The organism is Janthinobacterium amylolyticum, from assembly GCF_051380655.1.
Taxonomy (GTDB): domain Bacteria; phylum Pseudomonadota; class Gammaproteobacteria; order Burkholderiales; family Burkholderiaceae_D; genus Janthinobacterium.
The window spans coordinates 1-110,588 of record NZ_JBNYXL010000006.1 but is presented as its reverse complement, the minus strand read 5'-3'; the positions used below and the strand labels follow the sequence as shown (position 1 = coordinate 110,588).

111 protein-coding genes, 3 pseudogenes and 2 riboswitches (1 of these 116 running past the window's edge) are annotated in these 110,588 nt (G+C 62.6%); of the genes and pseudogenes, 72 read left to right on the top strand and 42 right to left on the bottom strand.

Annotated features, from left to right (window positions below; all coding sequences use genetic code 11):
• The 3 genes in view from ACQ4WR_RS14155 to ACQ4WR_RS14145 are tightly spaced (at most 26 nt apart) and all read left to right on the top strand, a layout consistent with a single transcriptional unit that may run on beyond the window.
• Nucleotides 1–1,382, top strand: the final stretch of a protein-coding gene (locus ACQ4WR_RS14155) for a type VI secretion system Vgr family protein (protein WP_436487966.1). The gene continues 1,390 nt to the left of window position 1, outside the view; 1,382 of the gene's 2,772 nt are visible here — the last part of the coding sequence; its start codon lies off the left edge, out of view; it ends in the stop codon at nt 1,380–1,382.
• Nucleotides 1,383–1,408: 26 nt separating this feature from the next.
• The gene (locus ACQ4WR_RS14150; RefSeq protein ID WP_436487964.1) at nt 1,409–3,466 is read left to right on the top strand and encodes a phospholipase D-like domain-containing protein; all 2,058 of its coding nucleotides are present in this window, start codon (nt 1,409–1,411) and stop codon (nt 3,464–3,466) included.
• A gap of 2 nt (nt 3,467–3,468) precedes the next feature.
• Nucleotides 3,469–5,064 carry a tetratricopeptide repeat protein gene (locus ACQ4WR_RS14145; protein ID WP_436487962.1) on the top strand — a complete coding sequence of 532 codons (1,596 nt, stop codon included), beginning with the start codon at nt 3,469–3,471 and terminating at the stop codon, nt 5,062–5,064.
• 44 nt (nt 5,065–5,108) lie between these two features.
• Here ACQ4WR_RS14145 and ACQ4WR_RS14140 read toward each other — a convergent pair whose 3' ends face one another.
• Nucleotides 5,109–5,729 (bottom strand): TetR/AcrR family transcriptional regulator, encoded by a 621-nt coding sequence (locus tag ACQ4WR_RS14140; RefSeq protein ID WP_436487960.1) that lies wholly within the window; start codon nt 5,727–5,729, stop codon nt 5,109–5,111.
• A gap of 67 nt (nt 5,730–5,796) precedes the next feature.
• Between ACQ4WR_RS14140 and ACQ4WR_RS14135 the strand changes: the two genes are divergently transcribed.
• The 3 genes from ACQ4WR_RS14135 to ACQ4WR_RS14125 all read left to right on the top strand — a co-directional run bounded on the left by ACQ4WR_RS14135 (nt 5,797) and on the right by ACQ4WR_RS14125 (nt 7,582).
• A complete protein-coding gene (locus tag ACQ4WR_RS14135) occupies nt 5,797–6,327 on the top strand; it encodes a DUF2867 domain-containing protein (RefSeq protein ID WP_436487959.1) in 531 nt (176 codons plus the stop codon).
• 86 nt (nt 6,328–6,413) lie between these two features.
• On the top strand, nt 6,414–7,025 hold the full coding sequence (gene pnuC, locus ACQ4WR_RS14130) for a nicotinamide riboside transporter PnuC (protein WP_436487957.1): 612 nt from the start codon (nt 6,414–6,416) through the stop codon (nt 7,023–7,025).
• Nucleotides 7,025–7,582 (top strand): AAA family ATPase, encoded by a 558-nt coding sequence (locus ACQ4WR_RS14125; protein ID WP_436488325.1) that lies wholly within the window; start codon nt 7,025–7,027, stop codon nt 7,580–7,582. The genes pnuC and ACQ4WR_RS14125 overlap by 1 nt, the downstream gene beginning before the upstream one ends.
• A gap of 110 nt (nt 7,583–7,692) precedes the next feature.
• On the opposite strand, the gene ACQ4WR_RS14120 is transcribed toward ACQ4WR_RS14125, so the two are convergent.
• Both ACQ4WR_RS14120 and ACQ4WR_RS14115 read right to left on the bottom strand, forming a co-directional pair.
• On the bottom strand, nt 7,693–9,870 hold the full coding sequence (locus tag ACQ4WR_RS14120) for a TonB-dependent siderophore receptor (protein WP_436487955.1): 2,178 nt from the start codon (nt 9,868–9,870) through the stop codon (nt 7,693–7,695).
• Nucleotides 9,871–9,955: 85 nt separating this feature from the next.
• Nucleotides 9,956–10,053, bottom strand: a riboswitch (TPP riboswitch).
• A gap of 79 nt (nt 10,054–10,132) precedes the next feature.
• Entirely contained in the window at nt 10,133–11,290 is a 1,158-nt protein-coding gene (locus tag ACQ4WR_RS14115) for an iron-containing alcohol dehydrogenase (RefSeq protein ID WP_436487953.1), read from the bottom strand.
• A gap of 138 nt (nt 11,291–11,428) precedes the next feature.
• On the opposite strand from ACQ4WR_RS14115, the gene ACQ4WR_RS14110 reads away from it, so the two are divergent.
• Together ACQ4WR_RS14110 and ACQ4WR_RS14105 are read left to right on the top strand one after the other, a co-directional pair.
• Nucleotides 11,429–11,734 carry a ferritin family protein gene (locus tag ACQ4WR_RS14110; protein WP_254785783.1) on the top strand — a complete coding sequence of 102 codons (306 nt, stop codon included), beginning with the start codon at nt 11,429–11,431 and terminating at the stop codon, nt 11,732–11,734.
• Between the two features lie 103 nt (nt 11,735–11,837).
• The gene (locus ACQ4WR_RS14105; protein ID WP_102298772.1) at nt 11,838–12,317 is read left to right on the top strand and encodes an Imm26 family immunity protein; all 480 of its coding nucleotides are present in this window, start codon (nt 11,838–11,840) and stop codon (nt 12,315–12,317) included.
• Nucleotides 12,318–12,930: 613 nt separating this feature from the next.
• Here ACQ4WR_RS14105 and ACQ4WR_RS14100 read toward each other — a convergent pair.
• Nucleotides 12,931–14,289, bottom strand: a complete 1,359-nt coding sequence (locus tag ACQ4WR_RS14100) for a sensor histidine kinase family protein (RefSeq protein ID WP_102296077.1) — start codon at nt 14,287–14,289, stop codon at nt 12,931–12,933.
• Between the two features lie 13 nt (nt 14,290–14,302).
• A complete protein-coding gene (gene ompR / locus ACQ4WR_RS14095; RefSeq protein ID WP_223278807.1) occupies nt 14,303–15,004 on the bottom strand; it encodes an osmolarity response regulator transcription factor OmpR in 702 nt (233 codons plus the stop codon).
• Between the two features lie 264 nt (nt 15,005–15,268).
• Between ompR and ACQ4WR_RS14090 the strand changes: the two genes are divergently transcribed.
• Nucleotides 15,269–15,664, top strand: coding sequence for a hypothetical protein (locus ACQ4WR_RS14090; RefSeq protein WP_102296079.1), 396 nt, complete (start codon nt 15,269–15,271; stop codon nt 15,662–15,664).
• Between the two features lie 125 nt (nt 15,665–15,789).
• Complete coding sequence (locus ACQ4WR_RS14085) at nt 15,790–17,679, top strand: flagellar assembly protein A (protein ID WP_436487949.1); 1,890 nt, start codon at nt 15,790–15,792, stop codon at nt 17,677–17,679.
• Here ACQ4WR_RS14085 and arfB read toward each other — a convergent pair whose 3' ends face one another.
• On the bottom strand, nt 17,680–18,078 hold the full coding sequence (arfB, locus tag ACQ4WR_RS14080) for an alternative ribosome rescue aminoacyl-tRNA hydrolase ArfB (RefSeq protein WP_034749850.1): 399 nt from the start codon (nt 18,076–18,078) through the stop codon (nt 17,680–17,682).
• Nucleotides 18,079–18,282: 204 nt separating this feature from the next.
• On the opposite strand from arfB, the gene ACQ4WR_RS14075 reads away from it, so the two are divergent.
• Nucleotides 18,283–18,759, top strand: coding sequence for a chemotaxis protein CheW (locus tag ACQ4WR_RS14075; protein ID WP_436487948.1), 477 nt, complete (start codon nt 18,283–18,285; stop codon nt 18,757–18,759).
• Nucleotides 18,760–18,798: 39 nt separating this feature from the next.
• Here ACQ4WR_RS14075 and ACQ4WR_RS14070 read toward each other — a convergent pair whose 3' ends face one another.
• The 7 genes from ACQ4WR_RS14070 to dapC form a co-directional block, all read right to left on the bottom strand.
• A complete protein-coding gene (locus ACQ4WR_RS14070) occupies nt 18,799–20,790 on the bottom strand; it encodes an ATP-binding cassette domain-containing protein (protein WP_436487946.1) in 1,992 nt (663 codons plus the stop codon).
• Nucleotides 20,791–20,924: 134 nt separating this feature from the next.
• A complete protein-coding gene (gene prmB, locus ACQ4WR_RS14065; protein WP_102296086.1) occupies nt 20,925–21,815 on the bottom strand; it encodes a 50S ribosomal protein L3 N(5)-glutamine methyltransferase in 891 nt (296 codons plus the stop codon).
• A gap of 56 nt (nt 21,816–21,871) precedes the next feature.
• Nucleotides 21,872–23,008 (bottom strand): succinyl-diaminopimelate desuccinylase, encoded by a 1,137-nt coding sequence (gene dapE / locus ACQ4WR_RS14060; protein WP_102296088.1) that lies wholly within the window; start codon nt 23,006–23,008, stop codon nt 21,872–21,874.
• A 109-nt stretch (nt 23,009–23,117) separates the two neighbouring features.
• On the bottom strand, nt 23,118–23,471 hold the full coding sequence (locus ACQ4WR_RS14055; protein WP_102296090.1) for an ArsC family reductase: 354 nt from the start codon (nt 23,469–23,471) through the stop codon (nt 23,118–23,120).
• Between the two features lie 136 nt (nt 23,472–23,607).
• The gene (locus ACQ4WR_RS14050; protein WP_436487943.1) at nt 23,608–25,155 is read right to left on the bottom strand and encodes an FAD-dependent oxidoreductase; all 1,548 of its coding nucleotides are present in this window, start codon (nt 25,153–25,155) and stop codon (nt 23,608–23,610) included.
• A gap of 231 nt (nt 25,156–25,386) precedes the next feature.
• Nucleotides 25,387–26,214, bottom strand: coding sequence for a 2,3,4,5-tetrahydropyridine-2,6-dicarboxylate N-succinyltransferase (gene dapD, locus ACQ4WR_RS14045; RefSeq protein WP_046683916.1), 828 nt, complete (start codon nt 26,212–26,214; stop codon nt 25,387–25,389).
• A 23-nt stretch (nt 26,215–26,237) separates the two neighbouring features.
• Nucleotides 26,238–27,470 (bottom strand): succinyldiaminopimelate transaminase, encoded by a 1,233-nt coding sequence (gene dapC / locus ACQ4WR_RS14040; RefSeq protein WP_436487941.1) that lies wholly within the window; start codon nt 27,468–27,470, stop codon nt 26,238–26,240.
• A 220-nt stretch (nt 27,471–27,690) separates the two neighbouring features.
• Here dapC and tsaB point away from each other — a divergent pair, with 220 nt between their 5' ends.
• The 4 genes from tsaB to ACQ4WR_RS14020 are packed head-to-tail and all read left to right on the top strand — an operon-like array spanning nt 27,691 to nt 30,761.
• A complete protein-coding gene (tsaB, locus tag ACQ4WR_RS14035; protein WP_436487939.1) occupies nt 27,691–28,416 on the top strand; it encodes a tRNA (adenosine(37)-N6)-threonylcarbamoyltransferase complex dimerization subunit type 1 TsaB in 726 nt (241 codons plus the stop codon).
• Nucleotides 28,413–28,904 carry a ribosomal protein S18-alanine N-acetyltransferase gene (rimI, locus tag ACQ4WR_RS14030; protein ID WP_102296103.1) on the top strand — a complete coding sequence of 164 codons (492 nt, stop codon included), beginning with the start codon at nt 28,413–28,415 and terminating at the stop codon, nt 28,902–28,904. The genes tsaB and rimI overlap by 4 nt, the downstream gene beginning before the upstream one ends.
• Nucleotides 28,901–29,821: a uracil-DNA glycosylase gene (locus tag ACQ4WR_RS14025; protein WP_436487937.1), complete on the top strand. Its 921-nt coding sequence runs from the start codon at nt 28,901–28,903 to the stop codon at nt 29,819–29,821. Before rimI ends, ACQ4WR_RS14025 begins: the two co-directional genes overlap by 4 nt.
• Complete coding sequence (locus ACQ4WR_RS14020) at nt 29,814–30,761, top strand: DUF1853 family protein (protein WP_436487936.1); 948 nt, start codon at nt 29,814–29,816, stop codon at nt 30,759–30,761. Before ACQ4WR_RS14025 ends, ACQ4WR_RS14020 begins: the two co-directional genes overlap by 8 nt.
• Nucleotides 30,762–30,921: 160 nt before the next feature.
• Here the strand turns inward: ACQ4WR_RS14020 and lplT are convergent, their stop codons facing one another.
• A complete protein-coding gene (gene lplT, locus ACQ4WR_RS14015; protein ID WP_102297474.1) occupies nt 30,922–32,184 on the bottom strand; it encodes a lysophospholipid transporter LplT in 1,263 nt (420 codons plus the stop codon).
• Between the two features lie 246 nt (nt 32,185–32,430).
• On the opposite strand from lplT, the gene alr reads away from it, so the two are divergent.
• The 4 genes from alr (at nt 32,431) to fliD (ending at nt 37,126) form a co-directional block, all read left to right on the top strand.
• Nucleotides 32,431–33,522 (top strand): alanine racemase, encoded by a 1,092-nt coding sequence (gene alr / locus ACQ4WR_RS14010; RefSeq protein ID WP_436487934.1) that lies wholly within the window; start codon nt 32,431–32,433, stop codon nt 33,520–33,522.
• A 79-nt stretch (nt 33,523–33,601) separates the two neighbouring features.
• Entirely contained in the window at nt 33,602–34,978 is a 1,377-nt protein-coding gene (gene radA, locus ACQ4WR_RS14005) for a DNA repair protein RadA (RefSeq protein ID WP_436487932.1), read from the top strand.
• 131 nt (nt 34,979–35,109) lie between these two features.
• Nucleotides 35,110–35,430 (top strand): PilZ domain-containing protein, encoded by a 321-nt coding sequence (locus ACQ4WR_RS14000; protein WP_436487930.1) that lies wholly within the window; start codon nt 35,110–35,112, stop codon nt 35,428–35,430.
• A gap of 310 nt (nt 35,431–35,740) precedes the next feature.
• Nucleotides 35,741–37,126 carry a flagellar filament capping protein FliD gene (gene fliD / locus ACQ4WR_RS13995; RefSeq protein ID WP_102297488.1) on the top strand — a complete coding sequence of 462 codons (1,386 nt, stop codon included), beginning with the start codon at nt 35,741–35,743 and terminating at the stop codon, nt 37,124–37,126.
• 74 nt (nt 37,127–37,200) lie between these two features.
• On the opposite strand, the gene ACQ4WR_RS13990 is transcribed toward fliD, so the two are convergent.
• Complete coding sequence (locus ACQ4WR_RS13990) at nt 37,201–37,971, bottom strand: AraC family transcriptional regulator (protein WP_436487927.1); 771 nt, start codon at nt 37,969–37,971, stop codon at nt 37,201–37,203.
• A gap of 130 nt (nt 37,972–38,101) precedes the next feature.
• On the opposite strand from ACQ4WR_RS13990, the gene ACQ4WR_RS13985 reads away from it, so the two are divergent.
• From ACQ4WR_RS13985 to ACQ4WR_RS13975, 3 genes are all read left to right on the top strand, one after another.
• Nucleotides 38,102–39,337, top strand: coding sequence for an MFS transporter (locus tag ACQ4WR_RS13985; RefSeq protein ID WP_436487925.1), 1,236 nt, complete (start codon nt 38,102–38,104; stop codon nt 39,335–39,337).
• A gap of 44 nt (nt 39,338–39,381) precedes the next feature.
• The gene (gene rraA / locus ACQ4WR_RS13980) at nt 39,382–39,876 is read left to right on the top strand and encodes a ribonuclease E activity regulator RraA (protein ID WP_102297459.1); all 495 of its coding nucleotides are present in this window, start codon (nt 39,382–39,384) and stop codon (nt 39,874–39,876) included.
• 185 nt (nt 39,877–40,061) lie between these two features.
• Nucleotides 40,062–40,703, top strand: coding sequence for a choice-of-anchor C family protein (locus ACQ4WR_RS13975; protein ID WP_436487923.1), 642 nt, complete (start codon nt 40,062–40,064; stop codon nt 40,701–40,703).
• Between the two features lie 57 nt (nt 40,704–40,760).
• Here ACQ4WR_RS13975 and ACQ4WR_RS13970 read toward each other — a convergent pair whose 3' ends face one another.
• Both ACQ4WR_RS13970 and ACQ4WR_RS13965 read right to left on the bottom strand, forming a co-directional pair.
• A complete protein-coding gene (locus ACQ4WR_RS13970) occupies nt 40,761–41,186 on the bottom strand; it encodes a DUF4952 domain-containing protein (protein ID WP_436487921.1) in 426 nt (141 codons plus the stop codon).
• Nucleotides 41,173–41,556, bottom strand: a complete 384-nt coding sequence (locus tag ACQ4WR_RS13965; protein WP_436488323.1) for a MerR family transcriptional regulator — start codon at nt 41,554–41,556, stop codon at nt 41,173–41,175. Before ACQ4WR_RS13965 ends, ACQ4WR_RS13970 begins: the two co-directional genes overlap by 14 nt.
• An 82-nt stretch (nt 41,557–41,638) precedes the next feature.
• Here ACQ4WR_RS13965 and ACQ4WR_RS13960 point away from each other — a divergent pair, with 82 nt between their 5' ends.
• The 6 genes from ACQ4WR_RS13960 (at nt 41,639) to ACQ4WR_RS13935 (ending at nt 46,167) form a co-directional block, all read left to right on the top strand.
• The gene (locus tag ACQ4WR_RS13960) at nt 41,639–42,076 is read left to right on the top strand and encodes a hypothetical protein (protein ID WP_436487919.1); all 438 of its coding nucleotides are present in this window, start codon (nt 41,639–41,641) and stop codon (nt 42,074–42,076) included.
• Nucleotides 42,077–42,178: 102 nt separating this feature from the next.
• A complete protein-coding gene (locus tag ACQ4WR_RS13955; protein ID WP_436487917.1) occupies nt 42,179–43,996 on the top strand; it encodes a DUF4153 domain-containing protein in 1,818 nt (605 codons plus the stop codon).
• Between the two features lie 117 nt (nt 43,997–44,113).
• A complete protein-coding gene (locus ACQ4WR_RS13950; RefSeq protein WP_436487915.1) occupies nt 44,114–44,350 on the top strand; it encodes a hypothetical protein in 237 nt (78 codons plus the stop codon).
• A gap of 159 nt (nt 44,351–44,509) precedes the next feature.
• Nucleotides 44,510–44,896, top strand: coding sequence for a hypothetical protein (locus ACQ4WR_RS13945; RefSeq protein ID WP_436487913.1), 387 nt, complete (start codon nt 44,510–44,512; stop codon nt 44,894–44,896).
• Nucleotides 44,897–45,298: 402 nt separating this feature from the next.
• A complete protein-coding gene (locus ACQ4WR_RS13940; protein ID WP_436487912.1) occupies nt 45,299–45,568 on the top strand; it encodes a hypothetical protein in 270 nt (89 codons plus the stop codon).
• Nucleotides 45,569–45,681: 113 nt separating this feature from the next.
• Nucleotides 45,682–46,167 carry a hypothetical protein gene (locus tag ACQ4WR_RS13935; RefSeq protein WP_436487910.1) on the top strand — a complete coding sequence of 162 codons (486 nt, stop codon included), beginning with the start codon at nt 45,682–45,684 and terminating at the stop codon, nt 46,165–46,167.
• Nucleotides 46,168–46,205: 38 nt separating this feature from the next.
• Here ACQ4WR_RS13935 and ACQ4WR_RS13930 read toward each other — a convergent pair whose 3' ends face one another.
• The 3 genes from ACQ4WR_RS13930 to ACQ4WR_RS13920 form a co-directional block, all read right to left on the bottom strand.
• The gene (locus ACQ4WR_RS13930; protein ID WP_102297484.1) at nt 46,206–46,508 is read right to left on the bottom strand and encodes an HNH endonuclease; all 303 of its coding nucleotides are present in this window, start codon (nt 46,506–46,508) and stop codon (nt 46,206–46,208) included.
• 378 nt (nt 46,509–46,886) lie between these two features.
• A complete protein-coding gene (gene motA / locus ACQ4WR_RS13925) occupies nt 46,887–47,750 on the bottom strand; it encodes a flagellar motor stator protein MotA (RefSeq protein WP_102297446.1) in 864 nt (287 codons plus the stop codon).
• Between the two features lie 42 nt (nt 47,751–47,792).
• A complete protein-coding gene (locus ACQ4WR_RS13920; RefSeq protein WP_436487907.1) occupies nt 47,793–48,713 on the bottom strand; it encodes a LysR family transcriptional regulator in 921 nt (306 codons plus the stop codon).
• A gap of 99 nt (nt 48,714–48,812) precedes the next feature.
• Here ACQ4WR_RS13920 and ACQ4WR_RS13915 point away from each other — a divergent pair, with 99 nt between their 5' ends.
• Complete coding sequence (locus ACQ4WR_RS13915; RefSeq protein ID WP_436487905.1) at nt 48,813–49,982, top strand: mandelate racemase/muconate lactonizing enzyme family protein; 1,170 nt, start codon at nt 48,813–48,815, stop codon at nt 49,980–49,982.
• 3 nt (nt 49,983–49,985) lie between these two features.
• Here ACQ4WR_RS13915 and ACQ4WR_RS13910 read toward each other — a convergent pair whose 3' ends face one another.
• Genes ACQ4WR_RS13910 through ACQ4WR_RS13895 form a run of 4 tightly spaced genes read right to left on the bottom strand, consistent with a single transcriptional unit; the run spans nt 49,986 to nt 51,742 of the window.
• The gene (locus ACQ4WR_RS13910) at nt 49,986–50,342 is read right to left on the bottom strand and encodes a glyoxalase superfamily protein (RefSeq protein ID WP_436487903.1); all 357 of its coding nucleotides are present in this window, start codon (nt 50,340–50,342) and stop codon (nt 49,986–49,988) included.
• Between the two features lie 34 nt (nt 50,343–50,376).
• Nucleotides 50,377–51,087 carry a hypothetical protein gene (locus ACQ4WR_RS13905; protein ID WP_436487901.1) on the bottom strand — a complete coding sequence of 237 codons (711 nt, stop codon included), beginning with the start codon at nt 51,085–51,087 and terminating at the stop codon, nt 50,377–50,379.
• 42 nt (nt 51,088–51,129) lie between these two features.
• A complete protein-coding gene (locus ACQ4WR_RS13900) occupies nt 51,130–51,492 on the bottom strand; it encodes a hypothetical protein (protein ID WP_436487900.1) in 363 nt (120 codons plus the stop codon).
• 40 nt (nt 51,493–51,532) lie between these two features.
• The gene (locus ACQ4WR_RS13895) at nt 51,533–51,742 is read right to left on the bottom strand and encodes a hypothetical protein (protein ID WP_436487898.1); all 210 of its coding nucleotides are present in this window, start codon (nt 51,740–51,742) and stop codon (nt 51,533–51,535) included.
• Nucleotides 51,743–51,830: 88 nt separating this feature from the next.
• On the opposite strand from ACQ4WR_RS13895, the gene ACQ4WR_RS13890 reads away from it, so the two are divergent.
• From ACQ4WR_RS13890 to ACQ4WR_RS13875, 4 genes are all read left to right on the top strand, one after another.
• Complete coding sequence (locus tag ACQ4WR_RS13890; RefSeq protein ID WP_436487896.1) at nt 51,831–52,889, top strand: Lnb N-terminal periplasmic domain-containing protein; 1,059 nt, start codon at nt 51,831–51,833, stop codon at nt 52,887–52,889.
• 183 nt (nt 52,890–53,072) lie between these two features.
• Nucleotides 53,073–54,326 (top strand): DEAD/DEAH box helicase, encoded by a 1,254-nt coding sequence (locus tag ACQ4WR_RS13885; protein WP_436487894.1) that lies wholly within the window; start codon nt 53,073–53,075, stop codon nt 54,324–54,326.
• An 81-nt stretch (nt 54,327–54,407) separates the two neighbouring features.
• Nucleotides 54,408–54,875 (top strand): hypothetical protein, encoded by a 468-nt coding sequence (locus tag ACQ4WR_RS13880; protein ID WP_102297424.1) that lies wholly within the window; start codon nt 54,408–54,410, stop codon nt 54,873–54,875.
• Nucleotides 54,876–55,485: 610 nt separating this feature from the next.
• The gene (locus ACQ4WR_RS13875; protein ID WP_102297419.1) at nt 55,486–55,731 is read left to right on the top strand and encodes a hypothetical protein; all 246 of its coding nucleotides are present in this window, start codon (nt 55,486–55,488) and stop codon (nt 55,729–55,731) included.
• Between the two features lie 146 nt (nt 55,732–55,877).
• On the opposite strand, the gene ACQ4WR_RS13870 is transcribed toward ACQ4WR_RS13875, so the two are convergent.
• The 4 genes from ACQ4WR_RS13870 to ACQ4WR_RS13855 form a co-directional block, all read right to left on the bottom strand.
• Complete coding sequence (locus tag ACQ4WR_RS13870) at nt 55,878–56,552, bottom strand: hypothetical protein (protein WP_436487891.1); 675 nt, start codon at nt 56,550–56,552, stop codon at nt 55,878–55,880.
• Entirely contained in the window at nt 56,549–57,559 is a 1,011-nt protein-coding gene (locus tag ACQ4WR_RS13865; RefSeq protein ID WP_102297912.1) for an MlaD family protein, read from the bottom strand. Before ACQ4WR_RS13865 ends, ACQ4WR_RS13870 begins: the two co-directional genes overlap by 4 nt.
• Before the next feature lie 52 nt (nt 57,560–57,611).
• Nucleotides 57,612–58,427: an MlaE family ABC transporter permease gene (locus tag ACQ4WR_RS13860; RefSeq protein WP_436488321.1), complete on the bottom strand. Its 816-nt coding sequence runs from the start codon at nt 58,425–58,427 to the stop codon at nt 57,612–57,614.
• Nucleotides 58,428–58,496: 69 nt separating this feature from the next.
• Nucleotides 58,497–59,372 (bottom strand): LysR family transcriptional regulator, encoded by an 876-nt coding sequence (locus ACQ4WR_RS13855; RefSeq protein ID WP_102297908.1) that lies wholly within the window; start codon nt 59,370–59,372, stop codon nt 58,497–58,499.
• A gap of 120 nt (nt 59,373–59,492) precedes the next feature.
• Here ACQ4WR_RS13855 and ACQ4WR_RS13850 point away from each other — a divergent pair, with 120 nt between their 5' ends.
• Nucleotides 59,493–60,863, top strand: coding sequence for an MFS transporter (locus tag ACQ4WR_RS13850; protein ID WP_436487889.1), 1,371 nt, complete (start codon nt 59,493–59,495; stop codon nt 60,861–60,863).
• A gap of 4 nt (nt 60,864–60,867) precedes the next feature.
• Here the strand turns inward: ACQ4WR_RS13850 and ribB are convergent, their stop codons facing one another.
• On the bottom strand, nt 60,868–61,515 hold the full coding sequence (gene ribB / locus ACQ4WR_RS13845; RefSeq protein ID WP_436487887.1) for a 3,4-dihydroxy-2-butanone-4-phosphate synthase: 648 nt from the start codon (nt 61,513–61,515) through the stop codon (nt 60,868–60,870).
• Between the two features lie 94 nt (nt 61,516–61,609).
• Nucleotides 61,610–61,760: riboswitch (FMN riboswitch) on the bottom strand.
• Nucleotides 61,761–61,944: 184 nt separating this feature from the next.
• Here ribB and ACQ4WR_RS13840 point away from each other — a divergent pair.
• The 5 genes from ACQ4WR_RS13840 to ACQ4WR_RS13820 all read left to right on the top strand — a co-directional run bounded on the left by ACQ4WR_RS13840 (nt 61,945) and on the right by ACQ4WR_RS13820 (nt 68,827).
• On the top strand, nt 61,945–64,788 hold the full coding sequence (locus ACQ4WR_RS13840) for a M16 family metallopeptidase (RefSeq protein ID WP_436487885.1): 2,844 nt from the start codon (nt 61,945–61,947) through the stop codon (nt 64,786–64,788).
• A gap of 96 nt (nt 64,789–64,884) precedes the next feature.
• Nucleotides 64,885–65,082, top strand: coding sequence for a hypothetical protein (locus ACQ4WR_RS13835; protein ID WP_010399555.1), 198 nt, complete (start codon nt 64,885–64,887; stop codon nt 65,080–65,082).
• Between the two features lie 119 nt (nt 65,083–65,201).
• The gene (locus ACQ4WR_RS13830) at nt 65,202–66,773 is read left to right on the top strand and encodes a methyl-accepting chemotaxis protein (RefSeq protein ID WP_436487883.1); all 1,572 of its coding nucleotides are present in this window, start codon (nt 65,202–65,204) and stop codon (nt 66,771–66,773) included.
• An 84-nt stretch (nt 66,774–66,857) separates the two neighbouring features.
• The gene (locus ACQ4WR_RS13825; protein ID WP_436487881.1) at nt 66,858–67,727 is read left to right on the top strand and encodes a ThiF family adenylyltransferase; all 870 of its coding nucleotides are present in this window, start codon (nt 66,858–66,860) and stop codon (nt 67,725–67,727) included.
• A gap of 11 nt (nt 67,728–67,738) precedes the next feature.
• A complete protein-coding gene (locus tag ACQ4WR_RS13820) occupies nt 67,739–68,827 on the top strand; it encodes a nitroreductase family protein (RefSeq protein WP_436487879.1) in 1,089 nt (362 codons plus the stop codon).
• Nucleotides 68,828–68,852: 25 nt separating this feature from the next.
• Here ACQ4WR_RS13820 and ACQ4WR_RS13815 read toward each other — a convergent pair whose 3' ends face one another.
• From ACQ4WR_RS13815 to ACQ4WR_RS13805, 3 genes are all read right to left on the bottom strand, one after another.
• On the bottom strand, nt 68,853–69,839 hold the full coding sequence (locus ACQ4WR_RS13815; protein ID WP_436487877.1) for an EDSAP-1 family PEP-CTERM protein: 987 nt from the start codon (nt 69,837–69,839) through the stop codon (nt 68,853–68,855).
• 140 nt (nt 69,840–69,979) lie between these two features.
• The gene (locus ACQ4WR_RS13810; protein ID WP_102294950.1) at nt 69,980–70,960 is read right to left on the bottom strand and encodes an EDSAP-1 family PEP-CTERM protein; all 981 of its coding nucleotides are present in this window, start codon (nt 70,958–70,960) and stop codon (nt 69,980–69,982) included.
• A 185-nt stretch (nt 70,961–71,145) separates the two neighbouring features.
• A complete protein-coding gene (locus tag ACQ4WR_RS13805; RefSeq protein ID WP_436487875.1) occupies nt 71,146–72,354 on the bottom strand; it encodes a glycosyltransferase in 1,209 nt (402 codons plus the stop codon).
• A gap of 180 nt (nt 72,355–72,534) precedes the next feature.
• Here ACQ4WR_RS13805 and ACQ4WR_RS13800 point away from each other — a divergent pair, with 180 nt between their 5' ends.
• From ACQ4WR_RS13800 to ACQ4WR_RS13785, 4 genes are all read left to right on the top strand, one after another.
• Nucleotides 72,535–72,708 (top strand): hypothetical protein, encoded by a 174-nt coding sequence (locus tag ACQ4WR_RS13800; protein ID WP_180979423.1) that lies wholly within the window; start codon nt 72,535–72,537, stop codon nt 72,706–72,708.
• A gap of 224 nt (nt 72,709–72,932) precedes the next feature.
• Nucleotides 72,933–73,070, top strand: a complete 138-nt coding sequence (locus ACQ4WR_RS13795; protein WP_180979422.1) for a hypothetical protein — start codon at nt 72,933–72,935, stop codon at nt 73,068–73,070.
• Nucleotides 73,071–73,199: 129 nt separating this feature from the next.
• Complete coding sequence (locus ACQ4WR_RS13790; RefSeq protein WP_102294946.1) at nt 73,200–73,568, top strand: hypothetical protein; 369 nt, start codon at nt 73,200–73,202, stop codon at nt 73,566–73,568.
• Between the two features lie 91 nt (nt 73,569–73,659).
• Nucleotides 73,660–74,118, top strand: coding sequence for an acyl-CoA thioesterase (locus ACQ4WR_RS13785; RefSeq protein WP_034750191.1), 459 nt, complete (start codon nt 73,660–73,662; stop codon nt 74,116–74,118).
• An 84-nt stretch (nt 74,119–74,202) separates the two neighbouring features.
• Here ACQ4WR_RS13785 and ACQ4WR_RS13780 read toward each other — a convergent pair whose 3' ends face one another.
• The 4 genes and pseudogenes from ACQ4WR_RS13780 to ACQ4WR_RS13765 form a co-directional block, all read right to left on the bottom strand.
• Nucleotides 74,203–75,609, bottom strand: a complete 1,407-nt coding sequence (locus ACQ4WR_RS13780) for a DEAD/DEAH box helicase (protein WP_077406752.1) — start codon at nt 75,607–75,609, stop codon at nt 74,203–74,205.
• Nucleotides 75,610–76,250: 641 nt separating this feature from the next.
• Nucleotides 76,251–76,450: pseudogene (locus tag ACQ4WR_RS13775) on the bottom strand (hypothetical protein); the annotation flags it as partial.
• 68 nt (nt 76,451–76,518) lie between these two features.
• Complete coding sequence (gene fabI, locus ACQ4WR_RS13770; protein ID WP_436487872.1) at nt 76,519–77,307, bottom strand: enoyl-ACP reductase FabI; 789 nt, start codon at nt 77,305–77,307, stop codon at nt 76,519–76,521.
• Between the two features lie 103 nt (nt 77,308–77,410).
• Nucleotides 77,411–78,823 (bottom strand): transglycosylase SLT domain-containing protein, encoded by a 1,413-nt coding sequence (locus ACQ4WR_RS13765; protein WP_102294942.1) that lies wholly within the window; start codon nt 78,821–78,823, stop codon nt 77,411–77,413.
• A gap of 321 nt (nt 78,824–79,144) precedes the next feature.
• Between ACQ4WR_RS13765 and ACQ4WR_RS13760 the strand changes: the two genes are divergently transcribed.
• Nucleotides 79,145–79,723, top strand: a complete 579-nt coding sequence (locus ACQ4WR_RS13760; protein ID WP_374755246.1) for a DUF1415 domain-containing protein — start codon at nt 79,145–79,147, stop codon at nt 79,721–79,723.
• Nucleotides 79,723–79,917, top strand: coding sequence for a DUF1289 domain-containing protein (locus ACQ4WR_RS13755; protein ID WP_034749680.1), 195 nt, complete (start codon nt 79,723–79,725; stop codon nt 79,915–79,917). Before ACQ4WR_RS13760 ends, ACQ4WR_RS13755 begins: the two co-directional genes overlap by 1 nt.
• Nucleotides 79,918–80,022: 105 nt before the next feature.
• Here the strand turns inward: ACQ4WR_RS13755 and ACQ4WR_RS13750 are convergent, their stop codons facing one another.
• Nucleotides 80,023–80,529 (bottom strand): DUF1993 domain-containing protein, encoded by a 507-nt coding sequence (locus tag ACQ4WR_RS13750; protein WP_102294939.1) that lies wholly within the window; start codon nt 80,527–80,529, stop codon nt 80,023–80,025.
• Between the two features lie 262 nt (nt 80,530–80,791).
• Between ACQ4WR_RS13750 and ACQ4WR_RS13745 the strand changes: the two genes are divergently transcribed.
• Nucleotides 80,792–83,929 (top strand): EAL domain-containing protein, encoded by a 3,138-nt coding sequence (locus ACQ4WR_RS13745; protein WP_436487869.1) that lies wholly within the window; start codon nt 80,792–80,794, stop codon nt 83,927–83,929.
• A gap of 9 nt (nt 83,930–83,938) precedes the next feature.
• Nucleotides 83,939–86,212 (top strand): xanthine dehydrogenase family protein molybdopterin-binding subunit, encoded by a 2,274-nt coding sequence (locus ACQ4WR_RS13740; RefSeq protein WP_436487867.1) that lies wholly within the window; start codon nt 83,939–83,941, stop codon nt 86,210–86,212.
• Between the two features lie 5 nt (nt 86,213–86,217).
• Here the strand turns inward: ACQ4WR_RS13740 and ACQ4WR_RS13735 are convergent, their stop codons facing one another.
• Entirely contained in the window at nt 86,218–86,646 is a 429-nt protein-coding gene (locus ACQ4WR_RS13735; protein ID WP_102294935.1) for a thioredoxin family protein, read from the bottom strand.
• Nucleotides 86,647–86,920: 274 nt separating this feature from the next.
• Here ACQ4WR_RS13735 and ACQ4WR_RS13730 point away from each other — a divergent pair, with 274 nt between their 5' ends.
• Complete coding sequence (locus tag ACQ4WR_RS13730) at nt 86,921–87,838, top strand: 23S rRNA (adenine(2030)-N(6))-methyltransferase RlmJ (protein WP_102294934.1); 918 nt, start codon at nt 86,921–86,923, stop codon at nt 87,836–87,838.
• A 185-nt stretch (nt 87,839–88,023) separates the two neighbouring features.
• Here the strand turns inward: ACQ4WR_RS13730 and ACQ4WR_RS13725 are convergent, their stop codons facing one another.
• Together ACQ4WR_RS13725 and ACQ4WR_RS13720 are read right to left on the bottom strand one after the other, a co-directional pair.
• Nucleotides 88,024–88,773 (bottom strand): SAM-dependent methyltransferase, encoded by a 750-nt coding sequence (locus ACQ4WR_RS13725; protein ID WP_436487865.1) that lies wholly within the window; start codon nt 88,771–88,773, stop codon nt 88,024–88,026.
• Between the two features lie 94 nt (nt 88,774–88,867).
• Entirely contained in the window at nt 88,868–89,476 is a 609-nt protein-coding gene (locus tag ACQ4WR_RS13720; protein ID WP_436487863.1) for a Maf-like protein, read from the bottom strand.
• A 222-nt stretch (nt 89,477–89,698) separates the two neighbouring features.
• Here ACQ4WR_RS13720 and ACQ4WR_RS13715 point away from each other — a divergent pair, with 222 nt between their 5' ends.
• The 13 genes from ACQ4WR_RS13715 (at nt 89,699) to ACQ4WR_RS13655 (ending at nt 100,433) form a co-directional block, all read left to right on the top strand.
• Nucleotides 89,699–90,196, top strand: coding sequence for a YceD family protein (locus ACQ4WR_RS13715; protein WP_102294928.1), 498 nt, complete (start codon nt 89,699–89,701; stop codon nt 90,194–90,196).
• Between the two features lie 233 nt (nt 90,197–90,429).
• The gene (gene rpmF, locus ACQ4WR_RS13710) at nt 90,430–90,612 is read left to right on the top strand and encodes a 50S ribosomal protein L32 (protein ID WP_010399517.1); all 183 of its coding nucleotides are present in this window, start codon (nt 90,430–90,432) and stop codon (nt 90,610–90,612) included.
• 208 nt (nt 90,613–90,820) lie between these two features.
• Nucleotides 90,821–91,888, top strand: coding sequence for a phosphate acyltransferase PlsX (gene plsX, locus ACQ4WR_RS13705; RefSeq protein WP_102294926.1), 1,068 nt, complete (start codon nt 90,821–90,823; stop codon nt 91,886–91,888).
• Between the two features lie 15 nt (nt 91,889–91,903).
• Complete coding sequence (locus tag ACQ4WR_RS13700; RefSeq protein ID WP_102294924.1) at nt 91,904–92,902, top strand: beta-ketoacyl-ACP synthase III; 999 nt, start codon at nt 91,904–91,906, stop codon at nt 92,900–92,902.
• 144 nt (nt 92,903–93,046) lie between these two features.
• Complete coding sequence (gene fabD, locus ACQ4WR_RS13695; protein WP_436487860.1) at nt 93,047–93,988, top strand: ACP S-malonyltransferase; 942 nt, start codon at nt 93,047–93,049, stop codon at nt 93,986–93,988.
• Nucleotides 93,989–94,041: 53 nt separating this feature from the next.
• Nucleotides 94,042–94,785 carry a 3-oxoacyl-ACP reductase FabG gene (fabG, locus tag ACQ4WR_RS13690; RefSeq protein WP_034749638.1) on the top strand — a complete coding sequence of 248 codons (744 nt, stop codon included), beginning with the start codon at nt 94,042–94,044 and terminating at the stop codon, nt 94,783–94,785.
• 178 nt (nt 94,786–94,963) lie between these two features.
• Nucleotides 94,964–95,203: an acyl carrier protein gene (gene acpP / locus ACQ4WR_RS13685; RefSeq protein ID WP_008449912.1), complete on the top strand. Its 240-nt coding sequence runs from the start codon at nt 94,964–94,966 to the stop codon at nt 95,201–95,203.
• 29 nt (nt 95,204–95,232) lie between these two features.
• The gene (gene fabF / locus ACQ4WR_RS13680; RefSeq protein ID WP_102294921.1) at nt 95,233–96,483 is read left to right on the top strand and encodes a beta-ketoacyl-ACP synthase II; all 1,251 of its coding nucleotides are present in this window, start codon (nt 95,233–95,235) and stop codon (nt 96,481–96,483) included.
• 172 nt (nt 96,484–96,655) lie between these two features.
• A complete protein-coding gene (locus tag ACQ4WR_RS13675; protein WP_436487858.1) occupies nt 96,656–97,174 on the top strand; it encodes a hypothetical protein in 519 nt (172 codons plus the stop codon).
• A 65-nt stretch (nt 97,175–97,239) separates the two neighbouring features.
• Nucleotides 97,240–97,863: an RNA polymerase sigma factor RpoE gene (rpoE, locus tag ACQ4WR_RS13670; protein WP_180979420.1), complete on the top strand. Its 624-nt coding sequence runs from the start codon at nt 97,240–97,242 to the stop codon at nt 97,861–97,863.
• A 71-nt stretch (nt 97,864–97,934) separates the two neighbouring features.
• Nucleotides 97,935–98,255 carry an RseA family anti-sigma factor gene (locus ACQ4WR_RS13665; protein WP_436487856.1) on the top strand — a complete coding sequence of 107 codons (321 nt, stop codon included), beginning with the start codon at nt 97,935–97,937 and terminating at the stop codon, nt 98,253–98,255.
• Nucleotides 98,256–98,545: 290 nt separating this feature from the next.
• Nucleotides 98,546–100,054 (top strand): DegQ family serine endoprotease, encoded by a 1,509-nt coding sequence (locus tag ACQ4WR_RS13660; RefSeq protein ID WP_102294917.1) that lies wholly within the window; start codon nt 98,546–98,548, stop codon nt 100,052–100,054.
• Between the two features lie 133 nt (nt 100,055–100,187).
• Nucleotides 100,188–100,433: a glutaredoxin family protein gene (locus tag ACQ4WR_RS13655; RefSeq protein WP_436487854.1), complete on the top strand. Its 246-nt coding sequence runs from the start codon at nt 100,188–100,190 to the stop codon at nt 100,431–100,433.
• Between the two features lies 1 nt (nt 100,434).
• On the opposite strand, the gene ACQ4WR_RS13650 is transcribed toward ACQ4WR_RS13655, so the two are convergent.
• Nucleotides 100,435–100,656, bottom strand: coding sequence for a hypothetical protein (locus ACQ4WR_RS13650; RefSeq protein WP_436487852.1), 222 nt, complete (start codon nt 100,654–100,656; stop codon nt 100,435–100,437).
• Between the two features lie 95 nt (nt 100,657–100,751).
• Between ACQ4WR_RS13650 and lepA the strand changes: the two genes are divergently transcribed.
• The 11 genes and pseudogenes from lepA (at nt 100,752) to pgsA (ending at nt 110,455) form a co-directional block, all read left to right on the top strand.
• A complete protein-coding gene (gene lepA / locus ACQ4WR_RS13645) occupies nt 100,752–102,545 on the top strand; it encodes a translation elongation factor 4 (RefSeq protein WP_102294914.1) in 1,794 nt (597 codons plus the stop codon).
• A complete protein-coding gene (gene lepB, locus ACQ4WR_RS13640; protein WP_436487850.1) occupies nt 102,542–103,465 on the top strand; it encodes a signal peptidase I in 924 nt (307 codons plus the stop codon). The genes lepA and lepB overlap by 4 nt, the downstream gene beginning before the upstream one ends.
• A 74-nt stretch (nt 103,466–103,539) precedes the next feature.
• A complete protein-coding gene (gene rnc / locus ACQ4WR_RS13635; protein WP_046683971.1) occupies nt 103,540–104,355 on the top strand; it encodes a ribonuclease III in 816 nt (271 codons plus the stop codon).
• Between the two features lies 1 nt (nt 104,356).
• On the top strand, nt 104,357–105,259 hold the full coding sequence (gene era, locus ACQ4WR_RS13630; RefSeq protein WP_034749612.1) for a GTPase Era: 903 nt from the start codon (nt 104,357–104,359) through the stop codon (nt 105,257–105,259).
• A 28-nt stretch (nt 105,260–105,287) separates the two neighbouring features.
• Nucleotides 105,288–106,145 (top strand): DNA repair protein RecO, encoded by an 858-nt coding sequence (recO, locus tag ACQ4WR_RS13625; RefSeq protein WP_436487848.1) that lies wholly within the window; start codon nt 105,288–105,290, stop codon nt 106,143–106,145.
• A gap of 42 nt (nt 106,146–106,187) precedes the next feature.
• Nucleotides 106,188–106,949, top strand: a complete 762-nt coding sequence (gene pdxJ / locus ACQ4WR_RS13620; protein ID WP_102294908.1) for a pyridoxine 5'-phosphate synthase — start codon at nt 106,188–106,190, stop codon at nt 106,947–106,949.
• A gap of 22 nt (nt 106,950–106,971) precedes the next feature.
• The gene (acpS, locus tag ACQ4WR_RS13615; protein WP_102294906.1) at nt 106,972–107,367 is read left to right on the top strand and encodes a holo-ACP synthase; all 396 of its coding nucleotides are present in this window, start codon (nt 106,972–106,974) and stop codon (nt 107,365–107,367) included.
• Nucleotides 107,368–107,460: 93 nt separating this feature from the next.
• Nucleotides 107,461–109,353 carry an excinuclease ABC subunit UvrC gene (gene uvrC / locus ACQ4WR_RS13610; protein ID WP_436487845.1) on the top strand — a complete coding sequence of 631 codons (1,893 nt, stop codon included), beginning with the start codon at nt 107,461–107,463 and terminating at the stop codon, nt 109,351–109,353.
• A 108-nt stretch (nt 109,354–109,461) separates the two neighbouring features.
• Entirely contained in the window at nt 109,462–109,548 is an 87-nt protein-coding gene (locus tag ACQ4WR_RS13605) for a hypothetical protein (protein ID WP_287774109.1), read from the top strand.
• An 8-nt stretch (nt 109,549–109,556) separates the two neighbouring features.
• A pseudogene (locus ACQ4WR_RS13600) lies at nt 109,557–109,743 on the top strand (helix-hairpin-helix domain-containing protein); the annotation flags it as partial.
• A gap of 127 nt (nt 109,744–109,870) precedes the next feature.
• The gene (gene pgsA / locus ACQ4WR_RS13595) at nt 109,871–110,455 is read left to right on the top strand and encodes a CDP-diacylglycerol--glycerol-3-phosphate 3-phosphatidyltransferase (protein WP_034749601.1); all 585 of its coding nucleotides are present in this window, start codon (nt 109,871–109,873) and stop codon (nt 110,453–110,455) included.
• 11 nt (nt 110,456–110,466) lie between these two features.
• Here pgsA and ACQ4WR_RS13590 read toward each other — a convergent pair.
• Nucleotides 110,467–110,588 (bottom strand): annotated as a pseudogene (locus ACQ4WR_RS13590) (IS481 family transposase); the annotation flags it as partial.

The following is a 110,588-nucleotide window of genomic DNA, read 5'->3' as shown; positions in this document are numbered from 1 at the left end:
GCCAGATCGCGCTGCCGCGCATCGGCCAGGAAGTGCTGATCCAATTTCTCAACGGCAATATCGACCGTCCCGTCATTGTCGGCGCGGTGTACAACGGCAACCATGCACCGCCGTGGAAGTTGCCGGGGCAATGCATGCTTGGCGGCTGGCGTAGCGCCGAGCTGATGCCTGGCGGCGGTCACGGCGTGCGCGGCAACCAGCTGGTGCTCGACGATACGCACCAGCGCATCCAGGCGCAACTGAAAAGCGACCATCAACACAGCCAATTGTCGCTCGGCTGCATCAGCCGCATCGAAGACGCCAGCGGGCGCAAGGATGCGCGTGGCGAGGGCTGGGAACTGGCGTCAGACGCCTGGGGCGTGGCGCGCGCCGGCCGCGGCATGTTGCTGACCACCGAAGCGCGCCCTGGCGCCGCCTCGCATATCAAGAGCATGGATGAAACCTTGCGCCGGCTGGCCGAGGCTGCTGAGCGGCACAAGGCGCTTGCCGCCCTGGCGCAGCATTACGGCGCGCAAGAAAGCGCCGCCCAGCAGGGCGCCGCCGCCGATGAGCTGAAAGCCCAGCATGCCGGGATCCAGGGCGCCGGCAGTGGCGAAAACGCATTTCCGGAATTGGCAAAGCCGCATCTGGTGCTGGCCAGTCCGGCTGGTATCGAAACGACGACCGCGCAATCGACGCACATCGCCAGCGCAGGGCACACCGCGCTGACGTCCGGGCGCGACCTGTCGATGGCGGCCGGCGGCGGCCTGTTCGCCAGCATCGGCGCAGCGTTTCGCCTGTTCGTCCACAAGGCGGGCATGAAACTGATCGCCGCAGCTGGCCCGGTGCAGATCGCGGCGCAAACCGATGCGGTCGATATCGTCGCCAACAAGGTTCTGGAATTGATCAGCCAGACCGACTGGGTGGATATTCGCGGCCGCAAAGGCGTGCGCCTGCATGGTGCCAATTGCATGCTTGAAATTAGTGACAAAGTACAGTTTTTTACCGCGTCGCCGACGCTGTTCCATGGCAACCTGGAAACACTGGCGCCCAAGAACCGGCCGCAACCGGAGCTGGAACCGCCCATCGCGCCGGTAGCGGGGCAATTGCAGCATACGATCCAGGCCCATGCGGATGGCGGTCAATACGCGCATGTGCCGTACACGCTGTACAAGGGGGACGCCGAAGTCGAACGCGGCTTGACCGACGAATTCGGCCGCATCCTGATCGCGCATCAGGACGGCACGCCGCGCTACCGTGTCGTCCTGGGCAACGGCGAAGAGTTTTCATTGCAGGCGAGCGCGTGCTTCGATGCCAGCGCTGCGCCGGACGGCGAACAGACGCTGTCCAACCGTGGTTTGCGTGCGCTTGACGATACCACCGACGGCCGCTGGTTTCAATGATCACCTTGCACTGACGGGAGAACGCCATGCCGGAATCGACCAGCCGCATTGAAACCACCCACATCGACGAGGTCGGCCGCAGCGCGACCAGTGCGCTTCAGTGGCTGCTGGAAAACCGCAACCTGAAGGGCAAGGCCACTCATCCGATTACGCATAACAACAAGCTGACACTGTTTATTTGCGGACAGGAAGGCTTTGCCGACATCGCCGGCGAGATCGCCAGGGCTGAAAAGTCCATCGACCTGTGCTGCTGGGGTTTCGACCCGGGCATGGAGCTGGTGCGCGCCAACGGCGCGACCTGGCCGCGTGGCGACACGTTTGGCGACTTGCTGATCGCCGCAGCACGGCGTCACGTCAGGGTGCGCCTGCTGGTCTGGCATGACCGGATCGGTTCGCCGATGGTGCACAATATGCCGGGCCATTCGCACGGCACCTCGCCATGGAAAACCGATGGACAGCGGGCCGACAAGCTCAGCGCAAAAGCCAGCCAGGCGATGTTGCACGATGCGGTCCAAAAAAAGAAACATATTTTAGGCAACGGTTATTGGGGCGAGTACCTCAGGCCCGAGGACATCCCGACGATGGCGCGTGAAGAATATTGTCACAGCTGGTATGCGGCGGCGTTCAAGGGCATGCTGAGTGGTATCACGATTCGTTTGCGCCACGGCGACAGCGGTGCGATCAGCAAGAGCATTTCGACCGAAATAAACCAGCCGCGCGGCTTGACGATGGGGGAAATCGAAAAGCCCGGCATGCAATACCTGGGTACGCATCACCAGAAACAGGTCCTGATCGACTTCGACCACGAAGAGGGCACCAAGGCCGTCGGTTATGTGATGGGCCTGAACTCGGTGACCGATTATTGGGACACGACGGCCCATCTGCTCGACGATACGCGGCGCGAACAGGGCGGCGTCAACGAGCGACGCGAATGCTTGCAGGGAATAGCCGCGGACGGCGGGTTCGCCACCTTGAAGCCCTATCAGGATTACGCCTGCCGTATCGACGGCGGCAGGGCGCTCATCGCGCTCTACAATAATTTTGTGAAGGCATGGGATCGCGCGGCCGATGATCGCACGCATGCGGCCGCCAATGCCAGCGTGAGTCGCGAGTTGCCACAGGGCGGCCCGCCGGCGCAGCTGTTGCGCGAGGCCGGGCCGGATGATTCCACCGTGCAGATCGTGCTGACGCAGCCCGAGGAACAAGACAAGACCATCAAGGAAACGTATTTCCGCGCCGTGACCCAGGCCAGCCTGGCGGCCGGCTACCTGTACGTGGAAAACCAGTATTTCCAGTATGAAGATTGGGCGCAACACTTGCTGAGCGAGCGCAAAAAGGTTGTCGCCGCCTGGAAGGCCGGCAGTGTCAAGGCGGGCAAGAGTCTTGAAGATATGCCGGTCATGCACGTATTCATTGTCATCCCTGTGCCGGAACGCGCGCAGATGGTGCCGCGCACCCACGACACGCTGGCGGCGCTGGGGCAGCACGCCGGCATGACGGGGCAAAACACCATGATCGATGACTACAACAAGCAGTCGAAAACCCGGCATGTCAGAGGCGGATTCGGCATCACCAACGAGGTTGAAGTCAAGTTGCCCGATGTGGTCCGGCACTCCAACGGCATCAACAAACCCGGCGTGATGACGCTCGAGAGCGAATTCGGGCTGAAGGTCTCGGTGGCGATGCTCAATGTCAGCGCGTTTGACAACGACCGCTGGCGTTACCGTGAAATCTACATCCATTCCAAATTGATGCTGGTCGACGACGTGTTCATGACCTTGGGCAGCGCCAACCTGAACCAGCGCAGCATGGCCGTCGACAGCGAAATCAATATCGCCACCATCGACCGCCGCGTGGCCCACGATTTGCGCAAGCGGGTGTGGCGCATGCATAGCGGGGGATTGGTCGATGGAGGGGGCGGGACGAAGGCGGAGATTGTATTGGCATTTGAAAATTGGACAAAACTTATGGTGGAAAACCGCAAGAGAAAATTCAACAAGTCCGAAACTGCAATTTTTAAGAAAATGACAGGGTTTTTGCTGCCATTGGAAGATAAACGCAGCTCCACCATACGCTTGGGCTGATTATGAGTAAAAACGATACCAGTTTCTTCCGCCTGCCATTTGTTGTGTTGGCAGTTCTTCTCTTTACTTCTCTAGTCGCCTGCAAAATGCCTAACGACAAAGTCTTGCCACGCAATCAAAGCCTGCCCCTTTTCAACCCCCATGTCGCGGATTTTATTTGTGAAACCGAGGCAAGCAAGGTGCCGCCCATCGATGCGCAAGCCGAGGACTGGTTTCTTCAAGCGCGCGCCCTGGAAGATCCTGAAATTTTCGTCGAAGACCGCGACTACAAAAAAATTGTCGATCTGACGCGTCAAGCGGCAGAGCGATTGCACTGGAAGGCGATGCTCAATCTGGCCAGCCTGTATGTGGAAGGACGCGATCCCTTATATGGTAATGAAGAGGCGGTTCAATTGGTGGAAAAGGCGATGCGGCTCGGGATACCTGCGGCATATGACCGGATGGGGACGTATTATGCTAACAGCACTGGAGTAAAAGGCGATATCACCCGGGCTTATGCCTTCTGGCAAAAGGCGGCGCAGATGGGTAATCCGCAATCGCTGGCTTTTCTCGGCGAAAAATTGACAGCTGGAGAGGATCATCCCGGTATTGATATGTGGAGCAACATTCCGATAGCGACCAAAATGTTGGAATGTGCGGTGGCCCAAGGTTATGGTCCAGCGGCATACGATTTATATTATTTATATGCTGCGCCAAGAACTGCAGACGGCACAATAATTGGCGATCATCGGACGCCAGAAACAAAAGACCGTGCCCTAAAAATTTTACATGAAGGTGTTCGCCTGGGTTGCGCGCAGTGCGCACGCGATCTCTCGATAGAGTTTAGCCAACCTTTTAATTTGTCCGACATATTAGTGCCGTTCATTGACAAAGCTCGCGGTGAACGTTATGCGGTACTTAATCGTGCCCTCGGCTTCAACCCCAATCGCCGCTTTCCCAACCTCGATAAAATCTTGCCATTGCCACCGGCCGATCTGCCGCCGTGGGATGGCCAGCGAAAGAGCTTGCTTGACGCAGCCATGGGCGTCCGCCCGCCGCCAGCCATTCCAAAGCCAAGCGCCGCGTCGCTTTCAAAAGAACCGTATTTCCTGGCCGCCGACTATGCGCTGCATCCTGCCGGCTTGCACAGCGACGCGCCGGCCGCGCCATTTTCCGCGTACTGGCAACCAGCCGGTGGGCAGGGCGTGATCCAGCCGGCCCGGCTGTTCCGTCAAGACGAAGAGTTCCCCCATTTCAGCGTGTCCGATGCCGCTGGCAAGGTCAGTTACGGCCCAGTGACGTGGGAGCAGTGCCTGACGCTACGACACAACCATGGCGCCGTGGAACCGCGCGCGGTGCACGGTGTGCTGCGCGAGGTGGCGCTGCCCGAGCCATTGTTGAGCTGCGCTTGCGAGCAGGCCTGTCCGGTCAGCGGTGTCTGGCAACCGTGGGTAGTAGCGGACCATCCGCTGCAGGCCATCGTCAACCAGTACTGGCGACAGGCGTGGCTGGCCCAGGGCGCGCCGTTCCCGCGACCGCGCCGCGCCTGGCTGCTCGATTTGCCGGATGAGGACGTGACGTGGCATTTGATGGATGCGTCCGTTGGATTTCCAGGCTGACGCTTCACGTTCACGCTATTTCTCATAGCGTATATGGATAGGAATCAGGACAGCGGTGCTGACGTCAACGCCTCCACCGGCAACTGAAAAAAACGCGGCACCATGGCCGGCGACAGGTCGTCGCCGCCGTCCGCCATGGCCAGGCGGCCGCTCAGCAGCAGCATCACGTAGCCGTGGCCCAGCGCCCAGCCGGCGCTGGCGGCTGCCTTGTCCCAGCGCGCATCGAGGCCCGCTTCGCGCACGGCGGCGCCCGCCGTCTGCAGCACGTACTGGAAACACGCTTGCGCCGCTTCCTGCAGCACGGGGAACTGGCGCACGTCCTGGTGTTCGAACATCAGGCGGTAGTGGGCCGGTGCGGCCAGGGCGAATTCGATGTATTGCTGGCCCAGCAGCTGGAAACGCTGGTCGGCGGGCAGGCTGCCGGGGGGCGGCAGTTGTGCCTCCCATTTGGCGATCAGGCTGGCGAAGCCGGCGGCCGCCACGTCGGCCAGTAGGGCTTCCTTGCTGGGAAAGTGGCGGTACACGGCAGCGACGGAGACGCCCACCGTGCGCGCCAGTTCGCGCAGCGACAGGCTGGCATCGCTTTGCTGCGCCAATTGCGCGATGGTGGCGGCGACCAGGGTGTCGCGCAGATTGCCGTGATGGTAGTTACTGTTGTTGCTCATTCTATGTTATCGCTGTTCACATTGTGGTGTATGATAGCCATGTTATCACTGAAAACATGGAGATTACATGCAAGAGATGAACAAGGCAGGGAACATGGCGGTGCGCGCGGTAGCCCTGCCGCCCGGCGCCGGCATCGCGCCCCTGTACCAGGGCAGCAACCTGGCCGACGCCTATGCCGTTGAACTGCCGACCGACGAGGCGCGGCAGATGGACATGCCCAGCCTGGCGCGCGTCCTGCTGGGCAGCCAGCCGCGCTGGGCGCGGTGGCTGATGGTGGTGCGCGACGCCATCGTCTCGCTGTTCGGCATCAAGACGTCCAGGCAGATGGAAGCCAAGCGTGGCGAGCGCATCGGCATTTTCCGCATCTATAGCGTCAGCGACGACGAGATCATCGTGGGCGAGGACGACAGCCACCTGGACTTCCGCCTGTCGGTGCTGCGCAACAGGGAAGCGGGGCGGCACGGCAGCGTCACCATGTCCAGCGTCGTGCATTGCCACAACTGGGTCGGACGCGCGTACATCCTGCTGATCCGTCCGTTTCACAAGCTGATCGTGCAGCGCTCGCTGGCGCGCGCGGCCAGGCAGGGTTTTGCCTGAGAGGGAAAACGGGCTGGGGGTAGGGGCATTCTTGCTTATTCATGCCCGGTATTGCATACTGCACCACCAGCCTCATCACGATTCCCATGAACGATACGCTTCTCCTGCTGGGTTTTGCCACCACGCCGCTTGAACTGATTTCCTTTGTCCTGGCATTGACAACCGTTGCGCTGAACATCCGCCAGAACCACTGGGCCTGGCTGTTCGCCATCATCTCTTCGGCCGCCTACGGTTTCGTGTTTTTCGAGTCGCGCCTGTATGGCGACATGGCCTTGCAGCTGCTGTTCATCAGCGTCTCGTTCTGGGGCTGGTATCAATGGCTGCACCCGGTCAGCGGCGGCAAGACCCTGCCCGTCACGCGCCTGACCGCACGCGGTTGGCTGGCGTGCGCCGCGGGCTGGCTGGTCGGCTTCCTGCTCATCGCCTGGCTGCTGACGACGACGGACACGGACGTGCCGCATGCGGACGGTTTCCTCACGGCAGGCAGCCTGGTGGGGCAGTTCCTGCTGTCGCGCAAGAAACTGGAAAACTGGATCGCCTGGATCATCGTCGACGTGCTGTACGTGTGGCTGTACCTGCACAAGGGCCTGACCCTGACGGCCGTGCTGTATGGCTTCTTTGTCGTGATGGCCGTCATCGGCTTGCTGGCGTGGAAAAAGTCCGCGCCTGCCGCCCCGGGCGCCATGGTCCTCAAGTGATGGGTTCTTGCGTGCGCGTGGCCATCCTTGGCGCGGAATCGTCGGGCAAGTCGACCCTGGCGGCCGCCCTGGCCGAACGCTACGGCACCGTCTGGGTGCCTGAGTATTTGCGGGAATTTGTCGAAACACAGGGCAGGGTGCCCGTCGCTGCCGACCAGTACGGCATCGCGCGCACGCAAGTCGAACGCGAAGCGGCCGCCGCCGCGCAGGCCCGGCATTTCCTCTTTTGCGATACGACGCCGTTGATGACGGTGGTCTACAGCCGCCATTACTTCGATGGCGCCGATGCGCGGCTGGCCGCGCTGGCCGATGCCACCCACTACGATGTGACCTTGGTGACGGCGCCCGACAGCCCTTGGGTGGCCGACGGCTTGCAGCGCGAGTCGGAAGCCGTGCGCCAACTGATCTATCGCCTGCTGCTGGAGGAACTCGATGCGCGCGGCATTGTCTACCACGTGCTGCACGACAGCCTGGAGGCGCGCCTGGCCCAGGCCGCGCCTTTGCTGCGGCAGGCGCTTGATGCGGCGCCTGCCTTCTCTTCTCTTCGGAGCACCTGACAAAACCGTAGCGGGCGGCAGCGAATTGTGGTTGAGATGCGCCACTGTGCGAATGCACAGTGAGCATCGGAGGCCGCGATCCGCGACGCGCAGCAGGTTTGGTTCGGTGTTTAAAAGTCGAACTGCGCCGAGACTTTGAGTGTCCGGCTTGCGCCCGGGAACAGGTAGCCGCCTGCTTCCGGCGTCACGTCGCGCCAGTAGAACTTGTCCGTCAGGTTGTTGACGGTGGCGCGCAGCACGGCTGGCGTGCCGGCCAGGCGCGTGGCGTAGGCGGCGCCCAGGTTGAACACGCTGTACGAGGGCACGAAGGTTGTGTTGTTGTTCTCAAACGCCTTCTTGCCCGCATATTCCCAGCTGCCATTCACGCTCAGGCCGGCCACTTGCGGCACGGCGTAGTTGGCGCGCACGGCGGCCTTGAATGCCGGCACGTTGGGCACGCGCTTGCCATCATAGTCCGCACTGCCCGTATCCGACTGCTGGCTGTTCAGGGCCGTGATGGAGGCGCCCAGGTTCAGGTTGGCGCCAGCCTTGCCCTGCGCCGACAGTTCCAGCCCGCGATGCTGGGCCTGGCCCGCACGCACGAAGTGGTAGGTGCTCATGCTGCTGTCGAGGTACTGGTTGAATTCCAGGCCCTTGCGGATCTGGAACAAGGTGGCGGCGACCATGAAGTCCGGCGTCAAGTCCGCCTTCACGCCCAGTTCGACCTGCTTCGATCGGCTTGGCGTCAGTTCCACGTTGGCGTTTTCCGCGTAGCGGTCGGCCGTGCCGCCGTGTTCCATGCCGTGCGAATACGAGGCGTACACGGCGATATTGTCTTGCGGGTTGTACACCAGCGCCACGTTCGGCAGCAGGAAGTCGTGTTTGGCGCGGATTTCCTTGTCGGCCTTCAGCACGTACTGGTAGCCATCCACATCGATCTGGCGTACGCCGCCATGCAGCTTCCAGTTCGGTGCCAGGCTGACGATGTCCTGCACGAAGACGGATTTTTCCTTGTCGTTGCGCACCAGGCGCACGGGGCCCGTGACGCCGTCGGATGGGGCGACGATGACGGGGCGGTAGATGTTGCTGATGCCCACTTCGTCATACACATACTTGCCGGCCCGGTCCTTGCGGTTGAAATACGACACGCCGGCCGTGACTTCATGGCGCAGGCTGCCTGTGGCGAACTTGCCCTGGATCATGGCTTGTGCGCTCAGCGGCTTTTTCGTTTCGCCCAGACTGCGGAAGTCCCACACGGAGAAATCGCCATTGCTGCAGAAGACGGGCGCCCAGCCTTCCGGGCTGCAGCCATACGGATATGCGGTGTAGTCGTCGCGCTTGAACGAGTGCTGGTTGGCGGAGACGGTGGCGTGCCAGTCCTCGTTGAAGGCGTACTGGAAGCGCAGGCCGAGATTGCTGGTGACGGTTTCCACGGGGTGCGTCCAGGGCTGCTTGTTGAGCATGGTGTCGGCGCTGACGTTGGAAGGCAGCTTGCCATTGCTCAGCAGCTGGAAGCCCGGTGCCGTCACTTGCGCCTTGTCCTGGTAGTCGGCGTCGAGTTGCAGCAGCGCTTGCGGCGAAATTTGCCAGTCGAAGGCGCCGGAAATGAACTTGCGGTTGCCGTCGGCGCCCCGGATGTAGGAGCGCAGGCGCTCGGCCGCCACGTTGATGCGGTAGCCGAAGCGCTTGTCTTCCAGGCGTCCGCCCAGGTCGACGGCGCCGTACAGGGTGCCCCGTTCGCGCGCTTCCACGGTGACCGTGCGCAGCGGCGCGGCGGTGGGGCGCTTGACGATGAAATCGATCACGCCGCCCGGTGCCGCCACGCCCGCCTGCAAGCCGGCCAGGCCTTTCAGCACTTCGATGCGTTCCTTGTTTTCCAGCGCAATTTGCGTGTCGCCGGGAATCGCCACGCCATCCTTGCGGTAGCTGGAGTTCGTGTCGAGTTTAAAACCGCGGATGGTGAACTGTTCCGCATAGCCGACGGCGTTGTACGACTCGTTGATGCTGGCGTCGAGCTTGACGGCATCGCTGAGGTTGCGGATCTGCAGGTCCTGCATTTCCTTCTGCCCGATGACGGTGACGGAAGCCGGCGTTTGCAGCAGCGGCGCGTCGGAAAAGCCGCCGACGGAGGCGCGCTTGGCGGCCGGCGCCTTGCTGGCCGTGACGACCACTTCGGCCATGCTTTGCGCCTCGGCCTTGGCCTGCGGGTCGGCAGCTTCGGCGGCGTCGTTCGTGGCAAAGGCTGGCGCGGCAAACGCGTGCAGGATGGCCAGGGTCAGTACAGAAACAGATAAATTCGGTGTGGACATAGATTGCTCGTGGTTCAAGCCGTCTCTGGAAAGAGCACGGCAGGCTGCTTGTTCGGCTGGCGCCAACGCAGGAGCTATCAAAGGAGGGAGGTACTTTGCGCTTTCCTTCGCTGGCATTATCCAGATCAGGTACGAAGGGTATCTCTCACCCGGATAACAGCTCCAGGACCCCTAGCGAACGGATAGCTTAGCATGAACCACGGCCCGCTGTCCCACCTGGCTGACCGTTTTACAACAGTGTGCGTCGAATGTGCAGCCGGCGCTACAGGCTTAGTTCCAGCACCCTGCGGCTGACTTCCGGCGTGATGTCGCGCTGCTCGCCCAGCGCCGTCATGCCGTGCGCTTCCAGCGCGGACACGACGGCGTCCACGCTGGCATGGTTCAGGCCATAGTCTGCCAGGCGCGTCTTGACACCCATGTGGCGGAAGAAATACTCGGTGCGCGCGATGGCCGCCTCGATGCGGCCATCCTCGTCGCCGCCATCGAGGCCCCACACGCGGGCCGCGTACTGCAGCAGCTTGGCGCGCTTGGCCTGCTTGCGCACGCGCAGCATGCTGGGCAGGATGATGGCCAGCGTCTGTGCGTGATCGAGTTCGTACAAGGCCGTCAGTTCGTGGCCGATGGCGTGCGTCGACCAGTCCTGCGGCACGCCCACGCCGATCAGGCCGTTCAAGGCCAGGGTGGCGCTCCACATCACGTTGGCGCGCACGTCGTAGTCGTCCGGCTGCGACAGCGCCTTCGGCCCTTCCTCGATCAGGGTCAGCAGGATGCCTTCCGCGAAGCGGTCCTGCACCGAGGCGTTGACGGGAGTGGTCAGGTATTGCTCCATCACATGCGCGAAGGCGTCGACGACGCCATTGCCCACCTGGCGCAGCGGCAAGGTAAAGGTCTTCGACGGGTCCAGCACGGAAAATTTCGGATATACCTTGCGGCTCATGAACGAGCGTTTTTCCTGCGTCGCCTTGCGCGTGATGACGGCCGAGCCATTCATCTCGGATCCCGTGGCCGGCAAGGTCAATACGGTGCCGAAGGGCAGGGCGGCCTCGACGATCTTGCCGCCTTTCGCCAGGATGTCCCACGGGTCCCCTTCATGCAGGGCGGCGGCGGCGATGAACTTGGTGCCATCGACAACAGAACCGCCGCCGACGGCCAGCAGGAAATCGATGCGCTCGCTTTTCACCAGGGCCACGGCCTGCATCAACGTTTCATAGCTGGGATTGGGTTCGATGCCGGCAAATTCCAGCACGGCATGGCCGGCCAGCGCGGCCCTGACTTCATCGTAGACGCCGTTCTGCCGGATGCTGCCGCCGCCATACGTCATGAGCACCCGGGCCTGGGGCGGGATCAGCGCCGTGATGCTGGCGATCTGGCCCTGGCCGAAGAGGATTTGCGTTGGATTGTAAAAGTCGAAATTGAACATGTGGCTCCCGCTGTGTAGGCTAATGCTGAGCCATGATTATGGCCGAACGGGTGGAAACGTGTCGTGGACGCTTGAGCTTTTCCTCCGCGCGGCGGAGAATGCAGCCGATATCACTTCACTCCGCGAAAAGGAATGCGCATGACCACCGTCCCACTGGAAGAATCCGACTTGCCCGCCACCGCGCTGGACATGCACCGCGCCATCGGCGCCACCATCGCCGCGCTGCAGGCGCTGGACTTGAACAGCCAGCGTTTCGAAGCCTGCACCGACCCGGAACTGCGCCGCGTGCTGGCCCACGCGGGCGACACGAGCCGGCGCGAAATGTCCATGCTGCTCGAATGGATGCGCCGCCGCGACGCGCGCCTGGACAAGGAAATGAAGGAAGCGCTGTTCAAGGCCGGCCCCATCGTGGCCCAGTATCACTACGATGAAAAAATCACCTAAAGCGTCGTAACTGTTGGTTTGTTGCCGTGGCGTACCATACGCCACTTGCGCATTCTTTCGCGTAGACTGTGCCCCGAACACGATTTTGCGGGAGTTTACAGAGATGAAATCATTACCATACCGAGAAGGCAGCTGGTTTGCCGTGCCCCTGCCGGGCGGCGGCTATGCCGTCGGCGTGGTGGCGCGCACGGCGCCTGCCGGCCGCATCATGCTGGCATATATGTTCGGTCCCAAGCGCGATGTCTTGCCATCGCTGGACGAACTGCAAGGCTTGCGGCCGGAACAGGCCGTGCGCCGCCTGCGCACGGGCGACATGGCCCTGCTCAACGAGCGCTGGCCCTTGCTGGGCGACAGCCGCCACTGGGAACGCGCCGCCTGGCCCATGCCGGCATTTATCCGACGCAACGAATCCCTGCAGCGCGCCTGGCGCGCCAGCTATGCGGATGCCGATCCCGCCAAGCTGGACCGTGAGGAATCAATCCCCTTCGACACGCCGGGCATGGAAAGCGACTCCCTGTACGGCTACGGCGCGACGGAACTGCTGATGAACAAATTGCTGGTGCAGGAGCCGGCGTCGGCCTGACCGCTGCCGGGTGGCATGGGTGGCAGCGTTGGATGAGCAGCGTACCCCGGATGTCGCGGTTCCCGCTAATCCGACCTACACGCCTACATCGCTTGCAAAAACGCCGGGCTTAAAGTCGCGTAGGTCGGATTAGGCCGAAGGCCGTAATCCGACAACATTGTTGGCTGATCTTACCGGAATGATGCGCCAGGCCATGCCAGGCGCCTTGGCAGCTTGGGCCAGCAATAGTGTCGGATTACGCGCTTCCCGCTAATCCGACCTACATCGCCTGCGACAACGCCGGGCTTAAAGTCGCGTAGGTCGGATTAGGCCGAAGGCCGTAATCCGACAACATTGTTGGCTGATCTTGTCGGAATGATGCGCCATGCCAGGCGCCTCGGCGGCTGCACCTGCGAGGTCAACAATGGCATCGGATTACGCGGTTCCCGCTAATCCGACCTACACGCCTGCGACAACGCCGGGCTTAAAGTCGCGTAGGTCGGATTAGGCCGAAGGCCGTAATCCGACAACATTGTTGGCTGTTCTTGTCGGAATGACGCGCCATGCCATGCCAGGCGCCTTGGCAGCTTGGGCCAGCAATGGTGTCGGATTACGCGCTTCCCGCTCATCCGGCCTACACCGCCGGCAAACTGATCTGGAACGCCAGGCCGCCGCCTTCGCGGTTGCGCACTTGTAATTCGGCGCCGTGGCGCAGCAGCACGCGGTCGACGATGGCCAGGCCCAGGCCGGCGCCGTTGGCTTGCCCGCGTGCCGTGTCCAGGCGGGTGAACGGCTTCAACAGCTGTTCGATTTTTTCCGCCGGCACGCCCGGGCCGTGGTCCTGCACTTCGATGATGACCTTTTTCGCGCCGTGGCTGGTGCGCACCTGGCAGGCGATGTCGATTTCCGTCACTTCGCTGCCGGGCGTCTTGCCGTAGCGGCGCGCGTTTTCGATCAGGTTGTTGAGCACGCGGCGCAAGTCTGTCGCATTGCCCATCGCATGCGCGCCTTCGGCGATCGCCGCGTTGATTTTCACGTCGGGCAAGCGCATCGCTTCACGCGCCATGTCGCTGAGCAAACCGCTGAGGTCGACATCGGTAAAGGTCGACGCTTCCGTCGGCCTGGCGTAGTCGAGGAACTGGCCGATGATGGCGTCCATCTGTCCGATATCGGACTGGATGCCCTCGCGCGCCTCGTCCGACAGGTTGGCCATTTCCACTTCCAGCTGCATGCGCGCCAATGGCGTGCGCAAATCGTGCGAGATGCCGGCCAGGATCACGGCGCGGTCCGATTCCACCTGTTTCAAGTCGTCGACCATCTGGTTGAAGCTGCGGTTCGCCTCGATGATTTCGATCGGGCCTTTTTCCGGCAGCGGCGCCGGCTGCTTGCCCTTGGCGATGTCGCGCGCGGCCGCAGTCAGGCGCGACAGCGGCAGGTTGATCAGGCTGGAAATGATGGCCGCGCCCAGCACGGACAGCAGCGACACCAGGCTGGCCCAGCCCAGCCACTGGAAGCCCGTCAGGCCACGCAGGCGCTCGCGCTCCAGCATCAGCCAGTATTCGTCGTCGTCGATCTTGAAGCTGACCCAGAAGCCGGCCACGCCGTTCACGCGCGCGGAAAAGCGCGTGTCCTCGCCCAGCTTGGCTTTCACCAGCGCTTCGATGTCGGGCATCAGGTAATTGTCGGGCGGCGGCTCGATGCGGTCGTCTTCCTCCAGCGGGAAGATGCGGATGCCTTCGTTGCTGACCAGGTCGAACAGCAGCTCGCGCCGCAGCTCGGGCGCCGAGTGCGTCAGCGCCGCATGCGTGATGGTGACAACGGAAATGACCTGGGCGGAAATCTGCTGCGCCTGCGGCTCGCGCTGGATGACGGAAATCATGCCGATCCAGGCGATCATGCTGACCGTGGTCAACGTACCCAGCAGCAAGAAGGTACGCCAGAACAGGCCGCTTTTCAGCCGTGCCAGGCTGATATCGGGAACAAGCTTCATCATGCCTCGCCAGCGATCAGCGCGGCTGTCCGTCCGGGATGAAAACGTAGCCCAGGCCCCACACGGTCTGGATGAACAGCGGGCTCGACGGGTCAGGCTCGATCAGCTTGCGCAGGCGCGAGATCTGCACGTCCAGGCTGCGGTCGAACACTTCGTATTCGCGCCCGCGCGCCAGTTCCATGAGTTTTTCGCGCGACAGGGGCTGGCGTGCATGGCGGGCAAATACTTTCAGGACGGAAAATTCACCGGTCGTCAGCGGCACCGTTTCGCCATTCTTTTTCAGGGTGCGCGTGCCCAGGTCCAGCACGAAGTCACCGAACTCGAAGGTTTGCGGCGTTTCCGATGGCGCGCCCGGGATTTCATCGGGGCCCTTGCGGCGCAGCACGGCGCCGATGCGGGCCACCAGTTCGCGCGGATTGAACGGCTTCGGCAGGTAGTCGTCGGCACCCATTTCCAGGCCCACGATGCGGTCCACGTCTTCGCCCTTGGCCGTCAGCATGATGATCGGCGTCTGGTCGCCCGCGCCGCGCAGGCGGCGGCAGATCGACAGGCCATCTTCGCCCGGCAGCATCAGGTCGAGCACCAGCAAGTCGTAGCGCTCGCGCAGCCACAGCTTGTTCATGGCGGTCGCGCTCTCGGCCGTAAAGACATTGAAGCCCTGTTCGGTCAGGTAGCGGCGCAGCAGGTCGCGCAGGCGCACATCGTCATCCACCACCATGATTTTGGCTTGATGGCCGTGGATGGATTGCGTCGTCGTATTGCTGCCGGAGGTGGAGGTTGTGGTCATTTAGGATGTCGTGTTATCGTATATTAGTTGCTATAGTAACGCCTCGCGCAGCGCCCACAAGGGGCTGTGGCGACCCATTACAAAGTGTTACAAACTTTACCCAATTACTCTTACTGCACCGTGTAAAGCATCATACACTGGGGCCACAGTGGAAATCAGCTTTAAGTTTATACGGCATTGCGGAAGAGGAACTCAATGAATATCTTTACAAAAAAAATTCACGCCGCTCCCAGCGCAGCGATTGCCGCACGCGCCTCTTCGCTCGTCCTGTCCGCCGCTGCCGTGTGTTCGCTGTTTGCCGCCGGTCTGGCGCAGGCACAGAACCAGCCGCCGCCACGCCGCGATGAGCAGCAGCAAATGCAGGCACAGCGCTACGAACAGGTACAACGCAATAACAGCAATGATACGCGACTGCGCGAACAGCGTGACGCACGCAGTTTCGACACGCGTGCCGAAGAGCAGCGCCGCGCCAATGACGGCGGCGATTCCTCGCGCCGCACGGGCCGCATGACGCCTGACGAGCGCCGCGACCTGCGCCGCCAGATCAATGAAGTGGGACAAGACATTTACTCGAATCCGCCGCGCCGCTGATTTTTCCCGACCCGATCCGCCCCGCAACAGGGCCAATGCATGCATTGGCCCTGTTTTCACGTTGAGGCTGTCATTTCCCTGGTTTTGGCACGCTGCCGCGCCCCGTGATATTGTTCCATTGCAAGGTGGCACACACAACCCTGGGGAGGCAAGTGGTGAGCGACGACGACACGCCCGTTCCTGATGCGAACCAGGCCCCTGGCTTGCCGCACGGTCTCGTCCAGCGTCATGAAGGCGTGTATTTCGACCTGTCCGTGGCGCCGGCGCAGCTGCGCGCCGCCGTCGAGCAGTTGTTCCAGTCGGGCCAGTTGCTGCTTGGCCTCGATTACGCCCTGTTCCTGCTGACCCTGTTCCACGCGCCGACGCCGCGCGCCGCGCCCAAGGGCGAAGCCTTGCTGCGCATCGCCGCGCGCGTGGCGCCATTCCCGCCCTTGCGCCGCCTGCTGTACAAGCAAATCAAGATCCGTGGCGATGTCGCCGAGTTTTACTTCGAGGCGTTGCCGCCCGGCACGGATGGCCAGGTGCCGGCGCGCCGCGAGTTCGACGAGCTGGTGGCCGACCTGTGGGGCAAGGGCGTGCGCTACGGTATCGATAGTCTGGCCGTGCGCGCCTTGCTCGATGCGGGCAAGGCCGAGCGCATCACGGTGGCGCGCGCGCTGGCGCCGCAGCCGGGCCGCGATGCCCAGCTGGTCGAGGTGTCGCAAGGCATCCACCGCGACGATGCGCCGCGCGAGCGCCCGGATGGCCGTCTCGACCTGCTCAGCTTCAAGAACCGATTTCCGCAGGTCAAGAAACACGCGCGCCTGCTGCGTTTGCTGCGGGGCGCTCCCGGCTTGCCCGGCTTCGACCTGGCCGGCAACGTAGTGCCGCCGCCCGTACCGCTGGAGCTGGATCTGGCCACGGTGGCGGGCGTCGGCACGGTGGTGGAACACTTCAGTGATGGCGACTTCGTGGTGGCCGCCCTGGATGGCTATGTGAATATCGATGAGCACGGCAAGATTTCCATCGACAATAAAATCGTCAGCCGCGAAGGCGTCAGCAGCCGCACGACGGGCAACCTGAAGCTGCGCGCCGCCTACGAGGAATATGGCGAGGTGCAGGAGCAGCGCTCGGTCGATGGCAGCGACATCACCATCCATGGCGACGTCTACGGCCATCTGCATTCGCACGGCGGCCTGATCTGGCTGCAGCGCAACCTGGTGGGCGGCACGGCCTTCAACGAGCACGGCGACGTGCGCATCGACGGCGTGGCGTCCGGCTCCGTGGTCCAGGCGCTGAGCGGCGAAGTGCACCTGGAGCGGGCCGAAAGCTGCGTCATCGCCGGCACTCGCGTGGTGATCGACCACGCCAGCAATTGCGAGATCATCGCCGACGAGGTCGTCATTGAACTGGCCGAAGGCTGCGCCGTGGCCGCGCGCACCATCCGCATCGGCAGCGCCGGACCGCGCAAGCAGGTGGAAATGCTGCTGTTTCCGCTGGTACCCGACTTGCGCCCGCTGGAGCAGAAAATCGCCGAAAGCCTGGCGCGCGCCGCGCAGTTCCTGCAAGTTCAACAGAAGCGGCAGCAGGAGATCGATGCCATCGCGCAGCTGCCGGAAGTGCGCAACTATCTGCTGCTGGCGGGACAGCTGCGGCGCGGCGAATTGCAGTTGCAGCCGGCGCAGCAGGTGCAGTACGACAAGCTGGCCGCGCGCATCGCCCCCGTGCTCAAGGAGGTGGCGCGGCTGCGGCTGGAAGTGAAGCAATCGGAAATCTCGCAGGCGCAGATGCTGGCGCTGGTGGAGCAATTACGCCTGCAGCGGCAGGCAACGGCGGGGCAGTCGCACTGCACCCTGGGCCTGGTCGATGGCGAGACGACGGTGCGCGCCATGGTGGTGCCGCAGGGGCCGGCCAAGGTCTACGACCGGCCGCCGAAAGAAATCAAGGCCTTGCTGCGCAGCGCCACGCCGGCCACGCAGCTGGTGTTTGCCGACAGCACGGGCAGCCTGGAGTGGACTTACCAGCCGCCGCCCTGATCAGTCAGTGACCTTGCCGCGCGATTGTTTCAATACGCTGTGCGTGCTCTTGCTGTCGAGGCGGCGCCGCTGCGAGCTGCGCGTGGGCTTGGTGGCACGGCGCACGGCGGGCAAAAAGGTCACGCTGTCGATGATTTCCTGCAAGCGCCGCAAGGCCTCTTCCTTGTTCTGCTCCTGGCTGCGCGACTGCTGCGCCTTGAGCACCAGCACGCCATCCTTGCTGATGCGGCTGTCGCGCAGGGCCAGCAGCCGTTCCTTGTACGCTTCCGGCAGCGATGAGGCGGCAATGGGGAAGCGCAAATGGATGGCGCTGGAAACCTTGTTGACATTCTGCCCGCCCGGGCCCTGGGCGCGGATGGCGGAGAATTCAACTTCAGCGGGGTTGACGAGGTGTTGCATGGCCTGCCTGTTGAAAAAGATGCTGGTATTGTAAGGCAAGACGCGCGCGGCTGCGCCGGCGCAATGCGGGACTGGTCAGCCGATAATGTCCTCCGGGAAAGTTGATGTTTCTCAACGCCGTTGGCAATGATGCCCGTTAGCATGGGGCCAAAGTTGCATCATTGCGCCGCATCCTGGCAGCGCTGACCGGATGAAAGGAACATCATGCAGCCCACGATACCGTCTGGCGCCGCAGTGCCCGCCGTGCAATACCTGAGCTTCCGGCTGGGTGGCCTCGAATACGGCCTCGATTACCGCTGCGTGCGGGAGTTGCGCCCGCTCAAGGAACTCGACCGTTTCGCCTCGGAAGGCGAGGTGCTGCGCAGCGTGGCCGTCTCGCGTGGCGTGATCATTCCCATCGTCGACATGCGCGCCGCGTTCGGCAGCGTCCAAGGTGCGCCCGACCCTTCCACCGACGTGATCATCCTGCAGTTGAGCAATGGCGTGATGGGCATGGTGGTCGATGGCATCACCGACATCGTCAGCCTGGCGCACGAGGATATCACCGCCGTGTCCGGCCTGGGCGAGACCGAGGCCGACTATCTGCTGGGCCTGGGCCAGGTGGCGGGGCGCCGCCTGATCCTGGTCGACATCGACCGCCTGATGGCGATCCGCAGTCCCAGCCCGATGCAGGCGGCGTAATAAAAAAAGACGACCCTGGGGTCGTCTCTGCTTGTTGCCTTAGCCCAGCTTTTCCAGCTGGTCCTGCAACTCCAGCCATTCCGCTTCCAGCTGCGCCAGGTCCTTGGTGAAGAAGCTCTGGTCGGCCAGCAATTGCTTCAGCTTGGCCTTGTTGGCGGCGTCATAGATGCTCGGCTCGCCCAGCTTGGCGTCGGTTTCCGCCTTTTGCGCGTTGCGCTTGGCGATCTGCTCTTCCTGGCGCTTGATCTTGTTTTCGATCGGCTTGCGCAGGGCGGCCGTTTTCTGGCGCTCTTCCGCTTCCTTGCGCTTGTCGCGCACTGGCGCGGCAGGGGCTGCCGCGGCAACGACGGGCGAGACGACGGGGAAGTCCGTCTTGTTGGCCTTGCCTGCGGCCGGCAGCACGTCCGTGCCCTTGCCCAGCTTGGTCTTGAACAGCCAGTCCTTGTAGTCGTCCAGGTCGCCGTCGAACGGCTGCAGCTTGCCGTCGGCAACGATGATGAATTCGTCCGTGGTGGCGCGCAGCAAATGGCGGTCATGGGACACGACGACCAGGGTGCCTTCGAACTGCGCCAGCGCTTCCGTCAGCGCTTCGCGCGTTTCCAGATCCAGGTGGTTGGTCGGTTCATCGAGCAGCAGCAGGTTCGGACGCTGCCAGACGATCAGGGCCAATGCCAGACGGGCTTTTTCGCCGCCCGAGAACGGCGCGATCGAGGCGGTCACCATGTTGCCGGGGAAGTTGAAGCCGCCCAGGAAGTTGCGCAGTTCCTGCTCGCGCACGGTCGGGGCGATCTTCGACAGATGCCACAGCGGCGATTCGTCGTGGCGCAGCATTTCCACCTGGTGCTGGGCGAAGTAGCCGATGTTCAGGCCCTTGCCCATGGTGGCGTCGCCCGTCAACGGCATCAGTTCGCCGGCGATGGTCTTGATCAGGGTCGATTTGCCGGCGCCGTTCTGGCCCAGCAAGCCGATGCGCTGGCCGATCTGCAGCGAGAATTTGATGCCGTTGACGATGGTCTTGTGCGTGATTTCGCCCGTCGCTTCGTTTTCGATCTTGTAGCCCGCATCGACATCTTCCATCACCAGCAGCGGATTCGGTGCGCTCAATGGCTCGCGGAATTCGAACGAGAATTCGGCGGCGGCGCGCAATGGCGCCAGCTCTTCCATCTTCGCCAGCGCCTTCATGCGGCTCTGTGCCTGGCGGGCCTTGGACGCCTGCGCCTTGAAGCGGTTGACGAAGGATTCCAGATGGGCACGCTTGCGCTGCTGCTTTTCCAGCGCGCCGGCGGCCAGGATCATCTGCGCCGCGCGTTGGCGCTCGAAGCTCGAATAGTTGCCCGAATAGCGCTTCAGCTTGCGTTCGTCGATATGCACGACCACGTTGACGACTTCATCGAGGAAGTCGCGGTCATGGGAAATGATCAGCAGGGTGCCGGCATAGCGTTTCAGCCAGTCTTCCAGCCAGATGATGGCGTCCAGATCCAAGTGGTTGGTCGGTTCATCGAGCAGCAGCAGGTCGGACGGGCACATCAGCGCTTGCGCCAGGTTCAAACGCATGCGCCAGCCGCCGGAGAAACTGGCGACAGGTTGCTGCATCTGGTCCAGGGTAAAACCCAGGCCCAGCAGCAATTGCTCGCCGCGCGACTGCACGGTATACGCGTCGGCATCGGCCAGTGCGCTGTAGATTTCGCCGATGGCGATGCCGTTTTCCGACGTCGCCGGTTCCGCTTCCAAACGCGCCAGTTCCGCTTCCAGTTTGCGCAGGGTGACGTCGCCATCGATAGCGTAGTCGAGCGCCGCACGGTCCAGCGGCGGGGTTTCCTGCGCCACGTAAGCCACGCGCCATTTGGCGGGGAAATCGATCTCGCCCTGGTCAGGGTGCAGTTCGCCACGCATCATGGCGAACAGGCTCGATTTGCCCGCGCCATTGGCGCCGATCAGGCCGATCTTGTCGCCCGGGTTGAGGGTGACATCGACTTGTTCGAGCAACGGTTTGATGCCGCGCATCAGGCTTACTTGTAGGAAACGTATCATTTTTTTCTTTGTAAAGGCTGGGAGTGAACCCGCGCCGTAAAATTCAGGTAGGTCGGATTAGCGTAGCGTAATCCGACAAGTGGGCGCTGCCCGGCGGATTACGCCCTTCGGGCTAATCCGGCCTACCAAGTCGATCAAACCAGTTTCAGCTGCTCGGCCGTCAGCAGGAACACCATGTCGTCGCCGGCGCTCGTCGTCAGCCAGGTCAGGCCCAGCGCGCCGAAGGCCGCTTCCGCGTATTCGCGTTCATTGCCGATTTCAATCATCAGGATGCCGTCGTCCGTCAGGCGCTCGGCCGCGCCGGCGATGATCTTGCGCACCAGGTCCATGCCGTCGCTGCCGCCGTCGAGGGCGATCTGCGGTTCGGCCAGGTATTCCTGGGGCAGGGCGCCCATCGACGCGGAATTCACGTACGGCGGGTTGCTGATGATCAAGTCATACTTTTTGGCTGGCACGTTGGCGTACAGGTCCGATTCGATCAGGTGCACGCGGTCCTGCAGCTTGTACGTGTCGACGTTGCGCTTGGCCACGGCCAGCGCGTCGGCGGAAATGTCCACGGCATCCACGGTAGCGTTCGGGAAGGCGTCGGCCATCATGATCGACAGGCAGCCCGAGCCGGTGCACAGTTCCAGGATGTTTTCCACCGCGTCCGGTTCCGGCACCCACGGCGAGAAGTATTCAGGGATCAGCTCGGCGATGAAGGAACGGGGCACGATCACGCGCTCGTCGACGTAGAAGTTGTATGTGCCCAGCCACGCTTCCTTGGTGATGTAGGCTGCCGGCACGCGGTCGATGCTGCGGCGGTCGATGACGGCCATCACGCTGGCCACTTCCGACGGCAGCAATTTGGCGTCCAGGAACGGTTCCAGGCGGTCCAGCGGCAGTTTTAATGTGTGCAGCACCAGATAGGCGGCTTCATCGAACGCTTCGGCGCTGCCGTGGCCGAAAAACAGCTTGGCGGTGTTGAAACGGGTGACGGCGTAGCGCAGCAGGTCGCGTGGCGTGGAAAACGGGTTCGGGGTCATGGCATTCTCGAAAAGACGGTGTTCTGGCCCGCCGTGACGGGCCTCGGTATTCTGGTTCAGACGGGCAGCAAATGCTCCAGCGTACGCCGGTAAATATTCTTCAGGGGATCGATGTGGCGCAGTTCGATGTGCTCGTCGATCTTGTGAATACTGGCATTGGGCGGCCCGAATTCTATCACTTGGGGGCAGATTTGCGCGATAAACCGGCCATCGGAGGTCCCGCCGGTGGTCGACAGCTCCGTCGTGATGCCTGTTTCTTCCAGGATGGCGGACGACAGCGCATCGCTCAAGGTGCCGCGTGGCGTGAGGAAAGGCAGGCCGCTCAGGGTCCACTGCAGATCGTATTGCAAGTCATGCTTGTCGAGGATGGCGTGCACGCGTTGCTGCAGGCTTTCCGCCGTGCTGGCCGTGGAAAAGCGGAAGTTGAAATCGATCACCATGTCGCCGGGAATGACGTTGTTGGCGCCCGTGCCCGCGTTGATGTTCGACATCTGCCACGACGTCGGCAGGTAATACTCGTTGCCCGCATCCCACTTTTCCTCGACCAGGTCGGCCAGCGCCTGCGCCGCTTCATGAATCGGATTTTTTGCCAGGTGCGGATAGGCGATGTGGCCTTGCACGCCCTTGATCGTCAAGCGGCCCGACAGCGAGCCGCGGCGGCCATTCTTGATCATGTCGCCCAGCTGCGCGCTGGACGTCGGCTCGCCCACCAGGCAATAGTCGATCTGTTCGCCGCGTGCCTTCAGTTGCTCGCAGACGATGACGGTGCCATCCGTTGCCGGGCCTTCCTCGTCGCTGGTGATCAGAAAGGCGATCGAACCCGTATGCTCGGGGGTGGCGGCGATGAATTCCTCGCAGGCCACCACCATGGCGGCGATCGAGGTCTTCATGTCGGCCGCGCCACGGCCGTACAGCTTGCCGTCGCGGTGCGTGGGAATGAAGGGCAGCGAGCGCCATTGCTCGACGGGGCCGGTCGGCACCACGTCCGTGTGGCCGGCGAAGACGAACACGGGCGAGCTCAATCCGCGGCGCGCCCACAAATTGGTGACGTCGTTCGACTGGATCGTCTCGCAGACAAAGCCCAGTGGCGTCAGAATATCGATCAGGTGCTGCTGGCAGCCCTTGTCATCGGGCGTGACCGAGGACAGGGCGATCAGTTTTTCGGTCAGGGCGAGGGTTTTGGAGGTGGTCATGGGAATATTGGCGAAGCGTCAATCCGGGGTCAGACCCGCCGGGGACATTTGCCCCAGTGGGGCAGATGTCGATCCCTAAGGACTGACCCCGGCCTTGCTGGTGTCGGGTTTAAACTAAAAAAATGGCTGAATACTGCGCATCCGAGAACGCCACGCTGAACTGGCCATCCTTGTCCAGCACGGGGCGCTTGATGATCGACGGGTTTTCCAGCATCAGGTCCAGCGCGCTGGCCGCGTCGACGATGGACGCCTTGCGCTCGTCGGACAGGGCGCGCCAGGTCGTGCCTTTCTTGTTGACCAGCACATCCCATGGCAATTGCGCCAGCCAGGACTCGACCGTGGCGCGTTCCAGCCCCTGCTTCTTGAAGTCGTGGAAATTGAAGTCGAGCTGCTGCGCGGCCAGCCAGGTGCGGGCCTTTTTGACGGTATCGCAGTTCGGGATACCGTAGAGTGTAATGGTCATAGTGGTCGGGCTAACGGGGAATGAATGCGGTTCGCTTGATCGCGGCGCTTGCGCTGGCGCGATAGGCGATGTTAGCCGACATTATACAGTTGATATGCAGCCGATGCGGCGCTGCAACATGTCCCCCAGATTTTCCCTACACGGGCCGTGGCGCCGCCTTGCCTGATTCCGCCGGGCCGAAATGCAGGCCCAGGCGCAAGGCCAGGGCGCGCAGGGCGCCGCTTTCCTGCAGGTGCAGGGCCAGCGCGATGTGGCCGTCCGGGCGCACCAGGTAGGCGGCATCGCGGCCCAGTCTTGCCAGCTTGGCGGCGACATTGAAGGTGTAGCAATGCACGGGCAGTTTCAGCACGCGCGCTTCGTCCAGCAATTCCGGCGCGGGCTCGCCATAGATGTGCAATTGCCAATCCATGCTGCGCAGGGCGAGAAAATTGTCTTGCGTGCCGTCGGAAAACCACGGCAGGCGGTCGCCGCCGCGCAAGTGTTCCGCGTGGCCGGCGGACAGGGCGCTGTCTTCATAATTGATCTGGATTTGCGATACCGTCTGGAACAGCAGCCGGCGCGCACGCTCGAAGCCGGACAGGAAGGGCAGCGCGTGCGGCACCAGCCAGCGCCGCAGGAATTGCCCGGCGATGCCTTGCGCGACGATGGCCTGGAAGGCGCGGTCGGTGGTGGCGACGAGCTTGCGGGCAAACACGATGCGCTCGCTTTCATAAGTGTCGAGCAGGGCGTCGTTGCTCTGGCCCCGCAGTTTTTGCGCCAGTTTCCAGGCCAGGTTGACGGCATCGCCCAGGCCCGTGTTCATGCCCTGGCCGCCCACGGGGCTGTGCAGGTGTGCCGCGTCGCCGAGGATGAAGCAGCGCCGTTCGCGGAATTGCCCGGCTACCCGGTGGTGCACTTTATACGTGGAAAACCAGTTGATTTGTTCGACCTGGACCCCCAGCAAGTTTTCCACGTCGCCGCGCACATCGTCGAAGACGGGCGCGGGCGCGCCTTCCGGGCGGTCGGGCAGGATGCCGATCAGGCGCTGCATGCCGCTCGTGCGCACGGGCAGCATCAGCGCAAACGAGTTCGCGCCCAGGTGGGCGTGCAAATCCGTATTCTTGCCCGCCACTTGCGCGTCGGCCACGTAGTACAGATGGTCGTAAGTGCCGCCGGAGAAGTCGAAACCGGCAATCTCGCGCACCTTGCTGCGCGCGCCGTCGCAGCCGCAAATATAGTCATAAGTGCAATATTGGCGTTCGCCGTCCTTGAGCAGGATGGCTTGCACTTCGCTATCGTCCTGCGTCCACAGGTCCAGCGCGACGTTCCATTCCACGTGCACGCCGGCCGCCGCCAGCTTGCTGATGAGGAAGCGTTCATGCTCGTCCTGCGGCAGGCTCAGCACGAAAGGGTAGGGGCTCAGCCCTTCGCCGATCTCGCCCAGCGCCAGTTTCACCAGCTCCTCGCCGCCTTCGTGGATGTGCATGGCGTTGATCTTGATGCCCAGGCTGACGAGTTCGTCTGCAAAGCCCAGCTGCTGGTAAAACTCCAGGGTGCGCGCATGCACGGCCATGGCCCGCGATGCCTGGCCCGGGCCGCTGTTCCTGTCGATGATGCGGCAATCGACGCCATGGCGCGCCAGGCGCAAGGCAAGCATGAGGCCGGTAGGACCGGCACCGACGATCAGGACGGGAGGAGTATTCATGCCATCCAGTATAGGACAGGATGGGGGCGGATAGCGGGACGATTGAAGTTGCTAGCCGGAAATGAAAATGTCCCGCCAAATGGCAGGACATGATTTGCTATGTGCGTCAAGACGCCTCTGTAAACCGTAGCGGGCAGATGCGCGGCGTGGCCGAGAAGCGCAACCGTACATGTGTACGGTGAGCATCGTCGGCCGCGCCCCGCGACGCGCAGCAGGTTTACAGAGGGGTCATCAGATACCGCGCAGGAGTTCGTTGATACCGGTCTTGGCGCGGGTTTTTGCATCCACGCGCTTGACGATGACGGCGCAGTACAGCGAGTACTTGCCATCTTCCGAAGGCAGGTTGCCCGACACCACGACGGAGCCGGCTGGTACGCGGCCGTAGGTCACTTCGCCCGTGGCGCGGTCGTAGATCTTGGTCGACTGGCCGATGTACACGCCCATCGAGATGACGGAGTTTTCTTCGACGATCACGCCTTCGACGATTTCCGAACGGGCGCCGATGAAGCAGTTGTCTTCAATGATGGTCGGGTTCGCTTGCATTGGTTCCAGCACGCCGCCGATGCCGACGCCGCCGGACAGGTGGACGTTCTTGCCGATCTGCGCGCAGGAGCCGACGGTGGCCCAGGTGTCGACCATGGCGCCTTCATCGACGTAGGCGCCGATGTTGACGTAGGACGGCATCAGCACGACGTTCTTGGCGATGAAGCTGCCGCGGCGGGCGACGGCAGGCGGCACCACGCGGAAACCGCCCTTGGCGAAGTCTTCCTTGGTGTAGTTGGCGAACTTGGTCGGGACCTTGTCGTAGAACTGCATCGTGCCATCGGATGGCAGGACGACGTTGTCTTCCAGGCGGAACGACAGCAGCACGGCTTTCTTGACCCACTGGTTGACTACCCAGTCGCCCGTGGTTTTTTCCGCCACGCGGATGCTGCCGTTATCCAGGCCATTGATGACGTGGGAGACGGCGTCGCGCAGTTCGGCAGTGCCGTTGCCCGGATTGATCTCGGCGCGGTTTTCCCAGGCCTGGTCGATGATGGTTTGCAGTTGTTGGCTCATGATGATGTCTTGTTTATGTAGGGTTAATGCGTGGTTGATGCGGATGCGGAAAGCTGCTGGCAGAATTTTACTATGCGCAGGGCCGCTTCCAGCCCTTCGGCCGTTTCGGCCACCAGGGCCATGCGGATGCGGTTGCGGCCCGGATTGATGCCGTGCGCGTCGCGCGCCAGGTAACTGCCAGGCAATACCGTCACATTATATTCGGCGTACAGGCGTTGCGCGAATTCGGTGTCGGACAGTCCCGTGCGGCTGACGTCGGCCCACAGGTAGAAGCCGGCGTCCGGCAATTGCACGTCCATCACCGCTTGCAGCAGCGGCGTGATGGCGTCGAACTTGGCGCGGTACTTGGCGCGATTTTCCTCGACATGGGTTTCGTCGTTCCAGGCCGCGACGGAGGCCGCCTGCACGGCGGGGCTCATGGCGCCGCCGTGGTAGGTTCGGTAGAGCAGGAATTTTTTCAGGACCTCCGCGTCGCCGGCCACGAAGCCCGAGCGCATGCCGGGCACGTTCGAACGTTTCGACAGGCTGGAAAACACCACCAGGCGCGCATACGGGCGCTCGATGGTGGACAGGCCCAGCATGTGCGCCGCCTGCAGCGCGCCCAGCGGTGGCGTGTCGCCATGGTAAATCTCGGAATAGCACTCGTCGGCGGCGATGATGAAATCGTAGCGCTCGGACAGGGCGAACAGGTGTTCCCAGTCCGTCAGGGTGAGCACGGCGCCGGTCGGGTTGCCTGGCGAGCACAGGAACAGCAGCTTGACCTTTTCCCACACGGACGCGGGCACGCTGTCGTAATCGCAGCCGAAGTTGCGTGCCGGGTCGGAATTGACGAAATATGGTTCGGCGCCGGCCAGGTAGGCGGCGCCTTCATAGATCTGGTAAAACGGATTCGGGCTGATCACCAGCGAACCGGCGGCCGGATCGATCACTGTTTGCGCCAGCGCAAACAGCGCTTCGCGCGAACCGTTCACGGGCAGGATCTGCGTGGCAGGATTGAGCTTGGGGATGCCATAGCGGCGTTCCAGCCAGCCGGCGATGGCGCTACGCAAGGCTTCTGAACCGATGGTGGTCGGATAGCTGGCCAGGCCGTGGATATTGTCGGTCAATGCCTGCTCGATGAATGCCGGCGTCGGGTGCTTGGGTTCGCCCATGCCCAGGCTGATGGGTGCGTATTCGGGATTGACCGTCACGCCGGCAAACAGCTGGCGCAGCTTTTCAAATGGGTATGGTTGCAGTTTAGCAAGAAGTGGATTCACGGAACGGACCAGGGCAAGAGTGGGGTGAGTGTGTCGCGGATCGGTTGCCGGGCGCGGCCAGGTGTGGCGCAATGACGCAGGTCAAACAATCGCGTAGCCTTTTATTATAGCCGTCCTCGCGCCTGGACTGTGCAAGCGGCTGCCTGTCGCTGGCGATGGCGTGCGTTGGCGTAGTGCGCCGGGGAGTGCCACGTCGTGGCGCGGCAGGGTAAAATACGCCATGCCTATCTTACTTCCCACCTTGCTTGCTATTGAAACCTCGTCGGAACTCGCCTCTTGCGCCTTGCTGCGCGGCGATGCCGTCCTTTCCCGTGCGTCGTCGGGCGTGCGCACGCATTCCCAGTCCATCCTGCCGATGGTGCAGGAATTGCTGGCCGAAGCGGGCGTGACCCTGGCTGACGTCGATGCCATCGCCTACGGCTCCGGCCCCGGCTCGTTTACCGGTGTGCGCACGGCCTGCGGCATCGCCCAAGGCCTGGCCTACGGCGCCAATTTGCCCGTCGTGCCCGTTGTCACCCTCGATGCCATGGCATTGGCCTGCCACCAGGCTCACGGCGCGCAGCGCATCCTTGCCGTGCTCGACGCCCGCATGGGCGAAGTGTATTGGGCGCAATATGCATACCAGGATGGCTTGCAAACCGTCCTGCCGCCCGCGCTGAGCGCGCCTGCCGGCGTTGTACCGCAAGGCGACGTGGTCGGCTGCGGCAACGGCTTTGCCGCCTATGCCGAAGCCCTGGCTGGGCTGCCGTGCGCCGCCAGCGCCGACGCCGCCGTCATGCCGCATGCCGTGCAAGTGGCGCAGCTGGCGCGTATCGCCTTTGCCGCCGGCCATGTTGTGAAGGCGGCCGATGCGCAGCCTTTGTATTTGCGCAACAAGATCGCCTACACCAGCGCGGAACGCCAGGACATGCAGGCTGCCAAGGCCGCTGCGGAGTCCGCGCAATGAGCGTGGCGGGCCAGGACCGTGCCGCCGGCTGGGACTTGCTGCGCCTCGACTATCAGCCGATGGCCGAAGCGGACCTGGCAGAAGTGCTGGCGCTGGAAGAGCGCGTGTATCCGCATCCCTGGACGCATGGCAATTTTGTCGATTCCCTCAAGAGCGGCTACCCGGCCTGGGTGCTGCGCGACGTGGATGGCACCTTGCTCGGCTATTTCCTGCTGATGCTGGTGGTCGATGAAGCCCACCTGCTCAACGTGGCCGTCGACGGCGCCATCCAGGGCCAGGGCCTGGGCCGTTTCCTGCTGAACCAGTCCTGCGCCTGCGCGCGCCAACTGGGCATGGAATCGATGCTGCTGGAAGTGCGCCCGTCGAACGTGCGTGCGCTCGATATTTACCAGCGCTATGGATTTGAACAGATCGGGCGGCGCAAGGGCTATTACCCGGCCGCCGATTCGCAACGTGAGGACGCCATCGTGATGCGTTATACCTTATGAGCCGCAGCGCTGTTTTTCTCGATGAAATGGGCGTCGGGCCATTGTGGCGCTTGCGCCAGGGTGCCGCGCCGGAAGCGCAGGATGCCGTGGCAGCGGAACCTGTCGCCGTCGAGGCAATCATGGCCGAGCCTGTCATGCAGGCGGTGCCCGTGGCCGAAGAGCCTGTCCCTGCGCCACTGGCGGCCGATGCTGCCGGCCCGGCAGTGGTGGCCGAGGCGGCAGGCGTTGCCGCCAGCGTGCCGCCAGCCGCCTCGCCAGCCGCGCCAGCTCCTGCTGCCGCGCCCGATGACACGGCCTGGTTCGACGACGCGCCGCCACCACCGCCCGCCAGGCAGCTCAGCGATGCCGATATCGCCGCCCTCGACTGGGATGGCTTGACGGCGGCCGTCGCCAAATGCGCGCGCTGCGACTTGTGCAAGACGCGCAAGGGCGTGGTCATGGGCCGTGGCAACCGCCAGGCCGATTGGCTGATGCTGGCCAGCAGCCCCTCGCGCGCGGAAGAGCGGGAAGGCCGCGCCTTGCCGGGCGAGCAGGGTGTCTTGCTCGACAATATGCTGAAAGCCATCGCCGTCGACGCGGCCAGCGAGGCGTATGTCACGCACTTGCTGAAATGCCGTCCGCTCGACGAGGCGGGCCAGGAACGCTTGCCAACCGAGGCCGAGTCGGCCGCCTGCCGCCCGTATGTCGAGCGTGAGCTGGCCCTGCTGCAGCCGCGCACCATCCTGACGCTGGGGTCGATGGCCGCCGCCGGCATCAATCCCGGCGAAAAGCCCGTGCGCGGCACGGTGCGCCAGCTGGGCGGCGCGTCCGTTATCGCCACCTTCCATCCGGAAATGCTGTTGCAGGATGAGACGGGCAAGGCCAAGGCGCGTGCCTGGGCCGATTTGTGCCTGGCGAAAAGCGCGCACGGTGAGTGATACGGCCGCTGCCACCTCTGCCACCTTCCAGGCCCGTTTCGAACAGCGCTGGGGGCATCTGACGCACCCGCGCGTGCGCGCGCTGGCCTGGCTGCTCGATTCGCCTGACCTGCTCGACCCGGCCAGCCCCCACTGGGGTGGGCGCATCGCCAGCCTGCCGCCCGTCACGCCTGCCGTGGCCGCGTGGCTGCAAGCCTTGCAGAACGACCCGTCGCCACTCGATGCGGCGCTGGGCCCGAAATTCTATTCCCGCCTGGGCCTGTACGCTGAAAAGCTGCTGGCCTTTTATTTTGAGCAGCAGGGACTGCTGCACGCGCATGGCTTGCAAGTGCAAATCAACCGCAATGACACGGTGGGCGAGTTCGATTACCTGCTGCATGACGGGTGCGACTTGCTGCACTGGGAATTCGCCACCAAATTCTACCTGCTGCAAGGCGTACCCGATCCCGGCACCTTCAACCACCTGATCGGCCCGAATCTGGCCGATACCCTGGGCTTGAAGATGCGCAAGATTCTCGACAAGCAACTGGCCCTGTCGCGCCACCCGGCCGCGCAAAGCCTGCTGGCCCAGCCCGTGCGCGCCGCGCAGGCCCTGATCAAGGGCTGGCTGTTTTATGCCATCGGCACCGCGCCGGGCATGGACGGTATTTCCCGGGAACATGGACATGGCTTCTGGTGCGCGCCGGCGCAATTGCCGGCGCAGCGCTACGTGGTGCTGCCGCGCCTGCAATGGCTGGCGCCGTTCAAGGGACGCGAGTTGGAAGTGTTTGATGTGGCGGCCTTGCGGGCGCAACTGGGAGATCTGGCGCAGCCGGTACTGGTGGCCGCCGTGGAGAATGTCGAAGGTTGGGAAGTGGAGCGCACGCGCGGCTTTGTCGTGCCCCATGACTGGACGCAGCAGGCTGCCGCGCGGCGGCTGGCAGGTACCTTGCCGATTTAAAGCGAGTAACCCGAAACGACATCCGGGGTCAGACCCTCATGGTGTGACCCCAGCCCTTGCTTGGGTTTAGTGTTTCTGCTCACCAATCAGCGACAAATTATCGTGCTCAGTCAGGTTGGTCGGATTAGCGGCAACGCCGCGTAATCCGACACCACCGTTGTCAATGCTTCTGCTCGCCAATCAAAGACAGATTGTCATGTTCAGCCTGGTTCAGCTTGTGCTTGCGCATGATGGCGAACATGGTGCCGGCGACGAACAGGCCGAACAGGGTGATGATGATGTTCAACGGCAGGTGCAAACGGATCATGATGGAATACACGGCCAGCATGGTCAGGATGGACAGATTTTCATTGAAGTTCTGCACGGCGATGGAGTGGCCTGCGCTCATCAGCACGTGGCCGCGGTGCTGCAGCAGGGCATTCATCGGCACGACGAAGAAGCCGGACAGGGCGCCGATCAATATCAGCAGCGGGTAGGCGATCCACACGGAGTGTACTTGCGTCATCATCATGACGATCACGCCCATGGCGATGCCCAGCGGAATGACGGTCAGCGACTTGCGCAGCGGAATGAAACGCGCCGACAGCACGGCGCCGGCGGCCACGCCGATGGCGACCACGCCCACCAGGCTGGTCGCCTTGTCGAAGGGCATGTTCAGCGACTGCTTGGCCCATTCCAGCACGATCAGCTGCAAGGTGGCGCCGGCGCCCCAGAACAGGGTCGTTACTGCCAGGGTGATCTGGCCCAGCTTGTCTTTCCACAGGATGGAATAGCAATTGGCAAAATCGGTAATCAGTTTGATAGGATTGCGTTCCTGGTGCGGATACACGCAGCCCGTGTCCGGAATCTTCAGGTTGGCCAGGGTTGCCAGCGCATAGATGGCGACCACCACGCACAGGGCCGCTTCCGTCTTGTTGGTGATGCCCGTGTCGATCAGCGGGAAGTCGAAGGACAGCAGCATGTCGGACACGTGGCCGCTGACGAGCGCGCCACCCATGACGGTGCCGAGGATGATGGAGGTGACGGTCAGGCCTTCGATCCAGCCATTCGCCGCCACCAGTTTTTCCGGCGGCAGCAATTCCGTCAGGATGCCGTACTTGGCAGGCGAATACACGGCCGCGCCAAAGCCGACGACGGCGTAGGCCAGCAGCGGGTGTACATGGAAGAAGACGAGGGCGCAGCCGAAGATCTTGACCATGTTGGCGATGAACATGACCTTGCCTTTGGGCAGTGCATCGGCGAAGGCGCCAACGAAGGCGGCCAGCAGCACGTAGAACAGCACGAACGACAGTTTAAGCAGCGGCGTGATCCACGCCGGGGATTTCATGGACACCAATAAATCGACGGCGACAAAAAAAAGGGCGTTATCGGCCAGCGAGGAAAAGAACTGCGCCGCCATGATGGTATAAAAACCACGATTCATTCTGGAATGCCTGAAATCATATCTGGCTTGCTTTATACCACGAAAAAACGGCAAACCCCAAGTTTGGAGGGGCCTGCTTTGCAGAGATTTGCCTAAGCGAACCTTAATTATTCTGCCGTAGAAAAATACATCACATGTGAGCATTTTATAAATGATGTCCGCTGCACACGACCGTGGGCGCCTGCCGTGTCCGCGACCTGTGCATCCGGTAAAATACGGCTTTCCCACTCGCCGTACACGACGCTTATGCCAAGGCCACTCATCGCCAGCATCCATCTCGATGCCATGCAACATAATCTGGCGCGTGCCCGCGCCTGCGCGCGCGGCGCCAGGATGTGGGCCGTCGTCAAGGCAAACGCCTATGGCCATGGCCTGGAACGGGCCATGCGCGGCTTTGCCCATGCCGACGGCCTGGCGCTGGTCGAGGTCGATTACGCCGTGCGCTTGCGCGAACTGGGCTGGACCAAACCCATCTTGCTGCTGGAAGGTTTTTTCGACGCCAGCGACCTGCCCGTCATGGCGCAGCACAAGCTGAATGGCAGCGTGCATTGCAATGAGCAGATCGCCATGCTGGCAGCGGCGCGCCTGCCCGGCACCATCGACGTGCACCTGAAGATGAATACGGGCATGAACCGCCTGGGATTCACGCCGGACGCCGTGGCCGCCGCGTATGCGCGCCTGCGCGCCATGCCGCATATCGGCACGATCACCCTGATGACGCATTTCGCCAATGCCGACGAGGCGGCGCCCACGCGTTTGCCCCTGGCGCAGCAGATGCTGCGCTTCGAGGCGGGCGCCGCCAGCATCGGCACTGCCTTGCCGCGCAGCCTGTGCAATTCGGCCGGCCTGCTGCTGCACCAGCTGGACAGCGACTGGGTGCGTCCCGGCATCATGCTGTATGGCGGCACGCCCAGCGGCGCTCCCGGCGGCACCTCGGCGCAGGCATTCGGCTTGCTCCCTACTATGACCTTGCGCAGCCAGATCATCGGCATCCAGGATATCGCCGCCGGCGAAGTGGTCGGCTACGGCAGCCGCTATGAAGCGGCCGGCAACATCAGGGTGGGCGTGGTGGCCTGCGGCTACGCGGACGGCTACCCGCGCCACGCGCCCGAAGGCACGCCCGTGCTGGTCGATGGCGTGCGCACGGGACTGATCGGCCGGGTCTCGATGGACATGCTGATGGTCGACTTGACGCAGGTGCCCGGTGCCCAGGTCGGCAGCACCGTCACCCTGTGGGGACAGGGCATGCCGATCGACGAGGTGGCGCTGGCCGCCGGCACCATCGGCTACGAGCTGATGTGCGCACTGGCGTCGCGCGTGCCCGTGATCGAAGCGTGACCTGCGCGCGCTGATTGTATATACTGTGAATCCACTGTATATATAAACAGCATTATCACTTTACCGAGCAAAATACACCATGGCAAAAGTCAAGACCGTCTACACCTGCAGCGATTGCGGCGCCGTCAGCAATAAATGGATGGGGCAATGCACCTCGTGCAACCAGTGGAACACCATGGTGGAAAGCTTGCCCGAGACGGGCGGCAACAACCGCTATTCGAATCCGCAGCACATGTCGCTGGCGCAGACGGCGCCCGTGCTGTCGCTCGACGATATCGACGCCATCGACGTGCCCCGTTTCGGCACCGGCATCGAGGAATTCGACCGCGTGCTGGGCGGTGGCATGGTGGCCGGCGGCGTGGTGCTGATCGGCGGCGACCCCGGCATCGGCAAGTCGACCCTGCTGCTGCAGGCGCTGGCGAATATGTCGCATCACAAGCGCGTGCTGTACGTCAGTGGCGAGGAATCGGGCGCGCAGATCGCCTTGCGCGCCAAGCGCCTCGTGATCGACGCCAAGGAACTCAAGCTGCAGGCCGAGATCCGATTGGAAAAGATCCTGTCCACCTTGAATGACCTGAAGCCGGAAGTGGTGGTCATCGACTCGATCCAGACCGTGTATTCGGACGCCCTCAGCTCGGCGCCCGGTTCCGTGGCGCAAGTGCGCGAATGCGCGGCGCAGCTGACGCGCGCGGCCAAGCAGACGGGCGTGACCATCATTCTGGTGGGCCACGTGACGAAAGAGGGTGCGCTGGCCGGTCCCCGCGTGCTCGAACACATCGTCGACACGGTGCTGTATTTCGAGGGCGACGCGCACTCCAGCTTCCGCCTCGTGCGGGCCATCAAGAACCGTTTCGGCGCCGTCAATGAACTGGGCGTGTTCGCCATGACGGAAAAGGGCTTGAAGGGCGTGTCGAATCCGTCCGCCCTGTTCCTGTCGCAGCACGACAACCAGGTGCCCGGTTCCTGCGTGATGGTGACGCAGGAAGGCACGCGGCCCTTGCTGGTGGAAATCCAGGCGCTGGTCGATACCAGCCACTTGCCGAACGCGCGCCGCCTGTCCGTCGGCCTGGAACAGAACCGCCTGGCCATGTTGCTGGCCGTGGCGCACCGCCACGCGGGCATCGCCGCGTTTGACCAGGATGTCTTCATCAACGCGGTGGGCGGCGTGAAGATCACGGAGCCTGCCGCCGACCTGGCCGTCTTGCTGGCAATTAACTCGTCGATGCGCAACAAGCCGCTGCCACGCGGGCTGGTGGTGTTTGGCGAGGTGGGCCTGGCCGGTGAAATCCGCCCCGCGCCAAGGGGCCAGGAGCGCTTGCGCGAAGCGGCCAAGCTGGGCTTTACCCTGGCCGTGGTGCCCAAGTCTAACCTGCCCAAGCAGGTGATCGAAGGCCTCAAGGTCATCGGCGTCGAGCGTATCGATGAAGCGTTCAACAAGCTGCGCGACCACGAGTAAGAGTTGGTATGGTGTAAATGCCAAGCTTGAGACAAGTCAAACATAATTTCCGTTTGGAACTATAATATTTGTCCGATGGATTCACCCCGTGAATCCGCATCGACAATGAATTGATAGAGAAGCGGAATACAGTGTCAGTTGAGCAAAGGCAGGGCGCACGCAAGATTTTGCGTGCCAAGGCAATGTTGGTCATGGATGGAGCAGGGCCCGTAGCGGCGCGCACCCTCGATGTGGGGCCGGGCGGCATGTCGGCCGTGATCGCTGATCCGGTGCCCACGGGCAAGCAGGGCAAGGTGCTGTTCGAGCTGTTTTATGACGGTAAGGCGCACATCATCGAAGCGCGCACGGCTGTATCACACTGTATTTTCAGCAGCGCCGGTTTCAAGGTGGGACTGACGTTCATGAACCTGGATATGGCCGTCAGCAGCGCCATCTCCAAATTCATGCGCTAGGAGTCCGGGAAAAACCGTTGCGGCCTTGCCCCCGCTTGACTGGACTGCTTGTCCTGTCTGCGGCAAGGCTTGCAGCGATGCACATTTCTCAAGCGCCACTTTTTAAATGCGCTAAAATGGTGCAAACACATTGCACGGCGGTAAACATGGCTCTGCTCGCTGTTTTGATCTTTTAGCCATGCTGCATAATTGTCAATCAGTGGAGACGACGCTGCCGCGCCCCGAGCGCATGCCGCCTCATCTCCTGTAGACGCAGCGCACGGTCAAGCCTGATCCGTGGGCAGCATACCTTCACAGGATGAAAGCCACCATGTTTAACTCGACCATCAACAGCAGGGCCTACACCAACAATACGCAGCAGACGACGCAGACGAATATCTCGGCCGACGTATATGCCAAGGTCGAGCGCCAGATGCAATCGCAGAACACGGGCGTGGTCAAGCTCAACGCCAGCCTGGCGCGCGACCAGGCCAAGTTCTCCGGCCTGGGCCAGCTGCAATCGGCGCTGGCCAAGTTCCAGACCGTGGCCAAGAACATGGCCGGCAGCGGCCTGGCCACCTCGGCCACGTCGAGCACCAAGGACGTCGTCAGCGCCACCACCACCGACAAGGCCGCCAGCGGCAGCTACGAGATGAACATCAAGCAGCTGGCGCAGGGACAGACCCTGCTCAGCGGCGCACAGAAATCATCGAGCGCGGCGATCGGCACGGGCGCGTCCGCGCTGGTCAAGATCGAAGTGGGCACGGCCGACGGCAAGCAATTCACGGCCGGCAGCGGCAAGATCATTTCGCTGACCATCGACAGCAGCAACAATAGCCTGGACGGTATCGCCGCCGCCCTGAAACAGCAGGGCGTCGACGCCAGCGTGGTGAAGGGCGCCGATGGCTACTCGCTGGCCATCAACGGCAAGAGCGGCGCCGACAGCAGCATGCGCATCAGCGTTTCCGGCGACGCGGCCGTCAGCAATTTGCTGTCTTATGCGCCCGGCTCCGGCAAGGGCCTGCAGCAGACGGCTGCCGCGCAGGACGCGCTGCTGACCATCGACGGCAAGGAAATCAAGAGCGCCACGAATACCCTGACGACGGCTGTCGAAGGCGCCACCATCGAATTGAAGAAGAAGGGCATCACCGACCTCGTCATTGCCAAGGACAACAGCCAGATCGCCAGCAACGTGGCCAGCTTCGTCACGGCGTATAACGACCTCAACAGCAAGCTGCAAAGCTTGCAGCAGGGCGACCTGAAGTCCGATACGGCCCTGGGGCAAGTGCGCTCGCAGATGGAGCAGGTGCTGCGCACGGCCAGCACGGGCGTGCCGTCGTCGGTGCTGGGCAGCGCCGGCGTGACCCTGGGCAAGAGCGGCGAGCTGGTGCTGGACGACAAAAAACTCAAGGCCGCCATCGAGGCCGATCCCGATGCCGTCAGCAAGCTGTTTACCAATAACGGCAAGGGCGTGGCGGACCAGTTCGCCAGCAAGATCGGCGAGCTGACGGGCGAAACGAGCATTATCCGCAAGGAAGTGCAAACGGTCGGCAAGGAGATCACTACCTTGACCAACAAGAAAGCCGTGCTGGCCAAGGCGCTGACGGCGCAGGCGCAGGCGCTGGTCAAAGCGTATTCGGCGCAGGAACAGATGGGGACAAACTCGGCGCTGCCGGGCTACACCGGCAAGAATTCCCTGTTCGATTTCATGGCCTGAGCCAGCTTGACGCGGCAGCCGCCACGCAGGGCGGCGTTGCCGCGCCTGGCCTTGAATATGCTCTGACTACGCTGTCAGGCGCGCCCGGCCTGTGCAAAAAACGCCGACGGCGAGCTGCCGAACGTTTTCTTGAACATGGCGGAAAAGGCCGACTGGCTGGCGTAGCCCAGCTCTTCGGCCACCTGCGACAGCGGTACGCCGCGCGCTATCAGGGGCGCCGCATGGGCCAGGCGCACCTGCTGGCGCCACTGGCCAAAACTCATGCCCAATTCCCGTTCAAACAGCCGCGCCAGGGTCCGTTCCGAGGCGCCGACTTGCTGCGCCCAATGTTCCAGCGTCTGGTTCGAGCCGGGCTGGTCGATCAGGCTGTCGCACAGGGTTTTCAGGCGCTTGTCGCTGGGCAAGGGCACACGGATGGGGCGCGTGGCCGAGCGTTTCAATTCGTCGAGGATCAGCTCGGCCAGCAGCGCCTCGCGCGCCGGTTCCTGCCCCGGGTCCAGCTGTTCCAGCGCCATGATCAGCTGGCGCAGCAGGCTGGACACTTCAAGCACCTTGCAGTCGCGGCCGATGAAGGGCGCGCGTCCGGCGTGGATGCACAGGGGGCGCAAGCGGGTTTTTTCCAGTATCGTGACGGCATGCTCGACGTTCGGCGCGATCCAGATGGCGCGCATCGGCGGCAGCACCCAGCTGCTGTTGTTGGCGGTAATGCGCAGCACGCCTTCGAGCGCCATGGTGACCTGGCCCCACGGATGCGTGTGCGGCGAGAGAAATTCATCGGGTTGCAGGTCGCGCGCGATCATGGTCACGGGAATGGTCGCGCTGGGCGCTTCCCGTGGCGGACACATGCGGGTATGGTGGAGGATAGGTACACCCATCAGCTTGGCCTTAATTCGATAAATTATGTCGTCCTGTCGGAAAACAGACGATGATATTTTGCATACACTTGAGCTTCACCAGTATAAGACAGGGTATGACATGATAACAACTAACTCGCCGCCCGAACTTCCCTCATTGCGCAGCGATGCGCGCGTTATCGGCCTGGTGGGCCTGGCGCATGGCGTGTCGCACTTTTACCACCTGATCCTGGCGGCCCTGTTCGTCTGGCTGAAACCCGCGTTCAACCTGTCGTATGCGGAACTGGGCTTGCTGATGACGGTGTTCTTCATCATCTCGGGCGTGGGCCAGGCGCTGGCGGGCTTTGTCGTCGACCGCTTCGGCGCGCGCGCCGTGCTGTTTTCCGGCGTCTTCCTGCTGGGCGTCTCGGCGCTGGCCCTGTCCACCGCCCACAGCTACACGGCCCTGATGCTGGGCGCCATGCTGGCCGGCGTGGGCAACAGCGTGTTCCATCCGGCCGATTACACGATTCTGAACCAGCGCGTCTCGGCCGCCCGCGTGGCGTATGGCTTTTCCGTGCATGGCATCAGCGGCAACATCGGCTGGGCCCTGGCGCCATTGTTCATGACCTACGTGGCCACGCATTATGACTGGCGCGTGGCCCTGCAGTGCGCGGCCGTGCTGCCGTTCGGCGTGCTGCTGGTGCTGTTCCTGAACCGCCACGCCATCCGCCCCGAGCCGCTGAAACGGGCCGCGCCGGGCGCGGCGGCCAGCGGCGAAGGCACGCTCGACTTCCTGCGCCTGCCGGCCGTGTGGATGTGCTTTGCCTTCTTCTTCATTACCGCCATTGCCCTGGGCGGCATCCAGAGTTTCGCCAGCGTGGCCCTCGTCAAGCTGTACGGCATGAGCCTGGCCCTGGCCACCAGCGCCTACACGGCCTATATGCTGGCCTCGGCCGTGGGCATGCTGGCCGGCGGCGTGGTGGGGGCGCGCAGCAAGCAGCCGGACCGCAATGTGGCGATCGCTTTTTCCGCCGCCGCGCTGCTGGCAGTGCTGCTGGGCATGGCCGTGGTGCCGGTCTGGGGCGCCGTGGTGCTGATGGGCGCCATCGGCCTGACGTCCGGTGTGGCGGGCCCATCGCGCGACCTGATGATACGCGCGGCGGCGCCCAAGAATGCGACGGGACGCGTGTATGGCGTCGTGTATTCCGGCCTCGACAGTGGCCTGGCCGTCGGTCCGCTGTTCTTTGGCGCGCTGATGGACGGCAACCATCCGGCCCTGCTGTTTGTCTTCATCGGCGTGTTCCAGGCGCTGGCGATTGCCACTGCCGTGGGCGTCGGCGGTAAAACGCGTGCCGCGGCGCTGCAAAAGGCATAGAATCGTTTCCATCCGAAACCATTCATTCACTTCCTGGAGCGAGCATGACTTTTGCCACCACCGATCTGTGCGACGATTATGCGGCCATGCTGGACGATGGCACCCTGGCGGTGCTGCCGCCCGTGTACCGCGCCTTTGGCCAGCGCGTGCGCTTCAGCGGTCCGGCCACCACCTTGCGCGTGTTTGAAGACAACGCCCTGGTGCGCAGCACGCTGGAAACGCCGGGGCAGGGCCATGTGCTGGTGATCGACGGCGGCGGCAGCCTGCGCCGCGCGCTGGTGGGCGGCCAGCTGGGTGTGCTGGCCGAGGGCAATGGCTGGGCCGGCATCGTCGTGCACGGCTGCATCCGCGACAGCGAGGAAATCAATGTCTGCCAGCTGGGCGTGCGCGCCCTGGCCACCCATCCGCGCAAGAGCAACAAGGAAGGCACGGGCCAGCGCGACGTGCGCGTCGAAATCAGCGGCGTGGCCGTGCATCCGGGCGACTGGGTGTATGCCGATGCCGACGGCATCCTGGTGGCGCGCCAGGAACTCGATTGAGCCCCCATCGGCCCTATCACCCAACGCGCCGCCTGGCGCGTTTTTTTATGCGGCGGCAACCGCCATAAGCGTTACATAATATCTACATTTAATATATTTTTTGCAAATTTCTTTGATTTTTATTCATACTGGGATATGATTTCACTTAAGGTAACTTTAATATCACCAAGGCAAGGAAATAACCCATGAAAATCGCCACCATCGCTACAGTTGTCGCCCTGTTCGCCGCCGGTACGGCCAGCGCCAGCCCTGTCAACCTGATCACGAATGGCGAATTCGAGATCATGGTGCCCGGCTACGCGTTTTCCGACGGTTACCAGGTGGTCAATAGCGGTTCCATCGCGATCATGGGTTGGACAGTTGGCGGCGGTTCCGTCGACCTGATCCACAATGCCTACAACGCCATCAGCGGCTATAGCATCGACATGCTGGGCACGCCAGGCCCCGGTTTCCTGTCGCAGGATTTCAATGTGCAGGCCGGCCAGACTTACAACCTGAGCTTTGACATGGCGCGCAATCCCGGCGGCCCGGCAGGCCAGGGCGTGGCCGTCAGCTTCGGTGGCGCGGCAGGCAATTTCTACTCGACGGCTGCCGCCTCGAACACCCTGTACAGCAACACCCTGAGCTTCACCGCCGCGTCCACCGGCTTGGCGACCTTGTCGTTTGCCAGTGCCGCCCAGGCGGGCACGCCGTACGACAATTATTCGGGTGCCGTGATCGACAACGTGTCCGTGATGGCCGCCGTGCCGGAGCCGGAAACCTACGCCATGCTGCTGGCCGGCCTTGGCCTGATGGGTTTCCTGCGCCGCCGCAAAGCCGCCAAGTAAGCCAGTTTTTCTCCACATCAAACCGCCTGCTGCACCGCACAGGCGGTTTTTTATTGTTCAGGGGTCTTGCGCGTAGCCGTCGACCTGCACGACAAAGCGCGCGATCCGTGGCCAGTCGGCGCGCGTCCTGACCAGCGTTTCGCCCGTTGCCATCACCATTGCGTAGCCGTAGCCCGTGCGGCGGTCGCGCCAGGAATGCCGCGAGCTGTCCCAGGCGCAGCAATAACGTTTGAGCCGGGGCAAGCCATAGGCGCGCCGCATGTACGCTTCCGCCTGCCCTGCATGCTTGCCATCCACGTGGTAGCGTGCCTCGAAGGGCTGGTCCTGGCGTTCCATGTTTTGCTGGCACCCCTGGTAGACCAGGTACGCGGGCTTCTTGCCCAGCGTAGCCAGGAAATCGCCGCAGACCACTTCGGCCGCTGCGGCCTGCGCGCCGCCTGCGCCCAGCAGGAATAGCCAGGGCAGCAGTTTATTGATTCGCATCGGCGTCTCCCCGCAACGGGCACGCGGGCGCCGCCGGCCCCATACGCAGCACCAGTTCGCCGCGCAACTGCGTCAATCCCGCGATGCGCGCATCGATTTCACCGAGCTTGCGGGCCAGGGCCGTGCGCAGCAGGTCCGCCGTGGCGGGATCGCCGGCGGCCGCCAGCAGCGGCATGTCGGCCTCGATTTCCGCCAGGGTAAAACCCAGCTGCTGCGCCGTGCGCAAATAGCGCAACCAGTCGGCCGCTTCTGGCGGGTAATCGCGGTAGCCGTTTGCGCCGCGCCGCGCGCGCAGCAAGCCGCGCTTTTCATAAAAGCGCAGGGTATCGCGGCTCAAGCCCGTCGCCTGCGCCATCTCGCCGATCTGCATGGATCCATCTTTCATAAAATGCTTGACCATGGAGTGTACTCCAAGCTCGATCATGGAAGCTTTCCACTGATTAGGAGTTGCCATGTTGTCCGTTTCCGCCTTTCGCCGCGTGGTGCGCGCCAGCGCCATTTATGATGTGCTCATGATTGCCCCGTTCTCCACGCCGTGGACGTTTTTGCTGCTGCGCGAGCACTTGAGCGCCCTCAACGTGGGCCTGGGCGGCGTGCCGCTGCCCGACTTCGGACCGTTCCACTTGCTCATCAGCAGCCTGCTGGGCAGCGTGGTGCTGGTCTGGTCGGTATTGCGGATACTCGACCCGCAGCCGCGCTTCGGCCGCTTCGACGCGGCGGCCCGCTACCTGTTTTCCACCTGGATGGCGTGGGCGCTGCTGGTGACGGGCCAGCCCTTGCTATGGCTGTTCCTCGTGCCGGAACTGGCCTGGGGCCTCGCGCAGAGCTTGCCGTTGCGCCGCGGCGAAGGTGCGCCAGGCGGGCATGCGCACGAATCGTTGTTGAGATGACGATAACGAAATGCAATAATGCGCCTGTATGCCATACAGCAATGCATGGCAATAATGATTCATAAAGGAATGACTATGCAGCAGGATGCCGCTGGAAAAAACATGGCTTTGCTCGATCCGGTGGTGGCGCCGCGCATCGCGGTGACGCGTCTGGTGACGGGCCTGCTGCAAGGCGTGCTGCTGTACTGGCTGTACAGCACGGCGCAAGACAAGGTCTGGCCCGCCACGGAAGCTTATCTGCTGGGCCCGTTGATGCTGGTCAGCCTGCTCCTGCCCATTTTGCTTGTGTCCAGCCTGGGCCACATGTCGGCCAAGCGCATCGTCCTGTGGATGGCGGGTGCGGCGGCCGTGATGGCCGTGCTGGCCTGGCATGACGTGGCGCGCGGCGCCGAGCACGTCATCTGGGGCAATTACAAGCCGGGCGCGCCCTTGCGCGTGATTTCCGCCCAGCTGTTCGGTTTCAGCGTGGTGGGCTTTTATATCGCCCACGCGCTGGTGCTGGCCAGCGCCCAGGATGGCCGGCGCATCGCCCGCTACCCGACCTATTTTGAAATTGCCTGGAAGCTGGGCATTCAACTGCTGTTTTCCTTGCTGTTCGTGCTGGGCCTGTGGCTGGTGCTGTGGCTGGGCGGGCAGCTGTTCCTGCTGATCAAGCTGAGTTTCCTGAAGAAACTGCTGAGCCAGGCCTGGTTCGTGATACCCGTCATCTGCTTCGCCTTCTCGTTCGCCATCCACATCACGGATGTGCGCCCGTCCATTGTGCGCGGCATTCGCACCCTGCTGCTGGTGCTGCTGTCGTGGCTGGTGCCGATCGCCGCCGTGCTGGTCTCCGGCTTCCTGCTGACCTTGCCCTTCATCGGCTTCGAGCGGCTGTGGGCCACGCGCCACGCGGCCTCCGTGCTGCTGGGCATGGCCGGCGTGCTGGTCGTGCTGATCAATGCCGCCTTCCAGAATGGCGAAGTGGGCCATGGCGTGGCGCGCGGCATCCGCCTGGGCACGCGCCTGGCTTGTTTGCTGCTGCCGTGGGTGGTGGGCATCGCGATTTATGCGCTGACCCTGCGCGTGATGTCGCATGGCTGGACGGCCGACCGCCTGATTGCCGCCGCCTGTCTCTTGATCGCCACGTGCTACGCCGTCGGCTATGCGTGGGCCGCCAGCAAGTATGGCGACTGGCTGCACCTGATCGCCAACGTCAACGTCGCCACCGCCGGCGTCACCCTGCTGGTGCTGTTCGCGCTGTTCTCGCCGCTGGCGGACCCGGCGCGCATTTCCGTGGCCAGCCAGATGGCGCGCCTGGACAGCGGCAAGGTCAGCGTGGACAAGTTCGATTTCGAATACCTGCGCTTCGAGGGCGCCCGCTACGGCCAGGCGGCCTTGCAGGAATTGACGACACGCACGCAAGGGCCGGATGCCGCCATCGTGCGTGCCCGCGCCACGGCCATGCTCAAGCGCCAGAACCGCCTCGACGAGACGGGCGCCCTGAGCGACGTGTCGATCAACCTGACCCTGCGCCCGGCGACGGCGAAATTGCCGGAAAGCTTCGTGCGCCAGGACTGGACGCAGGTAGGGCCGGCCTGGCGCCTGCCCGCCTGTCTGAAGCGGGCGGGGCAGCAGTGCGACGCCTACCTGCTCGATTTCGATGGCGACGGCAAGCAGGAAGTGCTGCTGATCAGCAATGACCCGCGCGCCTCGTCGGTATTGCTGGCTGAGAAGGACGATGGCAGCTGGACTGCACGCGGACAGCTCCCCGCCGACGCCTTGCGCTGCAAGCCCCTGCGCGAAAAACTGCAGGCCGGCGAATTCCAGCTGGTGCCGCCGAAAGTACGCGAACTGGAAGTCGACGGCCAGCGCGTGCCGATGACTTTATATACGCAGGAGGAAGAGCTCAGCTGCCCGGATGAGGCGGCCACGGCGCCATAAATGGCAGAAAAGGAGAGGGCCTGGCGCGCCGGGCTAACCTTTGCTGAAGCTAATAGCTGCGCAGGCGGTCCTCTCATATGCATATTGTTTGGCACTTTCACGGACGATAATAGACAAATGACCACCTTGAAAACTGGTGAAAAAATCAAGCTGATCAAGATAAATCTTGAGGGGGTCACGTATCGCGACTGGATGAGTGAACGTGACCCAATCCCGGGAGATATTGCAAGAGTTGAAGAGGTCTTTAATGGTGATGTCACGACATATCGCCTTGCCTGTGAGCCAGCACCGGGGTTTCTCACCTGGGGTGCTACGGTCCTTGAGCCGTTCATAGAGTATGAAATTTTATGTTAATTGCATGCCGGGAACTCTTTGCCGTTTTCGACCAAGCCAAGGAGCCTCCGCTGGAAGGCGGAACCTGACAATCGCGGCAAGCTGCCGGAAAGCCGACGGTTTTGCAAGCAGACGAGATGTTGCGCATGACACATATGCATCAGCCGGGTGGGAATAGCAATGCAAGAAGAATCAAAGGAAGAAGTTCGCCGGATCTTGCAGGCGGCCTTTGGTAGTCTGAGTCTCCATAGTAAACTTCCATCACGGGAGTTTTACGCGAGACTAAACGTTGTTGGGCGCCCTGGCGTATGGGTGCTGATCTATGGTGACTACATGGATTTCTCTTATGCGGAGAATTCTTCACCGGTCCCGCTCATCACCGAAGTTTTTGCACCTCTTCAACCCGCTGAGATTATCGATTGGTCACCCGGCCGGTCGGCATGTGTTCAGTACAAGGCAGCGGACGCCGAGATGTTATCTCAAGCGATCGATGCATTGATAAAGAAACTTTATGGACTTGCCGACTACAAGCTCGCTGGCTCCCTGGAAACGTGGGCGCGCGCGTAAGCTGGTGGCAAAGATCAATGGCGGCGAACGGCTTGGCGAACGGGGCGAAAAGCATCGAGAAACCCCAACGCCCAATGACGCAACAGCAGTGTGCCGCAATACGTGGAAGTGGCTCCACTATCCCATGGGACAGTTCTATTTCTGTGTCGTCAATGCGAGCGATGGAGGAAAGGCATGCTCTGATGATGGAGAGTGCCAGGGCAATTACATTCCAGCGGCGCGCAAGGACAATTCGCGGGGTATCTGTACACCGACTTTGCTGATACCAGGAGGAGGTCCGAAGCACTTGATTAACGGTAATATAGACTCCGAACCGTGTATTAGAAGCTGCTTTGAATTTTTATGGAGCTTGCCTGAAGGCTGTATTCGGCCAGCGGCAGCCATTCGCGCGAGCAAGAAAAAATGGAAGATAAAATAATGCTCTTGCGGAAGATTCAATCCGCTATTCAGCAGATTCAGCCTCTGTCATCGAAAGGCTGGCCGCCTGGACAATCTATCCTGCGGCAACTAGCTTGGTGCGAAGGATTTGTGTCCGGATGTCCTTCCGACACAGCGCCAGGGCCGCTGTCCATGGGATTAATTGCCATTCGTGAACTCGACATGTACGGCGACAAGCCCGATCTTGCATTGTTGATCAGCTATATCCAAGACGCTGTGAATGCACTTCATTGATCCGCCTACTTCGGTAGTTCTATGACCGCTTCGGGGCGGAACCTGCCGACGACCGCAATCGGCCAAAAGCAGACGTATCAATGTCAATAATTTAAAACCTAATGGCCACACGTATGAGTTATTCGATTCAAGCCATCCTTGCTGCACAAGGGACTTTTAACGCGGAGCTTGCCAATGGAATGGAAGTGCTCCAGCTCGATGGGGGCATAGAAATGATTGCCCTTGGGAGCACGGCAAGAAAGCTCCTGAGTCTCCCTTTTTTACCGCTGACAGATGAAGGCATCGAGGAGCTACCGCCAGTCTTGCGTGGCCTATGTTCAGCGCTTAGTGTTCACGGACCAGTTGCTTATGTGGAGGCAGAGATTTTTGGCGGGAGTGGCACGCAGGCACACACATTGATTCCAGCGGGGGGTACAGATGCGCTCGTATCTGTTTCTAACGACGCCATCAATTCGGCACTTGAATGGCTTGGTGTTTGGCCTCTCGATGGCAAAGACCGGTTTGATACAGTTGGGCTTGGCAAGCATCGAGAAACCGATTCATGGGTGGTCGCCCCCCCTAACTTCTGCTTCGGGACAGAAGCGGACGGAACTGATTAGCGCTCCGAATCGCTTCCAGTAGCTTGAGAGCGCGATTGTCAGCGTGGGAATTTATACCGGACCAGCAGCGTCGGTCCTTTGCCGCCGGGTGGCGTCAGCAGTATCTCGTCACCGGGCTGCATTTCCTCATACATCACCGTGCAACAGGTCGGCATCGAGTGGCCGCGCGCGGGATAAACGCCAACCTCGGTGTGCAGGTTCGCGGCGCGTATGTCCACGCTGGTCTCGCCGGCCTTTGCCGCTTCCTGCAACTGCTTGCGCAGCACGGTGACGAAGTCCCCTTTGCTGAGTCTGGCAGGTGCCTGGTTTGCTTGCGGGCGAACGGTCGCGTCGTTTTTCATGGCAGTTTCTTTCAGTGTATACATTTCCGCCACTATATCATTCGCCCCCGGCCGCTACCTATGGCGCAAGGAGGGCAGCCACGCGATACGCGAGCTGGAGCAGCCAGGTGCGTATTCGCTCAGGCGCTCAATGCAGCCAGGACTTCGTCGCTCGTGCGTGCCCCGGCGTGTTCACGATGCAGGTTTGCCAAGGCCATCAAACGGACATCGTCGGCACTGCGCCCCTTGCCGGCAGAGTGCTGCTTCGCCTCGCGCCAGGCTGCCGCAAGCGGCGCCATGTTGTCGCTTGCCGAGCGCTTATTTCTCGGAGGAAGTGCGGTATGGCACTTGCCCTCTTCATGTCGATGATGATCAGGTCAATGATCTTCCAGGGCTGCCTCAGGTGCGCGTCTTGACCTGGCGCACGTGGTTTTCCAGTTCGCTGAACGACGGGCGTTCCGTGGCGGAAATGACCTTGCGGCCGAATTCCACGGCCAGCGCCGGCGCGTAGCCGTTCAGGCTGGCCAGCAGGGTGACTTTCACGCACTGGTACATTTTCGCCGTTTCATGGTGCTTGCGGCGCAGCAAGCTGGCCAGTGGCGCGATGAAGCCGTAGGCCAGCAGGATGCCGATGAAGGTGCCCACCAGCGCCTGCGCGATCAGCACGCCCAGCTCGGCCGGCGGCAAGCCGACGGAGGCCATGGTGTGCACCACGCCCATCACGGCGGCCACGATGCCGAAGGCGGGCATGGCGTCGGCCAGCTGCGAAATCGTCTGGATCGGCATTTCCGCATCCTCGTGGTAAGTCTCGATCTCGTTATCCATCAGGTTTTCAATCTGGTAGGCATCCATATTGCCCGACACCATCAGGCGTAAATAATCGGTGATGAATTCCAGGATGTGCTCGTCGCCGAGCGTGTACGGATACTTGACGAAGATGGGGCTGCGGTAGGGGTCGTCGATATCGTCCTCGACCGACATCAGGCCTTCCTTGCGGATCTTGCTGAGGATTTCATACATCAGGCCCATCAGCTCCATGTAGCGCGATTTCGTGTATTGCGAACTGTGGAACAGGGTGGGCAGGGCGGCGAACGTGGCGCGGATGGCCTTGGCGTCATTGCCGACAAAAAAGGTGCCCAGCGCGGCGCCGCCGATCATCAGCAGTTCCAGCGGCTGGAACAGGGCGCCCAAATGCCCGCCCTGCATGGCGAAGCCGCCGAAGACGGAAAACAGCACGACGAGAAATCCGAGTATGACTAGCAAAACCTACTCCTTCATAATATTGCCATATCGCAATATTGTAGTTTAACCTGATTCGGCTGCCGTGGCCGCTTCCGGCTGCAATTGCTGGCTGAGAAAATTGATAAAAGCGCGCACTTTGGCGGGCAATTGATGGCGGCTCGGGTAGTAGGCATACAGGTCGGCCGGCGCCAGCGTGTAGTCGGGCAGCACCACGCGCAGGCGGCCGCTGTCGAGATAGCGGGCCAGATCCCATTCCGAACGCAGCAGGATGCCGTGGCCGTCCAGCGCCCAGCCCAGCACCACGTCGCCGTCGTTGCTGGCCACCGTGCCGCGCACTTTCACCGTCTGCGTGGCGCGGCCGCGGCTCAGGCGCCAGATGCCGTAGGCGTCGTCGTTCTGCCGGTGCACGATGCAGCGGTGGCGCGCCAGGTCGTCCGGCGTTTGCGGCGTGCCGTGCGCCTGCAGGTAGGCGGGCGAGGCGCACAGGAAACGCCGGTTCGACATGATCTTGCGCGCAGACAGGCGCGTGTCGGGCAGGTCGCCGAAGCGGATGCCCAGGTCATACGCCTGCTCGACCAGGTTGATGGGGCTGTCCGTCAGCTGCAGCTGCACTTCCAGCTGCGGGTGGCGCAGGGCGAATTGCGACAGCAGGGGCGCGATCACCGTGCGGCCGAAGCCCAGGGTGGCATTCACGCGCAGCAGCCCGCGCGGCTGCGCGCTGCCGCTGGCCAGGGACTCTTCCATGGCGCGGATATCGTCGAGAATCTGCCGCGCCTGTGCCAAATAACTTTCGCCATCGCCCGTCAGGCTGATGCGCCGGGTGCTGCGGTTCAGCAGGCGCACGCCCAGGCGCTGCTCCATCAGCGTCAAGCGCTTGCTGACGGCGGGCGGCGTGATGCCCAGCTCGCGCGCCGTGGCCGACAGGCTGCCCAGCTTGGCCAGCAGCACAAAGAAGGCCATTTCCGTAGTGGCGTCAGTTTTCATTGTTAACCTGAAGTGAATAATGGTTTAAATTTGTGTCAATTATACGACTCCATATCGCGGGTAAGCTGGCGTCATTGTTTTCAGCCACAGGAGACCCGCATGAAAATCGTTGAAATCCGCGAAAAGACCATTCCCATTTCTTCCCCCATCCGCAACGCCTACATCGATTTCACGAAGATGACCCTGAGCCTGGTGGCCGTCGTCACGGATGTGATGCGCGACGGCAAGCCCGTGGTCGGCTACGGCTTCAATTCGAATGGCCGCTACGGCCAGGGCATGCTGATGCGCGAGCGTTTCATCCCCCGCATCCTCGACGCCGATCCCGCTTCGCTCGTCACGGACGACGGCGGCAATCTCGATCCGCACAAGGTGTGGGACTGCATGTACACGAATGAAAAGCCGGGCGGCCACGGCGAGCGTTCGGTGGCCATCGGCACCATCGACATGGCCATCTGGGATGCCGTGGCGAAGATCGAGAACAAGCCCTTGTTCCAGCTGCTGGCCGAGCGCCATGGCACGGGCGTGCCGGACAAAAAGGTGTTCGTGTATGCGGCCGGCGGCTATTACTATCCGGGCCAGAGCCTGAGTGCGCTGCAGGACGAGATGCGCAGCTATATCGACCGCGGCTACACGGTGGTGAAGAAGAAGATCGGCGGCGCTTCGCTCGATGAGGACTTGCGCCGCATCGACGCCATCATGGAAGTGCTGCAGGACGGGCAAAAGCTGTGCGTGGACGCCAACGGCCGCTTCGACCTGGACACCTCGGTCGCCTACGCCAAGGCGCTGCGTCAGTACGACCTGTTCTGGTACGAAGAGGCGGGCGATCCGCTCGACTTCGAGCTGCAAGCGACCCTGCGCAGCTATTACGACAAGCCGATGGCGACGGGCGAGAACCTGTTTTCCATGCAGGATGCGCGCAATCTGATCCGCTACGGCGGCATGCGCGCCGACCGCGACTGGCTGCAGTTCGACTGCGCCCTCAGCTACGGCCTGGTGGAATACCTGCGCACCCTGGACATGCTGCACCAGCATGGCTGGTCGCGCAGCCGCTGCATCCCGCACGGCGGCCACCAGATGTCCTTGAATATCGCGGCGGGCCTGGGCCTGGGCGGCAATGAATCGTATCCGGACCTGTTCCAGCCCTTCGGCGGCTTCCCCGATGGCGTCAGGGTGGAAAACGGCCACATCACCATGCCGGACCTGGTCGGCATCGGCTTCGAAGGCAAGGCCAACCTGTATGCGGAAATGCGCGCGCTGAGCGGGCGGTAAGCGCTATTCGCCGCGCTGCCAGAAGCGCAGCCGGTTGCCAAACGGGTCCGCCACTTCCAGGATGCGGCCCCAGTCCTCGTCGCGGATGCCGGGCCGCGCATATGCGTAATCCCTGTCGCGCAATTCCGCATGCAAGGCGGTGATATCGTCGACGGGAATGAGCAGCGCCGCGCCCGGCGTGGCGTCGCCGTAATGCTCGGACAGGTGCAGCACCAGTTCGCCACGCGTCACCTGCAGGTACAGCGGCGCCGTCGGTTCGAAGCGGTGCTGCCAGTCCAGGGTAAAACCGAGAAAACCGAGGTAGAACTCGCGCGCTTTTTCTTCGGAAAAGATGCGCAGGATGGGAATCGGAGCATGCATGGCGGCGCTTTCAGCAAGGTGGCGATGCCTTATTTTAGCCGCAGGCCAGCGCCTGGCGTTTCATGCGTGCGGCCGGGCTGCTTTTCTCCCAGCGGAACAGCCACATGATGATCAATTTGGTCGTGGCGCTGACGCAGGCCAGCAGCAGCAAGGGCCAGCCGGTTGGCAGCCCCATGACGCAGGCAAAGAAGATGGTGCTGACATCCATCGCCAGGATGAACTGGCTCATTTTCAGCGATACGGCGCCCGTCTTGCCCGAGCGCCAGATCAAGCGGATCTGGTGCGCATAGCCCTGCGCCAGCAGCACGGTGACGGCGACGATCAGGCTTTGCGAGACCGCGCGCTTTTCATCCGTGAACGTGGGACCGAAGGCGAGGCCCGCCAGGCCCGCGCACAGCAGCAGCGCGCAGGCCAGCAGCGCATGGCGGGCCGTCGCGCTGCGGCGGTCGCGGTAAATCTCGCACAGGATGGCCAGCGCGATCAGGGACGCGACCAGGCGCGGCCAGACGATGTAGTGGTTGAACGGCGTGATCGAATAGCCATACACGAAGAAGGCGCAATACGCGAGGAAGCTGACGGTGAACTGGTTGATGGACAAAATGTCCGTGCTCTTGCCGGCGCCGACGCTGGCATCGCGCTTGCGCTGCCAGATTTTCTTGAGCTGCGACCACAGGCCAAACAGGCTGACGACAATGAAAAGGGAATTGAGGCTGCCGGCGAAGGCGTACAGGGAAGGGGGCTGCAATGGGGGACTCCTGAGGCGGCGGTGAATGGAATGGGCGAGGCGCTAGTAAGCCGCGAAAAGGACCTTGGCATCGACCGCCACGATGCGCTCCGTCGTGGCGCTGGCGTGGATGCTGCCCGTGTAGCCGCTGTCCATGTAGCAGTCGACGACGAGCCTGGGGCGGCCTGGCTGGGCAAGTTCGATATGCGATTCACCGCGCGGATGCAAGGTGACGGAGGCGCTGGCGCCGGCGGCGATATCGCCCACGGCATAGGATCTGCCCCTGACATGCACCACCACCTGGCGCATGGGCTCCGCGCCGGCATTCTGCAGGTGGAATGCCACGCCGCCGCGCGCCGCCGGTTCGCATGCGGTGGACAGGCAGAGGGCAGCCAGTGCCGGCAAGAGTGAAAGGTACTTTTTCATCGGAGGTTCTGTCGTTGCCTTGCGGGTGGCCGGTGCGAAATCACTGGCGCGCCAGTTGCGCGGCCAGTACGCTAAAAACGGATATGCCCGCCACGGATGCCACGCCGCATGGAGCGTGCATCGAGACGCGTGCCAGTTGGCGGCCGGCACCGTCCATCCACGTCTGTTCCATGACGCAGGCGATGGCGCCGTCGGCGTGGCTGCTCCCCGTCGCTGAAGCACGCCGCCAGCGGCTTGCCAAAGAGGCCATTATGCCATCATTGCAAGATGCCGCGCTGATCTGGCTGGCCTGGTACAGCGAAATACTTGCCGATCTTCACTTACACCTATAATGGGGCATGACTTTCTTATCACACCGTGCCCGCTCCGTGCTGGGCACCATCGGCAAAATGGCCGCTACTCTGATTATCCTGTTGACTGCCCTGTGGGGTGCGCTGGCGCTGTGGTACCAGCTGTCCGGCGGCACGGCCGCACAAGGCATCGGCGCCTTGCTGTGGGGCGCGCTGGGCGTGGCCAGCGTGGCGTTGTGGTGGCTGCGCGGCGACGCGCGCGTGCTGCTGACGTATGCGGCCGGTTTCATTCTGCTGTTGCTGTGGTGGAGTTTGATCACGCCGAAGCAGCAGCGCGTGTGGGCCGACGACGTGGCGCGCAATGTCACGGGCACCGTGAAGGGCAGCACCGCCACCCTGGAGAATGTGCGCAATTTCGACTGGCGCAGCGACGACGACTACACGGTCAAGTGGGAGCAGCGCAGCTACAACCTCGATGAACTGCGCACGGTGGACACGGCGCTGTCGTACTGGACCGGGCCCTACATCGCGCATACCCTGATTTCGTTCGGCTTCGCGGACGGGCGCTTCCTGACGTTCTCCATCGAGATCCGCAAGGAAAAGGGCGAGAGCTTTTCCGCCATCGGCGGCTTCTTCAAGCATTTTGAAATGAGCCTGGTGGCGGCTGACGAGCGCGACATCCTGCGCGTGCGCACGAATGCACGGGGCGAGGACATGCACTTGTACCGCGTGATGATGCCCAAGGCGGCCATGCGTTCGCTGTTCCTCGCCTACCTGGACGAGGCGGAATCGCTGAAGCGCCAGCCGCAGTTCTATAACACCCTGACGGCCAACTGCACCACCATCGTCTTCGAGATGGTGCGCCGCATCGTGCCCGGCCTGCCCGTCGACTTCCGCCTGCTCGCTTCCGGCTACCTTGACCGCTATCTGTTCGACGTCAAGGGCCTGGTGCCCGGCCTGAGCTTCCAGCAGCTGCGCGACGGCGGCCACATTACGGCGCGCGCGCGGGCGGCGAATGACGATGCGGATTTCTCGCACGCCATCCGCCGCGGCATGCCGGGCTATGATGAAGCGGGCTACCCAAAGCTGCAAATGCCGCGCCAGTAGCCGATAACATCCCCGGGCGTTGTTGCCATTGCCTTGCCGTACGTGCGTACTGTCCGCGGCATGGCGCCCGGCCCCGAGCATTTTGTCCGGCCAGGCGCACCCTTGCTTTATACTGTCGCTATTCCGACCGGCCGCCTTTCGCGGCCGGTCTCACTTTACGCACAAATATCAAGAAGGCCCGCTATGCCATTTTCCTCACTGGGTCTGATTCCCGCCCTGGTCCGCGCCGTTGACAAGGCCGGCTATGCAGCGCCGACGGCCATCCAGGCGGCCGCCATTCCCGCCATCCTGCGCGGCAGCGACGTGCTGGGCGCGGCGCAGACGGGTTCCGGCAAGACGGCCGCCTACGCGCTGCCGCTGCTGCAGGCGCTGATGGCGCCCGCGGCGGGCCCGCGCCAGGTGCGCGCGCTGATCCTCGTGCCCACGCGCGAACTGGCGGCGCAGGTGGGGCAGACGGTGCATGCGCTGGCCAAGCCGCTGCCCGTCAAACTGAAAATTTCCGTGCTGTTCGGCGGCGTGTCGATCAATCCGCAGATGATGGACCTGCGCGGCGGCGCCGACATCGTCGTTGCCACGCCGGGCCGTTTGCTGGATCTGGTCAAGCACAATGCCGTGAAACTGGGCGGCGTGCAGCTGTTCGTGCTCGACGAGGCCGACCGCCTGCTGGACATGGGCTTTTCCGAAGAAATCAATGCCATCCTGGCGCTGTTGCCGGCCAAGCGGCAAAACCTGTTTTTCTCGGCCACCTTCCCCGACAGCGTGCAGGCGCTGGCCGACAGCCTGCTGGCGGACCCCGTGCGCATCGAAGTGGCGTCCGAGCCGCAGGACAAGCCGGACATCGCGCAGCGCGCCATCACCGTCGATGTGCCGCGCCGCACGCAGCTGCTGCGCTATTTGATTTTGCAGCACCAGTGGGAGCGCGTGCTGGTGTTCGTCGCGACCAAGTATGCGGCCGAACACGTGGCCGACAAGCTGCAGCGCGCGGGCCTGCACGTGGGCGCCTTCCACGGTGAATTCAGCCAGGGCACGCGCAGCCAGCTGCTGGCCGATTTCAAGGCGGGCCGCCTGCAAGTGCTGGTGGCCACCGACGTGGCGGCGCGCGGCATCGACATCGCGGGCCTGCCGGCCGTCGTCAACTACGACTTGCCCCGTTCCGCCGTCGATTACACGCACCGCATCGGCCGCACGGGCCGCGCGGGCGAGAGCGGCACGGCCGTCAGCTTCGTGACGGCCGATACGGAAGCGCATTTCCGCCTGATCGAAAACCGCAACGACTTGCGTATCGTGCGCGAAGTGGTGGCCGGTTTCGAGCCGACGGAGCTGCCCGCGCCCGTGAGCAGCGTCACGGATACGGTGCATGGCGGCGTGAAGGGCGCGCGCAAAAGTAAAAAAGACAAATTGCGCGAAGCGGCGGCCAGGGCGGCCGGCGACAACTAAATATGCCTTATGTGCGCTGGCCGCTTGTCCGGTCAGCCATCCCCCTTTAAGATTGTGTTTCTACAAAGCAAGGGGACGGTAATGCACAAGAAGATCATCACACGCAGCGGCATGCTGGCGTGCGCGCTGGCGCTGGCCGGCTGCGCCGGCATGGGCGGGCAGAGCGGCAATACCGGCATGCAGATGCCGGGCAAGACGCCGGCCAATGCCGCCGTGGCCGCCACCTGGTACAACCCGCCCAGCGAATTTCCCGGCATTTGCCTGACCCAGTTCAAGGATGGCAGCCTGCGCTTCGATGGCGGCTTCGCCTTCTTCAATCCGGGCCGCTGGACGTACGATCCCGCCACGTCCGAATTGAGCCTGCAGCTGGCACCCACGCCATCGCTGGAGCTGTCGCATGCGCAAGTCGTGCTGCACAAGAACCTGCTGCGCATCGATGGCAAGCAAAACACGCTGGTGTATGGCGTCAAGGCCGACACGGATGCCATCGGCCTGGGCGGTTTTGTCTTCTACCGCGACATGCCGTGCCCGGCCGCCAGGAACAGCTGACACAATCGCGGCATGCTTCCAGCCGATGCGTTGCCGGCGGCCTTGCGGCGATGCGCCATGGAAGGCGGGCAATGGCAACGTGCGACAAACCTTGTTGCAACAGGTCGTCGAAGTCCACGCCATCCGCTGGTGGCGTGGACTTCATGCCAGCTCGAGGATGGCGGGCAATACGGCTTGCGGCGCCTGGCGTTGCCGTGCGCGCACCCGGTGTCGGCGACCCACTGGCCACCGCCGGATGCATCGGCAATCCGTAAAACACCGTGGACCTTTGTTCCCTGCCAATCGCGGCAGCCAGATGGCTAAATGTCCATCTTGCATGGTTTTCAACTGGGACATTTTGTCTCAATGTATGGATATTGTTTTCAAGTAGTATGCATCAGAACCTGCGGCAATACCTTCTTGCATGCCAGGCGCCGACGTTTTCTCCTCTCACACCCGGATTCGGCACATCACTGCGCCGTATGCCATGGGTATTTCATGGCTGGCTATAATGAAAGATGGGGGCCGGATGCCTGCGGATGGCTTGAAAAAAGCGACGCTGTTGACGCAGCGTTTTGAGGGTGTGCCCCGCATGATAGATAGTGTCAAGTAATAACTGGAAAGATGCAAAATGATGGATTGGACCCCTATAGTCTTCGTGACGTTCAAGGCTCTCGTGCTCTGCACGGGTATGTTCTATGCCATCAAGTGGCATTACGATCAAGGGAAGAAAGACAAGGATAAGGCGAAGCAGAATCGCGCGGTGCTGCGCGCGAGCGGCAAGGTGGTCGCCATCTTCGTGCTACTGCTCCTGAGCCTGGGGATCGTCACCTTCTTCTGTGTCAGCATGCTTGGTCTGGAATTGACGTTCCCATAAGGGCAAGGCAGGGTCGGCCGGCATCAGTGGATGCCGCAGCAGTTTTTTGCCGTCATGGTGGCGCATTCCCCTTCTGGCATGAGCGGCCGCTGGCCCCGGATTGAGGCCACCTGGGCAAGCAAGCGCGCTTGCCAGACCCTCGGCTGCTACAGCGGCTTGCCGCTTTTTTCCACGATGTCCATGCGGCGCCCGATGCGCTGCGCTGCCTGCTGGTCGCCGGCCTGCTCCGCGCGCAGGCGCTGCACGCCCAGCCAGGCCAGGAGCGGGCGGCGCCAGCCCTGGTCGGAAGCCGTCGATACGGCCGTGTCGAGCAGGGCCGGGGTGGCGCGGCTGGCGCGCAGCAGCACGCCGGCGGCCACCAGCTGCGACAGCGGATCGGTGACGGTGGCAACGGCGGTCGATGCGGCGGTGTCGGAGCTTGCCGCCGCCACCGCGCGCTGCGCTTCGGGCAGCAGGGCGATGTCGGCTGGCTGCACCTTGCCGGCCAGGTAGTCCGCATACGCGCGGTCGGCCGGCGTGGCGTCGGCGCGCAGCGCTTCGAAGCCCGTGCAATCCTCGAAGACCAGGCTGGCCACGCGCGTGGCGCAGCGCAGCAGTTCGACCCGCGCGATCAGGTCGATCTTGCCGGTGGAACCGACCTGCGCACGCGCGCGCTGGAATTCCGTCTGTTCGACCAGGGCGCTGCCATTCAGGTAGGCCGCCTCAAAGCGTTCGATCGAACTTTGCGCGTTCATCTTCCAGTCCGGCACGGGCGGGCCGCTGGAGCAGGCGGCGAGGGCAGCCATGGCCATGGCCGACAGTGCGATATTCAGTGTTTTCATGGCAGTGTGATCTCCGGATTGCGCTTGAACGGCCATTTGCGGTTGATTTCATTGACCAGTTGCTCGACCTTGCGCAGATTGCTTTCCACGTCGGCGCGCAGCGGGCCCAGGTCGGCCGTCGCCGCCTTGGCGTTGGCGCCCACGGCTTGCGCCTCGACCAGCACGGCGTCGACTTTTTTCAGGCTGTTGCGCGTGTCGGCCAGCAGCGCGTTCAGCTGCACGATGGTTGCCTGCGCATCCGTCATGACCCCCTTTTCGCCAAACACGCGCGTGTCCGCATTGGCCACCAGGCCATCCGTGCGGCGCGCCAGCTTGTCGGCCGTGGCCAGCAGGGCGTTGGCCCGCTCGACCAGCAATTGCGACTGCTTGTCGTCGCCCGTCAGCAGGCCCATGGCGCCGCCAGGGCCGCTCAGTTTGCCCGTCACGGCCTGCACATTGCGCAAGGTGCCATCAAGCGCGGAATCGCTGCCCGTCAGGCTGGCCACGTTGTTGAGCAAATCCTTCGCCGCCGACAGCAGGCGCGGGATTTCCGCCGCCATGTCGCCCACCAGCAGGTCGCGCGTGGCGTCATCGGGCAACTGCGGATCGGTCAGGATGCCGCTGTAGGCGCGCAGCTTGGCGCCGCCGACGATGCCCCGTTCCAGGGTGAAGATGGAGCTGGTGCGCAGCCAGTGCGCATCTTTGCGCGGCACGTCGATGATGACGCGCGCCTTGCCGTCCGGCGCCAGTTCGATGCGCTGCACGCGGCCGATGGGAAAACCGGAGAAGGTCAGGTCGGCGCCCACGCCGACGCCGTCGGAATCCTCGGTCGTCAGCACCAGCGTTTGCGTGGCTTCGAAGGCGCCGCGCGCATACATCAGGTAGACGACGGAGCCGACCACCAGTACGAACATGAAGACGAGCAGGATGGCGGCCTTGAGTTCGGCGTGGCGCACGGGCGGCGGCGCGGGCAATACGGCGTCTGGCGCCGTGACGTCGGTCTGGTCGGGATTTTGCGGTTGGCTCATGGCTTCTGGCTCTGGTATGGGTGGAATCGGGATCGCTGGCGTCGGGCGGGCATCAGTAGTAATTTCCCATCAGCGAGGCCACTTCGATCAGCAGGATGACGGAAAACAGGCGCAGCATTTCGGACAGGCCGTGCGCGGCCCAGATGCGCCCGCGGCGCTTGTTCAGCTCTTCCGGATAGTAGGAAGAGGCGAGCGGAATCAGGGCCACGGCAAAGCTGAAGAAGATCACCTTGAGCATCAGGATCAGCGCCACGGCGGGATTGAAGATCTGCCCCACCACCCGCGTGTAGCCTTGCAGCGCCCATGGCGTAAAACCGTAGATGGTGAGATAGGCGAGGACCAGCGAAGTGACGCAGCTGACGATGGCCAGCATCCACACGGCGAAAATGCCGGACATCACGCGGGGAAAATACTCGCGGCGCAGCAGGTCGACGCCCTGGCGCTGCATGGTATCGAGCACGCCACTGGAGCGCATCTGCGCGAAGGCGATGCCGTCGGGCAGGGTCAGGCGCAGGGCGACGAACAGGGCGGCCGTCAGCGGGATCAGTTCCAGCACCAGCACGCGCACCACCATTTCCAGCGCATAGCGCGACAGGCCATAGCTTTGCGCGCTGACGACGACGATGCGTATCAGCACCAGGCTGACGAGCGCACAGGCGACGCTGAACCACACCAGGTTGGGCGCCGTGTTCGACACCAGGCGGTGCGCCAGGATGGGGCGGTTGTCGCGGTTATAGCTCGATGGCGACAGCGCCAGCGAAAACACCAGGATGGCGAAATGCACGAGGCGCCACCAGCTGCCCAGCCAGGCCATGGTGGCCCGGTGCAGGCGGCGCAGGCCGATGATGAGGGAGACGGATAGGGTCATCATGGCATCTTAACATTGGATGCGTTCGGCACAAGCGATTGTCCTGCCGTGCAGCCGTGCGTGGCGGCGCTATTGCTGGTCCACCTCGGCCACGCTGGCGATGATGGCGTCGGCCGCCGCGCGCACCCGCGCCGAGCGGTTCAAGTCCGCATGCATGACCAGCCACACGTCATAGCTTTCCGCCCGTTCCGGCCAGATGCGCACCAGCTGCGGATCGAGATCTGCCAGGTGGGTGGCCAGTTCGGCCACACCCAGGCCCGCGCGCGTGGCTTCCTGCAGCATCATGGCCGAGTTCACTTCCATGGCCACCCTGGCGTTGGCGACAGCTTCGCCGGCGATCTTGTCCGCATGGCGCGGCGTGACGGAATGGTGGTAGATGACGATGTCGTGCCCGGCCAGCGCCGTGCCGCGCACGGGTTCGCCCCGCTGCGCCAGGTAGGCTTTCGAGGCATACAGGCCCAGGCTGCGCTTGACCAGGTGGCGGGAAATGAGGTCCGGGTCGGTGGGGCGCACGCCGCGCACGGCCAGGTCGGCTTCGCGCCGCGTCAGGCTGGCCAGCGCCGGCGCCACGTTGAGCACGATGCGGATATCCGGATGGGCCGCGTGCAGCCGCTGCATGGCGCGCATGACGAAATGGCTGGCCATGGTGTCGGTGGTGGCCACGCGCACCAGGCCGCATAAACGGTTGTCCACGCCCTGCATTTCGCGCTGCAGCTTGTCGGCGGCCCGTTCCATGGCTTCGGCCGCGCTGAGCGCCAGCTCGCCGGCCGGCGTGGGCACGTAGCCCGACGGCGTGCGCAGGAACAGGGTGGCGCCCAGCGACGTTTCCAGCGCGGCCAGGCGGCGCCCGCAGGTGGCCTGGTCGATGCACAGCAGGGCCGCCGCGCCGCGCAAGGTGCCGGCCCGGCCAATGGCCAGAAAGATGCGCGCGTTATCCCAGTCCATCGTTCCGCTCCTTAGTGATTGCTGATGCATTTTTGCATCATAGCGCTGATTTTATGCCTGTTTACTGCATTGTGCAACGCTCGCATAATGGCTGCCCCGCTGTCCCTGCAAGGAAAAATCATGTCTGTCCCTACACCGCGCCGCGCCAATGGCCTGATCCTGCTGACCCTGGCGTTCGGCTTCGTCATGGCCATGATCGACGTCACGGCCGTCAACGTGGCCCTGTCCGATATCGCGCTGGACCTGGCCATTCCCCTCACGGGTCTCGTGTGGGTGGTCGACGGCTACACCCTGACGTTTGCCGCGCTGCTGCTGGCCGGCGGCGCGCTGGCCGACCGCTACGGGCCGAAAGCCGTGTACCAGGGTGGCCTGGGGGTATTCCTGCTGGGCTCCATCCTGTGCGGCGCCGCGCCCGACGGGCATTTTTTGACGGCCGCGCGCCTGCTGCAAGGGGCGGGCGCGGCCCTGTTCATGCCCAGCTCACTGAGCTTGCTGACGCTCAGTTTCGACGATGAAAAAGTACGCACGCGCATGCTGGGTGCCTGGTCGGCGCTGGTCGGCGTGGCTGGCGCATCCGGCCCCTTGATCGGCGGCATCCTCGTGCACCAGTTCGGCTGGCGCAGCGTCTTCTGGGTGAATATCCCCATCGGCGTGCTGGCCATCGTCATGGCGCAAGTGCTGCTGGCCGCGCCGGCCCGCCAGCCGCGCGATCTGTCGCTGTTCAGCCATGCACTGGGCGTGCTGGCGCTGGCGGGCCTGAGTTTCGTGCTGATCGAAGGTCCCGTGCTGGGCTGGCTGTCGCCCGGCGTGCTGGCGGCGCTGGCGCTGGCGGTGCTGGCGGCCGGCCAACTGCTGCGGCGCGAGCGCAGCGGCAGCCATCCGCTGTTGCCGCGTGCACTGTTTCACAGCAGCAGCTTTGGCGCGGCCACTGGCGTGGGATTCCTGATCAATTTCTGCGTCTTCGGCCAGCTGTTTTTACTCAGCCTGTTCCTGCAGCAGGCGGGCGGCGCCGATGCCTTGCAGTCGGGCTTGCGCCTGCTGCCCATGATGGCGGCCTATACGGTTGGGAATTTTATGGCGGGAAATATCGCGGCCCGCTGTGGCACGCGCTTGCCGATGCTGGCCGGCTTGCTGGTGGGCGCCGTGATGGCCCTGCTGCTGATGGCCTTGCGCCCGAGTACGCCGTACGTCTTGCTGGCGCTGGGCACGGCCGTCATGAACGTGGCCATCGGCATCGCCATTCCCGCCATGACAGCCACCGTGATGCGCGTGGCTGGCAAGCAGCATGCGAACAGCGCGGCGGCGGCCCTGAATGCCAACCGGCAAATTGGCGCGCTGGTGGGCGTGGCGCTGATCGGCAGCATCCTGCACATGGTGCCGGACTGGTCGCTACGCTTGCCGCTGGCCTACGCGACGATCGCCGCCGCGTATGGCCTGGCAGCTGGCCTTGTCTACCGCCACGTGCATGTGCCGAAGGCGCTGGCCGCCTGACGGCTTACTGCTTGTGCTTGTTGCGCCATTCGACCAGTTCTTCGATGGTCAGGATCGGCATGCCATGCAGTTCGGCGAAGCGTTCGATAGCGTCGCCGCGCATCATGGTGCCGTCCGGATTCATCAGTTCGCACAGCACGGCGGCCGGGTTCAGGCCCGCCAGGCGCGACAGGTCGACCGAGCCTTCCGTGTGGCCACGGCGCTCGAGCACGCCGCCGGGCGCGGCGCGCAGGGGGAAGACGTGGCCAGGGCGCACCAGGTCGGCCGGCTTGGCGTGCGGGGCGATGGCGGAGCGGATGGTGGTGACCCTGTCGGCGGCCGACACACCTGTGGTGACGCCGTCGCGCGCTTCGATGGAGACGGTGAATGGCGTGCCGTAGCGGCTGCCGTTGTCCGGCGACATGGGCGGCAATTCCAGCGCGCTGACGACGTCCGTCGGCAGGCAAAGGCAGACGATGCCGCTGCATTCGCGGATCAGGAGGGCCATGGTTTCGTTCGTGAGTTTCTCGGCCGACAGAATCAGGTCAGCTTCGTTTTCGCGGTCGAAATCGTCGAGCAGGATGACGGGCACGCCGGCGCGCATGGCGGCCAGGGCCGATTGAATGCGACCTTCAAGGTCGTTGGAAACCAGGGTATAGCTGTTGACTAACATGGTGAAACGCTCCTCGCATCAGCGAAAAACGCAACAGGGCAAGCGAATAGACGCAACTGGCCGCATCGCCGTGGCGATGGGACATCACACTACTGCACATCTTCTTTCATCCGGACTATACCGTCGGCCCCGGAATCACACCGGATCTGCTGACCCTGCCAAACGATGCTTGACAGGCGCTCGCGGGCTTGACCGTTGCCGGTCTTACCGCCGGTGGGGAATCGCACCCCGCCCCGAAGACGTATTGTTGTGCCGATCACATGACCGGCGGCAATACTTTAGCACAGATGAAAAAAAGCGGCAGGCGATGCTTCAGTCCGGCAAAGGAGCAAGTTGCCCGGGAAAAACGGTTTTTCCTAAGCTGTTTTTAATGGCGGAAACTGGAATTCGGTGTAAGGTACGCTTACTGAATCTTACCGTAGAGAATACATGAAGCTGAGTAAATTACGCCTGGTCTCGGGCGCCGTCCTGCTGGCTTGCGCCTGCATGGCCCAGGCGGAAATCCGTTTGAGCGATCCCCTGCCAGTGGCACCAGAAGTTACCGTCGGAAAATTGCCGAATGGCTTGACCTATTACATCAAGAAAAATGCCCGTCCGGCGCAGAAAGTGGAATTGCGCCTGGTGGTCAAGGCGGGTTCCATCCTGGAAGATGACGACCAGCAAGGCCTGGCGCATTTCACCGAACACATGGCCTTCAATGGCTCCACGCATTTCAAGCGCAATGAACTGATTTCGTACCTGCAATCGATCGGCGTGAAATTCGGCGCCGACCTGAACGCTTACACGAGCTTCGATGAAACCGTTTACGTGCTGCCGATCCCGACGAACAAGAAGGGCAACCTGGAAAAAGGCTTCCTGGTGCTGGAAGACTGGGCGCATGGCTTGAAATTCAATCCGGCCGATATCAACAGCGAGCGCGGCATCGTGCTGGAAGAGGCGCGCCTGGGCAAGGGCGCCGGCGACCGCATGAACAAGGTGCTGTATCCGAAGCTGCTGAACGGATCGCGCTATGCGGAACGCATGCCGATCGGCAAGGAATCCGTGCTGAAAACCTTCAAGCCGGAAGCCATCAAGCGTTTCTACAAAGATTGGTACCGTCCCGACCTGATGGCCGTGATGGTGGTGGGCGACGTGGAACCGAAGCGGGCCGAAGCGATGATACGCCAGCATTTCGGCAAGCTGAAGAACCCCGCGCAACCGCGCCCGCGCGTGTACGCGGAAGTGCCGCAGCGCTCGCAGACGGAAGCGCTGGTGATCACGGACAAGGAAGCGGCGGACGATAGCGTATTCATCCGCTACCCGATCCGCCCGGCGCAGGAACCCGTCACCATTGCCGACTACCGCCGCCAGATGATCGAAAACCTGTATGGCCAGATGCTCAGCGCGCGCATGCAGGAATTGTCGCAGCAAGCCAATCCGCCGTTCATCCAGGGCGGCAGCAGCATGGGCAAGCTGGTGCGTGGCTATGAATCGTTCAGCGCATATGCCTTGCTGGGCAAGGGCGGCGTGCAGCCGGCTGTCGATGCGCTGGTGCAGGAAGATGAGCGGGCACGCCGCTTCGGTTTCAGCCAGGATGAGCTGGACCGGGCGCGCAAGAACATGCTGCGCAACTACGAGCGTGCATATAGCGAGCGCGACAAGTCCGATTCGGCCGGTTTCGTGGCCGAGTATTCGCGCAACTTCCTGGAACAGGAAGCCATCCCCGGCATCGCCAACGAGCTGCTGTATGCGCAGGAACTCTTGCCGCAAGTAACCTTGCAAGAGGTCAATGAGACGGTCGCCAAGGTGATTCCCGACCAGCAAAAGAAACTCGTTGTCTTCATGGGCGCGGAGCCGAAGGCCGGCGATACGGCCTCAAGCGTACCGACGCAGCAGCAGCTGCTCGACGCGGTCGCCAGGGCGGAGCAGCAGACCATCGAGCCGCGCATGGAAAGAGTCCTCGCCAGCAAGCTGATGGATGGCCCGCCTGCCGGCGGCAGCATCGTTTCCGAAAAGTTGAATAGCGCCATCGGCGTGACGGAACTGACCCTGGGCAACGGCGTGCGCGTCTTGCTCAAGCCCACGGATTTCAAGAATGACCAGGTGCTGATGGGCTCGACCCGTTTCGGCGGCCAGTCGCTGTTCGGCGACGCGGACATTTATAACGCGCGCTACGCCAGCGCCATCGTCGGCAGCATGGGCTTGAAGGACCTGGCGCCGCTGGACCTGCAGAAAGTCCTGGCCGGCAAGACCGTCAACGTGGGCGCCTCGCTGGGCGAGCTGAGCGAGGGCTTTGGCGGCTCGTCGAGCAGCGCCGACGTGGAATCCATGCTGCAACTGGTACACCTGTATTTCAACGATGTGCGCAAGGATGCGGGCCTGTACCAGTCCTTCATCGGCAAGCAGCAGGATCTGGCGAAAAACAGCATGGCGCAGCCGGAAGCCGTGTTTTACGATGCCGTTCAGCACGCCACATTCGGCGACAATCCCCGTGTCGAAGGCGTGCCGCGCGCGGCCGATTTCGACAAGGTGAGCCTGGACAAGGCGCTCGATATTTTCCAGCAGCGCTTCTCCAGCGCGCGCGACATGACCTTCATTTTTGCAGGCAGCTTCGAGCTCGACAAGATCAAGCCGCTGATCGCCAGCTACCTGGGCACCTTGCCCGTGGGCGAAGTGGCGCACGCCTACCGCGATGTGGGCATGCGTCCGGTAAGCGGGGTGGTGAAGAAGGATGTCTACATGGGCAGCGAGCCCAAAAGCACGATTTCCATCACCTTCAATGGCGACGTGGCCTATTCGGACGAGCAGAAGCTGACCCTGCAGGCGCTGGGCGAAGTGCTGAACCTGAAGGTCATCGAAGTGCTGCGCGAAAAGATGAGCATGATCTATGGCGGTGGTTTCCAGACGGCCATGGGCCAGCATCCGTACGGCCATTACTCGGTGGCGCTGAACTTGCCGACGGGGCCGGAAAACGTGGACAAGGTGATCGCCGCCGCGTTTGCCGAAATCAACAAGATGAAGACGGACGGGCCGTCGGCGGCCGACCTGGAAAAGGTCAAGCTGAACTGGATCACGCGCCAGCAAAAGTCGCTGCGCGAAAACCGCTACTGGATGAGCCAGCTGATGGGTTCCGTGACGCAGGGCCGCGACCCCGCGCACATCCTGCGTTTCGAGCAGCGCGTGCGCGCCATCACGCCGCAAGCCGTCAAACAGGCGGCGCAGCGCTACCTGAACATGGATAACTATGTGCAAGTGGTGCTGTATCCGGAGCGCAAAAATGTTGCAGAAAAGTAACCTTTATTGTTGACGTGCGGGGGCGGCAGGGCGACGAAGCTGTTAAACTGCCGCTTATTGATGTGATATCGCAATTTAACAAGCAAGGAATGCACGATGGCTAAGAAAGAAGAACTCGATCCGGAAACCCTGGAATTGATCAACTGGTGTATCGAGGTCGAAGGCTTCCTCGTGGCCGGTGGCGCCACCGTGGCGCAGGCGCAAGACCATATCGAAGAGCAGGTCGAGTGGTTTACCGACCAGTTCTATGACGGCTTGACGCCGGAAGAGGCGGCCAAGGAAGCCTTGGCCTGATCTTCAAGCAAGACTCACAGCGGGCGGTGCCTGCCGGGCACAGCCCGGTAGCGCCGCCCGTTTTGCTTTTCTGAAAAGATTTCCATCGGGCAATTTATTCTCACTCACTCCAGGTTTCCATGACTCTTCGTTCGCGCATTCTTTTGTTGTGCTTCAGCACCTTGCTGGGCATCGTCCTGATCGCCTCCTTTTCCCTGTATTCCCTGCGCCAGACCATGATGGCCGAGCGGGTCGAGCAATTGACGGTGCTGGTGGAACTGGCCAATGCCTCGGTGGAAAAGGCGTACGCGCTGGAACAGTCCGGCAAGCTCACGCGTGAGCAGGCGCAGCAGCAAGCCAAGCTGGCCATCGGCAGTTTCGTCAAGGACGAAATGTATTATTTCGTGCGCGATTTCAGCACGGACCTGCTGTACGTGCACCCGAATGCGTCGCGCATCGGCACGCCGCAAAAGAACATGAAGCAGTCGGGTGACCGCTACCGTGCGGCGCTGGCCAACAGCCGCATCGGCCTGGTGCAGGCGGACGGCACGCGTCCCGGCGTGAAGGACCCTGTGGCAAAGATGTATGCGGTGGTGAAATTTGCGCCGTGGGACTGGCTGGTCGGCACGGGCACGTATATCGATGACATCAACCACAAGTTCTGGGCCCAGGCGGGCGTGCTGCTGGCCATCGGCGGTGCGCTGATGCTGGTGGTGGGCGGCCTGGCGGCCCTGATGCTGCGCCGCATCCTGGGCCAGCTCGGTGGCGAGCCCGACTACGCTGCCGCCATCGTCGCGCAAATCGCCAAGGGCGACCTGACCACGCACATCGAGACGCGCCCGGGCGACACGTCCAGCCTGCTGATGGCCATCAGGGCCATGCGCGACAACCTGGCGCACCTGGTGAGCCAGGTGCGCACCGACGCGGAATCGATTTCCACGGCATCGGGCGAGATCGCTTCCGGCAACCATGATTTGTCGGCGCGCACGGAGCAGCAGGCCGGTTCGCTGGAGGAAACGGCCTCGACCATGGAGGAAATGACCTCGACCGTGCGGCAGAATGCGGACAATGCGCGCCAGGCCAACCAGCTGGCTATTTCCGCCTCGCAAGTGGCCAGCCAGGCGGGTGGCGTGGTGGGCCAGGTGGTCGAGACCATGGGCGCCATCAATGCCTCGTCGAAAAAGATCGGCGACATCATCGCCGTCATCGATGGCATCGCCTTCCAGACGAATATCCTGGCCTTGAACGCGGCCGTGGAAGCGGCACGCGCGGGGGAACAGGGACGTGGCTTCGCCGTCGTGGCCAGCGAAGTGCGCAACCTGGCGCAACGCTCGGCTGCGGCCGCCAAGGAGATCAAGCTGCTGATCGACAGTTCCGCCGAGCAAGTGGGCGCCGGCGAGAAACTGGTGGCGCTGGCGGGCGAGACGATGGAAAAGGTCGTTGCCAGCGTGCAGCATGTGACCGATATCGTGGCCGAGATTTCCTCTGCCAGTGCCGAGCAGAGCGCCGGCATCGAACAGATCAACCAGGCCATCGTCGAGATGGACAACATGACGCAGCAAAACTCGGCCCTGGTCGAGCAGGCATCGGCGGCGGCCCAGGCGATGAACGAGCAGGCGGCAGGGCTGGCGCAGATCGTCAGCGTGTTCAAGGTGGGCGCGTCGGCGCCGGCGCCGGTATTGGCGGCAACGCCGCGCCGCCTGGCGCGCTAGCTTTTTTCTGTCATGGCGGGAACTTACGCCTCGCTCACCTGTCCAAATTTCTTCGTCCGCCGTGGACGCATAGAAGAGGTGAGCATGACAGACGGTTTTTCCTATCACGCGGCATTCGCCCGCAACCTGGGCAGGGTCACGCAAGCGGAGCAGGACAGCTTGCGCGGCAAGCGCGTGGCCATCGCCGGCATGGGCGGCGTGGGTGGCGTACATCTGCTGACCCTGGCCCGGCTGGGCGTCGGTGCCTTCCACATCGCCGATTTCGATACCTTCGACATCGCCAATTTCAACCGCCAGGCGGGCGCCATGGTGTCCACCCTGGGCCAGCCGAAGGCGGCCGTGCTGGCGCGGATGGCGCGTGATATCAACCCCGAGCTGGATATCAGGCAATTCCCCGATGGCGTACACGACAGCAACCTGGCCGAGTTCTTTGACGGCGTCGACCTGTACGTGGATGGCCTCGATTTCTTCGCCTTTCCCGCACGCCAGGCCACATTTGCCCGCTGCGCGCGCCTGGGCATCCCCGCCATCACGGCCGCGCCGCTGGGCATGGGCACGGCCGTGCTCAGCTTCATGCCGGGCGGCATGACGTTCGAGGAATACTTTGGCTGGGGCGACTTGCCGGAAGAAGAAAAAGCCCTGCGCTTCCTCGTCGGGCTGGCGCCGGCCGGACTGCATGGCCCGTATCTGGTCGACCCGTCCGCCATCAACCTGAAGGAGCGGCGCGGGCCATCGACCATCATGGGCTGCCAGCTGTGCGCGGGTGCGGCCGCCACCGAGGCGTTGAAGATTCTATTGAAACGCGGCAAGGTGATGGCGGCGCCCCACGGCATGCATTTCGATGCCTACCGCAACAAGCTCGTGCATACCTGGCGTCCGGGCGGCAACCGCCATCCGCTGCAACGGCTGGCGATGGCCCTCATCAAGCGGCGCCGCGCCGCGCAGGGGGCATAATGGCGCAGTCCATGCAGATCGATCCCGTGCTGGAGAATATCCTTGAGCAGGCGCGCTGGGCTCCCAGCGGCGACAACACGCAGCCGTGGCGTTTTGAAATCATCGCGCCGCGCCATGTGGTCGTGCATGGTTTTGATACGCGCAGCCATTGCGTGTATGACCTGGACGGCCACCCCAGCCAGCTGTCGCTGGGCGCTTTGCTGGAAAGCATGGCGCTGGCGGCCAGCGGCCACGGCTTGCGCATGGAAGCGCGGCGGCGCACGGCCATGCCCGAGACCTTGCCCACGTTTGACGTGCACCTCATCGACAGCCCCGGCATGCCGCCCGATGCGCTGGCGGCTTTCTTGCCGCGCCGCAGCGTGCAGCGGCGCCGGCTCAGTACGCGCAGCCTGCGCGCCAGCGAAAAAGCCGCGCTGGCCGCGTGTTTGCCGCCAGGCTACAGCGTGCAGTGGTTCGAGGGCTGGCGCGCGCGCCTGGCCTGCGCCCGCCTGATGTTCGACAACGCGCGCCTGCGCCTGACCATGCCTGAAGCGCACAAGGTGCACCGCGACGTGATCGAGTGGGGGGCGCGCTTCAGCGCCGACCGTATCCCGGACCAAGCCTTGGGCGTCGATCCCATGACGGCGCGGCTGATGCGCTGGGTCATGCAAAGCTGGCGCCGCGTGGATTTCTTCAATACCTGGCTGGCGGGAACCGTGGCACCCCGGCTGCAGATGGACTTGCTGCCCGGTCTCTATTGCGCCGCGCATTTTGTCTTGCTGGCCGATGCGCCGCCGCGCAGTACGGACGACTACGTGGCGGCGGGGCGCGCCATGCAGCGCTTCTGGCTGACGGCCACGCAGCTGGGCCTGCAAATGCAGCCGGAGCTGACGCCGCTGATCTTTGCCCGCTATGTACGCGAGCGGCGCACTTTTTCACGCACCGATGGCATGCAGGAACTGGCGCAGGAACTGGCGGTGCAATGCCAGGCCGTGCTGGGGGCCACGGCGTTTGACCGGGCCGTGTTTCTCGGCCGCCTGGGCGCGGGACCGGCGCCGCAGGCGCGCTCGCTGCGCCGGCCCCTGCAAGACTTGCTGGTGGCGCCGGCCACGCCGCAATAACTGGCGGCAACGGCGCCGCGGCACGTCAGCGGCGGCGCTGCGTCAGGGTCAGCATGGCCAGGCCCAGCGCCAGCAGCAGCAGGGTGCCCGGCAGCGGCACTGGCACGGCGGTGGGCACGTAAGCCAGTTCGGAACTGTTAAGCATGTTCAATACCAGAGTGTAGTTGCCCGCCACCAGGTTATCGGTGACGGCGCCATACTGGCCGCCGCACGTGGTGCCGATGCCCGTGCCGGTGGGCGTGCCGCAGCCGCTGGGATCGTAGGTAAACATGCTGCCGCTGGTCAGCGGCGTTTGCGCGTAGCCAGTGTTCAGGTTGGCGTCATCGGCCAGTTCGCTGCCGCCCAGGATGCCCGAGCCGAGGCTGCCGTCGGGCGCCCAGTTGAAGACGATCTGTCCGCCTTCGTCGATGATGCTGAAGGTCAGCGCCAGGGAGGTACTGGCCGCCGAGCCCGTGCCTGCCGTGGCGTCCAGGTACAGCTGCATGAAGGGCAGGGCCTGGAACCCGAAGGCCAGGGTCGCGCCCGGTTCGCCGACGACAAAGTTGACGGCCATGGCCGTGGTGGAACCGTTGCGTCCGGCGGCATCGGCGCTGCCGCCGCCCGTCAAAAAAGTTTCCGCCGCATTCACCGTATGCGTGCTGGTCGAGCCGGGCGGGAAGGGCGGGATTTGCGAAGTGACGATCTGCGCGTCGCCGCGTGCAAACGAGGCGTTGCCCATGCCTTGCTGCGTGAAATCATTTTGTCCCTTGCTGACGGCGCCCCGCGTCGCTTGCGCTGCATCGATCTCGTTGGCGCCGCCGTGGATGACGCTGCTGCCATTGAGGGTGGCCGTGGTGCGCGACAAATCGATGTTACTCAGCAAGGTGGTGGAACCCGTGGGATTGCTGATGACCAAGCCGAAGACACTGGTATAGGCATAGCCATACGCGGCGGCGCCGGCAGTGCCGCAGCTCCCCAGCAACAGCAGGGCCAGCATGGCCCTTGTTAATCGTGTACAAGAAAAATGCGTCATGAAAAATCCTCGTCTCCTGGCCGGACGGCGGCGGTACCGCGTGGTGGCGGATGCCGGCCCGCTGTAAGGAAAACCGACAGCGTCAGCATAAAAAAGGCGAGGAGATGCCCCTCGCCTGTGAATACCCCCTGTTGCATGGTTCAGCCATTGACTTTCCGGCGGCGGGCATAGCCGAGACCTGCCAGACCCAGGCCCAGCAGTGCCAGGGTGCCTGGCTCGGGCGTGGCCGCCTGTTTCACCAGATCCACGCTTTCCACCGCGTTCAGGGTCAAGGTGTAGTTACCGGCCGTCAAGGCATTGCTGACGGAGCTGAAGTTGCTGCCGCACGCCGTGCCGACACCGGTACCCGTGGGCGTGCCGCAGCCGGAAGGATCGTAGGTGAACAGATTGCCGCGCGTCAGGAAGTTGGTGGCCAGGCTGGTGTTCAGGTTGGCGCCATCGGCATTTTCCGTGCCACCGAAGATGGAGCCGAGCACGCCATCGGGGGCCCAGTTGAACACCGTCAGGCCCGCTGCATCCGTGATGGTGAAGGTGACCACCAGGTTGGCCGTCGCGGTGGACAGCTGGCCGACTGTGCTTTGCAGGAAGACTTGCATGAATGGCGAGGCGAGGAAGTCAAAGCTCAGGGTGGCCGTGGGCGAGCCGACGATGAAATCGACGGAAAAGCCCGTGGTCGAGCCGTTGCGCCCGGATGCATCGGCCGTGCCTGCCGGGCCGTCGAGGTGGGCTTCGGCCACGTTCACGACCTGCGTGGAAGTGGAGCCGGCAGGAAACGAGGGGAATTGCGTGCTGACGATCTGCGCATCGCCACGCGAGTAGTCGCCCGAAGGGCCCTGTTGCGTGAAATCGTTCTGGCCCTTGGTGACGGCGCCGACGTTGGCGCGCGGCGCGTCCAGCGAACCGGAGCCACCCTGGATGACGCTGACGCCGTTCAGGGTGGCCGTGCTGCGCGAAATGGTGGTGCTGTTGGCCACCGTGATCTGGCCCGTTGGTACGGCGATCACCAGGCCGAAGATGTTGTTGTAGGAATAGCCGTAGGCGCCCGCCTGTGCGCTACCGGCCGCGCACAGCATGGCCAGCGCCGCAGCCGCCGGGATCAGTTTTAAATGAGACAGTTTCATTTTGCTTACCTCGTGGTTGAGTGGGACAGGAAGTCTTGCCTGAGCCCTGTGGGCAGGTGCTCATGGCCAGACTTAAGCGACTTCCATGCCAAGACACGAGGTGGCTTATAAATCAAGCACTTGGCGTACTTTTGTTGACGTAATGCAGGTGTTGCCTGGGGCGCTGTAAGAAATGCCGACTTTTCTCAGGGCTGGCCGTCTTGTGGCGTCGTGGCCAGCAGGGCTTGCATGTGGGCGTGCAGGCGCTGTGCCGGAAGAAAGTCGCGGAAGGCGGTGGCCAGTTGGCGTGCCGCCAGGCGGGCTGGGCCATCGTCCAGCAGGCGCGTGGCGGCATGGCGCAGGGCGGTTTCCTGGAAGCGGTCGGCGCGCAGCAGCTGGCCGGCGCCGGCCGCCACGATGCCGTGCATGTTGAGAAACTGGTCGAGGTTGCCGGCGATGCCGATCACCGGCACACCTGCCGTCAGCGCCTGCTGGCTGGTGGGGCTGCCGCCGTTGCAGATGACCAGGCTGGCGCGCCGGGCAGCCGCGTCACCGGGCAGGAAGGGGGCGACAAAGGCATTCGGCGGCACGGCATCGATGCGGATGGTGCCGGCCGTGGCCGCCAGCACGGTGACGGGCAGGGGCGCCAGCGCGCGCAGTACGCGCGGCAGCAGCGTACCCTGGCCGGAACTGCCCAGGGTGACATAGATGATGGGCCTGCCGCTGCTCAGCTCGGCCCGCTGCCACCAGGGCGGCAGGTCGACGGGCGGCGCCCAGATGACGGCACCCAGGTAGTCGTGCGTGGGCGGCATGGCGTGCGGCGGGAACAGCTGCGGGATATCCGCGTACAGGGTACGGTCCGCATCCGTATAGGTTCGGCGCAGGTCGCTTCCCAGCGATGGCAGGCCGTGGCGACGGCGCACGCGGTTCAGCGGCACGGCGTGCGTCGCAAAGGCCAGCGGGCGGATCAGGCGGAACAGGGGATTGGCCAGCCAGATGGGCAAGACCCCCGTCAGGGGCAGCCTGGGTACCGTGTAATGCTGGCGCACGTACGGGCTCCAGTAGGCGTTGCTGACGGTGATATACGGGATCTGCCGCAGGCGCGCGCTGACCGACAGCGACAGGCGGAAGTCGCCGATCACGAGATCGGGCTTGACGGCCTCGAGCAGGCGCAAGTCGTCTTCCACATACGCTTGCAAAGTGCTTTCCGTGTACAGGGGCTTGCCGCTGGCCAGCGCTTGCAGGAATTGCTGCGTTGACAGACTGTTGATGCGCCAGCGGTGGAATGGTGTTTGCTTGAAGCAAAAGTCATAGCCATCGGCGCAGGCGAAATGGATGTCGTACTGATCTCCCGGCAAGCCAAGCGCCAGGCTCAGGGGGCGGCCGACGTGCGCCAGGGTCACTGCCTCGGCCATGAAAAGAATGCTGGTGCGCGCCATTGGATGGAGTCTTTGGAGTCTTGCGTGGTCGGCGATGATGGACGGCGTTCGCCCGCTGTATGCAGGGTTGGAGTGCGGTCGGCGCATTTGGTTCCCTGTACTTGCGGGCGCCAGGCTTTCCCCGCATCGGCTAAAGTGGCGGCAAAGGAGGTCACCATGCCGCTACAGTCCCGTCATGCCCCGTTGCGTGCGCACAGCACGCCAGAACCCGATATGCCGCCACCGCCGGAAGGCGATCCGCGCATTCCGCCGGCCGAACCGCCGCCACACATCGATCCCGTGCCCGTCGAGGAACCGACGCCGCCACCGCCGCCCGTCAAGATGGCTTGAAGGGGTTGAACGGCAGGCGTGCTGCCAGGCCGCGCGCGCACTTTATTTCCGATTAGAAATGGAATGCGCGGGCGACGGGATTGCCACGCCATTTAAACAACAAAAAAGCCAATAAATGTTGCCCCTTGGATACAAATCAAAGACTAAGCGCTGAGTGTCATGCGGCTGTCACGATTCTGTTCTTATAATGAGACATCATAAAAATTCTTGTACAGGAGACCATCATGGGCAATTCCTTGCATAACAAAATTTATCTGGGCCGCCGCCCTGTGATTACCAGCAAAAACCTGGTGGCGCTGGCGCTGGCAGGCGCCGTGGCCGGCTGCGGCCTGGCGTGGCTGCTGCTGCGCAGCTACAAATAAGCGCGCTGCGCGCGCCTTTTCAGCGCGCCGTGCGCAGGGCCGGCGGCGACTGAATGACGTTGCCTGTTGCCGATGCGCAGCGGGGCGCGTACCATGGGGGCCGAACACCTGGCCTTTTATGGAAAAGTAATGAAGAACGAGAAATTAACAACCGATGAATATGACGCGCTGGAGCAAGTTGCACGCGGCATCAAGACCGAGCGCCCGAGCGCTTGCGTTGCCCGCAATGCCAAGCGCCTGTCCGGCCTGAAGCTGCTCAGCTACGCGCGCGATGGCCGCCTGTCCATCACCGAGAAGGCGCAGCAGATGCTGTTCCTGCGCCGCTGCATCATGGGCTTGCGCGCCGTGGCCGCCGACCCGCTGACCAAGCTGGAGTCGGACGTGGCCTATTTCCTGGGCAAGAAAGCCCACATCGTGGCGCGCGCCGAAGGCGAGGGACACGACATTTCCGACAAGGGCCGCGACTCGCTGGCCGATATCGACACCCTGGGACTGTAACAGCCTGTCCCTGCAACCGGCCCCTGGGGCCGGTTTTCACATCCCCACCCTTTTTCTTATTTCCCTCTTGGAGAACACTTTGGACAGCGCGATGAACTGGTCGGCCCACGAACTGACGATGACGGTCCTGATGACGCCCGATATGGCCAACTTTTCCGGTAACGTGCACGGCGGCACCATCTTGAAATATCTCGACAGCGTCGCCTATGCCTGCGCCAGCCGCTACTCGGGCAGCTACGTGGTGACCCTGTCGGTGGACCAGGTGATGTTCCTGCAGCCGATCCACGTGGGCGAGCTGGTGACGTTCCTGGCGTCGATCAACTACACGGGCACGACATCGATGGAAGTGGGTATCCGCGTGGTGACGGAGAACATCCAGCAGCGTCTCGTGCGCCACGCCAACAGCTGCTACTTCACCATGGTGGCGGTGGACGCCAACCGCAAGCCGGTAGCCGTGCCGCCTTTGGTGCTGGAAACGCCGGAGCAGCACGCGCGCTTCGAGCAGGCCAAGCTGCGCAAGCTGTCGCGCCAGAAAGTGTCGAAGAAATAAGCGTGACGGGCATAAAAAAACGGCCACCAGAGTGATCTGGTGGCCGTTTTTCATTGCATGCCGTGAGGCAAGGTCAAACCGTGATTAACGGTCGCCGTAGCTGCGGCGTGCGCCGTCGGTGCTGCGCGGGTTGGAACCCTTGTAGCCGCCGCCGGTGCTTGGCGCGCCGTCTTTGCGTGGTGCGCCCGGCTTGCTGAACGTGCGTTGGCCCGGCTTCGCGCCGCCACGGTTGTCGCCTGGTTTCCAGCCGCCTGGACGGGCGCTCGAACGGGGAGCCGATGCCGTTTTCTTAGGCTCGAAACCTTCGATGACATTGACCGGGATCAATTGCTTGGTGAAACGTTCGATACGCTTGACGTTCATGCCTTCAGCGTGGTTCACCAGCGAGATGGCCAGGCCGTTGCGGCCAGCGCGGCCGGTACGGCCGATGCGATGGACGTAGTCTTCCGGGAACTTCGGCAGATCGTAGTTGAACACGTGGGTGATCGTTGGCACGTCGATACCGCGGGCGGCAACGTCGGTGGCAACCAGCACCTTGACCTGGCCGCGACGCATGCCGTCCAGGGTGCGGTTACGCGCGCCCTGATGCATGTCGCCGTGCAAGGCGGCAGCCGAGAAACCGGCGATGTTCAGGCGGTCGGCGATGGTGTCGGCGTCACGCTTGGTGGCGGTGAACACAACAGCCTGGTCCAGGGTTTCGTCGCGCAGCAGGTGGTCCAGCAGGCGATTCTTGTGCGACAGATCGTCGACGAAGTGCACGCGCTGGGTGATGTTTTCATGCTTGTTGCTCGAGCTTGCCACCTGGATGACCAGCGGATTTTTCGTGATGCGGCGGGCCATGTTGCCGACCACGCCGTCCAGCGTTGCCGAGAACAGCATGGTTTGACGGCCTTCCGGCGTCGCTTCGACGATTTTTTCGATGTCGTCGATGAAACCCATGTCCAGCATGCGGTCGGCTTCGTCCAGCACCAGGATTTCCAGTTGCGAGAAGTCGATCTTGCCCGAATCCATGTGGTCGATCAGACGGCCAGGGGTGGCGACCAGAATCTCGGGATTCTTGGCCAGCAATTGCATCTGTTTAGGATAAGGCATGCCGCCCAGAATCGACACAGCCTTGATGCGGCGGATGCCGGTGCTGTACTTGTCGGTATTCGTGGTCACTTGCAGGGCCAGTTCACGCGTCGGCGTCAGCACCAGCATTTTTGGCTGGGCAGCCTTGAAGCGTGGACGCTCGCCACGGGCGCGCGATGCTTGCATTTCCTGGTTTGGCGTCTTGCCGGCGGCGCTTTGTTCGGCGCTGGCCAGTTTGTGCAGCGACGGCAGCATGAAAGCCGCGGTCTTGCCCGAACCGGTCTGCGACGAGACCAGCAGGTCACGGCCTTCGATCGCGGCTGGAATCGCTTGCGACTGTACCGCGGTTGGCGCGGTGTAGCCCGATTCGGTCAGAGCGGCGATGATGGACGGATGCAGGCCTAAGGATTCAAATGTCATTCTTTTCTTTCGTAAAAATCAGCGTTCTTGCAAAAAGCAGAACGCAAAATAGCAACGCCAACCAAAACGAAATGACTCAACTAGAAAGAAATTTCGGCACAAAAGCTTTGCGCCGGGACGGTGTCAGGTGCGACACACAAGGCGGGAGGGCTTTATAAGCGACATCCTGTGGATGTGCTAAGGCTTGCGAAGCTGCTAAGTTTGTAGTGCATCTAACTGCGGTGTTGCCATCGCTTCAAGGGAACATATTGCAGCGCACAACGACACTATACCGTATTTGCCGCCGTTTTGCACTGTCTAAATGGGAAGAAACGAAAGTCCTACCACGTTTTTCGTATGTTTCCTATGTGAAATCAGTAAAGATACGTAGTTTTCAGCACGTGCATGCGTTGCGTCAGGCGCCGAGCATGGCCACGATATCGGCCGGAATTGGCGCTGCCTGCGCCGCTTCCTGGCGTGGTTGATTTGCCGCCTCGCCTGCGCCAGTTCGATCAGCTGCGTTCCAGCTGATAGTTGCCCCTGGCGTGCAGCCATGACAGCACATCGGCCAGGTGCCAGATGGTGGCGCTGCCTTCGTGCACGGGCGCGGGAAAACTGTGGCGGTGCTTGTGCATCAGCTTGTGCATGTTTTGCCGGGTCAGGGCGTGATTGCCGGGATTTTTCGGCGTGCTCCAGATGCAGGCGATGCAGAACTCGCCGCAGCGGCAGCCGTCATCGTTGCAGGGGCAATGCATCTTTCCCCAGCAGGGCTGCCGCCTGTCTCCACGCGCCAGCCCTGGCTTTCTGCGTAACGCAGCGCCGCTTTGATGTTTTTCTTCGGGGGCGAGGAGCACCATGCTATGGGTGCAAGGTAGGTCGATATCTTGCGGTTGTCAAGTGACAACCGCAAGATAATCGGCCATCATTGGCTCACTCTACTTCGGGATTCACCGCCATCACTTGCGAAAAGCCCCCATCGACGTAGGTAATCTCGCCCGTGATGCCGGACGCCAGGTCGGACAGCAAGAAGGCGGCCGTGTTGCCCACTTCCTCGATGGTGACGTTGCGTCGCAGCGGGGCGTGCTCGGCCACGAAGCCCAGCAGCTTGCTGAAATCCTTGATGCCGGAGGCGGCCAGGGTCTTGATGGGACCGGCGGAAATGCCGTTGGCGCGGATGCCGCGCGGACCCAGCGATTCGGCCAGGTAGCGCACGGACGCTTCCAGCGAGGCCTTGGCCAGGCCCATGGTGTTGTAATAGGGCACGGCGCGCACGGCGCCCAGGTAGGTCAGGGTCAGCACCGAAGCGCCCGGGTGCAGCAGGGGCAGGGCGGCCTTGGCCATGGCGGGAAAGCTGTAGGCGGAAATATCGTGGGCGATGCGGAAACTGTCGCGTGACAGGCCGTCGAGGAAGTCGCCGGCGATGGCTTCGCGCGGGGCGAAGCCGATGGCGTGCACCAGGCCATCGAGCTGCTCCCAGTGCTGCGCCAGGTCGCTGAAGACGGCGCTGATCTGCTCGTCGCTGGACACGTCGCAGTCAAACACCAGTTCACTGCCAAATTCCGCCGCGAATTCCGTGATGCGCTCCTTGAAGCGCTCGCCCACATAGGTAAAGGCCAGGGTGGCGCCTTCGCGGTGGCAGGCCTTGGCGATGCCGTAGGCGATGGAGCGGTTCGACAGCAAGCCCGTGATGAGGATTTTTTTGCCTTGTAGGAAAGCCATGACGACTCCTGTCTGGGTAGGTGGGCGGGTAAGGCGGATGTGCAACCGGCCGCGACAGCAAAGCTGTGGCGGCCGGTGAGGTGGATCTATATGGATCAGGCGATCAGTGACGGGCCTTGGCGCGATTGCTGCCACCGCCGCGCTGGATGCGCGGTTTTACCAGCGAAATGGGTGCTGCCTGTACCTTGCCGCCCTTGGCGACGCGGCGCACGGCCTTGGCGGCCCGTTCCGGACGGTCCGCTTCCAGCAGCATGGTGGCGCTGTCGGCGATTTCCTGGGTGATGTCCTTGTTCATCGTGGCCGAGGTTTTCGGCACGAGAATGGTGGAGCCGGCGCGCAAACGGGTGCGCTGGGGAATGTTGTTGGCCTGGCGCAGCACGTCGGCCGTGGTGCCGAATTTCGACGCCAGGGTTTCGATGCGTTCACGCGCGTTGGTGATCTTGTGCGTGGTCCAGCTCGACAAGGCATGACCCCATTGCGCCAGGTTGGTGGTGAACTTGGCGGCGTTTTCCTGTGGCAGCAAAATCTTGGTCTTTTCGCCGCCGATGATGACAGGGCGGTTAAATTGCGGATTCAAGGCCTTGAATTCATCCATCGACAGCTCGGCCAGCTGGGCGGCAACGGTGATGTCGATGTCGCTGGTCTTGTCGATGGCCGTGAAATACGGCTGGTTGTCGACCACCGGCAGTGTCAGGCCGAATTGGGCCGGATTGGCGATGATGTTCTTGACGGCTTGCAGTTTCGGCACGTAGTTGCGCGTTTCGGCCGGCATCAGGTCGGCCAGGCTTTCGAAATCGGTGGGCTTGCCCAGCGCCTGGTTTTTCTTGATGGCGCGCTGCACCGAGCCTTCGCCCCAGTTGTAGGCGGCCAGCGCCAGTTGCCAGTCGCCAAACATGTCATACAGGCGCTGCAGGTACGTCAATGCCGCATCGGTCGAGGCCAGCACGCCGCGGCGCTCGTCCTTGAACATGTTTTGCTTGAGGTTGAAATCGCGTCCCGTGGCGGGCACGAATTGCCACATGCCGGCCGCATTGGCGCTGGAGAACGCTTGCGGGTTGAAGGCGGACTCGATGAATGGCAGCAAGGCCAGTTCCGTCGGCATGCCGCGCTTTTCCAGTTCCTGCACCACGTGGAAAATATAGCGCGAGGCGCGCGCCGTCGTGCGGGCGATGTAGTCGGGGCGGGTGGCATACCAGTTGACGTGGTTGGCCACCAGCTGGTTGTTGATGTCGGGAATCGCATAGCCGCTGCGGATGCGGCCCCAGACGTCGGCTTCGCGCAGCGGATCGGAACTGTCGCTGAGGTTTTTCAGCAGACGGTCGGTCTTTTGCAGGCGGTTATCGAGGGTGGGGAGTTTCGCCGTGACCTGGGCGGTCATCGGGATCAGGGCAGGCGTGGCGGCGGCGACTGGCGCGTTATCGCTCTCAACACCGGCTTCGTACGCCTGGCTGAGGGCGGGCGCAAGCGCCAGGGCCAACGCCGCCAGGACGGTAGATTTAAAGGAGTTTTCGTGCATAGTGTTCCATTGTTGTCGTCGGAGAAACATCGGACAGACCCATGATTAAGGTGCGAGTGTACGTATATCCACATGCCGGAGTCAAGAATTATGTCAGCATGATGACGGCACATAGGCGGCAATAGCGATGTTTCCATTCGCTAATAGTGCAATTATTACAAATTTAATTTGCCGGATGCGCGGTTCGGCCGCTGTTATAGCATAGATGGCGCCGACCCTGGCGCAAGCCTGGCAGGCGCCGGGCATGAGGCTGCGCAAAAGTGCGTACAATTTGGCTTTGGCCGGCCATCCAGATGCCGGCTGCCTTATTGATAGAGAGTCATGCATATGAACACCCCGCCGCGTCACGACGACGACAACGCCGTCATCATCGCCAATACCGTTGCCTGGCTGGAAAAGGCCGTGATCGGCCTGAACCTGTGCCCGTTCGCCAAGGCCGTGCACGTCAAGAAGCAGATCCGCTACGTGGTGTGCGAATCGAGCAATCCGGAAGATTTATTGGCGCTGCTGATGGACGAGCTGCAAATCCTCGCCGACACGGACCCCGAGCAGATCGACACGACCCTGCTGATCCACCCGTACACCCTGAACGATTTCCTCGACTACAACGAGTTCCTCGATGTGGCCGACGCGGCAGTGGAAGACATGCACCTGGCCGGCGAGCTGCAGGTGGCCAGTTTCCACCCGCACTACCAGTTTGCCGAAACGTTCGAAGACGACATCAGCAACTACACCAACCGTTCGCCGTACCCGACCTTGCATCTGCTGCGCGAAGACAGCATCGAGCGCGCCGTCGAGGCTTTCCCGGAAGCGTCCGAGATCTTCGACAAGAATATCGCCACCCTGGAAAAGCTGGGCATCGAAGGCTGGCAACAACTCGGCTTGCCGAAGGCATCCTGATGGCGGACAAGGAATTGCCGCCGCGTCCCGATACGCCCTGCGTGGCCGTATGCTCGACCACCTTCGATGAAATCTGCCGCGGCTGCGGCCGTACCGTGGTGGAAGTGGCCCACTGGGTGTCGATGACGGATGAGGAGAAGGAAGTGGTGTGGGTGCGTATTCTGGCGCAGGGGTATCCGCGCAGGAATACTTGATTTAACCCGACTGCAACTGCTGGGGTCAGACCCCCTCACATGTCAGCGATGACTTTTGTGTGAGCGGTATTGAGGGTCTGACCCCGGTACTATTGGCGTCAACTATTAATAGCTGCCGATAAAATCCTTCTTGCCGACTTCGATGCCGTTGTGGCGCAGGATGTCGTAGGCCGTCGTCGCGTGGAAGAAGAAGTGCGGCAGCGCGTAGTGGAACAGATAGGTCTGGCCCGTGAAGTGCTTGGTCTTTTCGCCGCTGCCGGTGGTGATGGCGCGCGTTTCGCTGCCGTCGATGTCCGCTTGCGGCAGGCTTTCCAGGAAGGCGATGGTTTTTACGATGCGCGCTTTCAGTTCGGCAAAGCTCTGCTCGCTATCCTCATAGGGCGGCACGGCCACGCCGGCCAGACGCGCGCCGCAGCCCTTGGCGAAGTCGGTGGCGATCTGGATCTGGCGCACGAACGGCAGCATGTCCGGGAACAAGCGGAATTGCAGCAGGGCGTTCGGGTCGATTTTCTTGTCTTGCACGTGCGTTTCCGCCTTGTCCAGGATGGCGGCCAGGCTGCCCAGGATTTGTTTGAAGACGGGGATCGATGCGGAATAGATGGAGAAGGTCATGGTGGTTCCTCTAGGTGAAGTGGCGCGATGATAGCAAGCCGCGCGCTTTTCTGCTGGCGCTGGCCGGCTGTGCCATGGAACGTGTGGTTTTTCGGCCCTGTCTATATGACATGAGGTAGCTGCCGGCGTGTGTTTATTGGTGACTTACCCTGCTTTTTCCATGCATAATTGCTTCTGAAAAAGTTTCTTCCCGCCCCGTCCACCCTGATTCCCCCGTAAAGTTCGATGAGCGCTCGCCTGGTCCCTGTTGCCCTGTCCCTGCATGTCTAATTCCCTCTATCAACGCCTGCGTGCCAGCCTGAGCGCCCTGTATGGCTCGTCGATCTATGGCGCCCTGCTGCTGGTGGTGTTTGGCGGCCTGGTCCTGCCCGCCATCATCGGCAGCTATTTGCTGGTGGGCGTGCACGAACGCCAGTCGGCGCGCACCAGCCTGAACGAGGCCCTGCAGCGCAATGTCGACATCCTGGCGCTGGGCATGCAGGAATCGCTGTGGAACATGAATGCGGAATCGGCCCATTCGCTGGTCGAATCGGTGATGCGCGACCGTGCCGTGCTGCTGGTCAAGGTGGTGGGGCAGGGCGACACGGAATTCATCAGCCTGCAGGCGCCGCAGCGCCCGGTGGGCAATCTGTACCGCGCCGAGCGCGATATCCTCGTGCGCGGTGAACGCATCGGCCACGTGGTGGTGGAGATGGACGATGCGCGCAGCCAGCAGGAGTTGCGCGAAAAACAGGTGTCGTATATTTTCGTGCTGGGCGCGCAACTGGCCATCTCGATGGCGCTGATCGTGCTGTTCCTGAACCGCCGCCTGCTGAAACCGCTGCGCCGCCTGATGCGCTTTTCCGACCGCCTGTCGCATGGCGATTTCGATACGCGCCTGGTGTCGGGCAGCCACGACGAACTGGGACGCCTGGCCGCCCAGCTCGAACAGATGCGCGCGGCCATCCGCCAGCTGTTCGAGGATGTGGGCCAGCGCGAGGAGCGCTTCCGCACCATCGTCACGCAAGTGCCGGGCGCCGTCTTCCGCTACCGGCCCGACGGCCCCATCGATTTCGTCAGCGATGCGATCGAGGAAATCGCCGGCTACTCGGCGCGCCAGTTCATGCGCGGCAGCACGCATGCCTGGGTCGACCTGATCTGCCCAGAAGACCGCCGCGCGCACCGCCGCGCCGTCAAGCAGGCCGTCCTGGAGGTGCAGCCGTATGCGCTCGAGTACCGCATCATCGACTCCTTCGGCACCGAACGCTGGGTGGCCGAGAATGGCCAGCCGCAGGCGGGCGAGCAGGGCGTGACCTGGGTCGACGGCATCATCGCCGACATCAGCCAGCGCAAGCACCACGAAATGCGCATCGAAGCGCTGCTGACCGAGCAGAGCGCCATTCTCGACAACGTGATGTTCGGCGTGATGTTCGTGCGCCACCGCCGCATCATTTCCGTCAACCGCCGCTGCGAAGACCTGTTCGGCTACGATCCGGGCCAGATGATGGGCAAGTCGACGGCCATCGTGTTTACCAGTTCCTACGATTTCGAGGAGGCGGGCGAGCGCCAGTATCCGGCCCTGGCGGCCGGCGGCGACTTCAGCGAGGAGCGCCAGTACCAGCGCCGCGACGGCAGCCTGTTCTGGGCTCTCGTCAGCGGCTGCGCGCTTGATCCGCAGCGGCCCAATGAAGGCAGCATCTGGGTGTACGCCGACATCACGGCGCGCAAGGAAGCCGAGGAAAAGCTGCGCCTGTCGGCCACCGTGCTCGAGCACATCGCCGATGGCGTGATGGTGGTCGACGCGCACGGCATCATCGTCACCGTCAATCCCGCCTTCACGCAGATCACCGGCTATACCGAGGCCGAAGCGGTAGGCCGGCATTCTTCGCTGACGCGTTCGGCGCGCCACGACGCGGGGTTCTACCAGGCCATGTGGGATGAGCTCAAGGCCAGCGGTTTCTGGCGCGGCGAGATCTGGCATCAGCGCAAGAATGGCGAGCTGTACCTGGAGTGGCTGACCATCAGCGCCGTGCGCGACACGCATGCGACCACCACGCACTACGTGGGCGTGTTCAGCGACATCACCCTGATCAAGGAGTCGCAGGAAAAGCTCGACCACATGGCGCACCACGATCCGCTGACGGCGCTGCCGAACCGGCTGCTGTTCCACGACCGCTTGCAGCATGCGCTGCTGCGCGCCGCGCGCGACGACGAGCAGCTGGCCGTGCTGTTCATCGACCTGGACCGCTTCAAGAACGTCAACGATACCCTGGGCCACCACGTGGGCGACGAATTGCTGCAAAAGGTGGCGGGCCAGCTGACGGCGCGCCTGCGCGAAGGCGATACCCTGGCGCGCCTGGGCGGCGACGAATTCATCGTGCTGCTTGAACGCATCGATGGCGAATATGGCGCGACCCAGGTGGCGGAAAAGCTGGTGACCATGTTCGAGCAGCCGTTCACGGTGGCCGGCCATGAATTGTTCGTCACCTGCAGCGTGGGCATCAGCCTGTATCCGGATGATGCGCTGGACTTGAACATGCTGATCCGCAATGCCGACGTGGCCATGTACCAGGCCAAGGCGCGCGGGCGCAATGGCTACCGTTTCTATGCGCCGTCGATGACGGGCGAGGGTGTCGAGCGCCTGCGCCTGGAAACCTTTTTGCGCCGCTCGATCGAGAAGCACGAGATTTTCCTCAATTACCAGCCGCAGGTGGAAATCGACACGGGCCGCCTGGTGGGCGTCGAGGCGCTGGTGCGCTGGAACCACCCGGAACTGGGGCTGGTGCCGCCGGCGCGCTTCATTCCGCTGGCCGAGGACAGCGGCTTCATCAACCAGCTGGGGAAATGGGTGCTCGACGAAGCCTGCCGCCAGATGATGCGCTGGCAGGCGCAGGGCTTGCGCGTGCCGAAGATGGCCGTGAACCTGTCCGTGAAACAGTTCGAACGGGGCAGCATCGCCGGCATGGTGGCCGACATCCTGCAGGAAACGGGACTCGAGCCGCAGCGGCTGCAGCTGGAAGTGACGGAATCGGTGATCATGAACACGGGCGACGCGCTCGGTTTCATCAACGACCTGCACGCCATCGGCGTGGGCCTGGCCATCGACGATTTCGGCACCGGCTATTCCTCGCTGGCGTACCTGAAGCAGCTGCCCGTGCAGACCCTGAAGATCGACCGCTCCTTCATCAAGGATATCTCGACCGACGTCAATGATGAAGCCATCGCCATTGCCATCATCCAGCTGGGCAAGAGCATGCAATTGTCCGTGATCGCCGAAGGCGTGGAGACGGAAGAGCAGGCGGCGTTCCTGCTGCGCCACGGCTGCAAGCTGGCGCAGGGTTATTTTTATAGCCGGCCGGTGCTGGCACAGGATATGCTGGAGCGCTGGATCGATCCGCTGGATCCACCGTCAACTAATTAAAGGTATGCCATGGCTGGAGAAAAAAACACGTCGCGTCGCCGTTTCCTGCTCGGAGGCCTGGGCCTGGGCGTGGCCGGCGTGGGCGCCCTGGTGCTGGGCTGGGGCGTGCTGCCGCCGCGCCAGCGCCTGAATGGCAGCGCACCGTTTCCCGTGACCGATGGCGCCGTGGCCTTGAATGGCTGGCTGGCCATCGCTACGGACGGCACTGTCACGCTGGCCATGCCGCGCAGCGAGATGGGGCAGGGCGTGCACACGGCCCTGCCGATGCTGGTGGCCGAGGAACTCGACGTGGCTTTGAGCAAGGTGAAGCTGATCCAGGCGCCGATGGACAAGATCTTCGGCAATGTCGCCATGCTTGCCGATGGCTTGCCCTTCCATCCGGACGACCGGGGCCGCGTCAAAGCGCTGGCCCAATGGACGGTGGCCAAGGCGGCGCGCGAACTGGGCGTCATCGTCACGGGCGGCTCGTCGAGCGTGAAGGATGGCTGGGGGCCCATGCGCGAGGCGGGAGCGTCCGCCCGCGCCATGCTGGTGGGGGCTGCTGCCGCGTTGTGGCAGTTGCCGGCCGCGCAGTGCCGCACGGAAAATGGCGAAGTGCTGCACCCGGACGGCCGGCGTGCCAGCTATGGCAGCCTGGCGCAGCGCGCCGCCGCCATCGATCCGGGCACGCCGGTGCTGAAAGCGCCGAAGGATTTCAAATTGATCGGCCAGCCGGCGCCACGCCGCGACACGCCGTCGAAAGTCAATGGCAGCGCGCGCTTCGGCATCGACGCGCGTCCGCCCGGCATGCTGTACGCGGCCCTGCATCTGCCGCCGCGCCTGGGCGATACCCTCGCCGCGTTCGACGCGGCGCCCGTGCTGGCCATGCCCGGCGTGAAAAAGGTCATCGACCTGACGCCGCGGCTGGCGCAGCGCAGTGTGTCATGTGCGGCCGTGGTGGCCGACACCTGGTGGCGCGCGAAACAGGCGGCGGCCGCCTTGCCGACACAATGGCGGGCCGGCCCGCAATCGAATTTGTCCAGCGCCGGCGTCTACGCGGAGTTTGCCCGCCTGCTCGATAGCGAGGCAGGTTATGCCTACCACGCCAGCGGCGAGGTGGAAAGCAAGGACGTGCAGGGCTTGCGCCAGGTGAGCGCCGAATACCGCGCACCCTTCCTCGCGCACGCCGCCATGGAACCCGTCAACTGCACCGCGCAGGTGAAAAATGGCAAGGTGATGCTGTGGGTGTCGACGCAGGCACCCGGCATCGCCGTCGACGTGGCGGCGAAAGTGGCTGGCGTCGATGCGAAGGACGTCGTCATCGAGGTACTGCTGCTGGGTGGCGGTTTTGGCCGCCGCCTGGAAGTGGACATGATCGCGCAAGCCGTGGCCATCGCGCTGCAATGCGATGGCGCGCCGGTGCAGCTGGTGTGGACGCGCGAGCAGGATACCCAGCACGATATGTACCGTCCCGCCGCGCTGGCGCGTTTTTCCGCCCGCCTCGATGCGCAGGGCGGCATCGCTTCCTGGGACAACAAATCCGTCAGCGGCTCCATCACGCACCAGTTCTTGCAGCGCAATTTCGGCTTGCCTGGCGCGGGGCCGGACAAGACCACGGCCGAAGGCGAATTCGACATGCCCTACGAAATCGCCAACCAGCGCATCGCCCACGTGATCGCGGACAGTGCCGTGCCGATCGGCTACTGGCGTTCCGTGGGACATTCGCACAACGCGTTTTTCAAGGAAAGCTTCATCGACGAACTGGCGCATGCGGCGGGGCGCGATGGTGTCGCCTTCCGCCGTGGCATGCTGGCGCGGCATCCGCGCCACCTGGCCGTGCTCGATGCGGCGGTTGCCAGGGCGGGCAGCGCGCCGCCCGGCCATGCGCATGGGGTGGCCTTGCACCAGTCGTTCGGCAGCATCGTGGCGCAGGTGGCGCAGGTGGCCGTGGAAAACGGTGAAATCCGCGTGCGGCGCGTGGTGTGCGCCATCGATTGCGGCATCGCCGTCAATCCGAACATCATCGCCCAGCAGATGGAGTCGGCCGTGCTGTTCGGCCTGTCGGCGGCGCTGGGCGGCGAGATCACCTTCAAGGAGGGCAAGGCCCTGCAGGGCAATTTCCACGACTATCCGGTGCTGCGCATGGGGCAGGAGCCGCTGGTCGAGACCATCATCATCGCCAGCGCCGAACATCCGGAAGGCGTGGGCGAGCCGGGCACGCCGCCGATCGCGCCGGCCGTGGCCAATGCCGTGTTCATCCTGACGGGGAAAAGGCTGCGCAGCCTGCCGCTGCGGCTGGGGTAACTACATCAAGCCAAGGTGGCGGCCAGCATGCTGCGCAAGTTGCAGTCGCGCTGCCAGTCGCGCCGCTCCTGCGTGCTGGCCGACAGCGCCGCCAGTTCCGCGGCGCTGAGCGCCTGCTGCGCCTGCAGCATGCGGTGCGCCAGGCCGCCGTCGGGCAGTACGGTGCCGAAGAAGGCGACATCGTCGTCATGCTGGATCAGCAGGGTGGGGAAGTTTTCGATATCGAGGTCGCCCACCACGTCGGCCTGGTCTTCGATGTCGATCCAGACGAAGACCGTGTCCGGGTGGCGCGCGGCCAGTTCCTCGAACGTGGCGCGGTAGGTGCCGCACGTGCCGCACCATAGCGCGCACAGGCAGGCCACCGTCCAGCGCGGGCCGGCCAGGGCTGCCGCGACGTCGCCGCGGTTATCGGTAGTGAGGGTCAGGCTGTGCATGGTTTCTGTATTCTAGGCTGCTGGGCGCCAGGCGCCCGATGCGCGTATTCTACCGCGCCCGGCCACGCCAGTCCCAAGAATGCATGAGCTTGTTTAGCCGGGTTTTTTGATGTAACTCACCTTTCTAGTGGATAATGCTGGTAATTGCGCGCTGATTACGCTGGGCCATGCTGTTTCCTGGCCCCGCAGCCTGACTCCTCCAGTCTGTTTTCATGCCCTGCCCGGTGTCAGCGCTCCCGCCTTTGTTTATTTTTATTATGGAATTAGCCAGCTTATGTTGAGTTACCGCCACGCTTTTCACGCGGGTAATCACGCCGATGTGTTGAAGCATTATGTGCAGATTCAGTTGTTGCAGTACCTGAATCAAAAAGATACCGCCTATAGTTATATCGATACCCACTCCGGCGCGGGCGTGTATGCGCTCGACGGCGGCTATGCCTCGAAAAATGCCGAGTACGAAACGGGTATCGCGCCCCTGTGGGATCGCACGGACCTGCCGGCCTCGCTGGCCGAGTACATGAAGCTGATCAAGGAGATGAATCCGAGCGGCAAGATGCGCTACTACCCGGGTTCGCCGTACTGCGCCGACAAGGTCAGCCGCGAGCAAGACCGTCTGCGCCTGTTCGAGCTGCATCCCGCCGATGCCAAGATTCTGGCCGACAATTTCCGCAAGGTCGAGGCGCATGCGCTGGCCCAGGGCGAGCGTCCGACCGTGCGCGGCAAGCGCGTCATCATCACCAAGGCGGACGGCTTCCAGAGCCTGAAAGCCCTGCTGCCGCCGCCATCGCGCCGCGCGCTGGTGCTGATCGACCCGCCGTACGAAGACAAGATGGATTACCGCAAGGTCAAGGACACCCTGGCCGACGCGCTCGTGCGCTTCCCGTCGGGCATCTACGCCGTCTGGTACCCGGTGCTGCAACGCATGGAATCGCGCCAGTTCGCCGACAAGCTCAAGCAGTTGCCCAGCTCGGACTGGCTGCACGTGACCCTGACGGTGAACACGCCGTCGCCGGACGGCTTCGGCCTGCACAGCAGCGGCATGTTCATTTTGAACCCGCCATACACGCTCGAGCCGATGCTGCGCGAAGTCATGCCGTATCTGGTAAAAGTGCTGGGCCGCGACGATGGCGCCAAGTTCGTGCTGGAGACGGGCAAAGGCGGACAAAAGAACACGGGCACCCGTCGAGTCTGAAGACACCTGACCAAACCTACTGCGCGTCGGTATAGGCGGCCTGCGATGCTCACCGTACTAGAGTACGGTTGCGCTTCTTAGCCACCTCTCCCTTCCGCTCGCTACGGTTTTGTCAGGTGTCGTAACTATCGTAGTTGAGCAAAGTAAATAAACGCCACGGCAAATATTTCCGTGGCGTTTGTCGTTTACTGTCCCAGCAACAGGAACACGGTGGGCTTCTTGTGGAAGTCGGGTGCCTTGCCGGCGGCCAATTGTTTCTTCCACTGTCCGCCATTCCATGTCTGCACGCTTTCCGTGTCCAGGCTCAGGTCGGTGGCGACGCAGATCAGGGTCGATGGTGCGCATTGCGCCACGAGGGCTTCGAGCATGGCGGCGTTGCGGTACGGCGTCTCGATGAACAGCTGGGTCTGCTTTTCATTGCGCGAACGGCTTTCCAGTTCCTTGATGCGCTTGGCGCGCAGGGCCGCGTCCGTGGGCAGGTAGCCGTTGAAGGCAAAGCTCTGGCCGTTCAGGCCGCTGGCCATCACGGCCAGCAGGATCGACGACGGCCCCACCAGCGGACGCACGCGGATAGCGTGCTGATGCGCCAGGCGCACCAGGTCGGCGCCGGGATCGGCCACGGCGGGCACGCCCGCTTCCGACACCAGGCCCGCGTCGCGGCCCGCCAGCAGCGGCGCCAGCAAGCCGGCCAGCGCTTGCGCCGGGGTATTCACGTTGAGTTCGGAAATGGTGATTTCCTGCAAGGGCTTGGCCAGCGGATGCTGGTTGCCGATCAGCTTTAAAAAGGCGCGCGCCGTCTTGGCGTTTTCCGCGACGAAATAATCGAGCTGGGACGTGATCTGCCTTACTTGTTCGGGAATGATATGGGCCAGCGGGTCGGCCGGGCTGTCGGACAGGCCGAGGTGGTTGGGGATCAGGTACAGGGTGCCGGTCATCTTGTTAGCTTTGTATTGGCCGGGGTCAGTCCCTTCGGGATCGGAGTGCGCTCCACTGGAACGCACTCTTTCGTCGGGTCTGACCCCAGGGTGATTAAAATATAAAAAACGTCACGCCAGCCTTGCGTAGCATGCCGGTGAGGGCGATCAGCGGCAAGCCGGTGAGGGCGGTCGGGTCGTTGGTGGCTATGCGTTCGAGCAGGGCGATGCCCAGTCCCTCGTTCTTGGCGCTGCCGGCGCAGTCATACGGCTGTTCGATGCGCAGATAGGCGTCCAGTTCGGCGTCGGGCAAGTCGCGCACGGTGACGAGGGTCTGCACGTCTTCCACTTGCGCCACGGGAGGACTCTGGCGGCCATCGAGCAGGCACAGGGCCGTGTGGAAGACGGTCTGGCGCCCGCGCATGGTTTGCAGTTGAAGCAAGGCACGCGCATGGTTGCCCGGCTTGCCGATCTGCGCGCCATCGAGGGTGGCGACCTGGTCGGAACCGATGACGAGGCTGCCAGGATAGCGGTCGAGCACGGCTTGTGCCTTGGCCTGGGCCAGGCGCAGGGCCGTGGCGCTGGGGCTTTCGCCTGGCAGCGGGCTTTCGTCGAGATCGGGCACGGCCACCTCGAAAGGCAGGCGCAGGCGTTGCAGCAGTTCCTTGCGGTAGCTTGAACTCGATGCAAGAATCAAGCGCAATGGGGCGGAAGTTGGTATCATTCGGTAGTGGATGGCGGCCGGCCTGGCCGCGCTGGTCGATGTCAGTGGAATTTCATGCAAATTCCAGGGCGCAGAGCCTATAACTGAGGCTCCATGCGGCATGGCAGTGTTGATGAAATGTCATGTTGATGGCAATGATTGCGTCAAAAAAGATGCTTAGCCTTTGACTCCGTGCTAAAAACCCTGTTATTATCGCAGGTTTTCCGGGGAAATTTTCTACCAATGAATGCTTTTGTGATCGACGCCTTTGATTTTTGTCGTATCAGCGGGAGCCGCGAGGGTGTAACTCCTGTCGCTGAAATGACCCGGTTGACCAAGGATTGTGCAGATGCTTCCGGCGACATCGCCTGGAAGGTCGTTGGCGGCACCAGCAAGCTGGGCTACCCACAACTGACCTTGTCGGTCAACGGCACCGTTCAGCTGGTTTGCCAGCGCTGCCTGGCTCCGTATGCTTACGTAATTGATTCTTCGACTGTTTTGATGCTGGGCAAGGATGACGAGCATGCAGACGAGATCGAAGAAATCATCAACGATGAAACGATCGACGTGATTGTCGGCAGCCGCAACATGGATGCCGCGGCCCTGATTGAAGATGAAGCCTTGCTGGCCCTGCCGCAGGTACCCAAACACGAGGTCTGCCCCGATACGGCGCAGCTCGATGCTCTCAAGACTGAAAAGAAGTCGCCGTTCGCGGCACTGAAGGACTTGAAGCCAGAATAAGTAGTAGTTGCAGTTTATAGGGGGTCTCAAAAACCGCAGGTTGTGAGGTCCCGCTTGAGAACGTGTCAAACGCGTGTTGTAATCGAGTATGGCAAGTGTAGTGAAATGTAGTAGTAATAAACGATGTCGGTCCGGACTATTTTCGGGTAGTCTTTGCCGCTGGGATACTCGATTCGCATGTATTTGCTAATCGAATGTGCTAAAATTTTAGAACTTATGTATTAGGAGTCATCATGGCAGTTCAACAGAACAAGAAAACCCCTTCCAAGCGCGGCATGCACCGTTCGCACGACTTCCTGGTCGCGCCGCAATTGAGCGTTGAGCCAGTTACCGGCGAAACCCACCTGCGTCACCATATCAGCCCTAACGGCTTCTATCGTGGCCGTAAAGTGCTGAAGACCAAAAACGACGAGTAATCGACGTTTTTGTTGGGTAAGATGAAAGCGGTGTTACGTGGTTATTCGGCGTGGCGCCGCTTCTTCTTTTTTATCGGCTGCAATTCATCTTGCACACCCGTCATTTTGAATCAAGCTTGCCAGCGCTGTGGTGATATATGCCGCCTTGGTATGCTCCAGTCCGATTCACATCTTGCCGCAAGCCCGCAGCGGTACTGAATCAAACCAAATGACAATCAAAATTTCTATCGACTGCATGGGCGGAGATCATGGTCCCTCAGTCACTATCCCCGCAGCAATTTCCTTCGTAAAACATGAGCCTGAAGCAGAACTGATCCTTGTTGGATTGGAAGACGTGATCCGTGCCGAGCTAAAAAAACATAAAGCCGACACGCATCCGCGCCTGTCGGTGCTGCATGCCTCCGAACAAGTTACCATGGACGACCCTCTGGAAGTGGCACTGCGCCGCAAGAAGGACTCGTCCATGCGCGTGGCCATCGAACAGGTCAAGAGCGGCGTGGCGCAAGCCTCCGTCTCCGCCGGTAATACGGCAGCCCTGATGGCCGTGTCGCGCTATGTATTGAAAACCATGTCCGGCGTCGACCGCCCGGCCATCTGCAGCATCTTGCCGAACCAAAAGAACGGCCCGACCTACATGCTGGACCTGGGCGCCAACGTCGATTGCGAACCGCATCACCTGCACCAGTTCGCCATCATGGGTTCCGTGCTCGTGTCCGCCATGGAGGGCATCGCGCGTCCCACGATCGGCTTGCTGAACGTGGGCACGGAAGATATCAAGGGCAATGAAGTGGTGAAACTCACTTCCAAGCTGCTGCAGGCCGACCACGAGCGCGGCGCGCTGAACTTCTATGGCAACGTGGAAGGCAACGACATCTTCAAGGGCACCACCGATATCGTCGTCTGCGACGGCTTTGTCGGCAACGTTACCCTGAAAGCCATCGAAGGCCTGGCGCGCTTCATGAAAGACGTGCTCACTTCCGAATTCAAGCGTAATCCGATTACCATGCTGGGCGCGCTGATCGCCCGCGGCGCCCTGAAGGCCATCGGCAACCGCTTGAATCCTTCCCGATATAACGGCGCCAGCCTGCTGGGCTTGCGTGGTCTCGTCTTCAAGAGCCATGGCAGCGCCGATGCCTATTCGTTTGAATGGGCCTTGCGCCGCGCCTTTGATGCGGCAAAAAATGACGTGCAAGCGCACCTGGCCAGCCTGATCGCCGAGCTGATGCCGCGCACGCCAGTACCGGACGAACCTACATCAACAAGCTCTACCATTTAGTGGACGGGTACTTGCATGACTGTTTTTAGCAGAACTTACAGCAAAATTATCGGTACCGGCAGCTACCTGCCGGAGAAGCGCGTCACCAACCAGGATTTGACCGAACAGCTCGCCGCCAAGGGCATCGAGACGTCGGATGAATGGATCGTCTCGCGCAGCGGCATCTCGGCGCGCCATTACGCGGCGCCGTCGCAAAATTCCTCGGACCTGGGCGTCGAAGCGGCCAAAAAGGCCCTGGAAATGGCCGGCCTGAACGGCAACGACCTGGACCTGATCATCGTCGCCAGCTCGACCCCGGATTTCTTTGGCAGCTTCCCCAGCACCGCCTGCATCGTGCAAAACAAGCTGGGCATCACGAATAACTGCGCCGCCGTCGACGTGCAAGCCGTCTGCAGCGGCTTCGTGTATGCGGTAGCCACGGCTGACAGCTTCATCCAGTCGGGCATGCATAAAAACGTGCTGGTGATCGGCGCCGAAGTGTTTTCGCGCATCCTCAATTTCGACGACCGCGGCACCTGCGTGCTGTTCGGCGACGGCGCCGGCGCCATCGTCATGACGGCGTCAAAAGAGCCAGGCATCCTGGCCACCAAGCTGCACGCCGATGGCCGCCACTCGAATATCCTCAGCGTCCCTGGCAGCCTGGCCGGCGGCGCGCTCGACGGCAGCGCTTTTTTGTACATGGATGGTCCGGCCGTCTTCAAGCTGGCTGTTTCCGTGCTGGAAAAAGTCGCGCATGAAGCGCTGGAACACGCCAACATGACGCAGGACCAGATCGACTGGCTGATCCCGCACCAGGCGAACATCCGCATCATGAACAGCACGGCCAAGAAACTCGGCTTGCCGTTGGAAAAGATGGTGGTCACGGTGGACCAGCATGGCAACACCTCGGCCGCCTCGATCCCGCTGGCACTCGACATCGCCGTGCGCGATGGCCGTGTGAAGAAGGGCGACAACGTCATGATGGAAGGCGTGGGCGGCGGCTTTACCTGGGGCGCCGTGCTGGCAAGGATGTAAAAACCGAAGGCTGACTTCGGGGTCCGACCTGTCGGGGGAATGCATTCCAGTGGAGTGAATTCCGATCCCGCAGGGACGTACCCCAGCCTTTGCTGTCAGGGTTAAAAGTTACCCTACCCAAATAAAAATTCAAACGGAGTCCGCATGACACAATTTGCATTTGTTTTCCCAGGCCAAGGTTCGCAAGCGATTGCGATGCTCGACGGCTTCGCCGGCAATCCGGTGGTGGCCCAGACCGTGGCCGAAGCGTCGGACGCCCTGCAATTCGACCTGGGCAAGCTGATCGCCGAAGGTCCGAAGGAAGAGCTGGACCTGACCACGAATACGCAGCCCGTGATGCTGACGGCCGCCGTGGCGTTTTACCGCGCCTGGCTGGCCGCCGGCGGCCCCGTGCCGACGGTCGTCGCCGGCCACAGCCTGGGTGAATACTCGGCGCTGGTCGCCGCAGGCGTCATCGACTTCAAGGATGCCGTGCCGCTCGTGCGTTTCCGCGCACAAGCCATGCAGGAAGCCGTGCCCGTCGGGCAGGGCACGATGGCTGTCGTGCTGGGCCTGTCGGACGACGATGTGCGCGCCGTGTGCGCGGAAGCGGCGGCGAAAAACCCGGCCCTGGTGGTCGAGCCCGTCAACTTCAATGCGCCTGCGCAAGTCGTCATCGCCGGCCACACGGCTGCGGTCGAGCGCGCCTGCGAGCTGGCGAAAGCCAAGGGCGCCAAGCGCGCCATGAAGCTGCCGGTTTCCGCGCCCTTCCACTCGTCGCTGCTGAAGCCGGCGTCGGACCGTTTGCGCGAATACATGGCCGGCCTGGCCTTCTCGGCGCCGCAGATCGCCCTGATCAACAACGTCGACGTGGCCATCGTCAATGATGTGGCCGGCATCAAGGATGCGCTGGTGCGCCAGGCGGCCAGCCCCGTGCGCTGGGTGGAGACCATGCAGAAGGTCGCTGCCGACGGCATCACGCAAGTGATCGAGTGCGGTCCGGGCAAGGTCCTGATGGGCCTGGCCAAGCGCATCGATCCGGTGCTGGTGGGCGACGCCATCGTCGACCAGGCTACGCTGGAACGCATTTTGACGCAGCTCAAGTAAACAGCGAGCGGCAGGGCAGTGATGCCTGCCGCCAGCCATCTTTAAGGATACTCATGAATTTAGCAAATCAAGTCGTACTGGTCACGGGCGCATCGCGCGGCATCGGCCGCGCCATCGCCACCGAACTGGGCAAGCAGGGTGCCACCGTGGTCGGTACCGCCACCTCGGAAAGCGGCGCGCAAGCCATTACCGATTACCTGGCCGCCGAAGGCGTGACGGGCAAGGGCCTGGTCCTGAACGTGACCGATGCGGCGCGCTGCGCGGCCGTCGTCGACGAAGTGCAGAAAACCTATGGCAGCCTGTCGATCCTCGTCAACAATGCGGGCATCACGCAAGACCAGCTGGCCATGCGCATGAAGGATGAAGAGTGGGACAGCGTCATTTCCACCAACCTGTCGGCCGTCGGCCGCCTGTCGCGCGCCGTACTGCGCGGCATGATGAAAGCCAAAACTGGGCGTATCATTAATATCACGTCGGTAGTTGCCTCGTCGGGCAATCCGGGGCAAATGAATTACGCGGCGGCCAAGGCCGGCGTGGAAGGCATGAGCCGCGCGCTGGCGCGTGAAATCGGCAGCCGCAACATTACCGTGAACTGCATCGCGCCAGGCTTCATCGATACCGACATGACCAAGGCGCTGAGCGAAGAGCAGCACGCGGCGCTGTTGACGCAAATTCCCCTGTCCCGCCTGGGCAAGCCGGAAGATGTGGCCGCCGCCGTGGCCTTCCTGGCGTCGCCGCAAGCGGCATATATCACGGGCACGACCCTGCACGTGAATGGCGGAATGTATATGAATTGATGTGAAAGCTGGACGGGGCGGCCATTTGTGGCATGATTCACTGGCCGTTTTTGTCTATAATCGCATCTTTTAGCAGCAGCTTCGGTCGAATTAGCAGCAGACACCGAAATTAGTATTCGGACGCGCAAACCTGATAAAATGCGCGCACTTTCCGTAACACACACTTTGGAGCCATAACATGTCGGATATCGAACAACGCGTTAAGAAAATCGTCGCTGAGCAACTGGGCGTTGCAGAAGCAGACATCAAAATCGAATCCTCCTTCGTCGACGACCTGGGTGCCGATTCCCTGGACACCGTGGAACTGGTCATGGCCCTGGAAGACGAATTCGAAATGGAAATCCCTGACGAACAAGCTGAAAAAATCACCACCGTGCAACAGGCGATCGACTACGCCACCGCACACGTCAAGGCCTAAGCCTGTCTGACCGACTTCAGGAGAATCGCTTGAGCCGTTCTAAAAACCGTCGCGTTGTTGTCACCGGCCTGGGCTGCGTTTCACCTGTCGGCAATACTATTGCCGACGCATGGGGCGCAATCATTGAAGGTAAATCCGGCATTGCCACGATTACCAAGTTTGATGCACAGCCATTCACCACGCATTTCGCCGGTGAAGTCAAAGGCTTCAATATCGAAGATTACATCTCCGGTAAGGAAGCCCGCCACATGGATACCTTTATCCATTACGGCATGGCTGCGGGCATCCAGGCGATCCAGGACTCCGGTCTGGAAGTCACCGAAGAGAACGCCGAGCGTATCGGTGTCATCATCGGTTCCGGTATTGGTGGCTTGCCGCTGATCGAGGAAACCAAGTCCGAGTACGAAAAGCGCGGTCCGCGCCGTATCTCGCCATTTTTCGTGCCTGCCTCGATCATTAACATGATCTCTGGCAACCTTTCGATCAAATATGGTCTGAAGGGCCCGAACCTGGCGATCGTGACGGCGTGTACTACCGGTTTGCACAGCATCGGCGCGGCAGCACGCATGATCGAGTACGGCGATGCCGACGTCATGATTGCCGGCGGTGCCGAATCGACCGTGTCGCCGCTGGGCCTGGGCGGTTTCGCCTCGGCACGCGCCTTGTCTACCCGCAACGACGATCCGGCAACGGCATCGCGTCCGTGGGATACCGACCGCGACGGCTTCGTGCTGGGCGAGGGCGCTGGTGTCATGGTGCTGGAAGAGTACGAGCACGCGGTAGCCCGTGGTGCCAAGATCTATGCCGAAGTGCATGGTTTCGGGATGAGCGCAGATGCTTATCACATGACCTCGCCGCTGGAAGATGGTAGCGGCGGCAGCAAATCGGTGATCGCGGCCCTCAACAACGCAGGCTTGAACCCGGATCAGATTCAGTACCTGAACGCGCACGGCACGTCGACCCCGCAAGGCGACGTGGCGGAAGTGATGGGCATCAAACGCACCTTCGGCGAGCACGCCAAGAATCTGGTAGTCAACTCGACCAAGTCGATGACAGGCCATTTGCTGGGCGGCGCGGGCGGTCTGGAAGCCGTGTTTACGGTCCTGGCGGTACACCATCAGGTGTCGCCACCGACCATCAACATCTTCAACCAGGATCCGGCTTGCGATCTCGATTTCTGTGCCAACACGGCGCGTGAAATGAAGATCGATTATGCAGTGAAAAATTCGTTCGGCTTCGGCGGAACGAACGGCACACTGATTTTCGGCAAAGCGAAATAAGCAGGAACTTTCAAGCGCTCGCTACGGTCAAACCGTAGTGAGCGCTGATTCGCCGCCAACGTTCGTTGGCGGCTGAATTTGCCCGGCATGTTGCCGGCGCGCCTTTTTCTTCCCATGTTGTATGTCCATCGCGATAGCGGCTGTGATTCGTGCGCCTGTCTGTTTGCGTCTGTTGCAAGCGCTGCTGGGCGTGTGCGCCGTGCTGGCCGCCTGGCCTTTGTCCGGCGCGTGGCGCAGTGCGCCTGTGCCCGGTATGGGCGTGGGCGGCTATGCGCTGGGCTGGCTTTGGGCACTGTCGAGTGCGGTTTCGGGCGGCTTTTTACTGGCTTTGCTGCGCTGGCGCAGAAAGCCGTTACGGCTTGATATTTCGCCGGTTGGCCAGTTGCGGCTGGCGGTATATCTGGAGCATGGCGCGGCCCGCTGCGCCGTCACCCGGGCGGTGGCGGCACTGTCCGGGCCGCTGCCTGGGATCCTGCCACCGGTGCCGCCGGTGCAGACATTGCAGCCGGTAGCGGGCCTGCAGCGCCTGATGCCGGGCTCGACTTTATGGCCGGCGCTGCTGGTGCTGTGCCTGGCCGACGGCGCCGGACGGCGCAGCAGCGTACTGGTGCAGCGCGGACGCGGCTGCGCAATGTTCCGTCCGCTGGCCGTGGCGTGCCGGGCGATCGCGGCGCGGGGAGGGGAAGAATAAAGTGGGGCGAACACTGAACTTCTTGCAGCGGGCCAACTCTATATCCATACAGGCGCCCACGCTGCATGACTACAGGGATAGTGGCCGTGAGGACAGAGCGCGAGTATGACCAGTTACTGGTCGAGCGGGTGCAGGCGGGCGACAAGCGCGCATTTGACGTGCTGGTATCGAAGTATCAGCGGCGGCTGATGCGTCTGGTGTCGCGCCTGGTGCATGACCCGGCGGAGGCCGAAGATGTGGTGCAAGAAACCTTTATCAAGGCATATCGGGCGCTGCGCCATTTTCGCGGCGACGCCGCCTTCTATACCTGGTTGTACCGCATCGGCATCAATACGGCCAAGAATTATCTCGTCACCCAGGGGCGGCGTGCCGCCACGTCCAGCGATGCCGACGCCGAGCAGGCGGAGTCCTTCGATGACGGCAATAAATTGCGCGACAACAATACGCCAGAATCGGTGCTGGCCAGCAAGCAGATTGCTGCAACCGTCAATGCGGCCATGGATGTGCTGCCGATCGAGCTGCGCACGGCCATCGTGCTGCGCGAAATCGAAGGGCTGAGCTATGAAGAAATATCGGAGATCATGGCCTGTCCCATCGGCACCGTGCGCAGCCGCATTTTTCGCGCGCGCGAAGTGATCGCGGAAAAGTTGAAGCCTTTGCTGGACATGCCGATTGACAAGCGCTGGTAATCTGACGAGTATGGGGTTGGCATGGCTGCGCCCGGTTTCCGTACCGATCCTCTTTAAATGGCAGGCCTATCATGGATACGCATACACGATTGCACGAGACTATCTCCGCGCTAGCCGACGGCGAACTGGCGGCTGCCGAACTGGAGCTGGCGTTTGCCGCCCTCGATACGGATTCGGGCCGGCAAGTCTGGGACGCCTACCGCCACATCGGCGACGTGCTGCGCTCGGAGCGGCGCGGCCATGTGCTGAGTGCGCAATTCGACGCGCGCCTGGCCGCCCGCCTGGCCCAGGAGGTGCCGCCCCATGCGGAACTGCTGGCATCGCCATCTGCGGCCCTCGTGCCGCCCGGCCTGATCGAACCGCTGGAGGCGGGGCCGCCGAGCCCGCGCTAGCCGGTCTGCCAGCATCCGTTGCCGCGCGCATGCCGGCATCCGGCATGCCCTTCCCGGGGCGCGCCTTACGCGAGGCTTAATGTCGCCGCCATCCTCTTGACACTGGCCTTCGGTACGATTGACACTATGAACAGGCAATATCTTGCTTTTGCGATATATTGTTGCATGGTTTGCCATGCGTGCTGTCAGGTGTGTCCGCCCTGAGATTTGGCGATGACGGCGAATCATGCACGCAGGCAATCGCCTGATCCGCGTTTTGTTCCGTATATATATTCGAAAAGATCCTCTCCATGAAAAAAAACCTGAGTGCCGCCAGCAAGACGTTTTCAGTGAAGGCGCTTTCCGCCTTATTGTTCGGTACGGCTGGCGTCTTTTTCGCCCCGGCCATGCTGGGGCTGGCGCCGCAGGCGCATGCCGCCGTGCCGGCCGTGAAGCTGCCTGATTTTTCGGACCTAGTCGATGCTGTCGGGCCCGCCGTCGTGAATATCCGCACCACCGAGCGCCTGAAAATGGGCGGCGCCGGCGCCGGTGCCGGCATGGGCGGCCAGGACGAGCAGGAAATGCAGGAATTCCTGCGCCGCTTCTTTGGCGGCGCCATGCCCACGCCGCGCCAGCAAGCCCCGCGCGGCGGCCGCCGTGCCGTGCCACAGGAGCAGGAAGTGCAGCGCGGCGTCGGTTCCGGCTTCATCATTTCCGCTGACGGCTATGTGCTGAGCAATGCGCATGTGGTCGATGGCGCCGACGAGGTCTACGTGACCCTGACGGACAAGCGCGAATTCAAGGCCAAGGTGATCGGCGCCGATGCGCGCACCGACGTGGCCCTGCTGAAAATCGAAGGCGGCAACCTGCCGCGCCTGACCATCGGCGACTCGGACAAGATCCGCGTGGGCGAATGGGTGATCGCCATCGGCTCGCCGTTCAACCTGGAAAACACGGTCACGGCGGGCATCATTTCCGCCAAGTCGCGCGACACGGGCGACTACCTGCCCCTGATCCAGAGCGACGTGGCCGTCAATCCCGGCAACTCGGGCGGCCCGCTGATCAATATGCGGGGCGAAGTGATCGGCATCAATTCGCAGATCGCCACCTTGTCGGGCGCGTATAACGGCATTTCGTTTGCCGTGCCCATCGATGAAGCCATGCGCGTGGGCGAGCAGTTGAAGAAGACAGGTAAAGTGGTGCGCGGGCGCATCGGCGTGCAGATTGGCGAAGTGAGCAAGGAAGTGGCGCAATCGCTGGGCTTGCCTAACGCCAAGGGCGCGCAAGTGTCGATGGTGGAGGAGGGCGGTCCGGCCGACAAGGCGGGCATCAAGCCGGGCGACATCATCCTGAAATTCAACGGCACGCAGATCGAACGTTCGTCCGACCTGCCGCGCCTGGTTGGCGGCGCGCCCGTGAATGGCAAGTCCACCGTCACCGTGTGGCGCAAGGGCGCGCAGCAGGACATTCCTGTCACCGTCGTCGAGCTGGAAGGCGACAAGGCGGCCAAGAAAGGTGCCAAGGAGCCGGAAGCGCAAGCCGTCAACGCGCTGGGCCTGAAGGTCAGCGATGTGCCGGCCGCCAAGAAGCAGGAGCTGAAGATCGATGGCGGCGTGCAGGTGGATGATGCCGATGGCGTGGCCGCTCTGGCCGGCCTGCAGCCTGGCGACATCATCTTGCAACTGAATAACGTTGCCGTGAAGGATGCCAAGCAGTTCAACGCGCTGGTGGCCAAGCTCGATCCGAAGAAAACGGCTGCCGTGCTGGTGCGCCGTGGCGACGTGGCGCAGTTCGTTTCCCTGCGTCCGTCGGCGAAGTAACTTTTCAACCCTCACCCAGCAAGGGCTGGGGTCGGTCCCTTCGGGATCGGAATTCAAGCCACTGGCTTGAATTCCCCCGTCGGGACCAGGCGTCCCCGTCTGACCCCAGCCTTCTTTTGCGTCGCGATAAAATATGCACTTCACCCTCTATTCCCGCAGTTATTGCCATCTGTGTCAGGACATGCTGGACGCCTTGCTGCTGCTGCAGCCGCCCGGAAAGCCGTTCACGGTGGATGTGATCGACATTGACGCCGCGCCTGACGCCACCTTGCTGGCGCGCTATGACGAGCTGGTGCCGGTGCTGTTCGGCGATCTGGCGCAGCCGGAGCTATGCCACTATTTCCTCGACGAGGCGGCCGTGCGCCGCCACCTGACATAGCTTAAATATCAATATTGACACCGCATTGCACCATTCTGGTGCTGAAAACAGGCGAAATTGCAGCCTTGCCCCCGTGCCAGCCTCTGAAAGACGGGCTTTCTACTCTGAAATCCGGTAAAATGGGGAGGTCGAAAAAGCTACTGTCCGAGGCAGCAGCTTCTGTCGCTTCAAAAGCGCTCGCCTGGGCATGCAGATGTCCTGCTCGGAGCGCTTTTTTCATCATGAGTGGGGCGCCCGTTTCTGGCCCTGTTTGGCCCGGACATGATCCCCCTGATTCCTGTTAAAGCAGTGTCGTCAACTTCGCACTTATATTAGTTAATGAACAACATACGCAACTTCTCCATCATCGCCCATATTGACCACGGTAAATCGACCCTGGCTGACCGCATCATTCAATTGTGCGGCGGCTTGTCCGACCGCGAGATGGAGGCGCAGGTGCTCGATTCGATGGATCTGGAGCGCGAGCGCGGCATTACCATCAAGGCGCAAACGGCGGCCCTGCACTACAAGGCACGCGATGGCCAGATCTACAACCTGAACCTGATCGATACGCCAGGCCACGTCGACTTCAGCTATGAAGTGTCGCGCTCGCTGTCCGCCTGCGAAGGCGCGCTGCTGGTGGTGGACGCCTCGCAAGGCGTGGAAGCGCAGACGGTCGCCAACTGCTACACGGCGCTGGACCTGGGCGTGGAAGTGGTGCCCGTGCTGAACAAGATCGACTTGCCGAACGCCGATCCGCCGAATGCGATCGCCGAAATCGAAGACGTGATCGGCATCGACGCGGGCGACGCCGTGCATTGCTCGGCCAAGACGGGCCTGGGCGTGCAGGATGTGCTTGAATCGCTGATCGCCAAGGTGCCGCCGCCGAAGGGTGATCCGGACGCGCCGCTGCAGGCGCTGATCGTCGACTCCTGGTACGACTCCTACGTGGGCGTGGTGATGCTGGTGCGCGTGGTCAACGGCACCCTGAAGCCAAAAGACAAGATCCGCCTGATGGCCACCGATTCGGTGCAGCTGGTGGAAGACATCGGCGTATTTTCGCCCCGTTCGCAATCCTTGCCGCAACTCTCCGCTGGCCAGGTGGGTTTCATCATCGCCGGCATCAAGGAACTCAAGGCGGCGAAAGTGGGCGATACCGTCACCCTGGTCAGCCGTCCTGCCGCCGAACCATTGCCTGGCTTCAAGGAAGTGCAGCCGCAAGTGTTCGCCGGCCTGTTCCCCGTGGAAGCGAACCAGTACGATGCCCTGCGCGACTCGCTGGAAAAGCTGAAGCTCAACGACGCCGCCTTGATGTACGAGCCGGAAGTGTCGCAGGCGCTGGGCTTCGGCTTCCGCTGCGGCTTCCTGGGCTTGCTGCACATGGAAATCGTGCAGGAACGCCTGGAGCGCGAATTCGACATGGACCTGATCACGACGGCGCCGACCGTGGTGTATGAAGTGATCCAGCGCGATGGCACCCTGATCAATGTCGACAATCCGTCGAAGATGCCTGATCCGTCGCGCATCGAAGAAGTGCGCGAGCCGATCGTCACCGTCAACCTGTACATGCCGCAGGAATACGTGGGCTCCGTGATCACCCTGTGTATCGCCAAGCGCGGCATCCAGATGGACATGAGCTACCACGGCCGCCAGGTCAAGCTGGTGTACGAAATGCCGATGGCCGAGATCGTGCTGGACTTCTTCGACCGCCTGAAATCGACGTCGCGCGGCTACGCTTCGATGGACTACGAGTTCAAGGAATACCGCGCGGCCGACGTGGTCAAGGTCGACATGCTGATCAACAGCGAAAAAGTCGATGCGCTGGCCATCATCGTCCACCGTTCGAACAGCCAGTACCGTGGCCGCCAGGTGGCTGCCAAGATGCGCGAACTGATCCCGCGCCAGATGTTCGACGTGGCCATCCAGGCCACCATCGGCGCCAACATCATTTCGCGTGAAAACGTGAAAGCCTTGCGCAAGAACGTGCTGGCGAAGTGCTATGGCGGCGATATCAGCCGCAAGAAAAAATTGCTGGAAAAACAAAAAGCGGGCAAGAAGCGCATGAAGCAAGTGGGTTCCGTGGAGATCCCGCAAGAAGCATTCCTGGCAATTTTACAAGTGGACGATAAATGAACCTGCAAGTGATCTTAGGAAATTTCGCTTTAATCCTGTTCGTGCTGATGGTGCTGACGGGTCTGGTCTGGTGCCTGGATGTGTTTTATTTGTCCAAGCAGCGCCGCCTGGCGGCCGACCGGGCCTTGGCCGAGTTCGATGCGCGTCAGGCGAAGTCGTTGGCTGAAGGCATCAAGTCTGATGGCAGCAGTAGCAGCCGCCGTGCCACCATCGAGGCCGATCTGTTGCGCCAGCCGACCTGGGTCGAGTATTCGGGCAGCTTTTTTCCCGTCATCGCCCTGGTCTTTTGCCTGCGCTCCTTCCTGTACGAGCCGTTCAAGATCCCGTCGAGCTCGATGGTGCCGACCCTGCTGGTCGGCGACCTGATCCTGGTAAACAAGTTCACCTATGGCATCCGTTTGCCGATCGTCAACAAGCGCATCATTGAAGTCAACGATCCGCAGCGCGGCGACGTGATGGTGTTCAAGTACCCGAAAGATATGTCGCAAGACTACATCAAGCGCGTGATCGGTGTGCCCGGTGATAAAATCACCTATGAAAACAAGCGCTTGACGGTGAATGGCAAGGAAGTGCAGTACACGCCGCTGGACGACTACCTCGATGACGAAAGCACCGTGTATCACAAGCAGCTGGAAGAAAACCTGACCGGCGTCAGCCACCGCATCCTGAACGACGAGCCGGCTCCGACCTTGAACTTGCGTGAAGTCAAGGACTTCCCCCACAAGGATGCCTGCAACTATAACGAAGACGGCTTTACTTGCGTAGTACCAGCAGGCAACTACTTCATGATGGGCGATAACCGCGACAATAGCGCGGACAGCCGCTACTGGGGCTTCGTGCCGAACGAAAACATCGTCGGCAAGGCTTTCCTGGTGTGGATGAACTTCAGCAATCCGAAAAGAGTGGGCGGCATACACTAAGCCGCCCGCATGGCTGCCGCGCCGATTCCCCGCGCGGCGGCCAGCCGAATCAATCAGATGACACAGAAACAACAATGAATCTTCAGCTATTGCAAACCCGTTTAGGCTATACGTTCCAGGATGCTGGCCTGTTGCAGCAAGCCTTGACGCATCGTAGCCACAGCAGTTTGCATAATGAGCGGCTGGAATTCCTCGGCGACTCCATTCTCAACTGCGTGGTCGCTTCCATCCTGTACGAACGTTTCAAGTCCATCGACGAAGGCGACCTGTCGCGCCTGCGCGCCAATCTGGTGAAACAGCAGTCGCTGTATGAAATCGCGCAAAAGCTGGAATTGTCGCAATTCCTGCGCCTGGGCGAAGGCGAACTGAAATCGGGCGGCTTCCGCCGTCCATCGATCCTTGCCGACACCCTGGAAGCCTTGCTGGGCGCCATTTTCCTCGACACGGGTTTCGATGCCGCCAGCACGGTGATCCGCGCCTTCTACATTCCCATCCTTGACTCTGTGGATCCGCAGACCCTGGGCAAGGATGCCAAGACCCTGCTGCAGGAGTTTTTGCAAAGCAAGAAAATTTCGCTGCCACAGTACAATGTGGTGGCCACCCACGGCGCCGCCCACAGCCAGGAATTCGAGATCGAATGCCTGGTGCCGAAATTGAATATCCAGGTTTACGGCCGTGGCGGAAGCCGCCGCGCCGGTGAGCAAGCCGCCGCCAAACTGGCGCTGGACGTGGCCGAGCAGGCGCTGCTGAAGTCGCCTGCCGCCAGCCGCAAGCCCAAACCGCGCGCCGCCCAGCTCAAGCTGGCCGGCATTGCCACCATCCAGAGCGACGACGCGCCAGCCCCTGCGGCCCCGGCGATCGCCGCTCACACTAAACAGAATCGACACTAGCATGACTGCCACCAAAATGCCCGACAACTTCCGCTGTGGCTATATCGCCATCGTGGGCCGCCCCAACGTGGGCAAATCGACCCTGATGAACGTGCTGATCGGCGCGAAGGTCAGCATCACTTCGCGCAAGGCGCAAACCACGCGCCACCGCATCACGGGTATCCAGACGGTGCCGGACGCGCAGTTCATCTATGTCGACACGCCTGGCTTCCAGACGCGCCACTCGAACGCGCTGAACAAGACGCTGAACAAGACCGTCACCAACACCCTGATTTCCTCGGACGTGATTTTGTACGTGATCGAGGCGGGCACGTTCGGCCCGGCCGACCAGCAAGTGATGGACCTGCTGCCGAAGGAAGTGCCATGCATCCTCGTCATCAACAAGTCGGACCGCGTGAAGGACAAGGCCGTGCTGCTGCCGTTCGCGCAAAAGATCGCCGCCATGCGCGACTTCGCCGCCATCGTGCCCGTGTCCGCCAAGCTGCATTTCCAGCTGGAAGGCTTGCAGAACGAGATCAAGCGCTTCCTGCCTGAAAACCAGCCGATCTTTGGCCCGGACGACATCACCGACCGAAGCGAGAAATTCCTCGCTTCGGAAATCGTGCGCGAGAAACTCTTCCGCTTCGTCGGCGACGAGCTGCCGTACACGAGCACCGTGCTGATCGAGAAGTTCGAGCAGGAAGGCGACTTGCGCCGCGTGTTCGCCGCCATCCTGGTCGAGCGCGATACGCACAAGTCCATGATCATTGGTAACAAGGGGGCGCGCCTGAAGGAAGTCTCGACCCAGGCCCGCCTGGACATGGAAAAGCTGTTTGGCGGCCCCGTGTACCTGGAAATCTGGGTCAAGGTCAAGTCGGGCTGGGCCGACAACGAGGCGGGCTTGCGCGCCTACGGCTACGAGTAATCCGCAACCCGGGGGCGACGCCACACGCATGAGCACCACCACGCCAGCGCAGCACGATCCTGCGCCAGCCTTATCTGCCGCCTCCGCACCGCTTCCCGCGCCGGTGGCCATCGCGCCGCCGGCCGCACCTTCCGTCCCTCCTGCCGCGCCGCGGCGCAGCCGTCCGCCCGCGCGCGACGGCAAGGTCACGGGCCAGCCAGCCTTCGTGCTGCACAGCTATCCGCACAAGGAAACCAGCCTCATCGTCGACGTGTTTACACGCGAATATGGCCGCATCGCGCTTGTCGCCAAGGGCGCCAAGCGGCCCCATTCGCAGTTGCGCGGCGTGCTGCAGACCTTCCAGCCCCTGCAGGCTGGCTGGACGGGCAAGTCCGAGCTGCGCATCCTGACGGGCGCCGAATGGGTGGGCGGCATGCTGCCGCTGGAAAAGACCGCCTTGCTGTGCGGCTTTTATCTGAACGAATTGCTGGTCAAACTGCTGGCGCGCGACGACCCGCATCCGGTGCTGTTCGACCACTACGTTGCCACCTTGAATCAACTGGCGCACAATGAGCCGCCGCCCATCGTGCTGCGCAAGTTCGAGCGCGCCCTGCTCAAGGAAACGGGCGTGGCGGCCGACCTGACGCGCTGCACAGGCACGCGCCAGGCTGTCGAGGCGGGGCAGGTGTATGTGGTCGACCCGGAGCGGGGCCCGCGCCCCGCGCGCGCCGCCGATGCCTGGCCCAAGATCACGGGCAAGACCCTGCTCGACATGGAGCGCGAAGAATATACGGATGTGGCCACGCAGGCGCAGAGCAAGCTGCTGATGCGCTTTCTGCTGGCCCATCAGCTGGGCGGCGCCACCTTGAACACGCGCCAGATACTGATCGATTTAATGCAGCTATAGTAGTGCTTTACCGCATTACGGCACTTTACGGATACCATCACCATGAGCTTTTTGCAGCCTTCCGGCCCCGTCATCGACCTGGGCGTCAATATCGACCACGTGGCCACCTTGCGCAATGCGCGCGGCACGCAGTATCCGGACCCGGTCCGCGCGGCCCTGCTGGCCGAGCAGGCGGGCGCCGACGCCATCACCCTGCATTTGCGCGAAGACCGCCGCCACATCAAGGATGGTGACGTGATCGCCATCGCGCCGCAATTGCTCACGCGCATGAACCTGGAAGCGGCCGTCACGGCCGAGATGATCGATTTTGCCTGCCGCATCAAGCCGGCGGACGTCTGCCTGGTGCCGGAAAAACGCACGGAAGTGACGACGGAAGGGGGCCTGGACGTGGTGCGCTACTTCAAGGAAGTGCAGGCGGCGGTGAAGCAATTGCAAGGCGAGGGCATCCGCGTCAGCCTGTTCATCGATGCCGACGAGCAGCAGATCGCCGCCGCCGCCGAGTTGGGCGCACCCGTGATCGAACTGCACACGGGGCGCTATGCGGACACCGAGGGCGCCGAGCAATTGGCGGAGCTGGAGCGCATCAAGGCGGGCGTGCTGTTCGGCGTGGGCCGTGGCTTGAAGGTCAATGCGGGCCACGGCTTGCATTACACCAACGTGCAGGCGATCGCCGCCATTCCCGATATTAGCGAACTGAACATCGGCCACGCCATCGTCGCGCATGCCGTGTTTGTCGGCTGGGAAAACGCCGTGCGCGAAATGAAGGCCATCATGGTGGCCACGCGGCTCGGCCACCGGGCTTGACCACAGATAGCAAGGAGGCGGCATGATCTACGGCATCGGTACCGATATCTGCAAGATTCCCCGCATCGAGGCGGCGCTGGCGCGGCACGGCGAGCGTTTCGCCAGGAAGATACTGGGACCGCAGGAGCTGGAGAAATTCCGCGCCCGCAGCGCCAAGAATGCCGTGCGCGGCGTGCGCTTCCTGGCCACGCGCTTCGCGGCGAAAGAGGCGTTTTCCAAGGCCATCGGCCTGGGCCTGCGCATGCCGATGACCTGGCCCGCCGCGCAGATGCTGAACCACCCCAGCGGCAAGCCGATGATCGTCTGCAGTGGCGTGCTGGCCGAGTTTATGGAAAAAAACCGGCTGAGCGCGCAAGTGACCATCAGCGATGAAGAAGAATATGCGGTGGCGTTTGTGATTGTGGAGCAAGCGCCGTAATGCAGACGACTGCCGGGGTCAGTCTTTTCGATCAGAATGCGTCCCGCTGGGACGTATTCCCCCGGCGGGTCTGACCCCATTTAAGAGCCAGCAATGACCGAAGCAAGCCCAGAACCAACCCTGCAACAGACCGTGGCGGAAACGCCGCCCGACCCGCGCGCGCAGGTGCTGGCCACAGTTGCCAAACTGCCGAACCTGCCCGGCGTGTACCGCTATTTCGATGCGGCCGACAAGGTGCTGTATGTGGGCAAGGCGCGCGACCTGAAAAAGCGCGTCTCCAGCTATTTCCAGAAGAACCTGGCCAGCCCCCGCATCGCCATGATGGTCGAGCGCATCGCGCGCCTGGAAACCACCGTCACGCACAGCGAGGCGGAAGCGCTGATCCTGGAAAACAACCTGATCAAGGCACTGCAGCCGCGCTACAACATCCTGTTCCGCGACGACAAATCGTATCCGTATTTGAAAATCACCAATGGCGATGCGCCGCGCATGGTGTATTACCGGGGCGCGGTGGACAAGAAAAACCAGTATTTCGGGCCGTTCCCCAGTTCCTGGGCCGTCAAGGAATCGATGCAGATCCTGCAGAAGGTCTTTCTGATCCGCACCTGCGAGGACAGTGTCTACGCCAACCGCACGCGGCCGTGCCTGCTGCACCAGATCGGCCGCTGCAGCGCGCCGTGCGTGGACCTGATCAGCAAGGAAGAGTATAAAAACGACGTGGAAAACGCGGCGCGCTTCCTGCGCGGGCGCCAGAGCGAAGTGCTGGCCGACCTGGAAAAAAAGATGCACGCGTTTGCCGCCGAACTGAAATTCGAGCAGGCCGTGGTAGTGCGCAACCAGATCGCCTCGCTGTCGCGCGTGCTGCACCAGCAAAGCATGGAAACGACGGGCGACGCCGATGTCGATATCCTCGCCGTGCTGGTGCAGGGCGGACGCGCCTGCGTCAACCTGGCCATGGTGCGCGGCGGGCGCCACCTGGGCGACCGCGCGTATTTCCCCAGCCAGCTCAGCGATGCGGCCGCGATTGCCGAAGAGCCCATCGAGGTGGAAGTGCTGGCCGCATTCCTGGCCCAGCACTACACGGAAAAATTCATTCCCGGCACCCTGATCCTGAATATCGAATTCGACCAGCCGGCCCTGATGGTGGCCCTGATGGAGCAGTGCGGCCACCTCATCAACCTGATCTTCCAGCCGCAGGGGCAGCGCCGCCAGTGGCTGGAAATGGCGCAGAAGGGTGCCGAGATTTCGCTGGCGCGTTTGTTGTCGGAGCAGGGCTCGCAGCAGTCGCGCACGCGCGCGCTGGCCGAAGCGCTGCGCCTGGAAACGGAAGATCTCGACAGCCTGCGCGTGGAATGCTTCGACATCAGCCACACGCAGGGCGAGGCGACGCAGGCGTCCTGCGTCGTGTTCCACCACCACGCCATGCAGAACGGCGAGTACCGCCGCTACAACATCAACGACATCACGCCCGGCGACGATTACGCTGCCATGCGCCAGGTCTTGATGCGCCGCTATGAAAAAGTGGCGAATGGCGACGGCGTGATGCCCGACGTGGTCCTGATCGACGGCGGCAAGGGACAGATCGAAATGGCGCGCCAGGTGTTCGCCGAACTGGGGCTCGATATCAGCTTGATTGTCGGCGTGGCCAAGGGGGAGGGGCGCAAGGTGGGGCTGGAAACCCTGCTGTTCGTCGACGGCCGCGCGCCGCAGGAACTGGGCAAGGAATCGGCGGCCCTGATGCTGATCGCGCAGATCCGCGACGAGGCGCACCGCTTCGCCATCACCGGCATGCGGGCCAAGCGGGCCAAGACGCGCCAGACGTCGCGCCTGGAAGAGATAGAAGGCATCGGCGCCAAGCGCCGGCAGAAACTGCTGTCGCGCTTTGGCGGCTTGCGTGGCGTGGTCGATGCCAGCGTCGAGGATCTGATGTCGGTGGAGGGGATTTCGACTCAACTTGCGGAAGAGATATATAAGCAGTTGCATTAATGCTCTAACGGGTGCGCCAGACCTCGCGCCTGGAAGAGATCGAAAGGGGCACAATGCGCCGCCAAGCGCCGCCAGAAACTGCTGTCGCGCTTTGGCGGCTTGCGCGGCGTGGTCGATGCCAGCGTCGAGGATTTGATGTCGGTGGAGGGGATTTCCACTCAACTTGCGGAAGAGATATATAAGCAGTTGCATTAATGCTCTAACGGGCGCGCCAGACCTCGCGCCTGGAAGAGATAGAAAGGGGCACAATGCGGCGCCAAGCGCCGGCAGAAACTGCTGTCGCGCTTTGGCGGCTTGCGCGGCGTGGTCGATGCCAGCGTCGAGGATCTGATGTCGGTGGAGGGGATTTCGACTCAACTGGCGGAAGAAATCTACAAGCAGTTGCATTGATGAATGGATGGCCCGGTCCGGCGCCGCGGCAACCGGACTAGGCTAATACCCCTGGGCCATGTAGACTAGTGGCGCTTTCTTCACGCTTTCTTCATGTTCAATTTACCCGTCGGCCGATTGCTTTCCTATGCCTTTTAATATTCCCATCCTCCTGACCTGGCTGCGCGTGGCGCTGATTCCGCTTGTCGTCGGCGTGTTTTACCTGCCGCCGTCGATGCTGCTGCATGGCGACCAGAACCTGGTTGCCACCCTGGTCTTCATCGTTGCCGCCGTCACCGACTGGTTCGATGGTTTTCTCGCGCGGCGCTGGAACCAGACGTCGGCCTTTGGCGCCTTCCTCGATCCGGTGGCCGACAAGCTGATGGTGGCGGGCGCTCTGCTGGTGCTGGTGCAGCTGGACCGCGTCAATGCCGTGCTGGCTTTCATCATCATCGGCCGCGAAATCACGATTTCCGCGCTGCGCGAATGGATGGCGCAGATCGGCGCCTCGAAATCAGTGGCTGTCAGCTCGATCGGCAAGATCAAGACGGCCGCGCAAATGACGGCCATTCCCTTGCTGCTGTACCACGAAGTGATCTTCGGCGCGATCGACACCCACGTGTGGGGCGAGAAGCTGCTGTGGATCGCCTGCGTGCTGACGGTGTGGTCGATGTTCTATTACCTGCGGCTGGCATGGCCGCTCATCAAGGAAAAGGCCGGCAATCTGCATTAAGGCCGCTCCGCCTAGCTGTGAAGTTGCAAGAGGTTATTCTGGCCGGATCTGAGCCGTGACATTGGGGCTTTGCCAGCAATGCCCTGATGCGGCCGGTGCCAGTTGTAGTGATGGTTCCATTCTTTGAGCATGT

Excerpts from the sequence above, each read along its gene's own strand:
- ACQ4WR_RS14150 (WP_436487964.1), top strand. The coding sequence starts at position 1,409 with ATGCCGGAATCGACCAGCCGCATTGAAACCACCCACATCGACGAGGTC.
- ACQ4WR_RS14145 (WP_436487962.1), top strand. The coding sequence starts at position 3,469 with ATGAGTAAAAACGATACCAGTTTCTTCCGCCTGCCATTTGTTGTGTTG.
- ACQ4WR_RS14140 (WP_436487960.1), bottom strand. The coding sequence starts at position 5,729 with ATGAGCAACAACAGTAACTACCATCACGGCAATCTGCGCGACACCCTG.
- ACQ4WR_RS14135 (WP_436487959.1), top strand. The coding sequence starts at position 5,797 with ATGCAAGAGATGAACAAGGCAGGGAACATGGCGGTGCGCGCGGTAGCC.
- pnuC (WP_436487957.1), top strand. The coding sequence starts at position 6,414 with ATGAACGATACGCTTCTCCTGCTGGGTTTTGCCACCACGCCGCTTGAA.
- ACQ4WR_RS14125 (WP_436488325.1), top strand. The coding sequence starts at position 7,025 with ATGGGTTCTTGCGTGCGCGTGGCCATCCTTGGCGCGGAATCGTCGGGC.
- ACQ4WR_RS14120 (WP_436487955.1), bottom strand. The coding sequence starts at position 9,870 with ATGTCCACACCGAATTTATCTGTTTCTGTACTGACCCTGGCCATCCTG.
- ACQ4WR_RS14115 (WP_436487953.1), bottom strand. The coding sequence starts at position 11,290 with ATGTTCAATTTCGACTTTTACAATCCAACGCAAATCCTCTTCGGCCAG.
- ACQ4WR_RS14110 (WP_254785783.1), top strand. The coding sequence starts at position 11,429 with ATGACCACCGTCCCACTGGAAGAATCCGACTTGCCCGCCACCGCGCTG.
- ACQ4WR_RS14105 (WP_102298772.1), top strand. The coding sequence starts at position 11,838 with ATGAAATCATTACCATACCGAGAAGGCAGCTGGTTTGCCGTGCCCCTG.
- ACQ4WR_RS14100 (WP_102296077.1), bottom strand. The coding sequence starts at position 14,289 with ATGATGAAGCTTGTTCCCGATATCAGCCTGGCACGGCTGAAAAGCGGC.
- ompR (WP_223278807.1), bottom strand. The coding sequence starts at position 15,004 with ATGGTGGTGGATGACGATGTGCGCCTGCGCGACCTGCTGCGCCGCTAC.
- ACQ4WR_RS14090 (WP_102296079.1), top strand. The coding sequence starts at position 15,269 with ATGAATATCTTTACAAAAAAAATTCACGCCGCTCCCAGCGCAGCGATT.
- arfB (WP_034749850.1), bottom strand. The coding sequence starts at position 18,078 with ATGCAACACCTCGTCAACCCCGCTGAAGTTGAATTCTCCGCCATCCGC.
- ACQ4WR_RS14075 (WP_436487948.1), top strand. The coding sequence starts at position 18,283 with ATGCAGCCCACGATACCGTCTGGCGCCGCAGTGCCCGCCGTGCAATAC.
- ACQ4WR_RS14070 (WP_436487946.1), bottom strand. The coding sequence starts at position 20,790 with ATGATACGTTTCCTACAAGTAAGCCTGATGCGCGGCATCAAACCGTTG.
- prmB (WP_102296086.1), bottom strand. The coding sequence starts at position 21,815 with ATGACCCCGAACCCGTTTTCCACGCCACGCGACCTGCTGCGCTACGCC.
- dapE (WP_102296088.1), bottom strand. The coding sequence starts at position 23,008 with ATGACCACCTCCAAAACCCTCGCCCTGACCGAAAAACTGATCGCCCTG.
- ACQ4WR_RS14055 (WP_102296090.1), bottom strand. The coding sequence starts at position 23,471 with ATGACCATTACACTCTACGGTATCCCGAACTGCGATACCGTCAAAAAG.
- ACQ4WR_RS14050 (WP_436487943.1), bottom strand. The coding sequence starts at position 25,155 with ATGAATACTCCTCCCGTCCTGATCGTCGGTGCCGGTCCTACCGGCCTC.
- dapD (WP_046683916.1), bottom strand. The coding sequence starts at position 26,214 with ATGAGCCAACAACTGCAAACCATCATCGACCAGGCCTGGGAAAACCGC.
- tsaB (WP_436487939.1), top strand. The coding sequence starts at position 27,691 with ATGCCTATCTTACTTCCCACCTTGCTTGCTATTGAAACCTCGTCGGAA.
- rimI (WP_102296103.1), top strand. The coding sequence starts at position 28,413 with ATGAGCGTGGCGGGCCAGGACCGTGCCGCCGGCTGGGACTTGCTGCGC.
- ACQ4WR_RS14025 (WP_436487937.1), top strand. The coding sequence starts at position 28,901 with ATGAGCCGCAGCGCTGTTTTTCTCGATGAAATGGGCGTCGGGCCATTG.
- lplT (WP_102297474.1), bottom strand. The coding sequence starts at position 32,184 with ATGAATCGTGGTTTTTATACCATCATGGCGGCGCAGTTCTTTTCCTCG.
- alr (WP_436487934.1), top strand. The coding sequence starts at position 32,431 with ATGCCAAGGCCACTCATCGCCAGCATCCATCTCGATGCCATGCAACAT.
- radA (WP_436487932.1), top strand. The coding sequence starts at position 33,602 with ATGGCAAAAGTCAAGACCGTCTACACCTGCAGCGATTGCGGCGCCGTC.
- fliD (WP_102297488.1), top strand. The coding sequence starts at position 35,741 with ATGTTTAACTCGACCATCAACAGCAGGGCCTACACCAACAATACGCAG.
- ACQ4WR_RS13990 (WP_436487927.1), bottom strand. The coding sequence starts at position 37,971 with ATGTGTCCGCCACGGGAAGCGCCCAGCGCGACCATTCCCGTGACCATG.
- ACQ4WR_RS13985 (WP_436487925.1), top strand. The coding sequence starts at position 38,102 with ATGATAACAACTAACTCGCCGCCCGAACTTCCCTCATTGCGCAGCGAT.
- rraA (WP_102297459.1), top strand. The coding sequence starts at position 39,382 with ATGACTTTTGCCACCACCGATCTGTGCGACGATTATGCGGCCATGCTG.
- ACQ4WR_RS13975 (WP_436487923.1), top strand. The coding sequence starts at position 40,062 with ATGAAAATCGCCACCATCGCTACAGTTGTCGCCCTGTTCGCCGCCGGT.
- ACQ4WR_RS13970 (WP_436487921.1), bottom strand. The coding sequence starts at position 41,186 with ATGCGAATCAATAAACTGCTGCCCTGGCTATTCCTGCTGGGCGCAGGC.
- ACQ4WR_RS13965 (WP_436488323.1), bottom strand. The coding sequence starts at position 41,556 with ATGCAGATCGGCGAGATGGCGCAGGCGACGGGCTTGAGCCGCGATACC.
- ACQ4WR_RS13960 (WP_436487919.1), top strand. The coding sequence starts at position 41,639 with ATGTTGTCCGTTTCCGCCTTTCGCCGCGTGGTGCGCGCCAGCGCCATT.
- ACQ4WR_RS13955 (WP_436487917.1), top strand. The coding sequence starts at position 42,179 with ATGGCTTTGCTCGATCCGGTGGTGGCGCCGCGCATCGCGGTGACGCGT.
- ACQ4WR_RS13950 (WP_436487915.1), top strand. The coding sequence starts at position 44,114 with ATGACCACCTTGAAAACTGGTGAAAAAATCAAGCTGATCAAGATAAAT.
- ACQ4WR_RS13945 (WP_436487913.1), top strand. The coding sequence starts at position 44,510 with ATGCAAGAAGAATCAAAGGAAGAAGTTCGCCGGATCTTGCAGGCGGCC.
- ACQ4WR_RS13940 (WP_436487912.1), top strand. The coding sequence starts at position 45,299 with ATGGAAGATAAAATAATGCTCTTGCGGAAGATTCAATCCGCTATTCAG.
- ACQ4WR_RS13935 (WP_436487910.1), top strand. The coding sequence starts at position 45,682 with ATGAGTTATTCGATTCAAGCCATCCTTGCTGCACAAGGGACTTTTAAC.
- ACQ4WR_RS13930 (WP_102297484.1), bottom strand. The coding sequence starts at position 46,508 with ATGAAAAACGACGCGACCGTTCGCCCGCAAGCAAACCAGGCACCTGCC.
- ACQ4WR_RS13920 (WP_436487907.1), bottom strand. The coding sequence starts at position 48,713 with ATGAAAACTGACGCCACTACGGAAATGGCCTTCTTTGTGCTGCTGGCC.
- ACQ4WR_RS13915 (WP_436487905.1), top strand. The coding sequence starts at position 48,813 with ATGAAAATCGTTGAAATCCGCGAAAAGACCATTCCCATTTCTTCCCCC.
- ACQ4WR_RS13910 (WP_436487903.1), bottom strand. The coding sequence starts at position 50,342 with ATGCATGCTCCGATTCCCATCCTGCGCATCTTTTCCGAAGAAAAAGCG.
- ACQ4WR_RS13900 (WP_436487900.1), bottom strand. The coding sequence starts at position 51,492 with ATGAAAAAGTACCTTTCACTCTTGCCGGCACTGGCTGCCCTCTGCCTG.
- ACQ4WR_RS13895 (WP_436487898.1), bottom strand. The coding sequence starts at position 51,742 with ATGGCCTCTTTGGCAAGCCGCTGGCGGCGTGCTTCAGCGACGGGGAGC.
- ACQ4WR_RS13890 (WP_436487896.1), top strand. The coding sequence starts at position 51,831 with ATGACTTTCTTATCACACCGTGCCCGCTCCGTGCTGGGCACCATCGGC.
- ACQ4WR_RS13885 (WP_436487894.1), top strand. The coding sequence starts at position 53,073 with ATGCCATTTTCCTCACTGGGTCTGATTCCCGCCCTGGTCCGCGCCGTT.
- ACQ4WR_RS13880 (WP_102297424.1), top strand. The coding sequence starts at position 54,408 with ATGCACAAGAAGATCATCACACGCAGCGGCATGCTGGCGTGCGCGCTG.
- ACQ4WR_RS13875 (WP_102297419.1), top strand. The coding sequence starts at position 55,486 with ATGATGGATTGGACCCCTATAGTCTTCGTGACGTTCAAGGCTCTCGTG.
- ACQ4WR_RS13870 (WP_436487891.1), bottom strand. The coding sequence starts at position 56,552 with ATGAAAACACTGAATATCGCACTGTCGGCCATGGCCATGGCTGCCCTC.
- ACQ4WR_RS13865 (WP_102297912.1), bottom strand. The coding sequence starts at position 57,559 with ATGAGCCAACCGCAAAATCCCGACCAGACCGACGTCACGGCGCCAGAC.
- ACQ4WR_RS13860 (WP_436488321.1), bottom strand. The coding sequence starts at position 58,427 with ATGACCCTATCCGTCTCCCTCATCATCGGCCTGCGCCGCCTGCACCGG.
- ACQ4WR_RS13855 (WP_102297908.1), bottom strand. The coding sequence starts at position 59,372 with ATGGACTGGGATAACGCGCGCATCTTTCTGGCCATTGGCCGGGCCGGC.
- ACQ4WR_RS13850 (WP_436487889.1), top strand. The coding sequence starts at position 59,493 with ATGTCTGTCCCTACACCGCGCCGCGCCAATGGCCTGATCCTGCTGACC.
- ribB (WP_436487887.1), bottom strand. The coding sequence starts at position 61,515 with ATGTTAGTCAACAGCTATACCCTGGTTTCCAACGACCTTGAAGGTCGC.
- ACQ4WR_RS13840 (WP_436487885.1), top strand. The coding sequence starts at position 61,945 with ATGAAGCTGAGTAAATTACGCCTGGTCTCGGGCGCCGTCCTGCTGGCT.
- ACQ4WR_RS13835 (WP_010399555.1), top strand. The coding sequence starts at position 64,885 with ATGGCTAAGAAAGAAGAACTCGATCCGGAAACCCTGGAATTGATCAAC.
- ACQ4WR_RS13830 (WP_436487883.1), top strand. The coding sequence starts at position 65,202 with ATGACTCTTCGTTCGCGCATTCTTTTGTTGTGCTTCAGCACCTTGCTG.
- ACQ4WR_RS13825 (WP_436487881.1), top strand. The coding sequence starts at position 66,858 with ATGACAGACGGTTTTTCCTATCACGCGGCATTCGCCCGCAACCTGGGC.
- ACQ4WR_RS13820 (WP_436487879.1), top strand. The coding sequence starts at position 67,739 with ATGCAGATCGATCCCGTGCTGGAGAATATCCTTGAGCAGGCGCGCTGG.
- ACQ4WR_RS13815 (WP_436487877.1), bottom strand. The coding sequence starts at position 69,839 with ATGACGCATTTTTCTTGTACACGATTAACAAGGGCCATGCTGGCCCTG.
- ACQ4WR_RS13810 (WP_102294950.1), bottom strand. The coding sequence starts at position 70,960 with ATGAAACTGTCTCATTTAAAACTGATCCCGGCGGCTGCGGCGCTGGCC.
- ACQ4WR_RS13805 (WP_436487875.1), bottom strand. The coding sequence starts at position 72,354 with ATGGCCGAGGCAGTGACCCTGGCGCACGTCGGCCGCCCCCTGAGCCTG.
- ACQ4WR_RS13800 (WP_180979423.1), top strand. The coding sequence starts at position 72,535 with ATGCCGCTACAGTCCCGTCATGCCCCGTTGCGTGCGCACAGCACGCCA.
- ACQ4WR_RS13795 (WP_180979422.1), top strand. The coding sequence starts at position 72,933 with ATGGGCAATTCCTTGCATAACAAAATTTATCTGGGCCGCCGCCCTGTG.
- ACQ4WR_RS13790 (WP_102294946.1), top strand. The coding sequence starts at position 73,200 with ATGAAGAACGAGAAATTAACAACCGATGAATATGACGCGCTGGAGCAA.
- ACQ4WR_RS13785 (WP_034750191.1), top strand. The coding sequence starts at position 73,660 with ATGAACTGGTCGGCCCACGAACTGACGATGACGGTCCTGATGACGCCC.
- ACQ4WR_RS13780 (WP_077406752.1), bottom strand. The coding sequence starts at position 75,609 with ATGACATTTGAATCCTTAGGCCTGCATCCGTCCATCATCGCCGCTCTG.
- fabI (WP_436487872.1), bottom strand. The coding sequence starts at position 77,307 with ATGGCTTTCCTACAAGGCAAAAAAATCCTCATCACGGGCTTGCTGTCG.
- ACQ4WR_RS13765 (WP_102294942.1), bottom strand. The coding sequence starts at position 78,823 with ATGCACGAAAACTCCTTTAAATCTACCGTCCTGGCGGCGTTGGCCCTG.
- ACQ4WR_RS13760 (WP_374755246.1), top strand. The coding sequence starts at position 79,145 with ATGCATATGAACACCCCGCCGCGTCACGACGACGACAACGCCGTCATC.
- ACQ4WR_RS13755 (WP_034749680.1), top strand. The coding sequence starts at position 79,723 with ATGGCGGACAAGGAATTGCCGCCGCGTCCCGATACGCCCTGCGTGGCC.
- ACQ4WR_RS13750 (WP_102294939.1), bottom strand. The coding sequence starts at position 80,529 with ATGACCTTCTCCATCTATTCCGCATCGATCCCCGTCTTCAAACAAATC.
- ACQ4WR_RS13745 (WP_436487869.1), top strand. The coding sequence starts at position 80,792 with ATGTCTAATTCCCTCTATCAACGCCTGCGTGCCAGCCTGAGCGCCCTG.
- ACQ4WR_RS13740 (WP_436487867.1), top strand. The coding sequence starts at position 83,939 with ATGGCTGGAGAAAAAAACACGTCGCGTCGCCGTTTCCTGCTCGGAGGC.
- ACQ4WR_RS13735 (WP_102294935.1), bottom strand. The coding sequence starts at position 86,646 with ATGCACAGCCTGACCCTCACTACCGATAACCGCGGCGACGTCGCGGCA.
- ACQ4WR_RS13730 (WP_102294934.1), top strand. The coding sequence starts at position 86,921 with ATGTTGAGTTACCGCCACGCTTTTCACGCGGGTAATCACGCCGATGTG.
- ACQ4WR_RS13725 (WP_436487865.1), bottom strand. The coding sequence starts at position 88,773 with ATGACCGGCACCCTGTACCTGATCCCCAACCACCTCGGCCTGTCCGAC.
- ACQ4WR_RS13720 (WP_436487863.1), bottom strand. The coding sequence starts at position 89,476 with ATGATACCAACTTCCGCCCCATTGCGCTTGATTCTTGCATCGAGTTCA.
- ACQ4WR_RS13715 (WP_102294928.1), top strand. The coding sequence starts at position 89,699 with ATGAATGCTTTTGTGATCGACGCCTTTGATTTTTGTCGTATCAGCGGG.
- rpmF (WP_010399517.1), top strand. The coding sequence starts at position 90,430 with ATGGCAGTTCAACAGAACAAGAAAACCCCTTCCAAGCGCGGCATGCAC.
- plsX (WP_102294926.1), top strand. The coding sequence starts at position 90,821 with ATGACAATCAAAATTTCTATCGACTGCATGGGCGGAGATCATGGTCCC.
- ACQ4WR_RS13700 (WP_102294924.1), top strand. The coding sequence starts at position 91,904 with ATGACTGTTTTTAGCAGAACTTACAGCAAAATTATCGGTACCGGCAGC.
- fabD (WP_436487860.1), top strand. The coding sequence starts at position 93,047 with ATGACACAATTTGCATTTGTTTTCCCAGGCCAAGGTTCGCAAGCGATT.
- fabG (WP_034749638.1), top strand. The coding sequence starts at position 94,042 with ATGAATTTAGCAAATCAAGTCGTACTGGTCACGGGCGCATCGCGCGGC.
- acpP (WP_008449912.1), top strand. The coding sequence starts at position 94,964 with ATGTCGGATATCGAACAACGCGTTAAGAAAATCGTCGCTGAGCAACTG.
- rpoE (WP_180979420.1), top strand. The coding sequence starts at position 97,240 with ATGACTACAGGGATAGTGGCCGTGAGGACAGAGCGCGAGTATGACCAG.
- ACQ4WR_RS13665 (WP_436487856.1), top strand. The coding sequence starts at position 97,935 with ATGGATACGCATACACGATTGCACGAGACTATCTCCGCGCTAGCCGAC.
- ACQ4WR_RS13660 (WP_102294917.1), top strand. The coding sequence starts at position 98,546 with ATGAAAAAAAACCTGAGTGCCGCCAGCAAGACGTTTTCAGTGAAGGCG.
- ACQ4WR_RS13655 (WP_436487854.1), top strand. The coding sequence starts at position 100,188 with ATGCACTTCACCCTCTATTCCCGCAGTTATTGCCATCTGTGTCAGGAC.
- ACQ4WR_RS13650 (WP_436487852.1), bottom strand. The coding sequence starts at position 100,656 with ATGATGAAAAAAGCGCTCCGAGCAGGACATCTGCATGCCCAGGCGAGC.
- lepA (WP_102294914.1), top strand. The coding sequence starts at position 100,752 with ATGAACAACATACGCAACTTCTCCATCATCGCCCATATTGACCACGGT.
- lepB (WP_436487850.1), top strand. The coding sequence starts at position 102,542 with ATGAACCTGCAAGTGATCTTAGGAAATTTCGCTTTAATCCTGTTCGTG.
- rnc (WP_046683971.1), top strand. The coding sequence starts at position 103,540 with ATGAATCTTCAGCTATTGCAAACCCGTTTAGGCTATACGTTCCAGGAT.
- era (WP_034749612.1), top strand. The coding sequence starts at position 104,357 with ATGACTGCCACCAAAATGCCCGACAACTTCCGCTGTGGCTATATCGCC.
- recO (WP_436487848.1), top strand. The coding sequence starts at position 105,288 with ATGAGCACCACCACGCCAGCGCAGCACGATCCTGCGCCAGCCTTATCT.
- pdxJ (WP_102294908.1), top strand. The coding sequence starts at position 106,188 with ATGAGCTTTTTGCAGCCTTCCGGCCCCGTCATCGACCTGGGCGTCAAT.
- acpS (WP_102294906.1), top strand. The coding sequence starts at position 106,972 with ATGATCTACGGCATCGGTACCGATATCTGCAAGATTCCCCGCATCGAG.
- uvrC (WP_436487845.1), top strand. The coding sequence starts at position 107,461 with ATGACCGAAGCAAGCCCAGAACCAACCCTGCAACAGACCGTGGCGGAA.
- pgsA (WP_034749601.1), top strand. The coding sequence starts at position 109,871 with ATGCCTTTTAATATTCCCATCCTCCTGACCTGGCTGCGCGTGGCGCTG.